99 protein-coding genes, 7 tRNA genes, 1 other RNA gene and 2 pseudogenes (2 of these 109 cut by a window edge) are annotated in these 115,343 nt (G+C 71.7%); 72 read left to right on the top strand and 37 right to left on the bottom strand.

Going from position 1 to position 115,343, the window contains the following annotated elements; all coding sequences use genetic code 11:
* Positions 1-1,060, top strand: the 3' portion of a protein-coding gene (locus LCG91_RS11050) for an FAD-dependent oxidoreductase (RefSeq protein WP_224441393.1). 311 nt of this gene lie to the left of the window's left edge; 1,060 of the gene's 1,371 nt are visible here — the last part of the coding sequence; its start codon lies beyond the left edge, outside the window; the stop codon is at positions 1,058-1,060.
* A gap of 10 nt (positions 1,061-1,070) precedes the next feature.
* Positions 1,071-2,192 carry a heparan-alpha-glucosaminide N-acetyltransferase domain-containing protein gene (locus LCG91_RS11045; RefSeq protein WP_224441392.1) on the top strand — a complete coding sequence of 374 codons (1,122 nt, stop codon included), beginning with the start codon at positions 1,071-1,073 and terminating at the stop codon, positions 2,190-2,192.
* Between the two features lie 30 nt (positions 2,193-2,222).
* Here the strand turns inward: LCG91_RS11045 and cls are convergent, their stop codons facing one another.
* Together cls and LCG91_RS11035 are read right to left on the bottom strand one after the other, a co-directional pair.
* The gene (gene cls, locus LCG91_RS11040) at positions 2,223-3,683 is read right to left on the bottom strand and encodes a cardiolipin synthase (protein WP_224441391.1); all 1,461 of its coding nucleotides are present in this window, start codon (positions 3,681-3,683) and stop codon (positions 2,223-2,225) included.
* An 11-nt stretch (positions 3,684-3,694) separates the two neighbouring features.
* The gene (locus LCG91_RS11035; protein ID WP_058730193.1) at positions 3,695-4,183 is read right to left on the bottom strand and encodes a YajQ family cyclic di-GMP-binding protein; all 489 of its coding nucleotides are present in this window, start codon (positions 4,181-4,183) and stop codon (positions 3,695-3,697) included.
* Positions 4,184-4,301: 118 nt separating this feature from the next.
* On the opposite strand from LCG91_RS11035, the gene LCG91_RS11030 reads away from it, so the two are divergent.
* From LCG91_RS11030 to LCG91_RS11010, 5 genes are all read left to right on the top strand, one after another.
* Positions 4,302-4,383 (top strand) — tRNA-Tyr (locus LCG91_RS11030).
* A 131-nt stretch (positions 4,384-4,514) separates the two neighbouring features.
* The gene (locus tag LCG91_RS11025) at positions 4,515-5,336 is read left to right on the top strand and encodes an inositol monophosphatase family protein (RefSeq protein WP_058749025.1); all 822 of its coding nucleotides are present in this window, start codon (positions 4,515-4,517) and stop codon (positions 5,334-5,336) included.
* A gap of 147 nt (positions 5,337-5,483) precedes the next feature.
* Complete coding sequence (locus LCG91_RS11020) at positions 5,484-6,716, top strand: M23 family metallopeptidase (protein WP_224441390.1); 1,233 nt, start codon at positions 5,484-5,486, stop codon at positions 6,714-6,716.
* Between the two features lie 92 nt (positions 6,717-6,808).
* Positions 6,809-6,880, top strand: a tRNA-Thr gene (locus tag LCG91_RS11015).
* 32 nt (positions 6,881-6,912) lie between these two features.
* Positions 6,913-6,989: transfer RNA gene (locus tag LCG91_RS11010), tRNA-Met, on the top strand.
* A gap of 247 nt (positions 6,990-7,236) precedes the next feature.
* Here the strand turns inward: LCG91_RS11010 and LCG91_RS11005 are convergent.
* Entirely contained in the window at positions 7,237-7,614 is a 378-nt protein-coding gene (locus tag LCG91_RS11005; protein ID WP_058727443.1) for a hypothetical protein, read from the bottom strand.
* 121 nt (positions 7,615-7,735) lie between these two features.
* Here LCG91_RS11005 and LCG91_RS11000 point away from each other — a divergent pair, with 121 nt between their 5' ends.
* Genes LCG91_RS11000 through LCG91_RS10990 form a run of 3 tightly spaced genes read left to right on the top strand, consistent with a single transcriptional unit; the run spans position 7,736 to position 9,641 of the window.
* On the top strand, positions 7,736-8,185 hold the full coding sequence (locus tag LCG91_RS11000; RefSeq protein ID WP_082687594.1) for a MaoC family dehydratase N-terminal domain-containing protein: 450 nt from the start codon (positions 7,736-7,738) through the stop codon (positions 8,183-8,185).
* The gene (locus LCG91_RS10995) at positions 8,182-8,607 is read left to right on the top strand and encodes a MaoC/PaaZ C-terminal domain-containing protein (RefSeq protein ID WP_224441389.1); all 426 of its coding nucleotides are present in this window, start codon (positions 8,182-8,184) and stop codon (positions 8,605-8,607) included. Before LCG91_RS11000 ends, LCG91_RS10995 begins: the two co-directional genes overlap by 4 nt.
* Positions 8,604-9,641, top strand: coding sequence for a UDP-N-acetylmuramate dehydrogenase (locus LCG91_RS10990; protein WP_058749891.1), 1,038 nt, complete (start codon positions 8,604-8,606; stop codon positions 9,639-9,641). Before LCG91_RS10995 ends, LCG91_RS10990 begins: the two co-directional genes overlap by 4 nt.
* Positions 9,642-9,716: 75 nt before the next feature.
* Here the strand turns inward: LCG91_RS10990 and LCG91_RS10985 are convergent, their stop codons facing one another.
* Positions 9,717-10,928 carry a pyridoxal phosphate-dependent aminotransferase gene (locus LCG91_RS10985; protein WP_224443135.1) on the bottom strand — a complete coding sequence of 404 codons (1,212 nt, stop codon included), beginning with the start codon at positions 10,926-10,928 and terminating at the stop codon, positions 9,717-9,719.
* A gap of 187 nt (positions 10,929-11,115) precedes the next feature.
* On the opposite strand from LCG91_RS10985, the gene LCG91_RS10980 reads away from it, so the two are divergent.
* The 6 genes from LCG91_RS10980 to LCG91_RS10955 all read left to right on the top strand — a co-directional run bounded on the left by LCG91_RS10980 (position 11,116) and on the right by LCG91_RS10955 (position 14,740).
* Positions 11,116-11,188 (top strand) — tRNA-Trp (locus tag LCG91_RS10980).
* 20 nt (positions 11,189-11,208) lie between these two features.
* Positions 11,209-11,487, top strand: a complete 279-nt coding sequence (gene secE, locus LCG91_RS10975) for a preprotein translocase subunit SecE (RefSeq protein ID WP_058727463.1) — start codon at positions 11,209-11,211, stop codon at positions 11,485-11,487.
* Positions 11,488-11,637: 150 nt separating this feature from the next.
* Positions 11,638-12,681 carry a transcription termination/antitermination protein NusG gene (nusG, locus tag LCG91_RS10970; RefSeq protein WP_058727447.1) on the top strand — a complete coding sequence of 348 codons (1,044 nt, stop codon included), beginning with the start codon at positions 11,638-11,640 and terminating at the stop codon, positions 12,679-12,681.
* A 159-nt stretch (positions 12,682-12,840) separates the two neighbouring features.
* A complete protein-coding gene (rplK, locus tag LCG91_RS10965; RefSeq protein ID WP_224441388.1) occupies positions 12,841-13,272 on the top strand; it encodes a 50S ribosomal protein L11 in 432 nt (143 codons plus the stop codon).
* Between the two features lie 85 nt (positions 13,273-13,357).
* On the top strand, positions 13,358-14,047 hold the full coding sequence (gene rplA, locus LCG91_RS10960) for a 50S ribosomal protein L1 (protein ID WP_058727448.1): 690 nt from the start codon (positions 13,358-13,360) through the stop codon (positions 14,045-14,047).
* An 84-nt stretch (positions 14,048-14,131) separates the two neighbouring features.
* The gene (locus LCG91_RS10955; protein WP_224441387.1) at positions 14,132-14,740 is read left to right on the top strand and encodes a Pr6Pr family membrane protein; all 609 of its coding nucleotides are present in this window, start codon (positions 14,132-14,134) and stop codon (positions 14,738-14,740) included.
* On the opposite strand, the gene LCG91_RS10950 is transcribed toward LCG91_RS10955, so the two are convergent.
* The gene (locus LCG91_RS10950; RefSeq protein ID WP_058749872.1) at positions 14,737-15,492 is read right to left on the bottom strand and encodes a YqaJ viral recombinase family protein; all 756 of its coding nucleotides are present in this window, start codon (positions 15,490-15,492) and stop codon (positions 14,737-14,739) included. The genes LCG91_RS10955 and LCG91_RS10950 overlap by 4 nt on opposite strands.
* Positions 15,493-15,551: 59 nt before the next feature.
* On the bottom strand, positions 15,552-16,763 hold the full coding sequence (locus LCG91_RS10945) for an ROK family transcriptional regulator (protein WP_058727451.1): 1,212 nt from the start codon (positions 16,761-16,763) through the stop codon (positions 15,552-15,554).
* Between the two features lie 143 nt (positions 16,764-16,906).
* On the opposite strand from LCG91_RS10945, the gene LCG91_RS10940 reads away from it, so the two are divergent.
* The 6 genes from LCG91_RS10940 (at position 16,907) to LCG91_RS10915 (ending at position 23,333) form a co-directional block, all read left to right on the top strand.
* Positions 16,907-17,653 carry a sugar phosphate isomerase/epimerase family protein gene (locus LCG91_RS10940; protein ID WP_058749873.1) on the top strand — a complete coding sequence of 249 codons (747 nt, stop codon included), beginning with the start codon at positions 16,907-16,909 and terminating at the stop codon, positions 17,651-17,653.
* On the top strand, positions 17,650-18,804 hold the full coding sequence (locus LCG91_RS10935) for a Gfo/Idh/MocA family protein (RefSeq protein WP_058749874.1): 1,155 nt from the start codon (positions 17,650-17,652) through the stop codon (positions 18,802-18,804). Before LCG91_RS10940 ends, LCG91_RS10935 begins: the two co-directional genes overlap by 4 nt.
* Before the next feature lie 126 nt (positions 18,805-18,930).
* Entirely contained in the window at positions 18,931-20,232 is a 1,302-nt protein-coding gene (locus LCG91_RS10930; protein ID WP_058727454.1) for an extracellular solute-binding protein, read from the top strand.
* Between the two features lie 173 nt (positions 20,233-20,405).
* Positions 20,406-21,401 carry a carbohydrate ABC transporter permease gene (locus tag LCG91_RS10925; RefSeq protein WP_175415997.1) on the top strand — a complete coding sequence of 332 codons (996 nt, stop codon included), beginning with the start codon at positions 20,406-20,408 and terminating at the stop codon, positions 21,399-21,401.
* Positions 21,394-22,233: a carbohydrate ABC transporter permease gene (locus LCG91_RS10920; protein ID WP_058727455.1), complete on the top strand. Its 840-nt coding sequence runs from the start codon at positions 21,394-21,396 to the stop codon at positions 22,231-22,233. The genes LCG91_RS10925 and LCG91_RS10920 overlap by 8 nt, the downstream gene beginning before the upstream one ends.
* A gap of 146 nt (positions 22,234-22,379) precedes the next feature.
* On the top strand, positions 22,380-23,333 hold the full coding sequence (locus tag LCG91_RS10915) for a TolB family protein (RefSeq protein WP_224441386.1): 954 nt from the start codon (positions 22,380-22,382) through the stop codon (positions 23,331-23,333).
* A 46-nt stretch (positions 23,334-23,379) separates the two neighbouring features.
* Here LCG91_RS10915 and LCG91_RS10910 read toward each other — a convergent pair whose 3' ends face one another.
* Positions 23,380-24,111, bottom strand: coding sequence for a glycosyltransferase (locus LCG91_RS10910; protein ID WP_224441385.1), 732 nt, complete (start codon positions 24,109-24,111; stop codon positions 23,380-23,382).
* Between the two features lie 28 nt (positions 24,112-24,139).
* A complete protein-coding gene (locus LCG91_RS10905) occupies positions 24,140-26,581 on the bottom strand; it encodes a PIG-L family deacetylase (protein WP_224441384.1) in 2,442 nt (813 codons plus the stop codon).
* Between the two features lie 161 nt (positions 26,582-26,742).
* On the opposite strand from LCG91_RS10905, the gene LCG91_RS10900 reads away from it, so the two are divergent.
* From LCG91_RS10900 to rplL, 4 genes are all read left to right on the top strand, one after another.
* The gene (locus tag LCG91_RS10900) at positions 26,743-27,483 is read left to right on the top strand and encodes a response regulator transcription factor (protein ID WP_224441383.1); all 741 of its coding nucleotides are present in this window, start codon (positions 26,743-26,745) and stop codon (positions 27,481-27,483) included.
* Positions 27,480-28,940, top strand: a complete 1,461-nt coding sequence (locus LCG91_RS10895) for a sensor histidine kinase (RefSeq protein WP_224441382.1) — start codon at positions 27,480-27,482, stop codon at positions 28,938-28,940. Before LCG91_RS10900 ends, LCG91_RS10895 begins: the two co-directional genes overlap by 4 nt.
* A 266-nt stretch (positions 28,941-29,206) precedes the next feature.
* Entirely contained in the window at positions 29,207-29,722 is a 516-nt protein-coding gene (gene rplJ / locus LCG91_RS10890) for a 50S ribosomal protein L10 (protein ID WP_058727460.1), read from the top strand.
* 51 nt (positions 29,723-29,773) lie between these two features.
* Positions 29,774-30,157 carry a 50S ribosomal protein L7/L12 gene (gene rplL / locus LCG91_RS10885; protein WP_058727461.1) on the top strand — a complete coding sequence of 128 codons (384 nt, stop codon included), beginning with the start codon at positions 29,774-29,776 and terminating at the stop codon, positions 30,155-30,157.
* Between the two features lie 156 nt (positions 30,158-30,313).
* Here the strand turns inward: rplL and LCG91_RS10880 are convergent, their stop codons facing one another.
* Positions 30,314-31,240: a hypothetical protein gene (locus LCG91_RS10880; RefSeq protein WP_224441381.1), complete on the bottom strand. Its 927-nt coding sequence runs from the start codon at positions 31,238-31,240 to the stop codon at positions 30,314-30,316.
* Positions 31,241-31,373: 133 nt separating this feature from the next.
* The gene (locus LCG91_RS10875) at positions 31,374-32,798 is read right to left on the bottom strand and encodes an APC family permease (RefSeq protein WP_224441380.1); all 1,425 of its coding nucleotides are present in this window, start codon (positions 32,796-32,798) and stop codon (positions 31,374-31,376) included.
* A 129-nt stretch (positions 32,799-32,927) separates the two neighbouring features.
* Here LCG91_RS10875 and LCG91_RS10870 point away from each other — a divergent pair, with 129 nt between their 5' ends.
* From LCG91_RS10870 to LCG91_RS10850, 5 genes are all read left to right on the top strand, one after another.
* Complete coding sequence (locus tag LCG91_RS10870) at positions 32,928-34,829, top strand: ABC transporter ATP-binding protein (protein ID WP_224443134.1); 1,902 nt, start codon at positions 32,928-32,930, stop codon at positions 34,827-34,829.
* A gap of 10 nt (positions 34,830-34,839) precedes the next feature.
* On the top strand, positions 34,840-36,204 hold the full coding sequence (locus tag LCG91_RS10865) for a cystathionine beta-synthase (RefSeq protein WP_224441379.1): 1,365 nt from the start codon (positions 34,840-34,842) through the stop codon (positions 36,202-36,204).
* 74 nt (positions 36,205-36,278) lie between these two features.
* Positions 36,279-37,424, top strand: coding sequence for a cystathionine gamma-synthase (locus LCG91_RS10860; protein ID WP_058749883.1), 1,146 nt, complete (start codon positions 36,279-36,281; stop codon positions 37,422-37,424).
* 141 nt (positions 37,425-37,565) lie between these two features.
* Entirely contained in the window at positions 37,566-38,978 is a 1,413-nt protein-coding gene (locus LCG91_RS10855; protein WP_224441378.1) for an MFS transporter, read from the top strand.
* 31 nt (positions 38,979-39,009) lie between these two features.
* Positions 39,010-39,552: a substrate-binding domain-containing protein gene (locus LCG91_RS10850; RefSeq protein ID WP_224441377.1), complete on the top strand. Its 543-nt coding sequence runs from the start codon at positions 39,010-39,012 to the stop codon at positions 39,550-39,552.
* 62 nt (positions 39,553-39,614) lie between these two features.
* Here the strand turns inward: LCG91_RS10850 and LCG91_RS10845 are convergent, their stop codons facing one another.
* Positions 39,615-40,196, bottom strand: coding sequence for a TetR/AcrR family transcriptional regulator (locus LCG91_RS10845; protein ID WP_058749886.1), 582 nt, complete (start codon positions 40,194-40,196; stop codon positions 39,615-39,617).
* Between the two features lie 296 nt (positions 40,197-40,492).
* Here LCG91_RS10845 and LCG91_RS10840 point away from each other — a divergent pair, with 296 nt between their 5' ends.
* Both LCG91_RS10840 and LCG91_RS10835 read left to right on the top strand, forming a co-directional pair.
* Entirely contained in the window at positions 40,493-41,749 is a 1,257-nt protein-coding gene (locus LCG91_RS10840; RefSeq protein ID WP_082687593.1) for a multidrug effflux MFS transporter, read from the top strand.
* A gap of 217 nt (positions 41,750-41,966) precedes the next feature.
* On the top strand, positions 41,967-44,072 hold the full coding sequence (locus tag LCG91_RS10835) for a helicase HerA-like domain-containing protein (RefSeq protein WP_224441376.1): 2,106 nt from the start codon (positions 41,967-41,969) through the stop codon (positions 44,070-44,072).
* Between the two features lie 71 nt (positions 44,073-44,143).
* Here LCG91_RS10835 and LCG91_RS10830 read toward each other — a convergent pair whose 3' ends face one another.
* Both LCG91_RS10830 and LCG91_RS10825 read right to left on the bottom strand, forming a co-directional pair.
* Positions 44,144-44,788 (bottom strand): hypothetical protein, encoded by a 645-nt coding sequence (locus tag LCG91_RS10830; protein ID WP_224441375.1) that lies wholly within the window; start codon positions 44,786-44,788, stop codon positions 44,144-44,146.
* A 338-nt stretch (positions 44,789-45,126) separates the two neighbouring features.
* Positions 45,127-45,214, bottom strand: a tRNA-Ser gene (locus LCG91_RS10825).
* 122 nt (positions 45,215-45,336) lie between these two features.
* Between LCG91_RS10825 and pta the strand changes: the two genes are divergently transcribed.
* Together pta and LCG91_RS10815 are read left to right on the top strand one after the other, a co-directional pair.
* On the top strand, positions 45,337-47,445 hold the full coding sequence (gene pta, locus LCG91_RS10820; RefSeq protein ID WP_224441374.1) for a phosphate acetyltransferase: 2,109 nt from the start codon (positions 45,337-45,339) through the stop codon (positions 47,443-47,445).
* Positions 47,446-47,541: 96 nt separating this feature from the next.
* Positions 47,542-48,738 carry an acetate/propionate family kinase gene (locus tag LCG91_RS10815; RefSeq protein ID WP_224441373.1) on the top strand — a complete coding sequence of 399 codons (1,197 nt, stop codon included), beginning with the start codon at positions 47,542-47,544 and terminating at the stop codon, positions 48,736-48,738.
* A 211-nt stretch (positions 48,739-48,949) separates the two neighbouring features.
* Here the strand turns inward: LCG91_RS10815 and LCG91_RS10810 are convergent, their stop codons facing one another.
* Positions 48,950-49,624, bottom strand: coding sequence for an SDR family oxidoreductase (locus tag LCG91_RS10810; RefSeq protein WP_224441372.1), 675 nt, complete (start codon positions 49,622-49,624; stop codon positions 48,950-48,952).
* Positions 49,625-49,660: 36 nt separating this feature from the next.
* On the opposite strand from LCG91_RS10810, the gene ffs reads away from it, so the two are divergent.
* The 12 genes from ffs to LCG91_RS10750 all read left to right on the top strand — a co-directional run bounded on the left by ffs (position 49,661) and on the right by LCG91_RS10750 (position 64,033).
* An RNA gene (ffs, locus tag LCG91_RS10805) (signal recognition particle sRNA small type) lies at positions 49,661-49,757 on the top strand.
* A 175-nt stretch (positions 49,758-49,932) separates the two neighbouring features.
* Entirely contained in the window at positions 49,933-52,977 is a 3,045-nt protein-coding gene (locus tag LCG91_RS10800; protein ID WP_224441371.1) for a DNA polymerase III subunit gamma and tau, read from the top strand.
* The gene (gene recR, locus LCG91_RS10795) at positions 52,977-53,576 is read left to right on the top strand and encodes a recombination mediator RecR (RefSeq protein WP_058729138.1); all 600 of its coding nucleotides are present in this window, start codon (positions 52,977-52,979) and stop codon (positions 53,574-53,576) included. The genes LCG91_RS10800 and recR overlap by 1 nt, the downstream gene beginning before the upstream one ends.
* 121 nt (positions 53,577-53,697) lie before the next feature.
* Positions 53,698-54,963, top strand: coding sequence for an aspartate kinase (locus tag LCG91_RS10790; protein WP_058729137.1), 1,266 nt, complete (start codon positions 53,698-53,700; stop codon positions 54,961-54,963).
* A 37-nt stretch (positions 54,964-55,000) separates the two neighbouring features.
* Positions 55,001-56,050, top strand: a complete 1,050-nt coding sequence (locus tag LCG91_RS10785) for an aspartate-semialdehyde dehydrogenase (protein WP_058729136.1) — start codon at positions 55,001-55,003, stop codon at positions 56,048-56,050.
* A 114-nt stretch (positions 56,051-56,164) separates the two neighbouring features.
* Positions 56,165-57,652, top strand: coding sequence for a malate:quinone oxidoreductase (locus LCG91_RS10780; protein ID WP_082687560.1), 1,488 nt, complete (start codon positions 56,165-56,167; stop codon positions 57,650-57,652).
* Between the two features lie 71 nt (positions 57,653-57,723).
* Positions 57,724-58,905 carry an Rv2578c family radical SAM protein gene (locus LCG91_RS10775; RefSeq protein ID WP_224443133.1) on the top strand — a complete coding sequence of 394 codons (1,182 nt, stop codon included), beginning with the start codon at positions 57,724-57,726 and terminating at the stop codon, positions 58,903-58,905.
* A gap of 157 nt (positions 58,906-59,062) precedes the next feature.
* A complete protein-coding gene (locus LCG91_RS10770; RefSeq protein WP_224441370.1) occupies positions 59,063-60,358 on the top strand; it encodes a sensor histidine kinase in 1,296 nt (431 codons plus the stop codon).
* The gene (locus tag LCG91_RS10765) at positions 60,355-61,551 is read left to right on the top strand and encodes a hypothetical protein (protein WP_224441369.1); all 1,197 of its coding nucleotides are present in this window, start codon (positions 60,355-60,357) and stop codon (positions 61,549-61,551) included. Before LCG91_RS10770 ends, LCG91_RS10765 begins: the two co-directional genes overlap by 4 nt.
* Complete coding sequence (locus LCG91_RS10760; protein ID WP_224441368.1) at positions 61,538-62,239, top strand: response regulator transcription factor; 702 nt, start codon at positions 61,538-61,540, stop codon at positions 62,237-62,239. Before LCG91_RS10765 ends, LCG91_RS10760 begins: the two co-directional genes overlap by 14 nt.
* Positions 62,239-62,874 (top strand): thymidine kinase, encoded by a 636-nt coding sequence (locus LCG91_RS10755; protein WP_058749715.1) that lies wholly within the window; start codon positions 62,239-62,241, stop codon positions 62,872-62,874. Before LCG91_RS10760 ends, LCG91_RS10755 begins: the two co-directional genes overlap by 1 nt.
* Before the next feature lie 121 nt (positions 62,875-62,995).
* Positions 62,996-64,033, top strand: coding sequence for an LLM class flavin-dependent oxidoreductase (locus LCG91_RS10750; protein ID WP_058750743.1), 1,038 nt, complete (start codon positions 62,996-62,998; stop codon positions 64,031-64,033).
* 9 nt (positions 64,034-64,042) lie between these two features.
* On the opposite strand, the gene LCG91_RS10745 is transcribed toward LCG91_RS10750, so the two are convergent.
* The 5 genes from LCG91_RS10745 to LCG91_RS10725 form a co-directional block, all read right to left on the bottom strand.
* On the bottom strand, positions 64,043-64,663 hold the full coding sequence (locus tag LCG91_RS10745) for a response regulator transcription factor (protein WP_224441367.1): 621 nt from the start codon (positions 64,661-64,663) through the stop codon (positions 64,043-64,045).
* On the bottom strand, positions 64,660-65,688 hold the full coding sequence (locus LCG91_RS10740; RefSeq protein ID WP_224441366.1) for a sensor histidine kinase: 1,029 nt from the start codon (positions 65,686-65,688) through the stop codon (positions 64,660-64,662). Before LCG91_RS10740 ends, LCG91_RS10745 begins: the two co-directional genes overlap by 4 nt.
* Positions 65,689-65,884: 196 nt before the next feature.
* Positions 65,885-65,958, bottom strand: a tRNA-Pro gene (locus LCG91_RS10735).
* Positions 65,959-66,063: 105 nt separating this feature from the next.
* Complete coding sequence (locus tag LCG91_RS10730; RefSeq protein WP_224441365.1) at positions 66,064-67,020, bottom strand: metallophosphoesterase; 957 nt, start codon at positions 67,018-67,020, stop codon at positions 66,064-66,066.
* The gene (locus LCG91_RS10725) at positions 67,017-69,578 is read right to left on the bottom strand and encodes a transglycosylase domain-containing protein (RefSeq protein ID WP_224441364.1); all 2,562 of its coding nucleotides are present in this window, start codon (positions 69,576-69,578) and stop codon (positions 67,017-67,019) included. Before LCG91_RS10725 ends, LCG91_RS10730 begins: the two co-directional genes overlap by 4 nt.
* A 50-nt stretch (positions 69,579-69,628) precedes the next feature.
* On the opposite strand from LCG91_RS10725, the gene LCG91_RS10720 reads away from it, so the two are divergent.
* Both LCG91_RS10720 and LCG91_RS10715 read left to right on the top strand, forming a co-directional pair.
* Positions 69,629-69,787 carry a DUF4177 domain-containing protein gene (locus LCG91_RS10720; protein WP_111227112.1) on the top strand — a complete coding sequence of 53 codons (159 nt, stop codon included), beginning with the start codon at positions 69,629-69,631 and terminating at the stop codon, positions 69,785-69,787.
* On the top strand, positions 69,784-70,245 hold the full coding sequence (locus LCG91_RS10715; protein WP_058729126.1) for a RidA family protein: 462 nt from the start codon (positions 69,784-69,786) through the stop codon (positions 70,243-70,245). Before LCG91_RS10720 ends, LCG91_RS10715 begins: the two co-directional genes overlap by 4 nt.
* A 78-nt stretch (positions 70,246-70,323) precedes the next feature.
* Here the strand turns inward: LCG91_RS10715 and acs are convergent, their stop codons facing one another.
* Positions 70,324-72,276 carry an acetate--CoA ligase gene (acs, locus tag LCG91_RS10710; RefSeq protein WP_224441363.1) on the bottom strand — a complete coding sequence of 651 codons (1,953 nt, stop codon included), beginning with the start codon at positions 72,274-72,276 and terminating at the stop codon, positions 70,324-70,326.
* Between the two features lie 551 nt (positions 72,277-72,827).
* Here acs and LCG91_RS10705 point away from each other — a divergent pair.
* From LCG91_RS10705 to LCG91_RS10660, 9 genes are all read left to right on the top strand, one after another.
* Positions 72,828-73,886, top strand: coding sequence for a CpaF family protein (locus LCG91_RS10705; protein ID WP_224441362.1), 1,059 nt, complete (start codon positions 72,828-72,830; stop codon positions 73,884-73,886).
* A 32-nt stretch (positions 73,887-73,918) separates the two neighbouring features.
* A complete protein-coding gene (locus LCG91_RS16435) occupies positions 73,919-74,749 on the top strand; it encodes a type II secretion system F family protein (RefSeq protein WP_058750750.1) in 831 nt (276 codons plus the stop codon).
* Positions 74,750-74,903: 154 nt separating this feature from the next.
* Positions 74,904-75,119, top strand: coding sequence for a DUF4244 domain-containing protein (locus LCG91_RS10690; RefSeq protein WP_058729149.1), 216 nt, complete (start codon positions 74,904-74,906; stop codon positions 75,117-75,119).
* The gene (locus LCG91_RS10685) at positions 75,116-75,457 is read left to right on the top strand and encodes a hypothetical protein (RefSeq protein ID WP_224441361.1); all 342 of its coding nucleotides are present in this window, start codon (positions 75,116-75,118) and stop codon (positions 75,455-75,457) included. Before LCG91_RS10690 ends, LCG91_RS10685 begins: the two co-directional genes overlap by 4 nt.
* A 503-nt stretch (positions 75,458-75,960) precedes the next feature.
* Positions 75,961-78,759, top strand: a complete 2,799-nt coding sequence (gene topA, locus LCG91_RS10680; RefSeq protein WP_224443132.1) for a type I DNA topoisomerase — start codon at positions 75,961-75,963, stop codon at positions 78,757-78,759.
* Complete coding sequence (tmk, locus tag LCG91_RS10675) at positions 78,756-79,403, top strand: dTMP kinase (RefSeq protein WP_058750679.1); 648 nt, start codon at positions 78,756-78,758, stop codon at positions 79,401-79,403. Before topA ends, tmk begins: the two co-directional genes overlap by 4 nt.
* A 25-nt stretch (positions 79,404-79,428) precedes the next feature.
* Complete coding sequence (locus LCG91_RS10670; protein WP_224441360.1) at positions 79,429-80,571, top strand: DNA polymerase III subunit delta'; 1,143 nt, start codon at positions 79,429-79,431, stop codon at positions 80,569-80,571.
* A gap of 257 nt (positions 80,572-80,828) precedes the next feature.
* On the top strand, positions 80,829-81,464 hold the full coding sequence (locus LCG91_RS10665) for a TetR/AcrR family transcriptional regulator (protein WP_058729896.1): 636 nt from the start codon (positions 80,829-80,831) through the stop codon (positions 81,462-81,464).
* A gap of 44 nt (positions 81,465-81,508) precedes the next feature.
* Positions 81,509-81,581, top strand: a tRNA-Thr gene (locus LCG91_RS10660).
* 129 nt (positions 81,582-81,710) lie between these two features.
* Here the strand turns inward: LCG91_RS10660 and LCG91_RS16525 are convergent.
* The gene (locus LCG91_RS16525; RefSeq protein WP_411955840.1) at positions 81,711-81,770 is read right to left on the bottom strand and encodes a hypothetical protein; all 60 of its coding nucleotides are present in this window, start codon (positions 81,768-81,770) and stop codon (positions 81,711-81,713) included.
* 265 nt (positions 81,771-82,035) lie between these two features.
* Positions 82,036-83,076, bottom strand: a pseudogene (locus tag LCG91_RS16520) (HAD family acid phosphatase); the annotation flags it as partial.
* Between the two features lie 464 nt (positions 83,077-83,540).
* Here LCG91_RS16520 and LCG91_RS10650 point away from each other — a divergent pair.
* The 4 genes from LCG91_RS10650 (at position 83,541) to LCG91_RS10635 (ending at position 88,363) form a co-directional block, all read left to right on the top strand.
* Positions 83,541-84,644 (top strand): Gfo/Idh/MocA family protein, encoded by a 1,104-nt coding sequence (locus LCG91_RS10650; RefSeq protein WP_224441358.1) that lies wholly within the window; start codon positions 83,541-83,543, stop codon positions 84,642-84,644.
* Between the two features lie 11 nt (positions 84,645-84,655).
* Entirely contained in the window at positions 84,656-86,149 is a 1,494-nt protein-coding gene (gene dacB / locus LCG91_RS10645; protein ID WP_058729898.1) for a D-alanyl-D-alanine carboxypeptidase/D-alanyl-D-alanine-endopeptidase, read from the top strand.
* Between the two features lie 58 nt (positions 86,150-86,207).
* On the top strand, positions 86,208-86,828 hold the full coding sequence (locus LCG91_RS10640; protein ID WP_224441357.1) for an isochorismatase family protein: 621 nt from the start codon (positions 86,208-86,210) through the stop codon (positions 86,826-86,828).
* A 113-nt stretch (positions 86,829-86,941) separates the two neighbouring features.
* A complete protein-coding gene (locus tag LCG91_RS10635; RefSeq protein ID WP_224443131.1) occupies positions 86,942-88,363 on the top strand; it encodes an NAD-dependent succinate-semialdehyde dehydrogenase in 1,422 nt (473 codons plus the stop codon).
* A 135-nt stretch (positions 88,364-88,498) separates the two neighbouring features.
* On the opposite strand, the gene LCG91_RS10630 is transcribed toward LCG91_RS10635, so the two are convergent.
* The 9 genes and pseudogenes from LCG91_RS10630 to LCG91_RS10590 form a co-directional block, all read right to left on the bottom strand.
* Complete coding sequence (locus LCG91_RS10630; RefSeq protein ID WP_224441356.1) at positions 88,499-90,373, bottom strand: ABC transporter ATP-binding protein; 1,875 nt, start codon at positions 90,371-90,373, stop codon at positions 88,499-88,501.
* A gap of 379 nt (positions 90,374-90,752) precedes the next feature.
* Positions 90,753-92,174, bottom strand: a complete 1,422-nt coding sequence (locus tag LCG91_RS10625; RefSeq protein ID WP_058749723.1) for an MFS transporter — start codon at positions 92,172-92,174, stop codon at positions 90,753-90,755.
* 328 nt (positions 92,175-92,502) lie between these two features.
* Positions 92,503-93,126: pseudogene (ribA, locus tag LCG91_RS10620) on the bottom strand (GTP cyclohydrolase II); the annotation flags it as partial.
* Between the two features lie 29 nt (positions 93,127-93,155).
* Positions 93,156-94,256: a bifunctional diaminohydroxyphosphoribosylaminopyrimidine deaminase/5-amino-6-(5-phosphoribosylamino)uracil reductase RibD gene (ribD, locus tag LCG91_RS10615; RefSeq protein ID WP_058749728.1), complete on the bottom strand. Its 1,101-nt coding sequence runs from the start codon at positions 94,254-94,256 to the stop codon at positions 93,156-93,158.
* Positions 94,257-94,313: 57 nt separating this feature from the next.
* Positions 94,314-94,910 (bottom strand): GNAT family N-acetyltransferase, encoded by a 597-nt coding sequence (locus LCG91_RS10610; RefSeq protein WP_224441355.1) that lies wholly within the window; start codon positions 94,908-94,910, stop codon positions 94,314-94,316.
* A gap of 11 nt (positions 94,911-94,921) precedes the next feature.
* Complete coding sequence (trpS, locus tag LCG91_RS10605; RefSeq protein WP_137767718.1) at positions 94,922-95,932, bottom strand: tryptophan--tRNA ligase; 1,011 nt, start codon at positions 95,930-95,932, stop codon at positions 94,922-94,924.
* Positions 95,933-95,967: 35 nt separating this feature from the next.
* Entirely contained in the window at positions 95,968-96,810 is an 843-nt protein-coding gene (locus LCG91_RS10600) for an exodeoxyribonuclease III (RefSeq protein WP_058749729.1), read from the bottom strand.
* A gap of 146 nt (positions 96,811-96,956) precedes the next feature.
* On the bottom strand, positions 96,957-97,229 hold the full coding sequence (locus LCG91_RS10595; protein ID WP_058728883.1) for an HPr family phosphocarrier protein: 273 nt from the start codon (positions 97,227-97,229) through the stop codon (positions 96,957-96,959).
* 75 nt (positions 97,230-97,304) lie between these two features.
* Positions 97,305-98,075, bottom strand: coding sequence for a DeoR/GlpR family DNA-binding transcription regulator (locus LCG91_RS10590; protein WP_058728882.1), 771 nt, complete (start codon positions 98,073-98,075; stop codon positions 97,305-97,307).
* Between the two features lie 261 nt (positions 98,076-98,336).
* On the opposite strand from LCG91_RS10590, the gene ptsP reads away from it, so the two are divergent.
* From ptsP to LCG91_RS10550, 8 genes are all read left to right on the top strand, one after another.
* Positions 98,337-99,992 carry a phosphoenolpyruvate--protein phosphotransferase gene (ptsP, locus tag LCG91_RS10585; protein ID WP_082687561.1) on the top strand — a complete coding sequence of 552 codons (1,656 nt, stop codon included), beginning with the start codon at positions 98,337-98,339 and terminating at the stop codon, positions 99,990-99,992.
* 91 nt (positions 99,993-100,083) lie between these two features.
* The gene (locus LCG91_RS10580) at positions 100,084-101,637 is read left to right on the top strand and encodes a PTS mannitol transporter subunit IICB (protein ID WP_058728881.1); all 1,554 of its coding nucleotides are present in this window, start codon (positions 100,084-100,086) and stop codon (positions 101,635-101,637) included.
* 76 nt (positions 101,638-101,713) lie between these two features.
* Positions 101,714-102,151: a PTS sugar transporter subunit IIA gene (locus LCG91_RS10575; RefSeq protein WP_224441354.1), complete on the top strand. Its 438-nt coding sequence runs from the start codon at positions 101,714-101,716 to the stop codon at positions 102,149-102,151.
* Positions 102,148-103,302: a mannitol-1-phosphate 5-dehydrogenase gene (locus LCG91_RS10570; protein WP_224441353.1), complete on the top strand. Its 1,155-nt coding sequence runs from the start codon at positions 102,148-102,150 to the stop codon at positions 103,300-103,302. The genes LCG91_RS10575 and LCG91_RS10570 overlap by 4 nt, the downstream gene beginning before the upstream one ends.
* 263 nt (positions 103,303-103,565) lie before the next feature.
* Positions 103,566-104,498 carry an NADP-dependent oxidoreductase gene (locus LCG91_RS10565; protein ID WP_224441352.1) on the top strand — a complete coding sequence of 311 codons (933 nt, stop codon included), beginning with the start codon at positions 103,566-103,568 and terminating at the stop codon, positions 104,496-104,498.
* Positions 104,499-104,562: 64 nt separating this feature from the next.
* Positions 104,563-105,099, top strand: coding sequence for a DUF805 domain-containing protein (locus LCG91_RS10560; RefSeq protein ID WP_224441351.1), 537 nt, complete (start codon positions 104,563-104,565; stop codon positions 105,097-105,099).
* Complete coding sequence (locus LCG91_RS10555) at positions 105,096-105,737, top strand: DUF805 domain-containing protein (protein WP_224441350.1); 642 nt, start codon at positions 105,096-105,098, stop codon at positions 105,735-105,737. Before LCG91_RS10560 ends, LCG91_RS10555 begins: the two co-directional genes overlap by 4 nt.
* Positions 105,734-106,330 carry a DUF805 domain-containing protein gene (locus tag LCG91_RS10550; RefSeq protein ID WP_224441349.1) on the top strand — a complete coding sequence of 199 codons (597 nt, stop codon included), beginning with the start codon at positions 105,734-105,736 and terminating at the stop codon, positions 106,328-106,330. The genes LCG91_RS10555 and LCG91_RS10550 overlap by 4 nt, the downstream gene beginning before the upstream one ends.
* A gap of 76 nt (positions 106,331-106,406) precedes the next feature.
* Here LCG91_RS10550 and LCG91_RS10545 read toward each other — a convergent pair whose 3' ends face one another.
* The 6 genes from LCG91_RS10545 to LCG91_RS10520 form a co-directional block, all read right to left on the bottom strand.
* Entirely contained in the window at positions 106,407-107,051 is a 645-nt protein-coding gene (locus tag LCG91_RS10545) for a TNT domain-containing protein (protein ID WP_224441348.1), read from the bottom strand.
* A gap of 82 nt (positions 107,052-107,133) precedes the next feature.
* Entirely contained in the window at positions 107,134-107,907 is a 774-nt protein-coding gene (locus LCG91_RS10540) for a succinate dehydrogenase iron-sulfur subunit (protein WP_058728874.1), read from the bottom strand.
* On the bottom strand, positions 107,907-109,700 hold the full coding sequence (sdhA, locus tag LCG91_RS10535) for a succinate dehydrogenase flavoprotein subunit (RefSeq protein ID WP_224441347.1): 1,794 nt from the start codon (positions 109,698-109,700) through the stop codon (positions 107,907-107,909). The genes LCG91_RS10540 and sdhA overlap by 1 nt, the downstream gene beginning before the upstream one ends.
* A 96-nt stretch (positions 109,701-109,796) precedes the next feature.
* Entirely contained in the window at positions 109,797-110,243 is a 447-nt protein-coding gene (gene sdhD, locus LCG91_RS10530; protein WP_058728872.1) for a succinate dehydrogenase, hydrophobic membrane anchor protein, read from the bottom strand.
* An 18-nt stretch (positions 110,244-110,261) separates the two neighbouring features.
* Positions 110,262-110,711 (bottom strand): succinate dehydrogenase, cytochrome b556 subunit, encoded by a 450-nt coding sequence (sdhC, locus tag LCG91_RS10525; RefSeq protein WP_082688407.1) that lies wholly within the window; start codon positions 110,709-110,711, stop codon positions 110,262-110,264.
* A gap of 78 nt (positions 110,712-110,789) precedes the next feature.
* Entirely contained in the window at positions 110,790-112,028 is a 1,239-nt protein-coding gene (locus LCG91_RS10520) for a glycosyltransferase family 4 protein (RefSeq protein WP_058749334.1), read from the bottom strand.
* Between the two features lie 214 nt (positions 112,029-112,242).
* Between LCG91_RS10520 and LCG91_RS10515 the strand changes: the two genes are divergently transcribed.
* Positions 112,243-113,358, top strand: a complete 1,116-nt coding sequence (locus tag LCG91_RS10515; RefSeq protein WP_224441346.1) for a mannose-1-phosphate guanylyltransferase — start codon at positions 112,243-112,245, stop codon at positions 113,356-113,358.
* A 111-nt stretch (positions 113,359-113,469) separates the two neighbouring features.
* Positions 113,470-115,343 carry the 5' portion of an alpha/beta hydrolase gene (locus tag LCG91_RS10510; protein ID WP_224441345.1) on the top strand. Its footprint extends 73 nt past the window's final position, so the window shows 1,874 of its 1,947 coding nt (coding positions 1-1,874); its start codon is at positions 113,470-113,472; its stop codon lies beyond the right edge, outside the window.

Genomic DNA, 115,343 nt, shown 5'->3' with positions numbered 1-115,343 from the left:
CAAGGACGCCGAGCTCGACGTCCCCGGCATCGACCTCGACGGCTCCTACGGTGCGGCCGACTTCGTCAGCTGGTTCGACGGGCACCCGGACGTGCCGCGCACCTGGCCGCTGACGGCGTCGAGCGTCGCGGTGATCGGCAACGGCAACGTCGCGCTCGACGTGTCGCGCATCCTCGCGAAGCACGCGGACGACCTGCTGCCGACCGAGATCCCGGCGAACGTGTACGAGGGCCTCAAGGACTCCCCGGTGACCGACGTGCACGTCTTCGGCCGACGCGGTCCGGCGCAGGTGAAGTTCACGCCGCTGGAGCTCCGTGAGCTCGGCGAACTCCGCGACGTCGACATGGTCGTGTACGACGAGGACTTCGACCACGACGAGGCGTCGCTCACCGCGATCCAGACCAACAAGCAGGTCATGGTGATGAACCGTGTCCTGGAGCAGTGGCGCACGCGCGAGGTCGGGCAGGCCAGCCGGCGGCTCCACCTGCACTTCTGGGCCAAGCCCGTCGAGATCGTCGGCGAGGACGGCCACGTCACGGCGCTGCGCTACGAGCGTACCCGGCCGAACGGCGAGGGCGGCGTCGAGGGCACGGGGGAGATCCGCGAGCTCGCCGTGCAGGCCGTCTACCGCGCGGTCGGCTACTTCGGCTCCCCGCTGCCCGGCGTGCCCTTCGACGAGACGACCGGCGTGATCCCGAACCGCGAGGGCCAGGTGCTCGACGAGGACGGCTCGCCCGTCCCCGGCGTCTACGCCACGGGCTGGATCAAGCGCGGCCCGGTCGGCCTGATCGGGCACACGAAGTCCGACGCGATGGAGACCGTCCAGCACATCGTCAACGACCAGGCGTCGTGGTGGACCCCGGCCGACCCGGCGCCCGAGGCGGTCCCGGCACTGCTCCGCGAGCGCGGGGTGGAGTACACGGACCTCGACGGCTGGCACGCGCTGGACGAGCACGAGCAGGCCCTGGGCGCCGCGGAGGGCCGTGAGCGCATCAAGGTCGTGCCCCGCGACGAGATGGTCGACGTCTCGCTCCGACGCGTCTCGTCGCCGACGATCTGATCGTCGCACGATGACCGCCGCACGCCCCGCACCGCCCGCCGCGATGCGGGGCGTGCTCGTCGCGCCCGGTCGCCTGCAGGGCGTCGACGTCGCGCGGGCGCTCGCGCTCCTCGGGATGATGGCCGCCCACGTCGGCGGCATCGCGGACGAGGTCGACTGGAGCGATCCCGCCACGTGGTCCGCCGTGGCGCACGGGCGGCCGTCGACCCTGTTCGCCGTGCTGGCAGGCGTCTCGATCGGCCTGACGAGCGGTCGGACGGACCCGCCCGGACCCCCGGCGATCGGACGGATCCGGGCACGGCTCGCGATCCGGGCGGTGGCGGTGGTCGCCGTCGGGCTCCTGCTGATGGCCCTCGGCACGCCGGTCTACGTGATCCTGCCCACGTACGGTGTGCTGTTCCTGCTCGTGCTCCCGGTGCTCCGGTGGCGGCCGGTCGGGCTGCTCGTGGCCGCCGCGGTGTGCGCGCTGCTGTCGCCGGTCGTCGCGCTCGCGGTCGTCCCGCTGTACGCGGGCGCCGGGATGTGGGAGGTCCAGCTCGGACTCGTCTACCCCGTGGTCACGTTCCTGGCGTACGTCCTGGTCGGGCTCGCGGTCGCCAGGGTCGGTCTGGAGGCGCGGCGTGCGCAGGTCGCGCTCCTCGCGTCCGGCGTGCTGGTCGGCGTCGTCGCCTACGTGCTCGGGAACGTCCTGGCGCCGGTCCCGCCCGGCGCCGTCTTCGAGGCGTTCCCTGGGGTGCCGTGGGCGCCGGACGGCAGCGGGGGAGCGTCGGCCCTCGCGCAGCTGCTGCTGTCCCCGCGCGACCACTCGTCGTCGGTCGTCGACGTCGTCGGGACCGCCGGGGTCGCGGTGGCGGTGGTCGCCCTGTGCACGCTGGTGTTCGACGGTCGTGGTCGGGCCGCCGCGCGGATCGCGTTCCCGCTCGCGGCGGTCGGGTCGATGCCGCTGACGGTCTACGCGGGGCACCTGGTGGTGATCGCGCTGCTGCCGGAGTACCCGCAGTCCGGGACGGTGTGGGCGTGGTTCGCGATCGGGTCGGTGCTCGTCGCGATGCTGTGGCGTGCGTTCCTCGGGAGCGGTCCGCTCGAGCGCCTGGTCGCGCGCCTCACCCGTCTGGTACCGGCCGCACGCTGACGACGGGCGCCGCGCCTCCCTGCCGGGGACCTACTGCAGGGCGGCGGTGAGCCGCGCGACGTTGTCGAGGACCTGCGACCGACGCGGGCGCTCGAGCCACGCGTCCAGCGTGAGCTCGAACGACGCGTCCTTGTACGCGTCCTGCACCCCGCGGAGCGCGTCGACGAAGCGGCGGCCGCGCACCATCACGGAGACCTCGAGGTTCAGGCTGAAGGACCGCATGTCCATGTTGCTGGACCCGATGACCGACACGTCGTCGTCGATGGTGAAGTGCTTCGCGTGCAGGATCGTCGGGGCGCGGTAGAGCCAGATCCGCACGCCGGCGCGGAGGAGTTCCTCGTAGTACGAGCGCTGCGCGTGCCACGTCATCGCGTGGTCGCCCATCTCGCCGACGAAGAGCTCGACCGCGACCCCGCGCTGGGCGGTGGTCGTGATCGCGTAGAGCATCGAGTCGTCGGGGACGAAGTAGGGCGAGGTGATCGAGACCTTCTCCTGCGCGGAGTACAGCAGCGCGTTGAAGAGGCGCAGGTTGTTCTCGCCGTCGAACCCGGGCCCGGACGGCACGACCTGGCAGTCGAGCGCGTCGCCGCGGTCGGCCCGCTGGACCGGGTCGCTCTCGCGGAGCAGGAGCTCGTCGGTCTCGCTGTACCAGTCCGTCACGAACAGCGCGTTGAGCCCCGCGACGACCGGCCCCTCGAAGCGGGCGAACAGGTCCTTGTAGACCATGCCCTTCTCGATGTGCGACTTCAGGTCGTACGACGGGTCGATCAGGTTCTGCGACCCGGTGAACGCGACCGAGCCGTCGACCACCATGATCTTCCGGTGGTTGCGCAGGTCGGGGCGCTGGAACTTCCCCTGCAGCGGCTGCAGCGGGAGCATGAGGTGCCACTCGATGTTCGCCCGGTCGAGGAACGCGAGCGTGTCCTTGTAGCCCGGGTACCCGCGGCTCGCCCAGTGGTCGAGCAGGAACCGGACCGTGACGCCGCGGGCCTGCGCCCGGGCGAGGGCCTCGAAGTACGGCCGCGTCGTGTCGTCGAGCGTCGCGATGTAGAACTCGACGTGCACGAAGCGCCGCGACTGGTCGATCGCGCGGGTCATCTCCTGCACCGACTCGTACGAGTCGGGGTAGAGCTCCGCGGAGTTGCCGCCGACGAGCGGCATCGCGCCGAGCTCGCGGTTCAGCGTCGTCACGCTCTCGAGCCACGGCGGCCAGGGGTGGTCGCGGCGCACCCGTTCGATGCCCTCGGTCTGCTCGAGGATGTACGCGTTGATCTCGGTCTGCTTCTCGCGACGTGCCTTCGGCAGCTTCGTCGACCCGATGACGAGGAAGACGATGAACCCGATGTACGGGATCAGGAAGATCGCGAGCAGCCAGGCCGTCGCGGTCTGCGGCTTCCGGTTGTAGGGGACGTAGATGATCGAGAAGACGCGGATCGCCAGGTCCAGCAGGACCAGGAGGACGGTGACCGCGACGCCGAGCCAGTGCTCCACGGGGTGCGGCGCTAGCGGAAGTTGATGAACTGCAGCGGCACGTCGAACTCTTCACCCTTGAGGAGCTGGATCGTGTTCTGGAGGTCGTCGCGGCTCTTCGAGGAGACGCGGAGCTCGTCACCCTGGATCTGGCTCTTCACGCTCTTCGGGGCGTTCGCACGGAGGAACGCACCGATCTTCTTCGCGACGTCCTGCTCGATGCCGTTCTTGAACTTCACCTCGATGCGGTACTCCTTGCCCGAGGGGTAGGGGTCGCCGGCGTCCAGGCTCTTCAGCGAGATGTTCCGCTTGATCGCCTTGCTCTGCAGCACGTCGAGGACGGCCTTCGCGCGCTCCTCGGAGTTCGCCTTGATGAGGACGTCCTCGCCGCTGAACGCGATCGACGCGTCGGCGCCCTTGAAGTCGTACCGCTGCTCGATCTCCTTGGCGGCCTGGTTGAGGGCGTTCTCCGCCTCCATCTTGTCGACCTTGCTGACCACGTCGAAGGAACTGTCTGCCATGCCGGACAGCCTAACGGCGCGGCGCGGTCCCGGTTCGGTGGTCACGAGCACCCTCCGGAGTCCGGTATGCTCTTCAGCGCGCCTTCGGTTGGTGACCACACCGGCCGGGTGCGCACACGGCAAGTTACCCAAGCGGCCAAAGGGATCTGACTGTAAATCAGCCGGCGTAGCCTTCGGGGGTTCGAATCCCTCACTTGCCACAGCAGACAGCACAAGACAAACAGCCCCGTCCGGATCGGACGGGGCTGTTGCCGTTCCCGGGCCGGTGCCGTTGCTCGCGCCGGTCTCGGGCTTGCGGCCTTCCTGGTCGCGATCCGGCAGGCTTGGGGGCATGCCCGACACGCTCAGCCCAGCTCAGTTCGCCGACCTCGCCGAGTCGATCGCCCGAGAGGCAGCCGCCCTCGCCGCGCGCCGACGTGCGGAGGGTGTCGAGGTCGCCGACCGGAAGTCGAGCATCGTCGACGTCGTGACGGCGGCCGACCGCGAGGTCGAGTCACTCGTCCGTGCCCGGATCGCCGAGGCCCGACCCGACGACGGCTTCCTCGGTGAGGAGTCCGGCGCGGGCACCGGCTCGTCGGGCATCACGTGGGTGGTCGACCCCATCGACGGCACGGTCAACTACCTGTACGGCAGCGAGCAGTACGGGGTGAGCATCGGCGTCGTCCGGGGGAGTGCGGACCCGACGCAGTGGGAGGCGCTCGCGGGCATCGTCGTGGCGCCGGCGACGGGCACGGTGTACCGCGCGGTGGCCGGCGAGGGCGCGACGCGCGACGGGGTCCCGCTCCGGGTGTCCGCGCCCGCATCGCTCGCCGAGGCGCTCGTCGCGACGGGCTTCGGCTACACCGCGGACCGCCGTCGTGAGCAGGTTGCGGTGCTCGCCGGTCTGATCGGCGAGGTCCGGGACGTCCGGCGTGCCGGAGCCGCGTCGCTCGACTGCTGTGCGGTCGGCGCCGGCACCGTCGACGCCTACTACGAGCGCGGGATCAACCCGTGGGACATGGCGGCCGGGTCGCTCGTCGCGGCCGAGGCCGGGGCCGACGTCCGGATCTGGGAGGCCGGCGGCACGCGGTCCTTCCTGTTCGCCGCGCCTGCGGTCGCGGACGAGCTCGAGGCCCTCGTGCGCGGGCTCGAGTCCGCGGTGCTCGGGGGCTGACCGCCGGGCGGAGCCTGTGCTGCGTGCCCTGCACGGTCGTGCACGCGACTGGCGGCGCGGGACGGCCCCTGCTAGCGTGCTGCAGTCCCGTTACCTGCTCGTTACCAACGAGCGCCTCGTGCCCCGATCAGGATCAGCCCCGAACACATGCCCCACGCCTCACAGCCGACCGCGACGACGCCCACCCGCCCCGAGACCGCGACCGAACCGGTCGTGCACCTGACGCGACGCGCACGCATCGAGGCCGAGCGTCGTGCCGCTGCGACGGAGGTCCGTCCTGCGGTGCAGGCGACGGCGGCGGTCCCCGGGTCCGTCGCCGGGCCGTCGTTCGACGAGCTCGTCGCACCCACGACGCCGGCGGCCCCGGTGTCGCCCATCGACCTCGCGCCGAGCTCACCCGTCCTGCCCGCGCCGTCAGCGGGTGCGGTGACCCCGCCCGCCCCCGCGTCACCGGACGTGGCGCCCGCGGTGGACGCCTCGCGCGCGCCCACCCCGGTCGTCGAGCCGGTCCGCCCGTCGGTCGCGCAGCGCTCCGTGACCGCCCCGTCGTCCCGCGGCGGTCGTGCGTCGCAGACCGGCCGCGTCCGCGACCGGCGGACGGCCTCCTCCGCGCGTGTCGACCGCGCGACCCGGCACATCGGCAGTGCGCCGACGCCGGCGGTCGTGGCGGGCGTCGCGCGCGGTGACGCCCTCCGGCGGAACGCCTCGCGCGTCACGGCGGTCGGGGCGCTGCTCTTCGCCGCCGGCCTGGTCGTCTCGACGTCGCTGCCGGCTCAGGCGCTCTGGGTCCCGCAGGCGGACAGCACCACGGCCCGGGCCACTGCCGCAGGCGACGGTCAGTCGCTCAGCGTGGGTGACGGTGCCGCCGATGCGGAGACCACCCGCGACCAGTACTCGGTCACGTCCGCCACGCAGTACAAGAACGTGGACGCGTCGACCTTCACGAACGACCCGAACGGGTCCATCCAGTGGCCGTTCCTGACGGGCGTGCCGATCACGTCGGGCTTCGGCGGCCGCCAGGTCGAGGGCTGCTCGTTCTGCTCGACGAACCACATGGGCGTCGACTTCGCCCCGGGCGAGGGCACCCCGATCCGCTCCGTCGCGGCGGGCACCGTGATCAAGGTGCAGGCGCACGACGGCGGGTTCGGCAACGACGTCTGGGTGCAGCACGACGTCGACGGCAAGCAGTTCGTCAGCGTCTACGGGCACATGAAGGACGGCACGTTCAAGGTCGTCACCGGCCAGGAGGTCGCCGTGGGGGACGAGCTCGGCGAGGTCGGCTCGACCGGCAACTCGACCGGACCCCACCTGCACCTGGAGATCCACGTCGGCGGCGTCCCGGTGGACCCGCTCGCCTGGCTCCGCGCGAACGCGAACTAGCGGTGGAGCGGCGGCACGCCCGGGCGTCGCGTCCGGTTCCCGACCACCGCCGCACGTCTGCTACGCTCGTCTGGTGCCGCCGAGCGGCACTCGCCCCGATAGCTCAGTGGTAGAGCACTTCCATGGTAAGGAAGGGGTCGTCAGTTCAATCCTGACTCGGGGCTCCGACCCGGAGCGGTAGTCGCTCCGGATCTCTGGCGGGGTAGCTCAGTTGGTTAGAGCACACGACTCATAATCGTGGGGTCACGGGTTCAAGTCCCGTCCTCGCTACCACAGGCCCGGCGGCCAGATCGCCGGGCTTTCGTCGTTCCTGGGCCACCGGGACACCGGGACATCGGGCCACCGGAATCGGCGTGCCGCGCGGTCTGCGCGCCCGCTCCTCCCCGCCATGGGTGGTGTACCCGGTGCGATCGGGCATCCCTGGTCGATCGGCCGTACCAGGTACGCACCTTCCGACCAGGTACGCGCCTCCCGACCAGGTACGCACCTCCCGACCAGGTGCACCTGGGCCGCCCGCGGTTCAGCGCGGGGGAGCGGTCAGCACGCCGGCGGCCCGGAGCGCCCGCTCGAGCGTCGCCTCCACCTGCTGCCAGGCGCTCCGCCGACGTCCTGCCCCGATGCTCCCGCCGGACACCGCCGTGACGTGGTGCGCGTGCCGGAGCGTGAGCGTGGTCGACGTCCCCGTGACGGTCGTCGAGAGCTCGTAGCGTCGGAACTCCCGGGACGGGTGCACGAGTGCGCCGAGCAGGATCGTCAGCAGGCGGTTGCCGGTCGTCGCGGTGATCGTGCCACCCGTCGACTCCACCCGGTGTCCCGCCTGGCGGAGCGCCGCGCCGGCGACCTCCATCGCGGTGCACCGGTCCCCCGTGTGGACCGCGTACTCGGTCGTGTGCTCCATCGATCCCTCCCCGTCCCCGGAGTCGTGCCGTCGGCGTCCCCCCGGACACCGTGCGCCGAGCATAGCCGAATCATCCTCATCGAAGGACCGTGTGTCGAGGGTGCTCGGTAGACTCGCGACCGTGTCAGTGAACCCCGAGCTCGTCGGCAGGACGTTCCCGCCGGCCCAGCCCTACCTGGTCGGTCGCGAGAAGGTGCGCGAGTTCGCGCGCGCCGTGTTCGCGACGAACCCGATCCACCACGAGCCGGACGCCGCCCGCGCCGCCGGGTACGCCGACGTGGTCGCACCGCCGACCTTCGCCGTCGTCGTGCAGGAGGCCACGCTCGCGCAGCTCCTGGCCGAGCCGGACGCCGGCATCGACTTCTCCCGTGTCGTGCACGGCGAGCAGTCCTTCACGTACGACCGGCCGATCGTGGCCGGCGACGAGTTGACCGCCACGCTCACCGTCACGAGCGTGAAGACCCTGGGCGGGAACGCCATGGTGACCGCCGAGAGCACGATGCAGGACGCCTCGGGGGAGCACGTCGTCACCGCGACCTCCACCCTCGTGGTCCGAGGAGACGACGCATGACCACCGCACCCGCCACCGCGCTCGAGGTCGGCGCCGTCGTCGCCGAGCGCGAGGTCCACCTGACCCGCGACGCGCTCGTCCGCTACGCCGGTGCGTCGGGGGACTTCAACCCGATCCACTACCGCGACGACGTCGCCGCGTCCGTCGGCCTCCCCGGCGTGCTCGCGCACGGCATGCTCACCATGGGCCTCGCCGTCCAGCCCGTCGCCGAGTGGCTCGGCGACCGCGGGTGGGTCCAGCGCTACGGCGTCCGCTTCACCCGCCCGGTCATCGTCGACCCGGAACAGGGTGCGACCGTCGGCGTGGTCGCCAAGGTCGGCACGGTCGACGACCAGGGCCGTCCGCAGCGCATCGACCTCACCGTGACCGCCGCCGGGCAGACCGTGCTCGGCAAGGCGCAGGTCACGGTGGTGTTCCGCTGACCGTGGAGACGCGACTGGCCGACCTCACGACGTTCCGGGTCGGTGGCCCCGCGGCCACCCTCCTGGTCGCGGACACGACCGACGAGCTCGTGACGCACGCGCAGACCGCGTGGCAGGACGACGAGTGGCTCGTTGTCGGCGGCGGCAGCAACCTGCTCGTGGCCGACGACGGCTTTGCCGGCACCGTCGTCCTCGTCCGCACGCACGGCGTCGACGCCGAACCGGACGTGGACGGCGTCACCGTCCGCGTCGCGGCCGGCGAGCCGTGGGACCGGTTCGTGGCGACGACCGTCGAGAACGGCTGGACCGGCCTGGAGGCCCTGAGCGGCATCCCGGGCACGGTCGGTGCCGCCCCCGTGCAGAACATCGGCGCCTACGGGGTCGAGCTCTCCGACGTGCTCGCCCGCATCGAGTTCCTCGACGCGTCGACGGGGGAGCGCGCGTGGGTGGACGCCGCCGAGCTGGCGCTCGGCTACCGCACCTCGACGCTCAAGCACGGGCGCCGGGGCGTGGTGCTGACGGTCGAGTTCCGCCTCGGCACGACCGTCGACCAGGGTGTCCCGGTCCGTTACGCCCAGCTCGCCGGCTCGCTCGGTGTCGACCTCGGCACCCCGGTCGCGCCGATGACGATCCGCGAGACCGTGCTGCGGCTCCGGGCCTCGAAGGGCATGGTGCTCGACGACGCCGACCCGGACACCTGGAGCGCCGGGTCCTTCTTCACGAACCCCATCGTGTCCGCGGCGTTCGCCGAGACGCTCCCCGCCGACGCGCCGCGGTGGCCGGCCGGCGACGACGTGAAGCTCAGCGCCGCGTGGCTCATCGAGCACGCCGGGGTGCACCGCGGGTACGCGGTCCCCGGGTCGCAGGCCGCGATCTCGTCGAAGCACACCCTCGCGTTGACGAACCGCGGCGGGGCGTCCGCCGCCCAGGTGGCCGAGCTCGCGCGGTACGTGCAGGTGACCGTCCTGAACCGCTTCGGGGTCTCGCTGGTCCCGGAGCCGGTCGTCGTGGGGGACCTGCTCGCCGCGAGCTGATCACCGGACGCACGCCGGCCCTCCAGGACGACGAACGGCCCACCTCGTCGAGGTGGGCCGTTCGTCGTTCCCCGTCTACGCCGAGAAGAACTCGGTCAGGCGCCGGACACCCTCGGCGATGTCGTCGTCGCCCAGCGCGTACGACATGCGGATGTAGCCGGAGGGACCGAAGGCCTCGCCCGGCACGACCGCGACCTCGGCGTGCTCGAGGATCAGGTCCGCGAGCTCGAGCGTCGTCGTCGGGGTCGAGCCCGCCCACTCGCGGCCGAGCAGTGCCGTGACGTCGGGGTAGACGTAGAAGGCACCCTTCGGCGTCGGCGTGACGAAGCCGGGGATCGCGTTGAGCCCGTCGACGATCGCGCGGCGGCGGCGGTCGAACGCCTCGCGCATCGCCTGCACGGGCTCCTGTGGGCCGGTGAGCGCCGCGATCGCCGCACGCTGCGACACGTTCGCGACGTTGGACGACAGGTGTGACTGCAGGTTCGACGCGGCCTTCACCGCGTCGGCCGGGCCGATGAACCACCCGACCCGCCATCCGGTCATGGCGTAGGTCTTGGCGACGCCGTTGACCAGGATCGTCGTGTCCGCCAGGGCCGGCACGGCGTCGAGGATGCCCGTGAAGGTGACGTCGTCGTAGACCAGGTCCTGGTAGATCTCGTCGCTGAGGACCCAGATGCCGTGCTCGAGCGCCCACTCGCCGATGGCCCTCGTCTGCTCGGCCGAGTACACCGAGCCGGTGGGGTTCGAGGGCGAGCAGAACAGCAGCGCCTTGGTCTGCGGCGTGCGGGCCGCCTCGAGCTGCTCCACCGTGACGAGGTAGTCCTGCTCGCTGCCGGCGAAGACCTCGACCGGGGTGCCGCCGGCCAGGCGGATCGCCTCGGGGTAGGTGGTCCAGTACGGGGCCGGGAGGAGGACCTCGTCGCCCTGGTCCACGATCGTCTGGAAGGCCTGGTAGACGGCCTGCTTGCCGCCGTTGGTGACGATGACCTGCGACGGGTCGACCGTGGTGCCGGACTCGCGAGCGGTCTTCTCGGCGATTGCCCGCTTCAGCTCGGGCAGACCCGTCGCGGGCGTGTAGCGGTGGTTCGCGGGGTCCTGCACGGCCAGGACGGCCGCGTCGACGACGTGCTGGGGCGTCGCGAAGTCCGGCTCACCCGCGGCGAACGAGATCACCGGGCGGCCGGCGGCCTTCAGCGCCTTCGCCTTGGCATCGACCTTCAGGGTCGCGGACTCCGCGATCGCGGCGATGCGCGACGCGATGCGCGGACGGTCGGCGGACGCGTCGATCGTGGTCTGCGCGTGCTCGGGGGTGGTGGACTCGGGGCCGGGGGCTGCGGTGCTCACGGCCACGAGCCTACCGGCGCGGCACGCCGGGGGAGCGGCCGAGTGGACAGCGTGTGACGGACTCCCGTACACTCGACCACCGGCGCACGGAACGGTGACGGAACGTGTGCCAGGGGGTCTCGACCCTCACAGGGCGGTGGCTCAATTGGTAGAGCAGCGGTCTCCAAAACCGCAGGTTGCAGGTTCGAGTCCTGTCCGCCCTGCAAGTCTGGAAGGTGTGAAGGTGGCGAGCAAGGACATCGAGACGACGGCGGACGACGTCGTCGCGAAGGCCAAGGCCGACCGTGCTCAGCGTGGTGGCCCGATCGCCGCCGTCGTCCTCTTCATCCGCCAGGTCATCGGTGAGCTCCGCAAGGTCGTCACGCCGACGCGCAAGGAGCTCTTCACCTTCACCGGCGTCGTGCTCGTCTTCGTCGTCGTGATGATGATCCTGGTGTCGATCCTCGACTTCGTCTTCGGTCTCGGGGTCGGCTACGTGTTCGGCAACGGTCCGACGGTCTGATCCGTCGTCGACCGGCCGGTCCGACAGCGGCCGGCCGCGTCCGTCCACCTGGCCGGACACGGACAGGAGTACGGTCTCCCCGAGACGGCGACGGACGCGAACCGCTCCGGCCACTCACCCGATCCGCACCACCGAACGGAAAGAACCGCAGTGTCTGACTACTCCCGCGACGACATCGACCTCGCCACGGCTGCTGAGCAGTCCTCCGAGGTCGAGGAGAACCAGGAAGGCGACGTCGAGACCGCCGAGGGCCGTTCGGTCGAGTCCGCCGAGGAGCGCGCGATCTCCGTCGAGGACGAGGACGACGACTCCCTCGGTCTGAGCGACGAGCCGGACGACGGCACGGTCGACGCCTCCGTCGACGAGACGCTCACCGCACTGGCCGAGTCCCGCGACCCCGAGGCGGACGCCGTCGTGGACGACGCGCTCGAGATCGACTCCGCCGACGAGGCCGAGGCTGCGGTCGAGGCCGTCGAGGACGAGGAGGAATCCGAGCTCGAGGACGCCACGGCAGCCGAGGCGAACGAGACGCTCGCCGCGGACGAGGCCCTCGACGCCGACGACGAGCCCGCCGAGGTCGACCCGTACGACGCCTTCAAGGCCGAGCTGCGGATGAAGCCGGGCAAGTGGTACGTCATCCACTCCTACGCGGGCTTCGAGCGCCGCGTGAAGTCGAACATCGAGAACCGCATGATCTCGATGTCGATGGAGGACTCGATCTACCAGGTCGAGGTCCCGATGGAGGACGTCGTCGAGATCAAGAACGGGCAGCGCAAGCTGGTCACCCGGGTCCGGATCCCCTCGTACGTGCTCGTCCGCATGGACCTCAACGAGGACTCGTGGTCGGTCGTCCGCCACACTCCCGGCGTCACCGGCTTCGTGGGCAACGCCCACAACCCGACGCCGCTGCGCTTCGACGAGGCGTTCGGCATGCTGAAGTCGCTCGTCCAGGTCGCCGAGGCCGCGCCCACCAAGGGCGGCGCGAAGTCCGGCGGTGCCGCGCAGGCGCAGCCCCAGGCCGAGGTCGACTTCGAGATCGGCGAGACGATCACGATCAAGGAGGGCTCGTTCGCTGGTCTGCCGGGATCGATCTCGGAGATCAAGCCGGAGAGCGGCAAGCTCACGGTCCTCGTCTCGCTGTTCGAGCGTGAGACCCCGGTCGAGCTGAGCTTCGACCAGGTCACCAAGCTCTAGTTCGTCCCAGGGCGTCGACCCGGTCCGACCGATCGGGTAGACTACTGAGGTTTGGCCCCGCGTGCTGTGGCATGCGGGGCTTCACCGCGGTCCGGATCCGCCGGGCCAGCGGGAGAGTGCACGGGTCCCCGTGCGTTCGATTCCAGGAGGAAGCACAACATGGCACCGAAGAAGAAGGTCACGGGCCTCATCAAGCTGCAGATCAACGCGGGCTCCGCCAACCCGGCCCCGCCGATCGGTCCTGCGCTCGGTCAGCACGGCGTGAACATCATGGAGTTCTGCAAGGCGTACAACGCCGCGACCGAGTCGCAGCGCGGGAACGTCGTGCCGGTCGAGATCACCGTCTACGAGGACCGTTCGTTCACGTTCGTCCTCAAGACCCCGCCGGCCGCAGAGCTGATCAAGAAGGCCGCGGGTGTGCAGAAGGGGTCCTCGACCCCGCACACGGTCAAGGTCGCGAAGATCTCGATGGACCAGGTCCGTCAGATCGCCGAGACCAAGCAGGCCGACCTGAACGCCAACGACATCGAGCAGGCCGCGAAGATCATCGCCGGCACCGCTCGTTCGATGGGCATCACGGTCGAGGCGTAAGCCTCAGCGCCCCACACACCCCGACCCCTTTCCGTGGGAGAGCCTCGCCGGCTCGTCAACCACGTAGCTCTGCGAGGAGAACACCATGGCGAAGAAGTCCAAGGCCTACCAGGCCGCGGCCGCGAAGATCGAGGCCGACAAGTTCTACACCCCGACCGAGGCCGTCGCCCTCGCGAAGGAGACCGGCTCGGCGAAGACCGACTCCACCGTCGAGGTCGCGCTGAAGCTCGGCGTCGACCCCCGCAAGGCCGACCAGATGGTCCGCGGCACGGTCATCCTGCCGCACGGCACGGGCAAGACCGCCCGCGTCATCGTCTTCGCCGTGGGCGCTGCGGCCGAGGCCGCGATCGCTGCCGGTGCCGACGAGGTCGGTGGCGACGAGCTCATCGCGAAGGTGGCCGAGGGCTACACCGCCTTCGACTCCGCCGTCGCGACGCCGGAGCTCATGGGCAAGGTCGGTCGTCTCGGCAAGGTGCTCGGCCCGCGTGGCCTCATGCCGAACCCGAAGACCGGCACCGTGACCCCGAACGTGGCGCAGGCCGTCAACGACATCAAGGGCGGCAAGATCGAGTTCCGCGTCGACAAGCACGCCAACGTGCACTTCGTCGTCGGCAAGGCCTCGTTCACGCCGGAGCAGCTCGACGAGAACATCTCGGCCGCGCTCGAGGAGATCGTCCGCCTCAAGCCGTCCGCGTCGAAGGGTCGCTACATCACGAAGGGCGCCGTCTCGACGACCTTCGGACCGGGCATCCCGCTCGACGTCAACGCCATCTGATCGACTGATCGGATCGGAGGACCCGCACCGGATCGGTGCGGGTCCTTCTGCGTTCACGAGCGGTCAGCCGGATAGCGTGGCACCGTGCGGACACTCGTCAACTCCCTCCGGCTCGTCACCGTGATCGCTGTCGTGGCCGCGGTGCTCGGCCAGTGGCTCGTCAGCTCCACGCTCCCGGCGTACAACCCGTTCAACTTCTTCGGATACTTCACGATCCAGTCGAACATCCTCATCGGCATCGCGTTCGCGGTCACCCTCGTGGCGGCGGCCCGACGCAAGCGTGCCGACCTCGGAGTGAGTGTCCTCCGTGGCGCAGCGACGGTCTACATCGCCACCACCGGCATCGTCTACAACACGCTGCTCGTCGGCGCTGCCGTCGAGAACACGGTCCCGTGGTCGAACGACCTGCTGCACAAGTGGATCCCGCTCTACGCCGTGCTCGACTGGCTGCTGTTCTCCGACCGCGCGCGACTGCTCTTCCGCCACATCTGGTGGTTCCTGCTCTACCCCGCGGTCTGGACGCTCGTCGTCCTGGTGCGCGGTGCGACGGACGGCTGGGTGCCGTACCCGTTCCTGGACCCGTCGCAGGGCTACGGCGTCGTCACGCTGTACTGCATCGGTGTCGGCGTCACGATCGCGTTGCTCGGCGTCCTCGTGGTCGGGATGAGTCGGCTGCGACTCGTGAAGGTCTAGACCCGGAACGCGCGCAGCTTGTCGAGCACCAGGTCGGCGAGCTGCACGAGACCGCGGATCTGGTCGTCGTCGCGGTCGACCCAGCGGCACTCCGGCTCGTCGGCGACGGGCACGAAGTCGTCGTGCCGCTCCCACACGAACAGGGTGCGGTCAGCACCGAGGACGTACTGCTGCCACCAGACCTGTCGCAGGTAGTGCCGGGGGATGCTCCGCCACGCCTTGCCGGTGGTCTTGATCTCGGCGAGCACGAGGCGCTCGGACGCGTCGTACCCGACACCGTCCGGGGTGGCGAGGTGTGCCCGGTTCGTGCTCGCGTGGAACAGGTGCGCGGACGGCTCGATGCCGTGCGTGGCAGCGACCCAGGCGGCGATGACGGGTTCACGGTCCTTGCCGTGCTCGGTCCAGGCGTTCCCGGAGAACCGGGAGCCGTACCGCTTCTCGGCCACGACCGCCTCGACCGCCCGCAGCGACGCGAGCCGTGCGACGTCGGTGGCGGTGATCCCCATCGCGCGGGCGCGGAGCCAGGCCACCCGGTCGGACGAGTGTGCCACGATCCGTTCGGTGTGCCCGCGGAGCGCGGTGAACGCGTCGTGGACGCCCGCTGTGGAGCGCGGACCCACGGCGGACCGCCCGACGGGAGCGGTCGCACGTGCAGCCGACCGAGCGCCGGACGCGGCCGGCGTGGCGGAGGCGGGGAGAGCCTCCAGGCCGGGGTCCAGGTCGCCCCACAGGGTGGGCTGCACGATCGTCACCCGACGATTCTCACCCCGCGGGCCGACACGGCGCGAACCGACGCGCGCGGCGTCCGCCCTCAGGAGACGAGCGCTCGTCCCTCCGCGGGGGCGACGAGTTCGTCGACACCGGCGGGGGAGAGCGCGTAGCCGATGGCCAGCGCGGCCGCGCCCTGCAGTGCGGCGACCGAGCCGGCGCGGGACTGCGCGATCACGAGGTGCTCGGTGGCGAGCGGCATCGAGCGGGCGTAGACGACCTCGCGGACGCCGGCGAGCAGGTGCTCCCCGGCGCGTGTGATCGAGCCGCCGAGCGCGATCACCGACGGGTTGACGAGGGAGACGCACGTGGCGAGCACTTCGCCGATGTCCCGGCCGGCCTGGCGGACGGCGCCGATCGCGTCGAGTTCGGAGCGCTCGACCAGTGCGATGACGTCACCGCTGGTGTGCACGTCGTGGCCCTTCGCCCGCAGCGCGCGCGCGATGGCGGGACCGGAGGCGACCGCCTCGAGGCAGCCGGTGTTGCCGCAGTGGCACGGGACGTCGCCGGCGCGCGACACCCGCACGTGACCGATGTCGCCCGCGGTTCCCTGCGCGCCGCGGCGGAGCTGGCCGTCGGAGACGATGCCCGACCCGATGCCGGTCGCCACCTTCACGAAGAGCAGGTGGTCGACGTCCGGCCAGCCGTGCGCCCGTTCGCCGAGCGCGGCGATGTTGACGTCGTTGTCGAGCAGGACGTGCGCGGACAGGTGACCCCGCAGCCACCCGGGGACGTCGAAGCCGTCCCACCCCGGCATGATCGGCGGGTTCGCCGGCCGCCCGGTGGAGAACTCGACGGGACCGGGCACGCCGATGCCCATCGCGACGACGTCGTCGCGGGCGCGGCCGACCTCGTCGAGCAGTGCGTCGACGGTCTCGACCAGCCAGGTGAGCGTGGGGACCGGGCCGGCGGCGATGTCGATCGCGGCCTCCCGTGTCGCGAGCGGTGCACCGACGAGGTCGGTGACGGCGACACGTCCGTGCGAGGCGCCGAGGTCCGCGGCGACGACGAGTCGGGCGCGGGGGACGAGGGCGACCTGGGCCGGAGGGCGGCCGCCGGTCGACGCCGCGGTCTCGACGGGACCCACGAGCCCCACGTCGACGAGGGCGTCCAGGCGCACGGCGATCGTCGAGCGTGCCAGTCCCGTCAGGGCGGCGAGCTCCGCCCGGGTCCGCGGCACACCGTCGCGGAGGATCTGGAAGAGCTCGCTCGCTCCGACCGGAGGCGACGCTGCCGTCCGGGTGAAGTCGACCATGTCGGGAGTGAAGCACACATCGAACGCGCCACGCAACGAAGACTGTCGACGGAGACACAACTTTTGCTTGACCGCCGACAGAAGCGGTCATAGTGTGACGCTCGATCACTGACGATCCACCATCTCGACGAGGAGAACCCCTGGTGACACAACCCCTGTCGGTCCAGCTCTACACGGTGCGGGACGCCCTCTCGGCGGACCTGCCGGGCACGCTGCGGCGCATCGCGTCCATCGGCTACACGAACGTCGAGGCCTTCGGGTTCGTCGACCGTGCCGAGGAACTGCGCGACGCCCTCGCCGCCGCCGGCCTGCAGGTCCCGAGCGGTCACGCCCGCCTGCTGGACGCCGGGGAGCAGGACCTCGAGCGCATCTTCCATGCCAGCGTGACGGTCGGTCTCGGCACCCTGATCGACCCGCACATCGACGAGGCGCGGTGGACGACCCGCGAGGACGTCGAGGCGATCGCCCGCGAGCTCAGCGCACTGGCTCCCCGCGCCGCAGACCACGGGCTCGTGCTCGGGTACCACAACCACGCGTTCGAGTTCTCGAACCGCATCGACGGCGTGAGCGCCTACGAGGTCTTCGCGGACGCGCTGTCCGACGACGTCGTGCTCGAGCTCGACACCTACTGGGCGAAGGTCGGCGGTGACGACCCGGTGGCCGTGCTGCAGCGCCTCGGCGACAAGGTGCAGTTCCTGCACGTCAAGGACGGCGACGGGTCGCACGACGACAAGCAGCAGGTCGCCGTGGGGAACGGCGTCATGCCGATCCGCGACATCGTCGCCGCGGCGCCCGACGCCCTGCACGTCGTCGAGCTCGACGACCACGAGGGCGACGTGTTCCAGGCCGTGGCCGACTCCTACACGTTCCTCGAGGGGGCCCGGGCATGACCGACACGACCGCAGCCACCGCGTCTCCCGCCGTCGACGGCGCCCGCCGCACCGGACCGGTCGGTGTCGGCGTCATCGGTGCGGGCGTCATCTCGGACCAGTACCTGTCGAACCTCACGGTGTTCCCCGACGTCGAGGTCCGCTTCATCGCCGACATCGACGAGCCCCGTGCCGCCGCCCAGGCCGAGAAGTGGGGCGTCGCCGGGTCCGGCTCGGTCGAGCAGCTCCTCGCCGACGACGACATCGAGATCGTCGTCAACCTGACGATCCCCGCCGCGCACGTCGAGGTCGCCCTGCAGGTCCTCGCCGCCGGCAAGCACGTCTGGGGGGAGAAGCCCTACGCCCTCGACCGCGCCAGTGCCGCCGAGCTCCGCGACGCGGCACGTGCCGCGGGCAAGACCGTCAGCGTGGCGCCGGACACGTTCCTCGGCGCAGGGCTCCAGACCGCGCTCCGCGTCGTCCGCGAGGGCCGGATCGGCACCCCGCTCAACGGCCTGACGCTCTTCCAGAGCCCCGGCCCGGAGTCGTGGCACCCGAGCCCGGAGTTCCTCTTCGCACACGGAGCCGGACCGCTGTTCGACATCGGCCCGTACTACATCACCACCCTGGTGCAGGCGTTCGGTCCCGTCGCGAAGGTCACCGCCACCGCGTCGAAGGCCCGTGCCACGCGGACGATCGGCTCCGGCCCGAAGGCGGGCACCGAGTTCCCCGTCGAGGTCCCGACGAACCACTCCGCGCTCATCCAGTTCGAGCACGGCGGGAGCGCGCAGAGCGTGTTCTCGTTCGAGTCGGACCGCGGTCGCACCGGCTTCGTCGAGATCGCGGGGGAGACCGGCACGGTCGTGTTCCCGGACCCGAACGAGTTCGACGGCGACACCGAGCTGTACGCGCACGGTGCCGAAGAGGCCGAGACGATCCCCGCGGTCGGTTCGACGTACTCGCGCGGCACCGGCGTGGTCGACCTGGCCCGTTCGCTCCGCGCCGGCGAGGAGAACCGGGTCCCCGGCGCCCTCGCCTTCCACGTCCTCGACGTGATGGTCTCCATCGCCGAGGCAGCCGAACGTGGTGAGACCGTGCTCGTGGAGAGCACCGTCGAACCCTCCCCGACCCTCCCCGAGGGCTGGGACCCCGCGGCGTCCACCCTGTCCTGACGGACGGCGTCCCCGGTCGACGTCGACCGGGGCCGGGACACCGCACCACACAGCAGCACCCGACAGCACGACCAGCACCACCGCACCACCTCCTGCACCACCTCAACGACGAGAAAGTAGAGAGTCATGCGCACTGCCATCCGCGCACTGGCCATCACCGCGGCCGCGGCACTCACCGTGACCGGCCTCGCAGCCTGCTCCTCGGGATCGTCCGGTTCGTCCGGCGACTCGAAGACGCTCACCTACTGGGCGTCCAACCAGGGCACGTCCCTGCAGAACGACAAGGAGGTGCTCACCCCCGTCCTCGAGAAGTTCACCAAGGAGACCGGGATCAAGGTGAACCTCCAGGTCATCGGTTGGAACGACCTGCAGACGAAGATCACCACTGCCGTCACCTCGGGTCAGGGCCCGGACGTGGTGAACATCGGCAACACCTGGGCGACCTCGCTCCAGGCCACCGGCGCCTTCCAGGAGTTCGGCGACTCGGAGATGAAGGCGATCGGCGGTGCCGACAAGTTCGGCAAGGTCGCGCTCTCCACCGGCGGTGCCCCCGGCAAGACCGTCACGAGCGTCCCGCTCTACGGTCTCGCCTACGGCCTGTACTACAACAAGCAGATGTTCCAGGACGCCGGCCTGCAGGCACCCACCACGTGGGAGGAGCTGACGGCGGACGCCAAGAAGCTCACCACGGGCGACCAGTACGGCTTCACCATCGCCGGTGGGTCCTACACCGAGAACGCCCACTTCGCGTTCATCAACTCGGCGCAGAACGGTGGCGAGTGGTTCGACAAGGACGGCAAGCCGACCTTCACCGAGAAGGCGAACGTCGACGGCATCAAGCGCTACCTCGACCTGATGCAGTCGGACAAGGTCGTCAACACCTCGAACGCTCAGTACGACAACGGCACGCAGGCGGTGTCGGACTTCGCGAACAAGAAGGCCGCGATGATGCTGACGCAGAACAACGCGAACGCCACCATCACGTCCAACGGCATGTCCGCTGACCAGTTCGGCGTGGTGCCCTTCCCGGCACCCGAGGGCGCGGAGGACATCGCGTCCTTCCCGGCCGGCATCAACCTGTCGATCTTCAAGAACACGAAGAACAAGGACGGCGCGCTCGAGTTCGTGAAGTTCATGACGAGCGAGTCGACGCAGAGCACGCTCGACAAGCCGTACTCGGCCCTGCCGGTGCTCGCCTCCGCTGCCGACTCGGTCACCGACGAGCAGACGAAGACGTTCCTCGACATCTACAACAACAAGGCGAAGCCGCTCCCGCTGGTGCCCGCCGAGGACCAGTTCGAGTCGACGGTCGGCAAGGCGATGAACGACATGTTCGCCAAGATCGCCACCGGCGGCACGGTGTCGGACAGCGACATCAAGACGGCCCTGCAGACCGCGCAGGACCAGGTCTCGCAGTCGGTCGGTTAATCGGCCGGGAGGCCCGGGGTGCGTCCGCAGGACGCGCCCCGGGCCTCGCCCCTCCACACCCGGCCCCGCGCCGGGGGTGAGCCGATCGGCTCACGCTGGTCGATCCTCCAGGCCGCTGCCACGGCCCGGCGGACGACGCACCCGATCCCGTCATCGCCGGAAGGCCACCACCCATGACCACCTCGGTCCTGCCCGACTCCGAGCGCATCGACCTGACCCGTACGAAGGCCCCGACCCTGTCGGGGCCGCAGCCGGGTCGGAAGCCGAAGCGCCACTGGCTGCCGTACGCGCTCGTCGCACCCGCCGTCCTGTTCGAGCTGCTGATCCACATCGTGCCGATGCTCACCGGCATCTGGATCTCGTTCGTCCAGCTCACCAAGTACTTCATCGCGAACTGGGGTGCCGCGCCCTTCGCCGGGCTGCGCAACTACTCGGTCGCCATCGACTTCGACCAGGCCATCGGCAAGGGCGTCCTCAACTCCTTCCTCATCACCTGCGGCTACACGATCATCGTCGTCGCCCTGGCGTGGACCTTCGGCATGGCCGCGGCGGTCGCACTGCAGAAGCCGTTCAAGGGACGCGGGCTCTTCCGCACGCTGTTCCTCGTGCCCTACGCGCTGCCGATGTACGCCGGCATCATCACCTGGAAGTTCATGTTCCAGCGGGACTCGGGTGCCGTGAACCACGTCCTCGTCGACCAGCTCGGGCTGTTCGGCGGGCAGGGGCCGTTCTGGCTGATCGGCTCGAACGCGTTCGTGTCCGTCGTGGTCGTCGCGATCTGGAAGACCTGGCCCTTCGCGTTCCTCATGCTCATGGCCGGGCTGCAGTCCGTCCCGAACGACGTGTACGAAGCCGCGTCGGTGGACGGCGCGAAGCCCTTCCGCCAGTGGCGCTCGATCACGCTGCCGATGGTCCGACCGGTGAACGTGACGCTCGTGCTCGTGATGTTCCTCTGGACGTTCAACGACTTCAACACGCCCTACGTGCTGTTCGGCTCGACCGCGCAGCCGCCGGCCGCCGACCTGCTCAGCTTCCACATCTACAACGCGTCGTTCATCACCTGGAACTTCGGCTCCGGCGCCGCGATGAGCGTCCTGCTCCTGCTCTTCCTGCTCATCGTCACGGGCATCTACCTGGCCGTGACCAACCGGAGGTCCGTCCGTGCGTGAAACAATGGGCGCCAAGTCCTTCAAGGTCGTCACGATCGTCCTGCTGACGCTGTTCACGGTCGTGCCGCTCTACGTGATGATCACCACCGCGATGAAGCCGCTCGGTGACGTGCAGAACAACTTCACGTGGATCCCGACCACCATCACCTTCCAGCCGTTCATCGACATGTGGTCCACGGTGCCGCTCGCGAAGTACTTCGTGAACTCGCTCGTGGTCTGCACGATCGCGACGCTGTTCTCGCTGATCATCGCGACGTTCGCGGCCTACGGTGTCTCGCGGTGGAACTTCCGGGGCAAGAGCACCTTCACCACCGCGGTGCTCTCCACCCAGATGTTCCCGGGTGTGCTGTTCCTGCTGCCGCTGTTCCTCATCTTCACGAACCTCGGCAACGCGCTCGGCATCCAGCTCGTCGGGTCGTGGCTCGGCCTCATCATCACCTACCTGACGTTCACGCTGCCGTTCTCGATCTGGATGCTCTCGGGCTACTTCGAGACGATCCCGCGGGAGCTCGACGAGGCCGCGATGGTCGACGGCTCCGGTCCGATGGGTGCGCTGTTCCGGGTGATCCTGCCGTCGGCCCGTCCCGGTCTGGTCGCGGTCGGCATCTACTCGTTCATGACCGCGTGGGGCGAGGTCCTCTTCGCCTCGGTGATGACGAACGGCGACGGGCAGCTGCTCGCGAACGGTCTGCAGCAGTACTCCACGCAGACGAACGTGTACTGGAACCAGATCATGGCGGCGTCGCTCGTCGTGTCGATCCCGGTCGTGGTGGCGTTCCTCATCGTGCAGCGCCAGTTCGTGGCCGGCCTGACCGCGGGCGCGGTGAAGTAGGCGGAGCGCTCTCGCTCGCTCGGACGGTTCCCGCTCGGCACTTCCCGCTCGAGCAGTTCCCGCTCGAGCAGTTCCGCGAAAGCGACAGATCTGCGGCAACGGTTGCCGGAGATCTGTCGCTTTCGCGCATGAGACAGGATGGACGGATGACCGGGACACGCGGTCGGCAGCTGCTGCCGGGACAGACCAGTCGGGTGCACGTGTACGACGTGGCCTCGCGGACGAGGCGGCTCGTGTTCGAGTCGGACACGGTGCTCGTCGAGGCGCCGAACGTCCTCGACGACCGCACGCTCGTGCTGAACGGCGACGGTGACCTCTGGCTGCTGCCGCTCCCGGAGCCCGGCGACGACCGCGTGCTCGACGAGACCGCGCTCGTGCCGGTGCCGATGCCCGGGGTCGACGAGATCAACAACGACCACGTGCTCGACCCGTCGGGAGAGTCCGTCGTGGTGAGCGCCCGGGACGGCGAGCTGTACCGCGTGCCGCTGCCCGAGGGCGGCTCCTCATCGCGCATCACCGACACGCCGGCGGCGCTGCCGGTCGTGCGGAAGTACTACCTGCACGGCATCGCGCCGGACGGGTCGGCGCTCGCGGCGATCGTGGGGGAGCGGACGCCGGAGGGCGTCTGGACGACCGACGTCGCCCTCGTCGACCCGGTGTCCGGAGCCACGACGTTCCTGACCCGGGACGAGCACCCGGACGACGGCTGCGCGATCACCCCGGACGGCTCGACACTCCTGTTCAACACCGAGCGCTTCACCCCGGGCACCGCGCAGCTCGCAGCGCTCCGGCTCGACGGCGACGGTGGTACGGGGGACCCGGTCCGGATCGCCGTCGAAGACCGGGTCGACTGGTTCCCGCACCTGTCCCCGGACGGCGCGCACCTGCTCTACCTGTCGTACGAGCCCGGCGTGCAGGGCCACCCCGCCGACCACCGGGTCGAGCTCCGGCTGCTGCCAGGGGCCCTGGCACGGGGTGCACGGATCGCCGTCCTGCCCGAGACCCTGGTTGTGCTCGACGGCGGCCAGGGGACGGTCAACGTGCCGCCGTGGTCGCCGGACTCGCGCTGGTTCGCGTACTGCGACTACCCCATGGCCTGAGCCGGTCCGGTCGGGGGGCACACGTCGAGGTCCGGGACGACGCGGGTCAGCCGGCGTCGCCGTACGTGCGGCGCAGGTGCTCGGCGTAGCCGCCGGGGGTCCGTCCGGCGAAGCGGCCGCTCGTGACCACCGGCAGCTCGGTCGTCGCCCGGACGTCGAGCCCGAGCGCCCGCGCCCGTTCCACCAGTCGGACGTCCTCGTGCTCCGGGACGGGGTCGAACCCGCCGAGTGCGATGTCGGCGTCCGCGCGCACGCCGAGGTTCGCGCCGTGCACGTGCCCGAGCGTGGCTCCCGGCGGGTGCGCCGCCCGCCAGCGGTCGAGCACGGCGGGGTCGAGGTCGTCCGGGTCGGGGACCACCGCACCGACGAGCAGGTGCGCCCCGGCGAGCAGCGCGTCCACCTGCTGGACGAGCCAGTCCGGGTGGACCCGGGAGTCGGCGTCCGTGTGGGCGAACCAGTGCCGGTCCGGCGCGGCCGTGCGGGGCAGCGCCCGGGCGTGCGCGGTGCCGATCGCCCGGGCACGGCCCACGCCGACGCGCGACGAGGTCTGGACGCGGAGGCGTCCCGTCCGCCAGACCGGGTCCGTCTGCCGGGTTGCCTCGACGATGCCGGCCGTGCCGTCGGTGCAGCCGTCGAGGACGAGCGTGACGCCGGACCGGACCGACGGGTGCGCGGTGCGCAGGGTCGTGACCGCCGCGGCCAGCGCGTCGAGGGCGGCGCGCATCGTGCCCTCCTCGTCGTGCACGGGGACGACCACGTCGACGCGGGCGGCGCTCACCGGACGAGCCCCTCGGCACGGGCGGCGCTCACCGGACGAGCCCCTCGGCACGGGCGACCGAGGTGACGGCCGAGCCGGGCAGCACGCTGAGCACGAAGTCCTCCTCGACGTGCCGCGCGAGCGCGGGCCGCGGCCACCGGGCGGCGAGCCGGGTGTCCACCGTGTCACCGTCGGTCACCGCGTCGTCGTCGGGGTGCCGCCAGTGGCAGGCGACGAGCACGCCGTCGTCGTCGAGCGACCCGAGCACCCGGTCCACGGTGCGGTCGAGGTCGTCGGGCGACAGGTAGTAGCCGACCTCGGACAGGACGACGAGGTCCCACCGCCCGTCCGGCCACTCCGCAGGGAACGCGGCCGTCTCGAAGCGCGCGGCCGGAGCCCGGCGGCGCGCACGCTCGACCGCAGCGACCGCGATGTCCGTGCCGAGCACCGCGTCCGCCAACTCGGTCAGCGCGGCGGTGAGCACCCCGGTGGCGCAGCCGAGCTCGAGCGCCGACCGGAAGCGCGGGCGGGGCAGTGCGGCCAGGGTGACGGCACGCTTCCGCTGCTCGTACCACGAGCCCTCGAAGTCCCACCCCTCGGGCTTCCGGGCGTAGTGCGCGTCGAAGGACTCCCGGGAGCGCGAGCGCAGCGGCGCGAACAGCCACTCCTCGGCGCGCAGGTGGTGTTCGGCGTGGCGGGCGTCGACGATGGCCTCGTCACCCGACGCGTCCGACAGCGGCAGCGTCTGCGACGGGTACGCGGCCAGCGCCCGAGCCTTCCGGTCACGGACATCGGGGTCGAGGACGAGTGCGCGGGCGCGGTCCCACGGCATGGTGCGGGCAGCGGGTTCGTCCCAGTGCCAGGCCCACACCGGGTAGGCGAGCAGTTCGGTGCCCGGCATCGCGGCGACCACCTGCTCCGCGACCTCGCCGGCGACCCGGTGGTCACGGTGCCCGTCCCCGCGCCACGGCGCGACGACGAGGGTCGGACGCGGTGCCCCGGCGAGCCGGTGCTCGAGTGCGGCGCGCAGCACGTCGGCGTGCTCGCGCACCGCGCCGTCGGGGACGTCGAGCTCGGTGGCGCCGGCGGTCGGGTGCAGCACCCGCAGCGCGGCCCGGAACTCGGCCGACCGGCGCGGGGCCAGCTCGGCCGGCGTCGTGGTGGGGGAGTCGGGGTGGGAGCGCTCGCCCCGGGTGACGAGGAGCACGTGCACGGGGATGCCCGCGTCGCCGGCGGTCGCGATGAGCCCGCCGGCGCCGAGGGTCTCGTCGTCCGGGTGCGGCGCGACGACGACCACGGCGCCCACGCCCCGGAGGCCGACCGGGGCCGCCGGCACCGAGCGGAGGAACGCCGTCCACGCTGCCGGGTCGGTGCCGGGCTCACGGTGGTCGAAGCTCACCACGCGACACCGCCGCGCTCGGTGACGATCCGCCCGACCCTGGCGAGGTCCCGCTCCCCGTGGTCCTGCAGCACGTACAGCCCGAGGTCGGCGACGCGGGCCGCGACCGCGGCGTCGCTCGTCAGCGGGGCCGGGCCGAGCGTCGCGACGACGCGCTGCGACACCGCGTCGACCGCGCGGCGCACCCGCGACCGCGTGACCTGCGCCACGAACGACCAGTCGGTGTCGTCGTCCGGTCCGGCTGCGTCGATCCGGGCCGCGGCGGTGGCGAGCGCGTCCTCGGCGTCGGCGAGGTCGGTGACGGTGGCGCCGAGTGCGGCCTGCAGCAGCTCCGAGCCGGGACGCGCCGCCCCACCAGCACGCGGCGACGCCGATGCCGCCCCACGCGAACCCCGGACGGGTCAGGTACCAACCGGGAGCGCCGACCGCGGTGCCGACGACGCCGTCGAGGTCGACGGGGCCGCTCGGGACGTCGGGCATCCCGCGGGCGACCCAGGCCTCGTCGTGCACGGTCACCCCGGGCTGGCGGAGGTCGACCGCGACGAGCTGGCGCTGCTCGCCGAGGTGTGCCGTCACCAGGGCGTGGGTGAGCGAGGACGCGAGCGAGCACCAGGGCTTCGTCCCGTCGAGCCTGACGGCGCCAACGACCGCGACGGCGCCGCCGGCCGCGACGGCGCGGCCGACCGCGACGGTGCCGGCGGGCGTGACGGCACCGTCGGGCGTGACGGTACCGGGATCCGCGCCGCTGCCGTCCGACGGCGTCGCGGTGACCCGGAGCCCCGGGGCCTCGGCCGCGAAGACGCCCCAGGCCGACCCGGACGGGACGGACTCGCCCGCCTGCGCGAGGATGCCGAGGGCGTCGAGGTGCGGCTCGACGGTGCGGGCGAGCGCGACGTCGGCGGCGGCGACCGCGGCCAGGGTGGCGAACACCGGGCCGGCCGTCCCCGCGGCCAGCAGCGGGGTGGTGTCGGCGAGCACCTGCGCGACGGCGAGACGATCCGCCGGGGAGGAGCCGGTCCTCCCGGCCGACGCCTCGACGAGCGCGGTGTCGACCTGCCGGGCGGACTCGGGCCAGGCCGGGGATCGCAGCATGCGGCCGAGCGTACGGCGGCGGTGCCGTGCGGCCGTCCGGGGACCGCGTCGAGCGGCTCGTGCGAGCAGCCGAGCGGCGCAGCGGTCCGTCGGGCGATCCACAGAGCGGGGAGGGGGGGCTCCACAGACGGCTCATAGGAACCGCACCGATCCTCGATGACGTGACCATCTCCCAGACCGCCGCAGCCCCCCGCCTCACTCGCGCCGACGGTTCGCCGTTGCGCATCCTCGTCGTGGACGACGAGGCCAGCCTCACCGACCTGCTCTCGATGGCGCTCCGCTACGAGGGCTGGGACGTGAAGAGCGCGAACGGCGGGCAGGAGGCCCTGTCGACGGCACGCGAGTGGAAGCCCGACGCGATGGTGCTCGACGTGATGATGCCCGACCTCGACGGCCTGCAGGTCCTCGGTCGCCTGCGGCAGAACAACGACGACACCCCGGTGCTCTTCCTCACCGCGAAGGACTCCGTCGAGGACCGCGTCACGGGCCTGACCGCGGGCGGCGACGACTACGTCACGAAGCCGTTCTCGCTGGAGGAGGTGGTGGCCAGGCTCCGCGGGCTGATCCGCCGGTCGCAGATCTCGGTGTCCGAGGCCGGCGACTCCCGCATCGTCGTCGGGGACCTGGTGCTGGACGAGGAGTCGTACGAGGTGGCCCGCGCCGGTCGGCCGATCGAGCTCACCGCGACCGAGTTCGAGCTGCTCCGCTTCCTCATGCGCAACCCCCGCCGGGTGCTCTCGAAGGCGCAGATCCTCGACCGGGTCTGGTCGTACGACTTCGGCGGCAAGTCCAGCGTCGTCGAGATCTACATCTCCTACCTGCGGAAGAAGATCGACGCCGGTGAGACCCCGATGATCCACACGGTGCGCGGCGTCGGGTACGTCATCAAGCCGACGTCGTGACCCTCCGTCGGCGCCTCGTCCTGAGCATCGTCGCCATCGTCGTCGCGCTCAGCACGGTGATCGGGGCGGGCAGCATCGTCGCGCTGTTCTCGATCCAGCGGTCGGCCATCGACGAGCAGCTGTCGGGTGCCACGAACCGCGCGCAGCGGTCGGTCGAGCGACAGGGGACGAACGGGCCGGGACCCGAGATCGGGCGTCCGAGCGGTCAGGCGGCAGGCACGCTCACCGTGTACTTCCTGGACGGCAACGTGGCCGTCGGCAGCGTGCTGGACGAGAACGGTGACATCGACCAGGTCGCGCCGTCGGCCGCCCGCGCGCTCTACGGCGTCACCGTCGACGGTGCAGCGCACACGGTCGACCTCGGCACCGACCTCGGCCGGTACCGGGTCACCGCCGTGTCGCTCGGCTCTGCCGTCCTGGTGGTCGGCCTGCCGATGGCACCGGTCTACGAGAGCGTCTGGAAGCTGTTCGGCGTGGTGCTCGTGGTCACCGCGCTCGCCCTGCTCGCCGCCACCGGGGTCGCCGCCGTAGTGGTCCGTCGGTCGCTCCGCCCCCTCGAGCGGGTCGCCGAGACCGCGTCGTCCGTCGCGCGGATGCCCCTGGAGCGCAGCGACGCCCTCGACGGCGTCCGTGTGCCCGACACCGACCCACGGACCGAGGTCGGTCGGGTCGGCACCGCCTTCAACCGCATGCTCGGGCACATCGGGAACGCCATGCAGGCCCGGGAGCGCTCGGAGCAGAAGGTCCGACAGTTCGTCGCCGACGCCTCGCACGAGCTCCGCACACCCCTCGCGTCGGTCCGCGGGTACGCCGAGCTCACCCGGCGGATGGGTGCGGACCTGCCGCAGGACGTCGTCTACGCGATGAGCCGCATCGAGTCGGAGTCGCTCCGGATGACGAGCATGGTCGAGGACCTGCTGCTGCTCGCCCGGCTCGACGAGGGGCGCGAGGTGCAGTTCGCCGACGTGGACCTGACCGGCCTCGTGCTCGACGCGGTGAACGACGCCCACGCTGCGTCGCCCGACCACGTCATCGCGGTGGACGTGCCCGAGGAACCGGTCGTCGTCCCCGGCGACGCCGCCCGCCTGCACCAGGTGGTGGTCAACCTGGTCACGAACGCGCGGACGCACACCCCGGAGGGCACCCGCATCACGGTGGGCCTCGCCCCCGTCCCGGACGGCGTCGACCTGACCGTCCGGGACGACGGGCAGGGGATCGACCCGGAGTTCCTCCCGAAGCTGTTCGAACGCTTCGCGCGGGCGGACAGCTCGCGGTCCAGGAGCGCCGGATCGACGGGGCTCGGGCTGGCGATCGTCGATGCGGTCGTGCAGGCGCACGGCGGCCGGGTCGCGGTCGCGAGCGTGCCCGGTGACACGGTGTTCACGGTGCACCTGCCGGCCACCCGACCGGCTGACGCGGGTGCGCGGGCCGCCTCGGGTGACGAGGTGACCGTCTGAAGGTCTGGAGGCGCGGGGCGGGCCCGCACCGCGCCTCCAGACCGGCGTTTGGTCACCGTCGGATCCTGTGGTACCTTCTTCGAAGCCAAAGACCGCCGGTCGTCTGTGCGCTCGCGCACAGACCGAAGGTCCTCACTCGTGGGGTAGCCAGCGCAGGTGTTCAGAACAACTCCTCCCGTTCGCGGGGGAGCAGCTCCGAGCCTCTGCGCCGGAGCTTTTTTCGTGTGGCGACCAGGGGCTAGCCGGCAAGAACCCCAAGGAGAACCATGGCGAACAAGGAAGCTGCGGTCGCCGAGCTCACGGAAGCATTCCAGAGCTCGAACGCCGTTCTGCTCACCGAGTACCGCGGTCTCACGGTCGCGCAGCTCAAGGAGCTCCGCAACTCGATCCGTGAGCACGCCACGTACGCCGTGGTGAAGAACACGCTGACCAAGATCGCGGCGAACAACTCCGGCATCACGTCGTTCGACGACGAGCTCGCCGGTCCGTCCGCTCTCGCCTTCGTCCACGGTGACACCGTCGCCGTCGCGAAGTCGCTGCGTGCATTCGCCAAGGCGAACCCTCAGCTCGTGGTGAAGGGCGGTTACTTCGACGGTAACCCGCTCACCGCGACCGAGGTGGACAAGCTCGCTGACCTCGAGTCCCGCGAAGTGCTGCTCGGCAAGCTCGCCGGCGCCTTCAAGGCCTCGCTGTTCGGTGCTGCGTACCTGTTCCAGGCACCCCTCTCGCAGGCCGTCCGCACCGTGGACGCCCTCCGCGAGAAGCAGGAGTCCGCGGCCTGATCAGGCACGCGTTCATCAACCACACGTACTAGCTAGTAGTAGGAGAAAATCATGGCGAAGCTTTCGCAGGACGAGCTCATCGAGGCCTTCAAGGAGCTCACGCTCATCGAGCTCTCGGACTTCGTGAAGAAGTTCGAGGAGGTCTTCGAGGTCACCGCTGCTGCCCCCGTCGCGGTCGCCGCGGCCGGTGGCGCTGCTGCCCCCGCCGAGGAGGTCGAGGAGAAGTCGGAGTTCGACGTCGTCCTCAAGTCCGCCGGTGACAAGAAGATCCAGGTCATCAAGGAGGTCCGTGGCCTCACGTCGCTCGGCCTGGGCGAGGCCAAGGCGCTCGTCGAGACCGCCGACGCCAAGATCCTCGAGGGTGTCAACAAGGAGACGGCCGACAAGGCGAAGGAGGCCCTCGAGGCCGCCGGCGCCACGATCGAGCTCGCGTAGTCTCGACCGTTCGGTCACGAAGGCCGCTGCCCCTCGGGGCGGCGGCCTTCGTCGTGCGCGGTGCGTGCGCGGTGCGTTGGGACTTCACGCGCCCAGCGACACCTCACGGCCACCGGCGCCCGTGAGGTGTCGCTCAGGGCGCGAAGTCGTCGGGCGTCACACCAGCACGCCGTGAGCGCGGAAGAGTGCTCGCAGCCGATCCGGCTCGACGAGGTGCCACCAGGTCACCCGGATGACCGATCGCACCGCGGGAAGCGCTCGGATCCGGTCCTCGCGTCGCTTCTCGGCCCAGAGGACGTCGGCCGGATCACGCCCCTGCAGCATCGACGGGTCGACGTACTTCTGCCTGCCGTCGAACTCGATCACGACGCCGAGTGACGGGAACCAGAAGTCGACCCGGTCGACGGAGCCGTCACGATGCCGGAACTGCGCCTGGCTGGTCCACGCAGGGAGCCCGAGCTCCACGAACCGGGCCGACGCGAACGACTCGCCGACCGACTCGTGGAGCGGGTCCAGTGCCTGGAGCACGGCGGCTGCTCGGGCCGAGCCACGCGCGGGTCGCAGGGGGACGGCGGCCCGGTGTCGCTCGGTCCGGAGGTCATCCGAGCGGACGGCGGCGTCCACTGCCGCGACCGCGACGTGGTGCTCCGCCGTCGTCATGAGCGTGACAGCCGTCTCGAGCAGCGACGTCACGGGGACTCCGTCGAACGCGGCATCGGACGGATCGTGCCGTGGTGTGCCGGGGTGTCGGATCACACCGACGCGGTGCTGGATCACCGGGGCCGCGGGGTCCAGGACGTGGACGCGTTCGTCGACGCGGCCGATCCACGGCCAGCCGTGGATCAACGCCGCGGTGACGTCGGAGAACACGGAGCCGGGTCGCAGGGTCGGTGCTGCGGCCCGGGCTCGTGCGAGGTGCCGTCCGGCGGGAGAGAGGTGTTCCCAGTCCTCGATCGCCACGAACACGCTGGGCAGCAGTCGTACCAGGCGCCCGGCGGCGTGATGTCGCTGCAGCGCCCGGGTTCGAGCGGGGTCGCCGTGTGCCGCGCGGAGGATCGTGGGTAGTCGCCTGTGCTCGTGCATGAGCACGATGCTCGCCGCGAGCGCATCGCGGCGCGGTGACGGGCGCCGACCTGTGGACACGTCGACGTACTGGAGGAGCTGGGGAGGAGTCGTCTGGCACGGCCGCGGGCGCAGCCTGCGGGCCGCGAGCGCGTCAGCGCAGGGTGCTGTGGCGGCGGCCGTAGGCCAGGTAGAGCACGGCGCCGGCGACCATCCACAGGCCGAACGCGATCCAGGTGCCGGCGCCGAGGAACACCGCGAGCAGCACGCAGCACAGCGTGCCGAGGACGGGGACGACCGGGAACAGCGGCACCCGGTACGAACGCTCGAGCTCCGGGCGGGTGCGGCGGAGCAGGATCACCGAGACGTTCACCAGGGCGAAGGCCACCAGCGTGCCGATGCTCGTCGCGTCGGCGAGTTCGCCGAGGGGCACCAGTGCTGCGCCGACGGCGACGACGACGCCCACGATGAGGGTGTTCGGCACCGGGGTGCCCGTGCGTGGTGACACCCGGCCGAACACCGACGGCACCATCCCGTCGCGGGCCATCGTCAGCAGGATGCGGGTCTGGCCGTAGAGCACCGTGAGCACGACGCTGGCGATGGCGATCACGGCGCCGATCGAGAAGACGAGCGCGACGACCGGCTGCCCGGTGACCTCGACCACGATGCGGACGAGCGAGGCCTCGTCCGACGAGAACGACGTCCACGGGCGGGCGCCGATCGCGGCGATCGCGACGAGGATGTAGAGCGTCGTGACGATCACGATCGAGCCGATGATCGCCCGGGGGAGGTCGCGGCGGGGGTCCTTCGCCTCTTCCCCCGCGGTCGACGCGGCGTCGAACCCGATGTACGAGAAGAACAGGCGCGACGCCGCAGCGGTCACCCCGGCTGCGCCCATCGGCGCGAGGGGCGCGAAGTTCTGCGACGAGAACGCCGTGAAGGCGACGACGACGAAGAACACCAGCAGGGCGATCTTCACGACGACCATGAGGGTGTTCACCCAGGCGCTCTCGCGTGCCCCGGGGAGCAGGACCGCCATCGCGAGGAGCACGAGCACCGCGGCCGGCAGGTTGACCACGCCGCCGTCAGCGGGCGGGGCCGCGATCGCCGCGGGCAGGTGCAGCCCGAAGACGCGCAAGGTCTCGTCGACGTACTCGCTGGCCCCGACCGCTACGGCGGCGACGGAGACCGCGTACTCGAGCACGAGGCACCACCCGCAGACCCAGGCGATGCCCTCGCCCATCGTGGCGTACGTGTACGAGTAGCTCGACCCCGAGGTCGGCACCGCGCCGGCCATCTCGGCGTACGACAGCGCGGACAGCAGCGCGGCCACGCCGGCGAGCACGAAGGAGATCCAGACCGCCGGACCCGCCAGCGGCACGGCGGTCCCGAGCACGACCAGGATGCCGGTGCCGAGCGTCGCCCCGACGCTGATCATCGTCAGGTGCCATACCCCGAGCGAGCGACGGAGCGGCTCGCCGTCGACGCCCGCCGCGGCCTCGGCCTGCAGCTGCTCGATCGGCTTGCGGCGTGCGAGCTGGTGACGGAGGGACGTGGGGCGGGTGGGCGCGGACGTCAATGGGACCTCGTGATCGGCGCGGGGAAGGGGACGGACGATGGTCGCACGGCCCCTGAACGGGGTCAAATACGCCGAGGGCTGACGGCAGCCGCCCGGAGTCGGTGCCGGGGATACGTTGGTGCCATGAGCATGGGGCACGGGATGCGTCCGGGCGGTCCCCGCGGCGGCGGGCGGATCTCCAGCGGTGACGTCCAGGCGCAGAAGGCCGCGAACGCCGAGGCGCCCCGGATCCCGCACCTGCTCCGACGCATCGCCGGCCTGTTCGTCCCGCACCGACGCGCCATCGTGCTGACGGTCGTGCTCGTGCTCGTCGGGGCGGCGCTCTCGGTGATCCCGCCGTTGCTCACCCAGCAGGCCTTCGACCGCGGGCTCTTCCCGCCCTCGGGTCGACCCGACCTGCCGGTCCTGTTCGAGCTGGTCGGCGGGATGGTCGCGCTCTGGATCGCGAGCGCCGGCGTCGGCATCTGGCAGACCTGGCTGACGGCGACGGTGGGCAACAAGGTCATGGGCGCGATGCGCATGCGGCTCTTCGCGCACCTGCAGCGCATGGAGCTCGCGTTCTTCACCCGCACGAAGACCGGCGTGATCCAGTCCCGCCTGCAGAACGACGTCGGCGGCGTCGCGAGCGTGCTGAACAACACGATCTCCTCGGTGCTGGGCAACACGGTCACCGTCATCGCGGCCGTCGTCGCCATGCTGCTGCTCAGCTGGCAGATGACCCTGGTCGCGGTCGTGCTCCTGCCGCTGCTCGTCATCGCCCAGCGCCGGGTCGGCCAGGTCCGCGCCCGGATCGCCGCGCAGACGCAGGAGTCGCTGTCCGACATGACCGCGATCACCCAGGAGGCCCTGAGCGTCTCCGGCATCCTGCTCGCCAAGAGCTTCACCCAGCAGCGCAGTGAGACCCAGCGCTACGGGGACGAGAACCGCAACCAGATCCAACTGCAGGTCCGGCAGCAGATGTCCGGGCAGTGGTTCTTCGCGATCGTCCAGGTCTTCCTGTCGATCATCCCGGCGGTCATCTACGTCGTCGCCGCGTACCTGATCATCGGCGACGTCCCGATCACCGCCGGCACCATCGTCGCGTTCACGACCGTGCAGTCGCGGTTGCTCTTCCCGACCGTCGGCCTGCTGCGCGTGGTGCTCGACCTCCAGACGTCGGGTGCGCTCTTCGCCCGGATCTTCGAGTACCTCGACCTCCGCCCGGCGATCACCGACGCCCCCGACGCCCGTCCCGTGGACGAGTCGCGTCTGGGGCACGTGGCCTTCGACGACGTCACCTTCACGTACCCGGACGGCCAACCGGACGAGCCGACCCTGCGGGGGGTCTCGTTCGAGCTGCAGCCCGGCCAGTTCGCGGCCTTCGTCGGACCGTCCGGTGCGGGCAAGACGACGATCTCGTACCTGGTTCCCCGGCTGTACGAGGCGTCGTCGGGCAGCGTGCGGTTCGCCGGAGCCGACGTGCGTGACCTGGAGCACGAGGACCTGATGCGCCACGTCGGGATCGTCAGCCAGGAGACCTACCTGTTCCACGCCTCCATCGGCGACAACCTGCGCTACGCGAAGCCGGACGCGACCGACGAGGAACTCGAGCGTGCCGCCCGTGCGGCGAACATCCACGAGACGATCGCCTCGTTCCCCGACGCCTACGACACGGTCGTGGGGGAGCGCGGCTACCGGCTGTCCGGCGGCGAGAAGCAGCGGATCGCGATCGCGCGCGTGCTGCTGAAGGACCCGCCGGTGCTGGTGCTCGACGAGGCCACGAGCGCGCTCGACTCGATCTCCGAGCACGTGGTGCAGACCGCGCTCGACACGGCAGCGGCGGGGCGCACCACGATCGCGATCGCGCACCGGCTGTCGACGATCCGCGACGCCGACGTCGTCTTCGTGCTCGACCACGGCCGGATCGTCGAGCGGGGCGACCACGACGAGCTGCTCGCGCACGACGGCGTCTACGCCTCGCTCTTCCACCAACAGAACGATGCGTCGACATCCTTCGTCGCAACCCAGACGACGACCGGGCCGGCCACCTAGACTCTGCCGCGTGCGTTACGCGAACTCCGTCGTCGACCTGGTCGGTGACACCCCGCTCGTCCGACTGAACCGTGTCACCGAGGGCATCCGGGCGACCGTCCTGGTGAAGGTGGAGTACCTCAACCCGGGCGGCTCGTCGAAGGACCGCATCGCCACGCGGATCATCGACGCGGCCGAGGCCTCCGGCGACCTGCGGCCGGGCGGCACGATCGTCGAACCGACCTCGGGCAACACCGGTGTGGGCCTCGCACTCGTCGCCCAGCAGCGCGGGTACCGCTGCGTCTTCGTGCTGCCGGACAAGGTCGGCGAGGACAAGCGCAACGTGCTGACCGCGTACGGCGCCGAGATCGTGGTGACGCCGACCGCGGTCCCGCCGGAGCACCCCGAGTCGTACTACTCGGTGTCCGACCGGCTCGTGCGGGAGATCCCCGGTGCCTACAAGCCGAACCAGTACGCGAACCCGAACGGCCCGCGCAGCCACTACGAGACGACCGGCCCGGAGATCTGGCGCGACACCGAGGGACGGCTGACGCACTTCGTCGCCGGCGTCGGCACCGGCGGCACCATCTCGGGCACCGGTCGCTTCCTGAAGGAGGCGTCCGACGGCCGCGTCCGGATCGTGGGAGCCGACCCCGAGGGCTCCGTCTACTCGGGCGGGACCGGTCGGCCCTACCTGGTCGAGGGTGTCGGCGAGGACTTCTGGCCCGGTGCCTACGACGCGGGGATCCCCGACGAGATCATCGCCGTGACCGACGCCGAGTCCTTCGCGATGACGCGGCGGCTCGCGCGCGAGGAGGGCCTGCTCGTCGGCGGGTCGAGCGGCATGGCCGTCGTGGCCGCCCTGCGTGCCGCACGCGACCTGACCGAGGACGACGTCGTGGTGGTGCTGCTGCCGGACGGTGGCCGCGGGTACCTCGGCAAGATCTTCAACGACCGGTGGATGCGCTCCTACGGCTTCGCCGACGGCGACGACGCCCGCACGGTCGGCTCGGTCGTCGCGGACAAGGGCGGTCGCCTGCCCGACCTCGTGCACGCCCACCCGTCGGACACCGTCCGCGACGTGGTGGAGATCATGACGACCTACGGCGTCTCGCAGATGCCCGTCCTGAGCGCCGAGCCGCCGGTCGTGATCGGCGAGGTCGTCGGCGCCGTCGCCGAGAAGGACCTGCTCGAGCAGGTCTTCACCGGTGCCGCCGCGATGACCGACGCGGTGAGCGGCTTCGTCGGCGACCCGCTGCCCCTGATCGGTACCGGCGAGTCGCTGACCGCCGCCCGTCGGGCGCTCGAGACGGTCGACGCGCTGCTCGTCGTCGACGACGGCAAGCCCGTCACCGTGCTCACCCGGCACGACCTGCTCACGTCGCTCTCCGATTGACGTCCGCTCAGCAGACTCCCACGCCCGACCCGCAGCACCGACCCGCAGCCCCGATCCACGAGGAACCCCAGCGCATGACCGAGTTCGCCACCCGCGCCGTCCACGCCGGCCAGGAGCCCGACGCCACGACCGGCGCCGTCATCCCGCCCATCCACGTCACGAGCACCTACGTGCAGGACGGCGTGGGCGCCATGCGGAACGGGTACGAGTACTCCCGCGGCGGCAACCCGACGCGGGACGCCCTGCAGACCCTGCTCGCCGACCTCGACGGCGGTGTCGCGGCGTACTCGTTCGCGTCCGGCCTGGCCGCCGAGGACGCCCTGCTCCGGGCGTACCTCGAGCCGGGCGCCCGCGTCGTGATGGGCAACGACGTGTACGGCGGCACGCACCGCCTCGTGAACCGCCTGCACGTGCCGTGGGGCGTCGAGCTCGTCGTCGTCGACATGAGCGACGTCGACCGGGTCCGCGCAGCGCTCGAGGGTGCCCCCGCGAAGACGGTGCTCTGGGTCGAGACGCCGACGAACCCGCTCATGAAGATCGCGGACATCGCGCTGCTCTCCGAGGTCGGGCACGCCGCCGGCGCACTGGTCGTCGTCGACAACACCTTCGCGTCGCCGTACCTGCAGCAGCCGCTGTCGCTCGGAGCGGACGCCGTCTCGTACTCCACGACCAAGTACCTCGGCGGCCACTCGGACGTGGTCGGCGGCGCCGTCGTCCTGCGCGACCAGGAGTTCGCGGAGCAGGTCGGCTTCCTGCAGTTCGGTGCCGGCGCGATCGCGTCGCCGTTCGACGCCTTCCTGACGACCCGTGGGATCAAGACGCTGCCGGTCCGGATGGAACGGCACTCCTCGAACGCGCAGGCCGTCGCCGAGGCGCTCGTCTCCGCGCCGGGCGTCGAGCGCGTCTACTACCCGGGGCTGCCCGACCACCCCGGGCACGAGGTCGCGGCGAAGCAGATGCGCGGTTTCGGTGGCATGCTGTCCGTCGCCCTGACCGGCGGCCCCGAGGCGGCGAAGCGCTTCGTCGAGTCCACCGAGGTCTTCACGCTCGCCGAGTCCCTGGGCGGCGTCGAGTCGCTCATCGGCTACCCGAGCGAGATGACGCACGCGTCGGTCAAGGGCACCGAGCTCGCCGTCCCCGAGAACGTCGTCCGCCTGTCGGTGGGCATCGAGGACCAGGGCGACCTCGTCGCGGACGTGCTGCAGGCGCTGTCGCGCTGACGACGTCGCGCCGACGGTCCCGGTGACCCCGGCGGCTGCCGCGGTCGTGACGGACGGGAGGCTCCCCACCGGACCGGTGGGGAGCCTCCCGTCCGTCACGGGGAGGCGAGGGATCTTCGGTGCCGCCCCTAGGCTGGTCCGGTGAGCAGCGTGGCGACGAGGTCGGGGATCCTCAGCGGGCGGTACGCGCTCGCCACGCTCGGCATGGTCGCCATCGTCGGGGTGGCCGCGTTCCAGAACCTCGCCATGACGACGGTGATGCCGGAGATCAGTCGCGACCTCGACGGCCAGACCCTCTACGCGCTCGCCTTCGCAGCCCCGCTCGCCGCCGGCGTGCCCGGGATGGTGCTCGCGGGGACGTGGACGGACCGTTCGGGCGGGCGGATCGTCGCCTGGGTGTCGGCGGCGTTCTTCGCGATCGGCACGGCCGTGGTGATGACCGCGCCGACGATGGAGGTGTTCCTGGCCGGTCGGCTCGTCGAGGGCTTCGGAGCCGGCGCGATCGACGTCGTGCTGTACGTGCTCGTCGCCCGGATCTTCCCCGCGGAGCTGCACGGCCCGGTGTTCGCCGGGTTCGCCGCCGCGTGGGTCGTACCCGCGCTCGTCGGGCCGGCGCTCGCGGGGCTCGTGACCGAGGTGTGGGGCTGGCACTGGGTCTTCGCGGGAGCCCTCGTGATCGCGGTCGTCGCCTTCGCGCTGCTCGTCCCGACGCTGGCACGCCTGCACGCGCCGCCGGTCGAGCGCCGACCGCCGTGGCGGGCGAGGCGCATCGGCTGGTCGGTCGCAGCGGCGCTCGCGATCCTGCTGCTCAACGTCGCGCCGGACCTCGGACCGTGGGCGCGCGTCGTGGCGGTCGTCATCGGGGTGGTCGGCGCGTGGGCGGCCCTGCGACCCCTCCTGCCGACGGGCACCTTCCAGGCCGCCGCGGGACTCCCGTCCGTGGTGCTCCTGCGCGGCCTGGTCGCCGCCGCGTTCTTCGGCAGCGAGGCCTACGTGCCCTTCCTGCTGCAGGAACGGCACGGCCTGAGCGCTTCGGCCGCGGGACTCGCGTTGACCGTGGCCGCGCTGAGCTGGGCCGGGGCGAGCTGGCTGCACGGCCGGCTCGGGGAGCAGCGGCTCACCGCGTCCCGGACCTTCGGTGCCGGACTCTCGCTCGTCCTGGTCAGCCTGCTCAGCGCGCTCGCCGTCGCGGTGTGGGACCTGCCGTGGTGGCTGCTCGTGGCGGGGTGGTTCGTGGGCGGTGCGGGCATGGGCGCGATGTACCCGCGGCTGTCGATGCTGACGCTGCGGTTCTCCGGCGAGGGCGACGACGGGTTCGCGAGTTCGGCGCTCACGATCGCCGACGCCTCGGGCAGCGTCGTCGGCCTCGCGGTCACGGGCCTGCTCTTCGTCGGCAGCGGGGGAGCCGAGGGAGCGTGGTCGTTCCCGCTCGTGTTCGTCGCGATGACGGCGATCGCGCTCCTCGGATCGGTGGCGGTGCGGCGGCTCGGCCCCGTGCCCGCACCCGTGACCTCGCCGCTGGTGCCCGGCGCCGGCGGACCCGACCAGCGGTAGCGTGGGGGTCCGATCGAGCCGAGGAGGTCCCGTGCGCACCAGCGTCGTCGCGGTCCTCGTGGCGGTGACCCTCGCCCTGACCGGGTGCCAGGGGCCGACGACCGCCGCGCCGACGCCCGTCCGCAGCACCGACCTGACGAGCTCGGACGGCGGGTTCGCCGAGGACGCCCTGGTCGGGGTGGTGCTCGCCCCCGGGGACGATGCGCTCGCGGCGGACCTCGAGCGCGGACTCACGGGCGCGGGGTTCGAGCCGGACGTCCGGGTGGCACCGCACTCGGCGACCGCCGTCGAGCAGGCCCGCTCCGTCGACGCGCTCGTCCGTGCCGGAGCGAAGGCGCTGCTCGTCCACACCGCGGATGCCGATGCGCTCGCCGAGGCGGTGCAGACGGCGCACGACGCCGGTGTGGTCGTGGTGTCCGTGGGCGATCCGGTGCCGGCGAGCGGGACCGGCGGTGACGGCATCTCCGCCGACCACCGCGTGCCCGCGGCAGCTGGTGCCGGGGACACCGCCCGGGCTGCGGTCGCGGTCGTCCGGTCGCTGCAGCGCGGCGAGCAGCCGGACACAGCCGACTGAGGTCGGGATCGCGGTCGACGCCGGCGTGGGTCAGTGCGACCTGATGCGGCCGCCGGCTCCGCTCAGTGCCACCAGGCCGGGAACGACAGGGTGATCGTCTCGACCAGGGACTTGCGGGAACGTCGCGGTCCGGCGAGCCAGGCCTCGATCGCACCGACGAAGCCCTGGGCCACGAACCCGGCGGCGACGTCGTCGAGCAGGGGTGGGCGTGACACGGGGTCGAGCTCGCGGATGTGCTGCGCGCTCGACACGGTGAAGTGCTGCACGAGCATCCGGTGGAGGGAGGCGTCCTCGGTGTCGGGCAGCCCGCGGGCGTAGATGTCACGGTGTGCCACGACGTGCTCGACGACGGCGTCGATGCCGCGGCGGGTGATCGCGGCGAGCTCGTCCTCGTCCGCACCGCGGGCGGAGGCCGTCCGACGGGCCTCGACGTCGTCCTCGCGGATGCGGTCGAGCTCGGGTGTCAGTGCGTCGGCGAGGAGCGAGCCGGGGGACACCGCGTGCGAGTAGAACGTCGCCCGGTTGATGCCCGCAGCACGGGTGACGTCGGCGACGGTGATCGAGGAGACCGGGCGGTCCGCTGCGAGCCGGAGGATCGCCTCGCGCAGCGCTGCCGTGGTGTGCACGATCCGGGCGTCGACCACGACACCACCCCCTCTTCGTTCCGTCCGCACCAGGCGGCGCTCGAGCAGTCCGACGTTACCGCACAGCGACCGCGCGGACGGGACAGAGCGCGCAGTGTGACGTGGACGACGGCGGACGGACGTCGCGAGAGCGCTCACACAGGCCCTAGGATGGTTCCGACGCCGAATCGATTCGATTCGACCCGATCTGATCCGACCGTGCGTCCGTCTGCCTCGGCCGCTGTCGAACGTCCCCGACGTCGGCGAGCGGACCCGATCCCGCCTCTCCTGCACCCGACTCCCGTGAAGGACCGCTCGTGACCGCGCCCGCCACCACCGGCTCGCTCCGCGTCGTGCTGCACCCCGGTGACTCGCTCACCCGGCGGCAGCGCCTCGTCTACGTCTTCGTGCTCGGCGCGCTCACCGCGCTCGGGCCGTTCACCATCGACCTGTACCTGCCGGCGTTCCCGTCGCTCGAGCGCGAGTTCGGCATCTCCGAGGGCGCGGTGCAGCTCACGCTGACCGCGACCACCCTCGGCTTCGCCGTCGGACAGCTGCTCGTCGGGCCGTGGAGCGACAAGGTCGGGCGGCGCCTCCCGCTGATCATCGCCACGTCGGTGCACGTCGCGGCGTCGGTGGGTGCTGCGCTCGCGCCGAACGTCGAGGTGCTCGCGCTGTTCCGCGTCCTGCAGGGCATGGGCGCCGCGGCCGGCGGTGTCGTCGCGATGGCCACCGTCCGCGACCTCTTCGGCGGCAAGCCGCTCGTCCGGATGCTCTCCCGCCTGGCGATGGTGAACGGTCTCGCACCGATCCTCGCCCCGCTCATCGGCTCGCAGATGCTGCAGTTCGTCAGTTGGCGCGGTGTGTTCGTGTTCCTCGCGTGCTACGGCGCGGCCGTCGTCATCGCGTCGTCGCTCCTCATCGTGGAGACCCTGCCGCCGGCCCGGCGGAAGGAGGCCGGTCACTCCACGATCGGGCAGCGCTACAAGGCCCTGCTCTCCGACCGCATCTTCGTCGGCGTCGCGCTCATCGGCGCGATGGTGTTCAGCGGGCTGTTCTCGTACCTCTCCGCCTCGCCCTTCCTGTTCCAGACGGTCTACGGCCTCGACGCCCAGCAGTACGGTCTGCTCTTCGCCGTGAACTCGATCGGTGTGGTCGTCGGCGTGCAGGTGTCCTCGCGGTTGGCGCAGCGCGTCGGCCCGCAGTGGATCCTCGCCTGCTCGACCGCCACCCTGCTCGTGTCCGCCGTCGCGATCGTGGTGCTCGACCAGCTCGGAGCCGGCCTCGTCGGCGTGCTCGTACCGCTGTGGTTCTTCATCGCCGCGTGCGGGTTCACCTTCCCGCTCGTGCAGGTGATCGGCCTCGCCGCGCACGGCAAGGAGGCCGGCACCGCCGCGTCGCTCCTCGGTGCGCTGAACTTCGGGGTCGCCGGGCTCGTGTCGCCGATCGTGGGCTGGCTCGGGATCACCGCGGCGACGCCGATGGCGGCCGTGATGGCGTGCACGGCGGCCGTGGCGGTCATCGTGCTCTGGGTGGTCGTCCGACCGCGGACGGTACCGGCGCTCTCGCACTGACCCGGGGCCGGCGTCTGGCGGCGCCGGACCGTGCGGCGGGGCGCGGTCGCCGGGCCGTACGGCGGTGGCGCTGTGGCCGGGTGGTGCGGCGGTGGCGCTGTCGTACGACACGACCGCTGTCGGACGACGTCGACACCGTCGTCCGGACCCGCATCGATCCGAACCCGGCGCACGATGTGGTCGGACCGCTGATCGTGTCCGTCCGTATGCTGCGGACATGACCGACGCGGTGGAGCAGGCACGGGCAGCGGCAGCAGCGGCGCAGGCAGCGGCCGAGGAGGCGCGACGGCTGGCGGACGAGGCAGCTCGACGGGCCGAGGAGCTCGCCGCGGCGCTGGGTCGGGCGGCCGAGGCGACCTCGGCCCCGGACCAGGGCGAGGCGATCACGTCCCCGGGCGTGAGCCGGGCGGCCGAGGCGACCGCGGTCCCGGACGCGACCGCGTCGACGGGCGAGCCGACGTCGGGGACGGGCGCCGCGCCTCCCGACCGGACGGCGCCCGACGCGACGACCGATCCGTCGTCGAACCCCGATCCGTCGTCGGCCACCGATGCGATGTCGAGCTCCGGTCCGACGTCGACCGCCGCGCCCATGTCGACCGCCGCGCCTGCACCGGGGACGGCACCCGCCGCCGGACCGCTCGGCGCCGACGCGGTCGAGGCGATCCGCGCCGGCTACGCCGTCGAGGGCACCGCACTCGAGCTCGGCGCCCTCGTCAACGGCGACCCGCTGCCCGACGTCCAGGTCCGGATCCCGCTCGGCATGCTCAACCGGCACGGCCTCGTCGCCGGCGCGACCGGCACGGGCAAGACCCGAACGCTCCAGCTGCTCGCCGAGCAGATCGCCGCGAACGGCGTGCCCGTGTTCGCGGCCGACGTCAAGGGCGACCTCTCCGGTATCGCCGAGGCCGGTGCGCCGAACGCGAAGCTCCTCGCCAGGACCGAGGCGATCGGCCAGCGGTGGCAGGGCACGGCGAGCCAGACGGAGTTCTACTCGCTCGGCGGGCAGGGCACCGGGGTCCCGATCCGCGCGACGGTCTCCGGCTTCGGTCCGCTGCTGCTGGCGAAGGTGCTCGGCCTGAACGCGACGCAGGAGTCGTCGCTCGGGCTGGTCTTCCACCACGCCGAGCGCGCTGGGCTGCCACTGGTCGACCTGTCGGACCTGCGTGCCGTGCTCACCTACCTGGTGAGCGACCAGGGCAAGGCCGAGCTGGCCGAGCTGGGCGGCCTGTCGAAGCAGACCGCCGGGGTGATCCTCCGCGAGCTCGTGACCTTCGCCGACAAGGGCGCCGACCGCTTCTTCGGGGAGCCCGAGATCGACACCCGCGAGTTCCTGCGCACCGCGCCGGACGGCCGCGGGATCGTGAGCCTGCTCGAGGTGCCGGGCGTGCAGGACCAGCCGGAGGTCTTCTCGACGTTCCTGATGTGGCTGCTGGCCGACCTGTTCAACGAACTGCCCGAGGTCGGCGACACCGACAAGCCGGAGCTCGTGTTCTTCTTCGACGAGGCGCACCTGCTGTTCTCGGGGTCGTCGAAGGACTTCCGGGAGCAGATCGTCCGCACCGTCCGGCTCATCCGCTCGAAGGGCGTCGGCATCGTGTTCGTCACGCAGACCCCGAGGGACCTGCCCGACGACGTGCTCGCACAGCTCGGCTCACGGGTGCAGCACCAGCTCCGGGCGCACACCCCGGACGACGCGAAGGCGCTGCGGGCGACGGTGTCGACGTACCCGACGAGCGACTACGACCTGGGGGAGGTCCTGACCTCGCTCGCGACCGGCGAGGCGATCGTCACGGTGATGAACGAGGACGGCGCGCCCACGCCGGTGGCGTGGACCCGTCTGCGGGCGCCGCAGGGGTCGATGGACGCACTGCCGTCGGACGTCCTGGAGGCGCGGGTCGCCTCGTCCCCGCTCCTCGCCCGGTACGGCACCCCCGTCGACCCCGAGTCGGCTCGCGAGGTCCTGGCCGCCCGGATGGAGTCGGCGGCCGCCGAGGCGGCTGCGGCGCAGGCGCAGGCCGACGCCGAGCAGGAGGCTGCACGAGCCGCGGCCGCGGCGGCGAAGGAGGCCGCCGCGCAGGCTGCCCGGGACGAGCGCGAGCGGAAGGCGGCGCAGGCCGAGTACGAGCGGACGCAGCGCGAGTTCGAGCGGGCAGAACGAGCTGCTGCGGGGCGCCGGTCACGGTCGAGCTCGACTCGCGCGTCGCGGACCGGTGGGCGGGCCGGCGACGACCCGCTCGGCGGGCTGCTCGGGAACGGCCTCGGGCAGGCCATCGCGAAGGAGGTCGTCCGCGGCATCTTCTCGACCCTGCGCCGACGGCGATGAGGTCGACCGGCCGGCTGCTGCTGGCCGGTCACCGCGGGTGCGTCGTCGTCGCGGCGGGGCGGATCCGGGCGTCAGCGCGTCAGGAGTCCGACGGTCTCGACCGCGAGCAGCCCGGCGACGATGCACACGGCTGCCACGCCGACCAGCAGCACGCCCCCGCGGCGCTCGTACCAGGTACGGCTCGCGGGCCAGCGGCGAGCGACCTCGCGGACGTGGACCGGGCGGCGTTCGTGCTCCACGGGTACGTCCAGCGCCTCGACGACGCGGTCGATTGCCCGGTCGCCCCAGACGTCGCCGCGCAGGCGGAACAGGTGGGCGCCATCGGCGTCGAAGGCCAGCAGCTCGCGCGCGGTCCGCTCGGTCGAGGCGCCGTACGTCGGGGCGACGACCAGCCGGTCGACCCGCTCGCGGCTGATCCGGCGGTTCGGTGTGAGGACGGCGTGCAGGACGACGACGTCGTCGTCGATCCCGAGGAAGGCCTGACCGAGCCGGACGAACAGCACCGCGACGAGCACGGCTAGGGCGACGACGAGCCCGGCGACGAGGGCCCACCAGCGCTCCGGCAGCGACACCCACACGAGGGCGACGGCGAGGGGGACCGCCGAGCACACGATGCTCAGCACGGTGGACCGGACGAGCGAGCGCCGGGGGCGCAGGACCACGTCGTAGACCGGCGTCCGCAGTCGTCCTGCGGCTGGCACCGTCGCTTCCCCCACCGTGGTCTCCTCTTCCCCTCGGGTGCGCGGACACACCCGGACGATCTGGCGGACGACGCCCCTGCCGACCGCTGCACCGTCCGACCCGCCCCGGGGTCGTCCGTCTGCACAGACTAGGGGCAAGCGGGGGCGGAGGACAGCCCGTTCCACCCCCGTTGGGCGTTTCCCGGCCATGTCGGTGCGCACGGGGTGCGTGCGTGTCCCACCGGTGGGGGACGCGGCGCCGGTGGGGAGCGGCGCCGGTGGGAAGCGGCGCCCGTGGGACGCGGTGCCAGTGGGATGCGGTGCCGTCGGGACGACGAAGGGCGCGCCCTGGTGAACGCGCCCTTCGGTGCTGCTGGCGGAGAATGGGGGATTCGAACCCCCGAGGGCTTGCACCCAACACGCTTTCCAAGCGTGCGCCATAGGCCACTAGGCGAATTCTCCTGGCGCCGTCTCGCGACGACGACACCCCATGGTACAGGTTCGCGGGGGTGGTCACGACCACGTCCGTCCACAGCCCCGCCGACTCCCAGAGCGCACGGCGTGGCCGCGACTAGCCTGGACGGGTGTCGACCCGCATCTACATCACGTCAGCAGAAGGACACACGGGCAAGAGCACCGTCGCCCTCGGTGTCCTCGAGACCCTCGCACGCTCCGTCGGACGGGTCGGCGTGTTCCGGCCGGTCGCGCGCTCGGTGGCGGAGCCGGACTACGTGCTCGAGCTCCTGCTGCAGCACTCGGCGGTCGGGCTGTCGTACGACGAGGCCGTCGGCGTGACCTACGACGACGTGCACGCCGATCCCGACGCGGCGCTCGGCACGATCCTCAGCCGGTTCGCCCAGGTCGAGCGACAGTGCGACGCGGTCGTGGTCCTCGGGTCCGACTACACCGACGTCGGCAGCCCCACCGAGCTGTCGTTCAACGCGAAGGTGGCGGCGAACCTCGGCGCACCGGTGCTGCTCGTGCTCGGCGGACGCGACTCTGCCGAGCGCGGCGCCCGGACCCCAGACGCGATGGCGCAGGTCGCCGACGTCACCACCAGCGAGCTCCGGGCGGCCCACGCGCAGCTGCTCGGGGTCGTGGTGAACCGCGCCGACCCGGACGCCCTCGACACGATCGTCGCGAGCGTCGATCGCGCCGTGCGCGACGACCACCCCGACACCCCGGTCTGGGCGATCCCCGAGGACCGGGTGCTCGTCGCGCCGACCGTCCGGGCGCTGCTCGAGGCGACCGGAGCGACGCTCGTGCGCGGCGACGAGGCGCTGCTCGACCGCGAGGCCCTCGGAACCGTGGTCGCCGGCATGAGCATGGAGAACGTGCTGCCGCGGCTCATCGAGGGCGGCATCGTCGTGGTGCCGGGCGACCGCAGCGACGTGCTCCTCGCCACCGTGCTCGCGAACCAGTCCGAGACGTTCCCGAGCCTGGCCGGCGTGATCCTGAACGGCGGGTTCGAGACCTCGCCGCAGATCACCCGGTTGCTCGAGGGCCTGTCGAGCTCGCTGCCGATCGCCCGCAACGACCTCGGGACCTACGACACCGCGCTCCGGATCACCCACACCCGCGGGCGGCTCGCGGCGGACTCGCCCCGCAAGGCCGACCTGGCGCTCGCGCTCTTCGAGCAGCACGTCGACGCGGACGCGCTGCGCGACCGCCTGCAACTCACCCCGTCCGGGGTCGTGACGCCGCTCATGTTCGAGCACGGGCTGCTCGACCGCGCCCGCGGGTACGGCAAGCGGATCGTGCTGCCCGAGGGTGACGACGACCGGATCCTGCACGCCGCGTCGACGCTCCTGCAGCGCCAGGTGTGCGAGCTGACCATCCTGGGTGAGCCCGCGACGATCCGCTCCCGAGCGACCGAGCTCGGCCTGGACCTCGAGGGCGCGCAGCTCGTCAGCCCGTTCGATCCCGAGCTGCGCGAGCGCTTCGCCGCGGAGTACACGCGGCTGCGGGCGCACAAGGGCATGTCGATCGAGCTCGCCCGCGACACCGTGACCGACGTGTCCTACTTCGGCACGCTCATGGTGCAGCTCGGCCTGGCGGACGGCATGGTCTCCGGGGCGAAGCACACCACCGCGCACACCATCCGGCCGTCCTTCGAGATCATCAAGACCCGGCCCGACACCTCGATCGTGTCGAGCGTGTTCCTGATGGCGCTCGCCGACCGGGTGCTCGTCTACGGCGACTGCGCGGTCATCCCCGACCCGACGAGCGAGCAGCTCGCCGACATCGCGATCTCGTCGGCGGAGACGGCGGCGCAGTTCGGCATCGACCCCCGCGTGGCGATGCTCAGCTACTCCACCGGTGACAGCGGCAGCGGCGCGGACGTCGACAAGGTCCGCGCGGGGACCGCCTTCGTGCGCGAGCGTCGCCCGGACCTGCTCGTCGAGGGGCCGATCCAGTACGACGCCGCCGCGGACCCGACGGTCGCCCGCACCAAGATGCCGGACTCGCCCGTGGCGGGTCGGGCCACGGTGTTCGTCTTCCCGGACCTCAACACCGGCAACAACACGTACAAGGCGGTGCAGCGGTCGGCCGGTGCGGTCGCGATCGGGCCGGTCCTGCAGGGCCTCCGGAAGCCGATCAACGACCTGTCCCGCGGTGCGCTCGTGAGCGACATCGTGAACACGGTCGCGATCACCGCGATCCAGGCCGGCACCGCGACCGACGCGGCCTGACCGAACCGTCCCGACCCGCTGGGCCGCGACCGACCGCAGCCCGACCCACCCGCCCGCACCGCGCCTCCAGACCGTCCCGAGAAAGGCACCACCGAAGTGACCGCAGCCCTCGTCGTGAACTCTGGTTCGAGTTCGTTCAAGTACCAGCTCATCGAGCTCGAGGGCGAGCGCACGCTCGCCTCCGGGCTCGTCGAGCGCATCGGTGAGTCGTCGGGGGCGTGGAAGCACACCAACGCGCTGACGGGGGAGTCCTCGTCGAACGACGCGGCGTCCGTGCCCGACCACGCCGCCGGCTTCCAGGCGATGATCGACGCCTTCGCGAAGGTCGGACCGTCCTTCGACGAGCACCCTCCCGCGGTCGTGGGGCACCGCGTCGTGCACGGTGGGACCACCTTCGACGCGGCGACCGTCGTCACCGACGAGGTCGAGCAGCAGATCGAGGACCTCAACAGCCTCGCGCCGCTGCACAACCCGGCGAACCTCGAGGGCATCCGCGCGGCGAAGCAGGTGTTCTCCGACGTGCCGCACGTCGCCGTCTTCGACACCGCGTTCCACCAGACGATGCCACCGCACGCCTACACGTACGCGATCCCGGCCGACCTGGCCGAGCGGTACCGGATCCGCCGCTACGGGATGCACGGCACGAGTCACAAGTACGTCTCCGAGCAGACGGCGGCGTTCCTCGGTCGACCGCTGGCCGAGCTGAAGACGATCGTGCTGCACCTGGGCAACGGGGCGTCCGCCGCCGCGATCGACGGCGGACGGTCGATCGAGACGTCGATGGGGCTCACGCCGCTCGAGGGCCTCGTGATGGGCACCCGCTCCGGCGACCTCGACCCGGCCGTGCTCATCCACCTGCACCGCGAGGCCGGCATGTCCTTCGACGACCTCGACACGATGCTCAACAAGCGGTCCGGGCTGCTCGGGCTGACCGGCAACGGCGACATGCGCGACGTGCAGGACGCAGCGCTCGGCGGCGACGACGAGGCGGAGGCGGCGCTCGCCGTGTACCGGCACCGCATCCGTCGCTACGTCGGCGCGTACACGGCGCAGCTCGGCGGGCTCGACGCCGTCGTGTTCACCGCCGGGGTGGGGGAGAACAACGCGCTGCTGCGGCGGCGCGTGCTCGCCGGACTGGAGCACCTGGGCATCGAGGTCGACGCCGACCGCAACGAACTGTACTCGAAGGAGGCCCGGCTCATCTCGACCGACTCGTCGCGCGTCGCGGTGCTCGTCGTCCCGACGAACGAGGAGCTCGAGATCGCCCGGCAGTCGGCCGCCGTCGCGCTGTAGGGGACGGCGTCGGTTCGCCGAGGCGGTGCCGGTTCGCCGAGGCGGTGCCGGTTCGCCGAGACGGTGCCGGTTCGCTGAGACGGTGCGGGTTCGCTGAGACGCCGCCGTGGCGTCGAGACGGTGCCGGTTCCGGCGGTGTCTCGACGGCAGGGCGGCGTCTCGGGCCGACGCCGGTGTTCCGCGGCAGCAGCGCTGCCGGTCCCGGCGCGGGTCAGCTCAGGGCGTGCAGCGCCGCGGGGATCGGCGTGTTGCCGCTCGTGACCTCGAACTGCACCCCGACCGCGGTGTCGTCGAGCAGGGCGTGCAGGACGAGGGCTGCGACGTCCGCGCGGGGGATCGAGCCCCGGGGGACGGTCCGGCCGACGTGGACGGTGCCCTGCGGCGGGGTGTCGAGCAGCGCTCCCGGACGGATGATCGTCCAGCGCAGGTTCCGCATCCGGATGTTCGCGTCGGCCTCCGACTTCGCCCGGAGGTACACCTGGAAGACGTCGTCCTCCGACCGAGCGGGCACCACCGCACGCTCGCGGTCGTAGGAGTCCGCGCCCATCGCCGACACCATCACGTAGCGGCGGACGCCGATCCGCTCCGCCGCGTCGGCCAGGGTGATCGCCGCGTCGCGGTCGACGGTCTCCTTGCGCTCCGCACCGCTGTTCGGCCCGGCTCCCGCCGCGAAGACGACGGCGTCGACGCCGCGGAGGCGCAGTGCCAGCTCGTCGTCGTCCACCTGTTCCAGGTCCACGACCAGGGCGGTCGCGCCCTGCTGCTCGACGTCGGTCACGTGAGCCGGGTTGCGGATGATCGCGACGGCGTCGTGTCCCGCGTCGGTGATCAGGCGGGCGAGCAGCAGTGCGATCTGGCCGTGTCCTCCGGCGATGGCGATCTTCATGTGTCCGATACTGCCCGGAGCATCCGGTAGACTTCCGGAGGCTCCTCACGTGACGCCATCCAGGCCAACTCCCCCAGGGCGGAAACGCAGCAAGGGTAACCGGGCTCTGGCGGGTGCGTGAGGAGTCTTCTTCGTTCCCGGGGGTGCGCACCAGGAGCGACCGGGGCAGTGCCGACTCCTGCGTGAGGAGTCTTCTTCGTTCCCGCGGGGACGGCCGGGAGGCGCGGTGCCGTCCCGCCCCTCGGCCCGCCTCCACAGGCGGTCACCGGGGGCGCCTGGCTGTCGGCCGTCCCGGCTACCCTTGACCCGTGGTCACCGCCCTGTATCGCCGTTACCGGCCCGAGAACTTCGCCGAGCTGATCGGTCAGTCGCAGGTCACGGACCCGCTGCGGACCGCCCTGCGGACGAACCGCGTCAACCACGCGTACCTCTTCAGCGGACCGCGCGGGTGCGGCAAGACCACGTCGGCACGCATCCTCGCCCGCTGCCTCAACTGCGAGCAGGGGCCGACGGACACGCCCTGCGGCGTCTGCCCGAGCTGCGTCGAGCTCGCGCGCGGCGGTGGGGGATCGCTCGACGTCATCGAGATCGACGCGGCGAGCCACAACGGCGTCGACGATGCCCGTGACCTCCGTGACCGGGCAGTCTTCGCACCGGCCCGCGACCGCTACAAGATCTTCATCCTCGACGAGGCCCACATGGTGACGCCGCAGGGCTTCAACGCCCTGCTCAAGCTGGTCGAGGAACCGCCCGAGCACGTCAAGTTCATCTTCGCGACCACCGAGCCCGAGAAGGTCATCGGGACGATCCGCTCCCGGACCCACCACTACCCGTTCCGACTCGTCCCGCCGGCGACCATGCTCGAGTACGTCGAGCAGCTGTGCGAGCAGGAGTCGGTCTCCGTGGCGCCGGGTGTGCTGCCGCTCGTCGTCCGCGCCGGCGGGGGTTCGGTCCGCGACACGCTGTCGCTGCTCGACCAGCTCATGGCCGGTAGCGAGGACGGCGCGATCGCCTACGAGCGAGCCGTCGCCCTGCTCGGCTACACCGACGCCGCACTGCTCGACGACGTCGTGGACGCCCTGGCCGTCGCCGATCCCGCGTCGGCCTTCGCCGCGGTGGACCGCGTGGTGCAGACGGGGCAGGACCCGCGTCGCTTCGTCGAGGACCTGCTCGAGCGCCTCCGCGACCTGATCGTGGTCGCGGCGACGAACGAGAGCGCCGCAGCCGTCCTCCGCGGGGTCTCCCCGGAGGAGCTCGACACCATGACGCGGCAGGCCGGGGTCTTCGGTGCGACGGCGCTGTCCCGCTCCGCCGACATCGCGAACCGGGCGCTCACCGAGATGACCGGTGCGACGTCACCCCGACTGCACCTCGAGCTCATGACGGCTCGCATGCTCGTGCCCGAGGCCGACGACACGCAGCGAGGGGCCCTCGCGCGCGTCGAGCGGCTCGAGCGGCGCGTCGGCGTCGGCGACGCTGGCGGGCACGACGCCGCGACCACCGCTGCACCATCGGTGTCGGGCACTGACCGATCCGCGTCGACGTCGCGTTCGCAGTCCTCGACGACGACGGCTGCCCGCGCGCCGCAGGCGGGACCGGTAGCGGCGCCCGTCGGTTCGTCCGCCCGGTCCGGCTCGGCCGGGTCCGTTCCGAGCGCTCCGCCGTCGAGCTCCTCCGCTGCGGTCACGAGCCAGGCGGCTCCGGTCGGTGCTGCGCGAGACCAGACGGCACCGGCAGAGTCAGAGGACCCGCGCGCCGCGGCTCGAGCGGCCGCAGCATCCTGGGCCGCGGCCGTGCCGGGCACAGCCGGGTCCGTGCAGTCGACCAGCGCTGACGGGACGACCGAGCAGCGAACGGCAGCGCCGACGCCGCACGAGGCCTCCGGGACGGCGAACGCCTCGTCCACCGGGCAGGGCACCGCGGTCGGGGATGAGCCCGTGGTGCGACCGGTGAGCGCCGTGGGGTTCCAGCAGCTCCGGGACGCCTGGCCGCAGGTCGTCGAACACGTCCAGCGCGCCCGCCGGTCCGCGTGGTCCGTGGTGGTCACGGCGCAGGTCACCGCCCTGCGCGACGACGTGCTCACCCTGACGTTCCCGAGCCAGCAGGACGTCGCCTCGTTCAAGGAGGTGTCGGACCCGGCGACGAGCGTCAGCGAGCTGCTCCGGTCGGCGATCATCGACGTGCTCGGCCTGCGGGTGAAGTTCGTCGCCCGCGGCCCGGGGCAGCAGCGTCCTGGCGGCGGACCCGGTGGTGACGGGGCTCCGGAGCAACCGAGCGGTCGGCCGCAGCAGAGCGCGCAACAGCAGACTCCGGCGAGGACGCCCGAGCAGCAGACCGCACCGACGGGCACCGACCAGGGGCGGCAGCCGGAACCCGCCCGGCAGCCGGAACCCGCCGATCAGCCGGGGGCCGCCACGCGGCAGTCGCCGACGACGCAGCGGCAGCCGACCACGCCCGGTGCCGCCCGTCAACCGCAGCCGGAGCAGCAGGAGTCGCCTGCGCCGCAGCAGCCGGAGCGGCAGCGGTCAGGGTCGCAGCAGCCCGCGCCCCAGCAGGCCCAGAAGCAGCAGCCGCAGCAGTCGGCCCGCGAGCAGTCGCCCGCACCGCAGTCGCCCGCGCCGCAGCCGACTCGGCAGCAGCCGTCCCAGCAGCAGATCGCCCCGGCGTCCACCGGTCCGGTGACCGACTGGGTCGTCGCGGCGATCCCGGCGACGGACCCGACGTCCCGTGCAGCGCCAGGGCGGACGGAGCCGGGCTGGTCCGCGCCGTTCGGCACGACGGACACCGGGGAACCGGTCGTCCCGGTCGCCCCGGTGTCCGACCCCGCCGCCGACGCGGCCCTCGCCGCGCAGCTCCGCCCGGCCTCGGCGCTGGGCGGCGCACCGGCGCGTCCGACCACGAGCGAGCAGCCGGCCGGCGACGCAGCGGACGGCGCACCGACCGTGCCCGCAGGAGCGGCGGCACCTGCACCGGCGCCGACGCCGCGGTCGACACCGCCGGCCGTCGGCGACGTCCCGGTCGACGACTACCCGCTCGACGACGACCCCTACGACGACGGAGCGCCGTTCCCCGACCCGGGCCCCTCGGCCGGCGGCACAGCGGCAGCATCTGCGCCCGGTCGTGCGGTGAACCCGTCCCGGACCGCTGCACCGGAGCAGACGCAGCACGCCACGGCACAGCAGGGCGCCGCACAGCAGGCCGCCGCGCAGCAGGCACCGCAGGCCCAGCAGCGGACGGCGCCGCCCCAGGTCCGCCGGACACCGGTGGCCGGCCGCTACGGCGAGGCAGTCGTCCGTGAGATCCTCGGTGCGCAGTTCATCGAGGAGACCGCCCTGCACGAGGAAGGCGCCTGATGTACGACGGCATCGTCCAGGACCTGATCGACGAGTTCGGTCGACTGCCGGGCATCGGCCCGAAGTCGGCCCAGCGCATCGCGTTCCACATCCTGCAGACCGAGTCGTTCGACCCGGCACGGCTGTCCGAGCTCCTGGCCGAGGTCAAGGAGAAGGTCCGCTTCTGCGAGGTCTGCGGCAACGTCACCGAGAACGTCCGCTGCAGCATCTGCCGCGACCCGCGCCGATCGCCGAGCGTCATCTGCGTGGTCGAGGAGGCGAAGGACGTCGCGGCGATCGAGCGAACCCGCGAGTTCCGCGGGCTCTACCACGTGCTCGGCGGTGCGATCAGCCCGATCGACGGTGTCGGTCCGGACGACCTGCGCATCCAGCAGCTCATGACGCGGCTGGCCGACGGCACGGTGGACGAGGTGATCATCGCGACGGACCCGAACCTCGAGGGCGAGGCGACGGCGACCTACCTGAGCCGACTGCTGGTGCCGATGGGGATCCGCACCACGCGCCTGGCGTCCGGCCTGCCGGTGGGCGGCGACCTCGAGTACGCGGACGAGGTCACGCTCGGCCGGGCCTTCGAGGGCCGTCGCCTGGTCGGCGGCTGACCGCCCCGCGCGCAGGATCGTTGCGTCTAGCCCGCCTCGCACGCAACATCCGCGGAACACCCTCTACGATTGTCAGACCGCGCGACCGTCGCGGAACCGTCGTCCCCGGGAGTACCAGCCAGTGGCCCTGATCGTGCAGAAGTTCGGTGGATCGTCCGTCGCGGACGCCGAGAGCATCAAGCGCGTGGCGAAGCGGATCGTCCAGACCAAGAAGGCGGGCAACGACGTCGTCGTGGCCGTCTCCGCGATGGGCGACACCACCGACGAGCTCGTCGACCTCGCGCACTCCGTGACGCCGATCCCCGCCGGTCGTGAGCTCGACATGCTGCTGACGGCGGGGGAGCGCATCTCGATGGCGCTGCTCGCGATGGCGATCAAGAGCCTCGGGGTCGAGGCCTCGTCCTACACGGGCAGCCAGGCCGGCATGCTCACGGACGCGCAGCACGGCAAGGCGCGGATCGTCGACGTGACGCCGAAGCGGGTGCGCGAGGCGCTCGACGCCGGGCACGTCGCGATCGTCGCCGGCTTCCAGGGCTTCAACCGCACGACGGGCGAGATCACGACGCTCGGTCGCGGCGGGTCGGACACCACCGCCGTCGCCCTCGCCGCCGCGCTCGACGCGGACATCTGCGAGATCTACACCGACGTCGACGGCATCTTCACCGCGGACCCGCGCGTGGTGCCGAAGGCCAAGAAGGTCGACCGGATCACGAGCGAGGAGATGCTCGAGCTCGCCGCGTCCGGCGCCAAGGTCCTGTACATCCGTGCCGTCGAGTACGCCCGACGACACGGCGTCACCCTGCACGTCCGGTCCTCGTTCAGCAACGCCGAGGGCACCATCGTCTACAACCCTGCAGAGGGGGAAACCGTGGAAGAACCGATCATCACCGGCATCGCCGGAGACCTCTCCGAGGGGAAGATCACCGTCGTCGGCGTGCCCGACACCCCGGGCAAGGCCGCCGAGATCTTCACGATCGTGGCCCGCGCCGGCGCCAACATCGACATGATCGTGCAGAACGTGTCCGAGGCGGTCACCGGACGCACGGACATCTCGTTCACGCTGCCGAAGGACCAGGGGCAGGGCGTCCTGACCGCGCTCGAGGTCGCGAAGGCCGACATCGGCTACGAGGGCATCCAGTACGACGACCAGATCGGCAAGCTCGCGCTCGTCGGCGCCGGCATGCGCACCAACGCCGGCGTCTCCGCGGCGCTCTTCCGTGCCCTGCACGAGGCGTCCATCAACATCGAGATGATCTCCACCTCGGAGATCCGCATCTCGGTCGTGACCCGCGCCGACACCCTGAACGAGGCCATGCGGGTCGTGCACCAGGCATTCGGGCTCGACGCCGACCAGGACGCCGTCGTCTACGCCGGTACCGGCCGCTGAGCACGGCATCCGGACGATCCACGAGCAGGAGCACCACATGAGCACCACCGTCGCCGTCGTCGGCGCCACCGGCCAGGTCGGCGCCGTGATGCGTCGTCTCCTCGAGGAACGCGCGTTCCCGGCGGACCACGTCCGGTTCTTCGCCAGCGCCCGGTCCGCCGGTACGACGCTGCCGTTCCGCGGCGAGCAGATCGTGGTCGAGGACTCGGAGACCGCCGACCCCTCCGGCATCGACATCGCCCTGTTCTCGGCCGGGGCCACGGCGTCCCGTGCCCTCGCGCCGAAGTTCGCGGCGGCCGGTGCGCTCGTCGTCGACAACTCGAGCGCGTGGCGGATGGACCCCGAGGTGCCGCTGGTCGTGAGCGAGGTGAACCCGCACGCCATCGACGAGGCGCCGAAGGGCATCATCGCGAACCCGAACTGCACGACGATGGCGATCATGCCGGTGCTCAAGGTGCTGGACACGGAAGCAGGACTCCGCCGCCTCGTCGCGACCACCTACCAGGCCGTCTCCGGGTCCGGGCTCGCCGGCGTCGAGGAACTGCTGGGCCAGGCGCGCGCGGCACTCGAGCAGGACGCCGCGGCGCTCACCCACGACGGTGCCGCGGTCACCTTCCCGGAGCCGGTGAAGTACGTCCGCCCGATCGCCTTCGACGTCGTCCCGCTCGCGGGCAGCATCGTCGAGGACGGCCTGGGTGAGACCGACGAGGAGAAGAAGCTCCGCAACGAGAGCCGCAAGATCCTCGAGCTGCCGGACCTGCTCGTGGCGGGCACCTGTGTGCGTGTGCCGGTCTTCACCGGCCACTCGATCTCGGTGCACGCCGAGTTCGCGCAGCCGCTGTCGCCCGAGCGGGCGACCGAGATCCTCGCCACCGCCCCGGGCGTCGAGCTGGCCGACGTGCCCACGCCGCTGCAGGCCGCTGGCCAGGACCCGTCCTTCGTCGGCCGCATCCGCGCCGACCAGTCCGCGCCCGAGGGGCACGGCCTGGCGCTGTTCGTCAGCAACGACAACCTGCGGAAGGGTGCCGCGCTGAACGCGGTGCAGATCGCCGAGACGATCCTGGAACGGCGCGCGGTCGCGGCGTAGCGACCACCGTCGCGAAGGCGACGACTGACGGACGGGAGGCCCGTGGCGACACCGTCACGGGCCTCCCGTCCGTCAGGTCCCCACCCTGTCAGCACGCGCTTGTAGGATCGACGGGTGGCAGTGAAGCAGGTGGACCCCATCGACGTCGTCCTGGTCGGGGGAGGGATCATGAGCGCCACGCTCGGCGCGATCATCCACCGCCTCGAGCCCACGTGGAAGATCCGCGTGTACGAGCGCCTCGGTTCCGTCGCCCAGGAGTCCTCGAACCCGTGGAACAACGCCGGGACGGGTCACTCGGCGCTGTGCGAGCTGAACTACACGCCGGAGATGCCCGACGGGCACGTCGACATCGCCAAGGCCGTCACCGTGAACGAGCAGTTCCAGGTCTCGAGGCAGTTCTGGGCGCACCTGGTCGAGACGGGTGCGCTGCCGCAGCCGTCGAACTTCATCAACCCGACGCCGCACATCTCGTTCGTCTGGGGAGCGGACAACGTCGAGTACATGCGCAAGCGGTACGAGGCACTGCAGGGCCACCCGCTCTTCGCCGGGATCGAGTACTCCGACGACCCGGTGCAGATCCGGAAGTGGGCGCCGGCGCTCATCCCTGGTCGCAAGAAGGACCAGCCGATCGCTGCGACGTACTCGGCTGCCGGGTCGGACGTCGACTTCGGGTCGCTGACGCGACAGCTCTTCGACGAGCTCGAGATCGAGGGCGTGGAGTTCGAGCCGTCCCACCAGGTGAAGAAGATCACCCGCTCGAAGATCTCCGAGGGGTGGGTGCTCGACGTCCGCAACGAGATCGGACGGTCGACCCAGCGCATCGCCGCGAAGTTCGTCTTCGTCGGTGCCGGCGGCGGCGCCCTGCACCTGCTCCAGAAGTCGGGCATCCCGGAGATCCGCGGGTACGGCGGGTTCCCGGTGTCGGGAGAGTTCCTGCGGACCGACGAGCCCGAGGTCGTGCAGAAGCACTCCGCGAAGGTGTACGGCAAGGCGAGCGTCGGCGCGCCGCCGATGTCCGTCCCGCACCTGGACACCAGGATCGTCGACGGCAAGGCGTCGCTCATGTTCGGTCCGTACGCGGGCTTCAGCCCCAAGTTCCTGAAGCAGGGCTCGCTGTTCGACCTGTTCCGCTCGATCCGGCCGCACAACCTCCGGCCGATGCTCAGCGTCGCGTTCTCGAACTTCGACCTCGTCCGCTACCTGGTGGGGCAGCTCCTGGCATCGAAGCAGACGAAGTTCGACGCACTGCGCGACTTCATGCCGACGGCCGAGCCCGACAACTGGCACCGGATCACCGCGGGGCAGCGCGTGCAGGTGATCAAGCCGGACCGCGAGAAGGGCGGCGTGCTGCAGTTCGGCACCGAGGTCATCACGTCGGCTGACGGCTCGATCGCCGGTTTGCTCGGGGCGAGCCCGGGGGCGTCGACGGCGGTGCCGATCATGCTGTCGATGCTGCAGCGGTGCTTCCCGGACCGCTGGGACGCCTGGGTCCCGATGGTCCGGACGATGGTCCCGACGTACGGCAAGGACCTCGGCGCGGACCCGCAGCTCGCCGACGAGACGCTCGAGCACACCGCGAAGGTCCTCGGCCTGCACCACTGAGGTCGCGCGCGCCCGAGCCGCACCGTCGCCACCGGCTTGCGGTCCGTTCGAACGTGTGTTCGAATGAGGTCGTGCGGTGGAGCGGGCAGGCGATCGAGGCGGAGCGCGACGACGCGCTGCCCGGGCTCGAGACGAACAGCGGGCTGGTCCGGAGTGTCACCACGCCGGAGTTCGCCGGGGTGACCTTCCACGAGGTCCTGGCGAAGAGCGCCCTGAACCGGGTGCCTGCGGCCGACGGCAGTGGCACGTACGGGTGGACGATCAACCCCTACCGCGGGTGCAGCCACGCGTGCGTGTACTGCTTCGCCCGACCGACCCACACCTACCTCGAGTTCGACGGCGGCGCCGACTTCGACCAGCAGATCGTCGTCAAGACCAACGTGGCCGACGTCCTGCGCCGCGAGCTCCGGAGACCGACGTGGGACCGGCACCCCGTGGCGCTCGGCACGAACACCGATCCGTACCAGCGGGCCGAGGGCCGGTACCGGCTGATGCCCGGGGTGATCCGTGCCCTCGCCGAGTCGGGGACACCGTTCAGCATCCTGACGAAGGGCACCCTGCTGAGGCGGGACCTCCCGCTGCTGGTGGAGGCTGCACGGAGCGTCCCGGTCGACCTGGCGATGTCGATCGCGGTGTACGACGACGAGCTCCAGCAGCAGGTCGAACCGGGCACGCCGACGACCGCTGCGCGGCTGGCGACCGTTCGCGCGATCCGCGACGCCGGGCTCGAGTGCTCGGTGTTCCTCATGCCGGTGCTCCCGTTCATCACGGACACGCGGGCGCACCTCGACGAGGCGATCGGTCGTGCCGCGGCGGCAGGTGCGTCGAGCGTCATGTACTCCGCACTGCACCTGCGGCCGGGCGTCAAGCCGTGGTGGTCGGCGTGGCTGCAGCGCACGCGCCCGGACCTCGTCGCCCGCTACCGCTCGATGTACCTCGACAACACGTACGCGCCCGCCGACTACCGGCGCTGGCTCGCGGAGCGGGTGCGCCCGATCCTCACGGCGCACGGTCTCGGCCTCGGCCGGGTCGACCCCACGACCGGGTCGATGGGTTTCAGCGACCGCCAGGCGCACCTCGTGCCCGACCGCGCGACGGCTGCGGGCATCACGAACGGGTACCGCGTCCCGGTGTCCCTCGACGAGCAGTCCCGCCCGACCTCGTCGCCGCTCAAGCGTGCGGACCCCGGCTTCGACCGACGTGGCGCCGCGGCGGCTACGGTCGGCAACGGGACCGGGCCGACCCTGTTCTGAGGAGCGTCCACCTTCCGCGTTCGGGGGACACCCTGTGTCGGTGATCGGCGGTAGCATCGAGCGGGTCGCCGGATCGTGCTCGTTTCGGGGTACACGGTCGGCCTGCACCGGCCGCGTGACACGGCGACCGGACGAATCCCGGAAGGACCCTCGACCCGTGCTCGGCATCCCCACGCACCTCGCTCCGCGAGTGAACGCGTGGTCGACCGTGCGCGCGTTCCACGCGGCCGCGATCGGGTCCGTCGTCGCCGCGGCCGTGGCACTGCTGCTGTACCGAGTGGCCGAACCCGACGTCCGGGTCGCCGGGGCCGTGCTGGCACTCCTGCCGATGCTGGCGATGATCGGCGTGCACGTGCAGTTCGGCACGTGGCGCTCCGCCGTGGCGTTCCTGCTGACCGGCGGTGTGTGCACGTGGTGGTTCACGACGATCGTGCAGCGTGAGGTCCCCGCCGGGTGGGTGACGAGCTACCTGCTGTCCCTCGCGGTGATCCCGCTCGTGCTCGTGGGCGGCGCGGGCGCGGTCGCGAGCCGTGTCGTCGTCTGGTCGATCGGTGGGTTCCTGGTCGGCCGACTCGCGACCGGGATCGCCGTGCTGCAGGGCGGCGGGCCGCCCCGGCCGCTCGTGCTCGCGTGGGTCACCCTGGCGTTCGTCGTCGCCCTCGTGCTCTTCACCAGCAGGAACACCGCCCGCTCCGAGCGGGTGCAGCCCGAGTTGCTCCGTTCCGCGCGCGAGGAGCACGTGTCGGCCTACCGCGCCGGCATCGAGGCCGAGGCCGCGGCGATCCTGCACGACACCGTCCTGAACCACCTCGGGGCCATCGCCCTGGCGCCCGACGGACCCATGGACCCGCAACTGGCGCGGACGGTCGAGGCCGACGTGGCGATGCTCACCGGCAAGCAGTGGCTCGCGCCGGCCGACCGGTCGGCCGAGCCGGACCCGGCGGCCGCCGGAGCGGAGTTCACCGCGATGGTGGACGAGCACCGTGCCGAGGGGCTCGCGGTCGCCGTCACCGGGGACCCCGCTGCCCTGGCGCGGCTCGACCCGCCCGCGGCGACCGCCCTGCTCCGCGCCGTCGGTCAGTGCCTGGCGAACGTCCGGAAGCACGCCGGCACCGACGCCGCAGAGGTCAGCGTCTTCGACGACGGCGCGTCGTGCACCGTCATGGTGGTCGACGACGGACGTGGGTTCGACGAGCAGGAGACCGGGAGCGACCGGATGGGGCTGCGCGGCTCGGTCCGTGAGCGCATCGGTCGCGTCGGTGGCGACGTCCAGGTGTGGTCGTCGCCCGGATCGGGCACCAGCGTCATGATGTCGGTGCCGTACACGCGCCGGGACACCGCGCCCGGCGCCGACGGAGCACACACCGGCGGCGCACGGTCCGGCGGGGTGCGCACCAGCGGTGCCACCTCGTTCGCCGTGACCGGGGAGTCCGACCGGGGGAGCACCCGGTGAGCCGCGTCGACGCGGTGCGCGCCGCCGTCCGGAGCGCCAGGACGGCGCAGCAGTGGGATCCCCTCGGCGCGATGGGCTCCCGCCCGCTCGCGGTCCTGCTCGGTGCCGCCGGGGTCCTCTGGGCACTCCTCGTGTCGGTGTTCGACCGTGACGTGGTGGGGAGCCCGACGCTCAGTGCGCTCACCGTGCTGCTGCTGGCGGCGTCGGCGGCGGTCGTCGTCACGGCGTCGTCCCCGTTCCGCGCCCCCTTCCCGCGGTGGGCCTACGTGCTCCACGTCGTGCTGCTCGGAGCGGCGACGATCGCCGGTGTCGCCGCACAGTGGGGGCCGGACCGCAACGCGCTCAACGACTTCATGTCCCTGCTCACCGCCACCGGCATCGTCATGGTTGCGCCCTACCGGCCGTGGCGCGACCTGGCGGTCGGTGGCATCGTCCTCGCAGCGGTCGACGCCACGGCGTGGGGGCTCGCCGCGGCCGAGTTCCCCCACCAGGTGCCCACGTCCGTCGCGGCCTTCCTCGCAGCGGCCCCGACCCTGGTCCTCACGGGGGCGTCGGTCGTCTTCGCGTGGACCTTCGGCGGCCTGGCGAGTCGCGTGCAGATCCGAGCGGGGTCGTACTCGGTGGCGCGCGCTGAGCGGGACGGCATCGCGGCGAGCGTGCAGCAGGACCGCTCGGTCATCCTCGCTCGCGACGTCGCTCCGTTCCTCACCGAGCTCCGGATGCGCGAGGAGATCACCGACGCCGACCGCGCTCGGGCCCGCGCGATCGCCGACGGCATCCGTCGCGCCATGGTCGCCGACGCCGACCGGACGTGGTTCGAGTACGCGGTGACGGTGGACGGCGGCTCCGCGGAGTCCGTCGACGACCCGGACGGCCTGATCGCGACGCTCGACACCGACCAGCGCACGGTGGTCCGGACCTTCCTCCGCGCCGCACTCGGGTCGGCGACGGTCGACCCGGCACGCCTCCGCGCGGTCGTCCGTCGAGCCTCGGAGATCCGCCCGGCCGAGGAGGCCGGTGTCCCTCGCGACCGGGTGGAGGTCCGTCTGGAGCTCGCGGTCGACGACTCCGACGTCGGCATCCACCGCACCTTCGACCCGTACTTCGCGGTCCTCCGCGTGACCTTCCCCGACCTCGACGTCGCCGTCCGCCCATCGTCCCTCGCACTAAGGTTCTCCTATGACCAGCACTGACCCGAACCGGACCACGGAGGGCGTGCCCCCGCTCCCGCAGCCCGGAACCCGACGCGTGCGGCTGGCGATCCTCGACGACCACGAGGTGCTGCTCGACAGCCTGTCGAGCTGGATCGCCGTGAACGCCTTCGACTTCGACCTCGCCCTGACCGCGCACACGTGGCTCGAGATGGTGCACAGCGAGAACTTCCCGACGGACCTCGTGTTCCTCGACTTCCAGCTCAAGGAGCCGGTGTCGATCGAGGCGCGGGTCCGCACCTGCCGGGCCGCGGGCGCGAAGGTCATCGTGCTGTCGAGCGTCGACAGCCGCGAGTCGCGGGACCGAGCGCTCGCCGCCGGCGCCGCGGCCTTCCTGTCGAAGTCGCTGCCGATGCGCGAGGTCATGGACGTCGCGCGCGAGGTCATGGGCGTCTCGCGTGAGACCCCGCCGCAGCGCGACTGGCGACCGCTGCCGACCGGGGCGAACGCCCACCAGCGACCGAAGCTCAGCGCGGGTGAGGAAGAGGCGCTCCGCCTGTACGTGTCCGGCTACTCGACGAACGAGGTCGCCGCGCAGATGAACGTGCAGTACGAGACCGCCAAGACCTACCTGCGTCGCGTGCGTGAGAAGTACAGCAAGGTCGGGCGTCCCGCATCGAAGAAGTCGGACCTCATCCGCCGGGCCGCCGAGGACGGGTTCCTCGCGTAGTGGCGAAGCTCTACTTCCGGTACGGCGCGATGAACAGCGGCAAGAGCACCGGACTCCTGCAGGCGGCGTACAACTACGAGGAGCGCGGGCAGCGCGTCCTGCTGGCCAAGCCGTCGGTCGACACCAAGGGTGACCGCGAGATCGTCTCCCGTCTCGGCGTCACCCGCGCGGTCGACGTCGTGTTCGCCCCGCACGACGACGTCCGGGCGGCGGTCGCGGAGGCCGGCGCGAGCGACCCGGAGTCGGACCGGCTCGACGGCATGGTGCGTCCGGTGAGCTGCGTGCTCGTCGACGAGGCGCAGTTCCTCACCCCGCGGCAGGTCGACGACCTGCTCCGCGTCGCCGTGCTCGACGAGGTCCCCGTGCTCGCCTACGGCATCCGCACGGACTTCCGGACCGAGGCGTTCCCCGGCAGCGCGCGGCTGCTCGAGGTCGCGCACTCGCTCGAGGAGCTCAAGACCATCTGCCGGTGCGGTCGCAAGGCGGTGTTCAACGCCCGGAAGGTCGACGGCCGCTTCGTCTTCGACGGATCGCAGGTCGCGATCGACGGCGTCGACGTCACGTACGAGTCGCTGTGCGCGAACTGCTACCTCAGCGAGTCCGGTGGGCGGCTCGACGGCGAGCTCGCGCACTGACCCGGCCCACGTCCGTCAGGTGACCCGCTGACGGACGGGAGGCTCGTGGCGACGTCGCCCCGAGCCTCCCGTCCGTCCCGTGGCGCGGAATGCGCGCAGGCCGGCGACGGTTGTCGTCCGCATGAGCGACGCCACCGTGCACCTGTCCGTCCTCGACCTGGCCACCCGCGAGTACGGTCAGTCGAACACCGAGGCCCTGCAGGGGTCGATCGACATGGCCGTGCACGCCGAGCACCTCGGGTACGAGCGCGTCTGGGTGGCGGAGCACCACGGCATGCCGGGCATCACGTCGTCCGCGCCGGCGGTCCTGCTCAGCGCGGTCGGCGCCGCGACGTCACGGATCCGCATCGGCTCCGGAGGCGTCATGCTGCCGAACCACGCGCCGCTCGTGATCGCCGAGCAGTTCGGGACCCTGCGCGCCCTCTACGGCGACCGCGTGGACCTCGGCATCGGCCGGGCTCCCGGGACCGACGGTGCGACCGCGATGGCGCTGCGCCGGACCGACCGGCTCGACGTCGACGACTTCCCGCAGCAGCTCGCGGACCTGATCGGGTTCTTCACCGGGATGGACGCGTCGAACCCGCTGTCGCGCATCCGGGCGGTGCCGGGCTACGGCGACGTGCCGGAGTTCTGGCTCCTCGGTTCGTCGGGCTACAGTGCGCAGGTCGCCGGTGCGCTCGGGGTGTCGTTCGCCTTCGCGCACCACTTCGCATCGGACAACACCGAGGCAGCGCTCGCGCTCTACCGTGACTCGTTCCGGCCGTCGCGCTTCCGGCAGACGCCGAACGCGCTGATCGGCGTGCAGGTCGTCACCGACGAGGACCCTGCCGTGGTCGAGGAGCAGAGCGCTCCGGGGATGATCTCGTTCATCCGGATGCGGCAGGGGGCCAAGCCCGAACCGGTGTCGATGGACGAGGCCCGCGCGTACGAGTTCTCGGACCTCGAGCGTCGGTTCATCGCCGCGCGCACCGAGCGGCAGGCCTACGGGTCGCGGGACCAGGTCGCGGCGAAGCTCAACGAGCTGGTCGCGTCGACCGGGGCCGACGGGGTCATCGTCGCTCCGGGCGCTGCGCAGGCCCGCTACCGGCACCAGGCGCTCGACGTGGTGGCGTCGCTGCAGGCCGAGGGGCGGTTGGTGCCGGCGGGCGCGACGGTCTGACGGACTCGGTCAGGCCAGCAGGCCGAGGCGCGTCGCCGCGGTGATCGCCGCGACGCGCGTCCCGACGTCGAGCTTCCGGTACACGTTGTAGACGTGCCGCTTCACCGTGCCCACGGCGAGCCCGAGCTCGGCGGCGATCTCGGCGTTCGACCGTGCGGCGGCCACGAGCCGGAGCACCTCGAGCTCTCGGTCGCTGAGCGGCGACCCGGTACGCGCGTCCGTGACGAGGTCGACGGGGAAGGTCACCGGCGACGCACTCGCGCGGGTCGCGCGGACGATCCGGTCGACGAGTTCGCGGCTGGGGACGTCCTTCGTCACGAAGTCCACCGCACCGGCGTCGAGCAGGGCACGGCGGAGGACCGCGTCCCGGTGCATCGTCAGCACCACGACGCTGATGCGCGGGTGCCTGCGGCGGACGGTCGCGATGGTGGTCCGCGCCGGGGGCCCGTCGAGCTCGACGTCGAGCAGGAGCACGTCGATCGCCGCCGCTTCGGGGGAGTCGAGCACGTCGGACGGACGCTCTCCGTGCGCGACCACGCGGATCGTCGGCACAGCGGACAGGATCGTCGCGAGCCCCTCGCGGAAGAGCCGGTGGTCGTCGACCAGCGCGACGTGGGTGACGGCGGTCACAGGGCGCCCCTCGGCACGGACAGGCGGACGGTGGTCCCCGCACCGGGTGCACTCTCGACGTCGAGGCGGGCGCCGAGCACACCCGCGCGCTCCCGCATGGTCCGCTGACCGAGTCGGCCCTCCGGGACGGCACCCGGCGTGAACCCGGGTCCGTCGTCCCGCACCGTCACGACGACCGTCGCCGGCGACCAGGCGAACTCCACCGTCGCCGCGGACCGGGGCGCGTGCTTCCGTCGGTTGGTGAGCGCTTCGAGCAGGATCGTCAACGCCTCCTCGGCCTTCCAGTTGGGCAGCGTGCCGGCGACCCCCGTCGTCGTGATCGCGAGTCGGTCGTCCCCGGGGAACAGGTCGTCGACGTGGCGGCGGAGGGCGTCGTCGAGCCGGTCGTCCCCGACCCGGGCGTGCAGGGACAGGGCGAGGTCCTGCACATCGGTCAGCGCTCCGCGCAGGAGCCGCGCGGCGGACTCGAGCTGTGCGACCCGCTCGCCGTCGTCGGGGTCGGTCAGCAGGACCAGGTCGAGCCGCTGCAGCCCGGCGAGGACCCCGTGCGCGACGCGGTCGTGCAGGTCCCGGGCGATCTGCTCGCGCGAGTCGAGGTTGGTCGTGGTCACGCGCTGCCGCAGCGCCTCGGTGTACGCGATCGCCCCGGCGGGGAAACGACTCCAGACGCCGGCGTGCAGCGCGCGTGTGGCGCGCAGGACCTCGGCGGTGGTGCGGGCGTCGACCTCGTCCACGAAGACCGGCAGGTACGCGTCGAACAGCATCTCGGCGGCGAGCATGGCACCGGCCGGGTGCTGGGCGTGCTCGGCGTGCAGTGCGCCGGTCGCGAGGTGTGCCGGGTCCAGGTAGCGGTCGCTCACGACGCTCGCCGTGCCCCCGCCGGCCGCGTAGCGCTCGTGGGCCTCGCTGATCATGGACGTCACGTTGTCGAGGAGGCTCTCCGCGAGGACCGGGTCGTCGGCGAGTTCCGGGAAGCGGGCGCCGATCTCCGCGAGGACGGCGGCGAGCGGAGCGGGGATCGTCATGACGGTTGCGAGCGTAGCGGGATCGTGCCCGTCGGATCGTTCCCCCGGCAGCAGGTGTGTCCACAGGCACAGGCACAGGCACAGGCACAGGCACAGCCACGGTGACCAGACCAGGGATGAACTCTGCCTGCACGAAGCAGCAGGGCCCCGATCCGAGTGGATCAGGGCCCTGCTGTTCTACTGTCTCAACACAGTGTCGGGGTGACAGGATTTGAACCTGCGACCTCCTCGTCCCGAACGAGGCGCGCTACCAAGCTGCGCCACACCCCGCGGTGTGGTTGCTCCGAACCGGAGCGACCAGGAAAGTCTACCGGACGTTCGAGGGTGCTCACGACCATCTGCGGAACGCCCGGGCGCGTCGTGGCGGTGCCCCGCTCAGGATGTCTTCGCGGTGAGGGTCACGACGACGGCCTCGGGTCGGCAGGAGAACCGCACCGGGGCGTAGATCGACGTGCCGATGCCCGCCGACACCTCGAGCCACGACCAGTGCCCGCGGTGCTGCCACCGGTGCAGCCCGCTGACGTACTGCCGGGGGAGGTCCGAGTTGGTCACGAGCGCACCGACCCCGGGCACCTGCACCTGGCCGCCGTGGGTGTGCCCGGCGAACACGACGTCGGCGCCCTGGTCGACGAAGGCGTCGAGCACGCGACGGTACGGCGCGTGGGTGATGCCGAGCGCGACGGGGGAGGGGCCGTCCTCGTCCTCGGTCCACGGCACGGCGCTGCGCATCTCGTCGACGTTCGTGGGGAGCAGGTCGAGGCGGTCCCAGTCGCGGTGCGCGTCCGAGGTGCCGAAGAGTTCGAACCGCGACCCGCGGAGCTCGATCGCGTGGGCCTGGTCGTTGACGTCGAGCCAGCCGAGGGACTCGAAGAACGCGGTCTGTCGATCGATGTCGAGCTCGACCTGACGGTTCCCGGTGTGGTGCGCGCTCGGACCCGTGAAGTACTTGAACGGGTTCCGCGGCGAGGGGCCGTAGAAGTCGTTCGAGCCGTGCGCGAAGGCCCCGGGGATGCCCCGGAACGGCTCCAGCGCGTACTCGACCGCAGCGTTCGCCGTGGGGTGTCCGAGGTTGTCGCCCGTGTTCACCACGAAGTCGGGCTCGACCAGGCTGAGGTCGCGCAGCCACTGCTGCTTGTCGGCCTGCCACGGCGCCATGTGGATGTCGGAGAGGTGCAGGACGGTCACGTCCCGCGAGCCCGCCGGCAGCACCGGGATCGTCTCCCAGCGGATGCCGAAGCGGCGACGCTCGACGAGGGAACCCCACGCCGCCGTCGCCGCTCCGACGGCCGCACCCGCTGCGATGACTCCCAGCGCGGCGCGACCGCGGCTCACTTGCAGTCCTTCGGTGCCTTGCCGTCCTTGTCCCCGAACAGCTGCACCGTGACGGTCGCGTCCTTGCCGATCGCGGTGCCCTCGCCGGGGTCGACCGCGGCGACCGTGCACTGGTTGCCGCCGTCACCCTTGGCGAAGTCACCGGCCAGGGCGACGTTCGTGATGCCGGCCCCCTGCAGTGCGCTGCGAGCGTCGCTGACGTTCTTGCCGGTGATCTGCGGGACCGTCGTCTGGCTGCCGTCGGTCGTGAACACCGTCACGCTCGACCCGGTCGACAGGAGCGAACCCGCCGCCGGCGAGGTCGACGAGACCGTCCCGGGGGTGCCACCGCCGGGCTGCGCGCCGCCGTCGACGTAGGTGAAGCCGGCACCGGCGAGGGTGGCGCGCGCGTCGTCGGCGGTCTTGCCGGTGACGTCGGGCACGGCGACGCTGTTCCCGCGCAGGGCGGTCTGCGACGGCGTCGGGAACGGGTCGGCCGGGTGCAGCTGGTTGATCGGGATCATCGCCTGCTGCCAGACGTGTGCGCGCTGCGTCGCGTAGGTGCCGTAGCCCGCTCCGCTGCTGTACTTCCGCAGGCTGGTCTTCGCGCCGTCGGTGTTGCCCTGCCAGTAGGCGGTGGCGACCTTCGAGCTCGCGCCGACGAGCCAGATCTGCTCGGCGTTGTCCGTCGTGCCCGTCTTCGCGAACAGCTGCGTGCCGTCCGGGGTCTGCGCGCCCACGGCGGTGCCGGACTGGATCGTGCCACGCATCGCGAAGGCGGCGGTCGCAGCGACGCTCGGGTCGAGCACCTGCTTGCACTGCTGGGGCTGGCCGCCGAGCTGCTTGCCGGTCGCGTCGGTGACCTGGTCGATCGCGATCGGGGCGCAGTAGGTCCCGTTGTTCGCGATGGTCGCGTACGCCGACGCCATGGTGAGCGGCGCGATGTTGTTCGTGCCGAGGATCGACGACGGGTAGGCGTTCAGCTCGGTCTTCTCGTCCGCGGAGTGCACGCCGAGGTCCATGGCCGTCTGGCGGATGTCGCAGAGGTCGAGCTTCGCGGCCATCGAGGCGAACGCGGCGTTCACGGACAGGGCCGTCGCGCGGGCCACCGTGAACTGACCACGCTCACCGGCGGAGTCGTTCTTCGGCGCCCACGGCGAGGTGATCGTCGAACCGCACTGGGTCCAGCGCGACGTGTTGTGCGGCGTCCCGTTGACGGTCTCGTTCAGCCCGTGACCGGCCTTCAGCCAGTCGAGCAGGGTGAACACCTTGTAAGTCGAACCGACCTGGAAGCCGATGGAGCCGCCGTACTCCTTGTCGACGCTGTAGTTGATCGACGTCGCGGTCGGCGGGGACTGCAGGGACTGGTCGTAGTCCTTGTTCTGCGCCATCGTCAGGATGCGGCCGGTCGTCGCCTCGACCGAGTTGAGCGCACTGCCGAGCTGCAGCCGCGACTCGGAGTTCGGGTCGTACTTGTTCAGCAGGTCCTTCTGCTGGCCGTTCAGGTTGATGTCGAGCGTCGTCTGGATCGTGTACCCGCCGTTGCGCCAGGCCTGGTCACGCTCCTTCTGGGTGCCGCCGAGCTGGGACATCTGCTTGACGACCTTCACCGCGTAGTCGCAGAAGAACTGCGCACCGTTGCCCGCCGCGGACTGGCAGCCCTGGCTCGGCTCGGTCAGGTGCACGTAGTCCTTCGGGTCCGACGCGATCGCCTGGTCGAACTCCTCCTTCGACAGGTGCTTCTGCGCGTACATCGACTTGAGGATCACGTCGCGGCGGGCCTTGTTGGCCGCGTAGTTCTCCTCCTTCGCCAGGTTGCGCGTGTTCGGCGACTGCACGATCGCCAGGATCGAGGCTGCCTCGGCCGGGGTGAGGTCGGTGGCCGACTTGTTGAAGTAGTGCTGCGCGGCGGCCTGCACGCCGTACGTCTGGTCGCCGAAGTAGGCGATGTTGAGGTACCCGGTCAGGATCTCCTTGTGCGAGTACTTCTTCGCCAGGCCGATGGCGAGCTTCATCTCCTCGAGCTTGCGGGGGATGGTCTGCTCGACGGCGTCGTTGTAGGCCTTCTCGCGGGCTTCCTCGGTCGGCTGCTCGAGGGCCTGCTGCATCTTGATGTTGCGCACGAGCTGCATCGTCAGGGTCGAGCCACCGCCGGACTCACCGAGCCCGCCCGCGATGCTGCCGACGCCCGCGCGGACGAGCGAGGTCATGTCGACGCCACCGTGGTCCCAGAAGCGCTTGTCCTCGCCGTCGATCGCGGCGTTCTTCAGCTGGTCGCTGATCTGGTCGTACTGGAGTTCCTCGCGGTTCTGGTCGTAGACCGTCGCGAGCTTGACCGGCTGCCCGTTGCTGTACGCGTAGATCTCGTTTCGCTGCGGGAGGTCACCGATCTCGATGTACTCCGGCAGGGACTCGAACACGCCGATGGTCGAGGTGGTGGTGACGCCGGCGACGGCGATCGCCGGGGTGACCCCGATCGTCACCAGCAGGCCGGCGAGCGCGCTGAAGCCGACGAAACCGACGAAGGCGCCGATCGCGGAGACGGGCTTGGTCCGCGAGGCAGACTTCTGGGCAGACATAGGATGCAGCCTAAACGACGCCCACGACTGAAAGGCTGGCAAGGAACCGCATGACTCGCTGGGAGTACTTCACCACGCCGCTGATGATCCACAACACCGCCGCCATCCTCAACGCGCACGGCGACGAGGGGTGGGAGCTGGTCCAGGTCGTCACCGGTCCCGAGGGCGGGCTCGTCGCCTACCTGAAGCGCCCGAAGGCCGACGCGTGACCGTCGCGGACCGGCTCGCCGAGCTCGGGCTGACCGTCCCCGCGGTCGCCGCCCCCGTCGCCGCCTACGTGCCCGCGGTCGTCACCGGACGGTACGTGTACACGGCCGGGCAGCTGCCCTTCGTCGACGGCGCGCTGCCGGTCACGGGCAAGGTCGGGGCCGGGGTCGACGCCGAGACCGCCACCGCCCAGGCGCGCGTCGCCGCGCTGAACGCCCTCGCGGCCGTGCAGTCCGTGGCCGGTTCCCTGGACCGCGTCGCCCGGGTCGTCAAGGTGACGGTGTTCGTCGCATCGGACCCGTCCTTCACCGGACAGCCGGGCGTCGCCAACGGCGCGTCGACCCTGGTCGGCGAGGTCTTCGGGGACGCCGGCGTCCACGCGCGCAGCGCGGTGGGCGTGGCCGTGCTCCCGCTGGACGCGCCGGTCGAGGTCGAGCTGGTGGTGGAGCTGACCGACTGACGGACCGGCAGCGACACACGAGACACGAGCCGCGCCTCCAGACCGACCGGTCAGGAGGCGCGGCTCGCGTCGTTCCTGCTACATGAGGTCCGCGATGGTCGCCATGATCGTCGGGTCGGCCAGCGTGGTCGTGTCACCGATGCGGCGGCCCTCGGCCGCGTCGCGCAGCAGCCGGCGCATGATCTTGCCCGAGCGTGTCTTCGGCAGCTCCGGCACCACGACGACCTGCCGGGGCTTCGCGATCGCACCGATGCGCGTGCCGACCCAGTTGCGCAGTTCCGTCGCGACCGCGTCGCGGTCGACGTCCTCGGCCGCCTCGGCGGTCAGGATGACGAACGCGACGACCGCCTGACCGGTCGTCTCGTCGGCGGCACCGACGACGGCTGCCTCGGCGACGCCCTCGTGCCCGACCAGGGCGGACTCGATCTCCGCGGTGGAGAGCCGGTGGCCCGAGACGTTCATGACGTCGTCGACACGGCCCTGCACCCAGATGTCGCCCTGCCCGTCGAGCCGCGCGCCGTCACCGGCGAAGTAGCGGCCGGGGAAGCGGCTCCAGTACGTCTCGACGAAGCGGTCGGGGTCGTTCCAGATGCCGCGGGCCATCGACGGCCACGGCTCCGTGATCGTCAGGTAGCCGCTCTCGCCCGGGTCGGCGCGGTGGCCCTCCTCGTCGACGATCTCGGCGACGATGCCCGGCAGCGGGGTCTGCGCGGCGCCGGGCTTGAGCTTGGTGACGCCGGGCAGCGCCGAGATCATGATCGCGCCGGTCTCGGTCTGCCACCAGGTGTCGACGATCGGCGTGCGATCGTGACCGATGACCTGCCGGTACCACTGCCACGCCTCGGGGTTGATCGGCTCGCCGACGCTGCCGAGCAGCCGGAGGCTCTCGAGGCTCCGCGCCTCCGGGATCTGCCGACCGGCCTTCATCGCTGCGCGGACCGCGGTCGGCGCGGTGTAGAGCACGGTGACGCCGTAGCTGTCGACGATGTCCCACCAGCGGCCGGGCTTCGGCTCGTCGGGGGTTCCCTCGTAGAGCACCTGGGTCACCCCGTTCGCGAGCGGGCCGTAGACGACGTACGAGTGCCCGGTGATCCAACCGATGTCGGCGGTGCACCAGTAGACGTCCTTCTCCGGGTGCATGTCGAAGACGTTCCGGTGCGTGTAGGCGGCCTGCGTCAGGTACCCGCCGGACGTGTGCACGATGCCCTTCGGCTTCCCGGTCGTGCCCGAGGTGTAGAGGATGAACAGGGGGGTCTCGGCGGGGAACGCCTTCGCCTCGTGCTCGGGCGCGGCCTTCGCCAGTTCGTCGTGCCACCACAGGTCGCGGTCGTTCCAGGCGATGTCGTTGCCGCCGCGCTTGACGACGAGCACGCGCTCGACGGTGTCGGTGCCCTCGCCGGTCAGGGCCTCGTCGACCGCGGGCTTGAGCGGCGAGACCGCTCCGCGTCGCCATCCTCCGTCCGCGGTGACGACGAGCTTCGCGCCGGCGTCCTCGATCCGGGCGCGGAGGCTCTCGGCGCTGAAGCCGCCGAACACGACCGAGTGCACGGCGCCGATGCGGGCGACGGCGAGCATCGTGACGACGGCCTCGGGAACGAGGGGCATGTAGACGACCACACGGTCGCCCTGCCCCACCCCGAGGTCGGTGAGCATGTTGGCGGCGCGCTGCACCTCGGCGGTGAGTTCCGCGTAGGTGATCCGGCGGGTGTCACCCGGAGCGCCCTCGAAGTGGATCGCGACCCGGTCGCCGTTGCCCGCACGGACGTGCCGGTCGAGGCAGTTCTCGGCGACGTTGAGCTCGCCGTCGTCGAACCACTTCGCGAACGGCGCACCGGACCAGTCGAGTGTCCTGGTGAAGGGCGTGCGCCAGTCGAGCAGCGTCCTCGCCTGGTCCGCCCAGAACGCCTCGCGGTCGGCGGTGGCGGCCTCGTGCAGGTCCTCGTGCGCGACGGCGTCCGCGACGAAGTCCGCCGGGGGAGCGAAGGTCGGGCCGTCCTCGTGGCGTTCGTCGGCCTGGGTCGGTGTGGACATCGGTGTCCTCTCGCATCGTTGCGGCTGGGGTGCAGTCGGAGACTACCCCCGGAGTGGAGCGGACCGGAGTGGTGCTGTCGGGGTTCGCCGCAGTTTCCGGCCAGGGGTTGCCGAGCAGGGGCCGTCATGGGGTACAGTGGTTCCTGCCGGACTCGTTTCCGGTGGCACCGGGCCGGATTCCCCCCAATCCACCGATGTCAAGGCGGCACCAGTTCCCCCCAACAGGTGCCGCCTCTTCTTTTGTCCGACGCCTGTCGCGTAGTGCCCTCGCGACCGGAGGGTCGATCCGCATCCTGGTGCCGAAGAGTGGACAGAGCTGTCCATGCCCTCGTTGCAGGCCCGCGCCGGGCGGCACCCGACGAGTGAGCACGGTCGCGGTCGATCGTCCGCGTTGTCCCCGCTGCTTCCCCGAGGCCGTGACCGGAGACCGAACGGGGTACGGCTTTGCGTGACGGGGTACAACACAGCGCGTCCGCGGGTAGTCGAGGACCGTGTCCACAGGACATACCGATCCCTGCGCCGCGCGCTGTCGTCGGACCTAGCGTCGACGCATGCACCGCCACCGCGCCGACACCACCCGGGACGACCACGACGCCGCTGGGACGGTGGGCTCCGGTGGACACGTCGGGTCGCCGTTCCTGCCCGGGGTCGAGCGCGCCCGGTGGCGCAGGGCGTTCGATCCGGTGGTGTTCGAGGAGCTCGCGGCACTCGTGTCCGACGCTGCGACGACGGACGTGCTCGTCGTCGGCGGTCACGGCACGTGGATCGACCGTGGCCGTGGTCTCGAGCGCGCGCGGCCCGAACTCCCGGAGCGGCGCGCCCGCGCACTCGCCGCCGAGCTCGTCGCGCTCGGCGGGCGGCACGTGGACGAGACGACCCCGTGCGCGGACGTGCGGCTCGGCGACGGAGTGCGCGTGCACGTCGTCCTCGCGCCGGTGTCGGTCGGCGGCACCGCGCTGTCCGTCCGGCTGCCACGACCGGAGCGCCCGACGCTCGCCGGGCTCGAACGGCTCGGCACCTTCCGGTCGGTGCGACGGTCCGTGCTCGAGGACGCGGTCGCCCGGCGCCGCAACGTGCTGGTGACGGGGGCGACCGGCAGCGGGAAGACGACCGTGCTCGCGGCGATGCTCGGCGCGGTGCCCCACGACGAGCGGATCGTCACGGTCGAGGACACCGCGGAACTCCGGATCGAACACCCGCACGTCGTCGGACTCGAAGCGCGACAGGCCTCCGCCGAGGGGGTCGGGGCGATCGGACTCGACCGCCGCGTGCGCGAGGCCCTGCGGATGCGGCCGGACCGCCTCGTGGTGGGGGAGTGTCGCGGGGCCGAGGTCCGCGAGCTCCTCGGTGCGCTGAACACGGGGCACGACGGCGGGGCCGGCACGCTGCACGCCAACGGACTCGCCGACGTCGAAGCCCGGCTCGAGGCACTCGGCGCGCTGGCGGGGCTCGGTCCGCAGGCGCTCGCCAGACAGGTCGTCAGCGCCGTCGACCTCGTCGTGCACCTCGAGCGGCGGTCGTCCTGGCGCGGGGTCGCAGCGGTCGGGACCTGCGTGCTCGGCGGCGACGGGCGGCTCGAGGTCCGTCCCACCGGTACCGGGGAATCGTGAGTCGTCGACGCCGAGCGCCGACGCGCAGGACCGTGCCGGACGCGGCCGGAGCGGCACGGGTCCTCGACCGCGTGGCGGTGCTCGTCGCCGCCGGCGTGCCGCCGCCGCGGGCATGGGGACTGGTGGGCGGCGTGCCCCGGGGCGACGATCCCGCCTGGCACGACGTCCTCGTGGTCCTGCGCGTGGCGGGACGGACCGGAGCTCCCTCGGCCGGTGCCCTCCGAGCGCTCGCCGCGGCCATGCGGCGGAGCGCAGCAGCCGACCGCGCGGTCCGGGTCGCCCTCGCCGGGCCCCGCACGAGCGCGCGGGTGGTCCTGGCGCTGCCCCTCCTCGGGCTCGGACTGGGATCGGTGTGGGGTGCCGGCGCGCTCGAGGTGCTCCTCGCCCGGCCGGCCGGGTGGGCGTGCTGTGCGACGGCCGCCCTGCTGGTGGTCGTCGGCCGGTACTGGAGCCGGAGGATGATCGCCGTGGCGACACCCGACGGACACGTCCCGGGGATCCTGCTCGACGCCTGGGCGGTGGCCCTGGGCGCCGGTGGGTCGTGGCGCTCGGCAGAGCGGGCCGTGCAGGAGACCCTCCAGGAGCTCGACCACCGGGCGACCGCGGACGCGGCGGCCCGGCATCGGCTGGACGAGGTCCTCGCCCTGAGCCGACGTGCGGGCGTGCCCGCCGCTGCGTTGCTGCGCGCCGCCGCAGAGGACCTCCGGGACGACGCGGCGGCGGCCGGGCTCGCGGCGGCGGAACGCCTGGCGGTCCGGCTCGTGCTGCCGCTGGGCGTCTGCGTCCTGCCGGCGTTCGTGCTGGTCGGGGTCGTGCCGGTCGTGGTCGGGGTCCTCTCCTCCACCGTGGGTGGTCTCCACTGAACCGTCCACAGTCCGTCCGCTCCGGCGCCGCCGAGCGCTCACGGTGCCCGACTGTGGATGCACCACAGAGGAAGGGGAACCCATGACCGACACGACCCCGCAGACGCCGACGGCGACGCCGGCTGACACGACACCCCGGAACGCACGAGGCAGCCTGCACCGCCCCGGTGCGGAACCGTTCACTGCGCACCGACCGCGCGACCGGCGTCTCCGGGAACGGTTCCGTGACGACCGCGGTTCGGCGACCGCCGAGTACGCCGTCGTCATCCTGGCCGCGGTCGCCTTCGCCGGCGTGCTCGTCGCCGTCATGCGATCGGGCGAGGTGCAGCAGATCCTGACCGACCTCGTCCGCGGCGCGCTGGTCCCGTGACCGCAGGGCGAGCACCGGTCGACGACCGCGGCAGCGTCACCGTCGAGTTCGCCGTCGCACTGCCGCTCGTCGCCCTCGTCCTGGTGTCTCTGGTCGCGGGGGTGGTGCTGGTCGACCGCGTCGGACGGCTCCAGGCGGTCGCCGGTGCGGCGTCGCGTGCCCTCAGACGCGGCGACGAGTCGGCCGCAGACGCAGCGCTCGCCGCCGTGGCCGGCGCGACCTCGCGCGTGCGGCACGTGGACGGCCTGGTGTGCGTGGAGGTGCACGGGGCGTCGGCCGGTCCGTTCGCACTCGTGCCGCTCCACGTGACCGGCTGCGCGGCGGAAGGGGGCCGCTGATGCGGTCGGACGGCCCCTTGGGTGCCGACCTCCCGGGTGGGCGGGTCGGGGAACGGTCCAGGGCGGACCGGGGTTCCGCGACCGTCGCCCTGGTCGCCGTGCTGGCGCTGGCCCTGCTCGTCGGGACCGCGGCGCTCGCCGGCGCCCGGTCTCGGGTGCTCCTCGAACGGACGCGCACCGCCGCCGACGCCGCCGCGCTCGCCGCCGCCGCCGCACTCGTGCACCGCGTCCCCGGCGCGCCCTGCGCCGTCGCCGCTCGCGTCGCCACGGCGAACGGGGCGGCACTGGACGCCTGTGCCACGGCCGCCGCCACCGCCCGGGTCCGGACGGTGGCCGGCTCCGGCGGGTCCGCCGTGGACGCCGTCGCCGTCGCGGGTCCCGCGTGCGGCCTGCCCGAACTGTGTGTGTATGGTGTGCACGTCGGCCCCCGGTCACCGTTGTCCCGGTCGACCCGGACACCGTTGCGGTCCTGGGCCGGCGCGCACCATCGATCAAGGAGTCACGTGCCAGGCACGAAGAAGCTCGTGATCGTCGAGAGCCCCGCGAAGGCGAAGACGATCGCGCAATACCTCGGCGACGGATACGAGGTCCAGGCGTCAGTCGGACACATCCGCGACCTCGTCGAGCCCAAGAACCTGCCGGCGGAGCTCAAGAAGGGCTCGCTCGGGAAGTTCTCGGTCGACGTCGACAACGGCTTCGAGCCCTACTACGTCGTCTCCGACGCGAAGAAGAAGACCGTGACCGAGCTCAAGCGCGCCCTGAAGGACGCCGACGAGCTCTACCTCGCAACTGATGAGGACCGCGAGGGTGAGGCCATCGCGTGGCACCTGCTGCAGGTCCTCAAGCCGAAGGTGCCGGTCAAGCGCATGGTGTTCCACGAGATCACGAAGGAGGCCATCCAGCGCGCGCAGGAGGCCACCCGTGAGCTCGACACCGCCCTGGTCGACGCACAGGAGACCCGCCGCATCCTCGACCGTCTGTACGGGTACGAGGTCTCCCCGGTGCTCTGGCGCAAGGTCGGGCCCGGGCTGTCCGCGGGTCGCGTGCAGTCGGCCGCGACGCGTCTCGTCGTCGACCGGGAGCGCGAGCGCCTGGCGTTCGTGTCCGCCAACTACTGGGACCTGACGGCCCGGTTCGAGAAGGTCGGCGACACCGCGTTCACGGCCCGACTTGCCCGCCTTCAGGGGACGCGGGTCGCCTCCGGCCGCGACTTCGACGACCGTGGTGCGCTGAAGGGTGAGGCCGTCCGCCTCGACGAGGCCTCGGCCGCCGCGCTCACCACCGTGCTCGAGGGCGCCGGCGACGCGGTCGTCCGCAGCGTCGAGTCGAAGCCGTACACACGTCGGCCGGCTGCCCCGTTCACGACGTCGACGCTGCAGCAGGAGGCCGCGCGCAAGCTCCGCTTCTCCGCCCGGCAGACGATGAGCGTCGCGCAGGGGCTGTACGAGAACGGCCACATCACCTACATGCGTACGGACTCCTCGTCGCTGTCGCAGCAGGCGGTCACCGCCGCACGCAAGCAGGCGGCCGCGCTGTACGGACCGGAGACGATCCCCGACAAGCCGCGCAGCTACGCGGGCAAGAGCAAGAACGCCCAGGAGGCGCACGAGGCCATCCGGCCCGCCGGCGACACGTTCCGCACCCCGTCCGAGATGGACGGCGTGCTCCGCGGCAACGACTGGAAGCTCTACGACCTCATCTGGAAGCGCACGGTCGCGTCGCAGATGGCCGACGCGAAGGGGTCGACCGCCTCGGTCGTCCTCGGTGTCACCTCGAGTGACAGCGTCGCCGGAGTCGCCTCGACCGCGAACGGCACGGACGCCGAGTTCACCGCGTCCGGCACGGTCATCACCTTCCGCGGGTTCCTCAACGCCTACGAGGAAGGCCGCGACGAGGACCGGCACAGCGGCGGCGAGAACGGCGACTCGAAGTTGCCGCAGATGACCGAGGGCGATCACCTCGGCGTCAGCGAGGTCGAGGCCAAGGGGCACGACACCTCGGCTCCGCCGCGCTACACCGAGGCGAGCCTGGTGAAGACGCTCGAGGAGCTCGGCATCGGTCGTCCGTCGACCTACGCCGCGATCATCTCGACGATCATGGACCGCGGCTACGTCACGCAGCGCGGGAGCGCCCTCGTCCCGAACTGGATCGCGTTCAGCGTGGTCCGGCTCCTCGAGGACCACTTCGGCGACCTGGTGCAGTACGACTTCACCGCCGGCATGGAAGAGGACCTCGACCGCATCGCGAGCGGCGACGCCGACCGCATCGACTGGCTCAAGGGCTTCTACTTCGGCGGCGGTGACCACCGCGGACTCCGTACCGTCATCGACAACCTCGGCGAGATCGACGCGCGCGACATCAACTCGGTCGAGCTCGCGCCGGGCCTGACGCTCCGCATCGGACGCTACGGTCCCTACATCGAGGTGCCGAGTGACGACCCGGAGAAGCCGCGCCGGGTGAACGTGCCCGAGGAGCTCGCCCCCGACGAGCTGACCGCCGAGAAGGCGCGCGAACTCGTCGAGGCCCCGGTCGTCGGCGACCGTGTCGTCGGCATCAACCCCGAGACGGGGAAGGAGGTCCTGGCGAAGGACGGTCGGTTCGGCCCGTACGTCACCGAGCGCACCCCCGAGCCGGAGCCCACCGTCGACCCGTCCACCGGCGAGGTCACGGAGACGGCCGCCGGGACGGACGCATCCAGCGCCCCGGCTGCGACCGCGGCAGCGGAACCGGCGACGACCACCGCGAAGGGCGCGAAGGCCCCGGCGAAGAAGACGACGAAGAAGGCCGCGGCGCCGAAGGAGCGCACCGCGTCGCTGTTCAAATCGATGGACCCGCAGACGGTGGACCTCGAGACCGCGCTCAAGCTCCTCGACCTGCCCCGTGTCGTCGGCAAGGACCCGGAGTCCGGCGACGACATCACGGCGCAGAACGGGCGCTACGGCCCCTACATCAAGAAGGGGACGGACACCCGTACCCTGCCGAGCGAGGACGCGATCTTCGAGGTCGACCTGCCCGGTGCGCTCGAGCTGTTCGCTCAGCCGAAGTACGGCGGCCGGCGTGCGGCCACCGCCGCGCTCAAGGAGTTCGAGGCGGATCCCGTGTCCGGCAAGCCGATCAAGGTGAAGGACGGGCGCTTCGGCCCCTACGTCACCGACGGCGAGACCAACGCGACCATCCCGCGCGGCGAGGACGTCGAGGCCGTCGACCACGCCCGTGCCGTGCAGCTGCTCGCGGACAAGCGTGCCAAGGGACCGGTGAAGAAGAAGGCGCCGGCGCGGAAGACCGCCGCCAAGAAGAAGTGACCGGGCGGTTCATCACCCTCGAGGGTGGCGACGGCGCGGGCAAGACCACCCAGGCCGAACTCCTCGCGGCATGGCTCGAGGAGCACGGTCGCACGGTGGTGCGCACGCGGGAGCCGGGCGGAACGGAGCTCGGGCAGCGCATCCGCGAGATGGTGCTGCACGAGCGGGGTCACATCGCGCCGCGCGCCGAGGCACTGCTCTACGCAGCCGACCGCGCGCACCACGTCGAGACGGTCGTCCGACCCGCGCTCGCCCGGGGCGCAGTCGTCCTGCAGGACCGCTACATCGACTCGTCGGTGGCCTACCAGGGCGTCGCACGGGGGCTCGGTGCCGACCGGATCCGGTCCGTCTCGGACTGGGCCGCCGACGGCCTGGTGCCGGACCTGACGGTGCTGCTCGACCTCGACGTGGCGGTGGGACGCGGTCGCGTCGCGGCTGCCCGCGGGGACGTCTTCGACCGCCTCGAGTCCGAGGCGTCGACGTTCCACGAGACGGTCCGACGCGCGTTCCTCGACGCCGCTGACGCTGAACCGGAGCGCTTCCTCGTCGTGGACGCCGAGCAGCCAGCAGCGGCCGTGCAGCGCGCGGTCCGCTCAGCGGTCGGGGCCCTCGTCGGGATCACGGGCGAGGGCGGTCCCGCGTGACGGTGGCTGCTGGCAGGATGACCGCGTGAGCGTGTGGGACGGCCTGACCGGACAGGACGACGCGGTCGCGGCCCTGCGCAGTGCGGCCGAGGCACCCGACGGCACCGGCGGGATGACGCACTCGTGGCTCATCACCGGCCCGCCCGGGTCCGGCCGTTCGAACGTCGCCGCTGCCTTCGCCGCTGCCCTGGTCGGCGCGGGCACGGACGACGACCACGCCCTGCAGCAGATCACCGCCCGCACCCACCCGGACGTGTCGGTGCTCACCACCCAGCGCGTCATCATCACGATCGACGAGATCCGTCAGCTGGTGACGTCGTCGTACTACTCGCCGTCGGTCGGGCGGTACCGCGTCGTCATCATCGAGGACGCGGACCGCATGACGGAGCGCACCTCGAACCTGCTGCTCAAGGCGCTCGAGGAGCCGCCGGAGCGGACGGTGTGGATCCTGTGCGCTCCGAGCGAGGCGGACCTGCTGCCGACGATCCGGTCCCGCGTCCGTTCGGTGCGGCTGCGGGTGCCCGACGTCGCCGCCGTCGCCGAGCTCATCGTCGCCCGCACCGGGGTCGACCGAGCCCTCGCCACCGATGCTGCACGGCAGGCACAGAGCCACATCGGCATGGCACAGCGGCTGGCGACGAGCGAGGACGCCCGTGCTCGTCGACGTCGCACCCTCGAGACCGTGCTCGGCGTGCGCTCGGTCGGTGACGCCGTCATGGCCGCGGCCGGACTGCTGGCGGTCGCGGACGAGGACGCCAAGGCGATCACCCAGCAGCGTGACGGCGAGGAACGCGACGCCGCGCTGCGGTCCCTCGGGGTGGAGCCGGGCGGGACGGTCCCGCCGGCGCTGCGGTCGCAGCTGCGTGCCCTCGAGGAGGACCAAAAGCGCCGGGCGACCCGGAGCCTCCGCGACGGCCTCGACCGGATCCTCGTCGACGTCTCGTCGCTGTACCGTGACCTCCTGCTGCTCGGCCTCGGCGCTCCCGCCGAGCCGGTGAACCTGGCGATGCGCGACCAGCTGGACCGTGCGCTCGAGGTCGTGCCGCCGGCGTCGGCGCTCGAGGTCCTCGACGCGATCGCCCTGGCACGCGAGCGGATCGCGGCGAACGTCGCGGCGCTGCTCGCGCTCGAGGCACTGCTCGTGACGATCGCCCGCGCGACCCGCTAGCGCGAGTCGGCAGGCGGGAGCCGACCCGCGGGCGCCAGCCCGGAGCCCACCCACGGGGGCCAGCCCGGAGTCACCGAGCCGGTGCGGGGACCAGCCCGGTACCGGCAGGGGCGAGCCAGTGCGCGGAGACCAGCCCGGCGGTCGCCGAGCCGGCGGGTCGGACGTGCTCCGCGCCTCCAGGCCGGGTCAGCGGCCGTCCACCGGACCCTGCGCAACCCTGCAGCCGGATGCCCCGGCGACCGTGAGAAGATCGCGACATGCCCGAAGCAGCACCCGGACTGCGTGAGCGCAAGCGCCGCGCCACCCGACTCGCGATCCAGCAGGCCGCCCTGCGGATCGCACTCGACTCCGGCTGGTCAGCCGTCACGGTCGACGAGGTCGCCCGCCGTGCCGACGTGTCCCCGCGCACGTTCTTCAACTACTTCCCGAGCAAGGAGCAGGCCCTCCTCGGCGACGACCCGACCCTGCCGACGGGCCCGGCGCTCGACACCTTCCGTGCCGGGGGCCCGACCGGCGAACTGCTCGCCGACCTCGGCACCCTGCTCGTGCACACGACGAGCGAGCTGGTCGAGGAACGCGGACTGCTCGCGGAGCGGCAGCGGGTGCTCCGCGCCGCGCCCGAGTTGTTCACGCGGCGGATGGCGTCGATGAAGGAGTTCCAGGCCGAGATCGAGGAGGCCGTGACGGTCCGGCTCACGGCCACCGAGCCGGACCTCGCGGCCGACCCTGACGCGCTGCGGCGGCGGGCCCGACTCGCCTCGGTGACGGCACTCGCTGCGCTCCGACACGCCTGGTGGGAGTGGTCCGACAGCGCCTCCGAGACGGAGTTGTCCGAGGAGCTGCAGCGATCGTTCGACGAGCTCGGTGCGCTCGTTTCGCGTTCGCTCGTCTGAACCTGTATAGTCATTGCTCGTGCCGCTCCGGGAACGGAGCGTCCGCCGCCTTAGCTCAGTCGGCAGAGCGATTCACTCGTAATGAATAGGTCGTCGGTTCGATTCCGACAGGCGGCTCGACACCGGAACCCCCGGTCGGACATTGTCCGACCGGGGGTTCCGTCGTTCCGGACCGCCCCGTCACGAGCGCGCACCCGTCAGGAGCGCGCCCCCGTCACGAGTGCGGCCCGGGACGACGTCGTCGCCTCAGGGCAGGTAGTACGTCGGGTTGGGGAGCTTGACGCTCCGGTCCGCCGAACCGCCGATCAGGTCGCTGTACTGGTCGCCGAGGTTCGCGACGACGTCGTACCCACCCCCCGGCAGCGGACTCGATGTGCGCCCGGGTCTGCGCCTTGTACTCGATCGTCGTGCACTTCGCGGCGGCGCACGTGACGTAGGACGGCTGCTGCGAGGTGCCGGTCCCGGTCCACTTCGTGTAGTAGGTCCGGTTCCCGCCGGTCGTCGCGGCGAACTGCGGGTAGCCGACCGCGTGCAGGTTCGCGATGGTGGCGTCCTGCTGCGCCTCGTTCCGACCGGTCACGCCGATGACGGTGCAGCCCGCCTGCTGTGCGGCGGCGACCAGCGTTGGCATGCCCGGCGTCGCGGGGAAGCGCTGGTCCCGGACCCATTCGTCCTGCAGGGCCGGGTCGAACACGAAGTGCATGGCGGCGACCTCCATGTCGTAGGTCCAGAGCGTCGTGTCGTCGGCGTCCAGGACGATCGCCGGGTTGCGGTGCTGGCTCCGGGCGACGGCGCACTGTCGGGCGATCGCCGGCGCCTGACGCGCGACGAGCTGCGCGGTCTCCCGGACGTAGGGGGAGTCGGTGCGGTCGGCGAGGCCGGTCCCGGGGTCGCCGTAGTAGGTCGCGATGGTCTTCTTGACCGAGTCGACGTTCGGGATGCCCTCGCCGCCCTGGGTGGCGCCGGAGGAGCCGTCGGCAGCCATCGTGAAGTGCGTCCGCGGGGTGAGGCGCGGTTCGTGGACCCCGGGCAGGTCCGCGGAGGGAAGGGAGTAGGTGGGGTTCGGCAGCTTCAGCGTCCGGTCGGCGTACCCGCCCTGCAGGTCGCTCCACTGGTCGCCGACGTTCAGCGCGATGTCGTAACCGAGGTCCTGCTCGATGTGCTTCCGGGTGAGCGCCTTGTACTCGACGGTCGTGCACTTCGCGGCCGCGCAGGTGATGTACGACGGCTGCTGCGATGCGCCGGTGCCGGTCCACTTCGTGAAGAAGCGGTCCTCGGAGAAGGCGGTGTACCCGACCTTCGCCAGGTTCTGCACGGTCGCGGTCTTCTGGTCGTCGGTGCGGCCGGTCAGCCCGAAGACGGTGAAGCCCAGCGCCTGCGCGCGGTCCACGAAGCCGACCATGGACGGGGTCGCCGGGAACCGCTGGTCCTGCACCCACTCGTCCTGGCGTGCGGGGTCGAAGACGAAGTGCATGTCCGCGACCTCCATGTCGTAGGTCCAGAGCGTCGTGTCGTCGGCGTCGAGGACGATCGCCGGCCGCTGCCCGTGCCGGACCGCCCGGTCGCGGACGCCCTGCAGCTGGCGCGTCTCGCGGTCGACGATCGACCGCATCTCCCGGATGTAGGGGGAGTCGGTGCGGTTCGCGAGGCCGGTGCCCGGGTCGCCGTAGTAGGTCGCGACGGTCTTCTTGACCGAGTCGATGTTCGGGATGCCCTCGCCGCCCTCCATGGCGCCGGAGGAGCCGTCCGCCGCCATGGTGAAGTGCGTCCTCGGCGTGAGTGACGAGTCGGGGCCGTGGGCGGGTGGTGCCCAGCCGTGTGCATCGGCCGGCGCGGCGGTGAGGACGGCGGAGACGACGAGGAGTGCCGCGCTCGTGGCGACGGCGGTGCGGAGGGATCGGCGCATGGAGACCTGGTGACCTTCGGCTCGGAGATGCCCCCGATCGGGGGACAGCAGCACGCTAGCTGTCGGTCAGCCGAGCGGTCCATGTGGGTCCGTACAGGTGGTCGCCGCTCCGTCGAACGGCGGCGCGCTGGTGGACGGGCCGCACGGCGGCCCGCTGGTAGACAGGGCTCATGACGGTTCGCTGGGGAGTCATCGGTACGGGCGGCATCGCCCACTCGTTCGTGGCGGACTGCACCGCCGCCGGCATCGACTTCGTCGCGGTCGGCAGCCGGACCCGCGAGTCCGCCGAGGAGTTCGCCACCGAGCACGGCATCGCCCGCGCGTACGGTTCCTACGCGGAACTCGTCGCCGATCCCGACGTCGACGCGGTGTACGTCGCGACGCCCCACTCCCGGCACGCGGAGGACGCGCTGCTCGCGATCGCCGCGGGCAAGCACGTCCTGGTCGAGAAGGCCTTCACGATCACCGCCGCCGAGGCCCGCCGCGTGGTCGACGCAGCCCGACGCGCCGACGTGGCGGTGTCCGAAGCGATGTGGACCCGGTTCCTGCCGCAGATGCGGATGATCCGTGAACTCGTCGCCGAGGGACGCATCGGCAGGCCGCGCCTGGTCGAGGCCACCCACCACCAGGCCCTGCCGACCGACCCGCACCACCGGCTGAACGACCCGGCGCTCGGCGGCGGCGCGATCCTCGACCTCGGCGTCTACCCGATCTCGTTCGCCGTGGACGTGCTCGGCGTCCCGACCGCGGTCACGGCAGCTGGGACGCTGAGCGACCAGGGCGTCGACACGCAGATGGGTGTGGTGCTCACGCACGACGGCGGCGCGCAGTCGGTGCTCCACTTCGGCCTCGACCTGCGGAGCCCGAACACGGCCTCGGTCATCGGCGAGGACGGTCGCATCGACCTCGACGACACCTGGTACACGCCGACGACCTGGCGGCTCCGCGACCGCGACGGCACCGTGGTCGAGGAGTACGACTCGCGCGAGGAACTCACCGGGTACGCGCACGAGGCCCGTGCGTTCGAGGCGATGGTCACGTCCGGCACCCACGAGGGCGGGGTGATGGACCCCGAGGAGACGGTCGCGATCATGGCGGTGATGGACGAGGCCCGTCGCCAGATCGGCGTCCGCTACGCGGCCGACACGGCGGAGTCGGACACCCCCGCGGCAGACCGACCCCGGCGGCAGACCGACCCAGGCCGCAGACCGACCCCGGCGAGCGGTCACACTGATCGCGGATCCGGCCTGGAGGCTCCTCCCGCGGTTCCGTAGGATCGGTCGCGATGTCCGACCAGCAGCCCTCGTCGAAGTCCGTCCCGACACGCCTCCGCGGTGCGGTCGCCGCCCTGCGCCGCTCGGTCGCACGGCGACCGGTCCCGTGGATCGCCGGCGGCCTCGTCGGTGTGCTCCTGCTCGGTTCCGGCGCCTCGGTCGCGGTCGCCGCGGCGACCATGCCCGACCGCCGGTCCGCAGTGACCCCGTCGTCGGCGTCCACCGCGTCGTCGGGGACGCCGCGAGCCTCCGCGACGCCGAGCGCGACGCCGACCGCCGATGCGCGGGCCGTGCCCGACGCACCCGCGGGGCCGTCGGCCCTGCGCACCTGCACCATCGACGCGGCGGCCTCGGCCGCCGGGCTCGGCTCGTTCGAGGGCTTCGTGATGAACGCCGCGACGGGTGAGACGCTGTTCTCGCGGAACGGGGACACGGCGGCGCAGACCGGCAGTGTGATGAAGACGCTGACGAGCGCCACGGCGCTCGCGGTCCTCGGCGGTGACCACCGCATCCCCACCACGGTGACACGGGAAGGCGACGGCACCATCGCGCTCGTCGGGCACGGTGATGCGACGCTCTCGGCCGGCAACGGCACGGTGTACCCGGGCGCACCGACCCTCGCGCAGCTCGCACAGCAGGTGAAGGCGGCCCTCGGCGACGCCCCGGTGACGACAATCGTCGCGGACGACAGCTACTGGTCCGACGCCGACGCGTGGGACCCGACCTGGCCGGAGAGCGAGCGCACGATCGGGTACCAGCCACGGGTCACCGCGCTCATGGTCGACGGTGACCGGGCGAACCCGGCGGCGGCGACCTCGCCCCGCTCGACCGATCCGGTCGGTCGGGCCGGCGCGGCGTTCCGCACGGCACTCGCGAACGCGGGCGTCGTGGGCGCCGGGAGCGCGCAGGTGGTGGAGCGTGCGACCACGAGCACGGACCAGATCGCCTCGGTCTCCTCGCAGCCGGTGTCCACGCTGATCGGGCAGATGATCCCGAACTCCGACAACACCCTGGCCGAGATGCTCGCCCGTGTCTCGTCGGAGGAGTCCGGCGCGGGCGGGTCGGCGGCGTCGCTGACGGGTGTCTACCAGAAGGCCCTCGCCGGGTACGGCCTCGACCCTGCGGGCATCACGATCAAGGACGGCTCGGGGGAGAGCGCCTCGAACGCCGTGTCGCCGTCGTTCGTCGCCCACCTGATGGTCGCGGTCGCCGCGGGGGAGAAGGGCCTCGGTGTCCTGTCCCAGTCCCTGCCGGTCGCCGGCGTCTCCGGAACCCTGTCCAGCCGGTTCACCGGGGACAACGCGGTCGCCCGTGGCAAGGTGCACGCGAAGACCGGTTGGATCGACAGCGCGAACACGCTCGGCGGGTACATCGACGCGGCGGACGGTACACGACTGACCTTCGCGTTCTACGCGATCGGGTCGTCGCGTGCGGCGGCACTGCCGGCGCTCGACGCCGTGACCGCAGCGACCTACCGGTGCGGCGGGAACCTCACCTCGTCCTGACCGCCTGCGGCCCGCCGTCCCTCACTCCGTGCGGAGCCGCCGGGTGCAGGATGGACCCATGGCCAGGGCACTGCTCGTCGTCGACGTCCAGAACGACTTCACGGAGGGCGGTGCGCTCGGTGTGACGGGGGGCGCGGCCCTCGCCGAGCGGATCAGCGCCTTCACCGGGCGGCACGGGGACGAGTACGACCTGATCGTCGGCTCCCGCGACTGGCACCACGGCGACGACGACAACGGCGGCCACTTCGCCGGACCCGAGGGGCCCGACTTCGTGGACACGTGGCCGGTGCACTGCGTCGGCGGTACCCCGGGCGCGGAGTACCACCCGGACCTCGACACGAGCGTGATCGACGTGCACGTGTTCAAGGGTCGGGGGCGCCCTGACTACTCGGCGTTCCAGGCGAGCACCGACGACGGCACCGCGCTGCCCGACCTGCTCGCGGAGCGCCGGGTGACGACGGTCGACGTCGTCGGGATCGCCACCGACCACTGCGTGCGCGCCACGGCGCTCGACGCACGGGCCGCCGGGTACGACGTCGCCGTGTACGAGGACCTCGTCGCGGGCGTCGACCCGGACCGCAGCGCACGTGCCCTGGACGAGATCAGAGCGGTCGGCGGGCACGTCGACCGCAGCGACATGGACGAGGGGCTCGCGAACCCCGGAGGAGCAGTACTGTGACCACCACCCCCACGACCACCGGCTCGACCACGACCGGCACGTCCTCGACCGGCCCGACCTCGACCGTCGCCGACGAGCACGTCTCCGTCGCCGACGTCCCCACCGGCCTCTTCATCGCCGGTGCCTGGCGTCCCGCGAGCGGCGGTGCGACCTTCCCGGTCCGCGACCCGAGCACCGGCGAGGTCCTCGCCGAGGTCGCCGACGCCACGCCCGAGGACGGCATCGCGGCACTCGACGTCGCCGTGGCCGCGCAGGAGGGCTGGGCGTCGACGGCCCCACGGACCCGCTCGGACATCCTGCGCCGCGCGTTCGACCTGGCGCACGAGCACGAGGACGACCTCGCGGCCCTGATGACGCTCGAGATGGGCAAGCCCCTCGCCGAGTCCCGCGGCGAGGTCGCGTACGGCAGCGAGTTCCTGCGGTGGTTCTCGGAGGAGGCCGTCCGCATCTCCGGCGACTACCGCACCAACCCGGAGGGCACCGGCCGGGGCATCGTGCTCCGCCGCCCCGTCGGTCCGGTCTACGCGATCACGCCGTGGAACTTCCCGCTCGCGATGGCGACCCGCAAGATCGGCCCAGCGCTCGCGGCGGGCTGCACCGTGGTGCTCAAGCCGGCTGACCTGACCCCGCTCACGACGCTCTTCCTGGTCGAGCTGTTCCGCCGCGCCGGGCTGCCGGACGGCGTGCTCAACGTGGTGCCCTCGCGCGACGCGAAGGCGCTCTCCGAGCCGATCATCGCTGACCGCCGACTCCGGAAGCTCACCTTCACGGGGTCGACGCCCGTCGGCTCGGCGCTGCTCAAGCAGGCGGCCGACAACGTCCTCAAGACGAGCATGGAGCTCGGCGGGAACGCACCGCTGCTCGTGTTCGACGACGCCGACCTCGACGAGGCCGTCGCCGCCGCGATGCAGGCCAAGTTCCGCAACGTCGGCGAGGCCTGCACCGCGGCGAACCGCTTCTTCGTGCAGGAGGGCATCGCGGACGACTTCACCGCAGCGCTCAGCGCGAAGGTCGAGGAACTGCGCATCGGCCGCGGCACCGAGGACGGGACGACCATCGGCCCGCTCATCGACGACCGTGCCGTCGACAAGGCCGCCGGGCTCGTCGACGACGCCGTGCAGCGCGGTGCGCGTCTGGTGACGGGTGGGGAGCGGGTCGACCGACCGGGAACCTTCTACGCGCCGACGGTGCTCGACCAGGTCCAGCCGGGGTCGGACATCCTCACCACGGAGATCTTCGGCCCGGTCGTGTCGATCACGCGCTTCACCACCGAGGAGGAGGGCATCCGCCTGGCGAACGACACCGAGTACGGGCTCGTCGCCTACGCCTTCACGACCGACTTCCGCCGGGGCCAGCGGCTCGCCGAGCGCCTGGAGACCGGCATGCTCGGCCTGAACACCGGCGTCGTGTCGAACGCGGCGTTCCCGTTCGGCGGCGTGAAGTCGTCGGGGCTCGGCCGCGAGGGCTCCCACGAGGGCCTCGAGGAGTACCTGGAGTCGGTCTACGTCCTGACCCCGGACCCATTCGCCGCCTGACCCGCGGCCCCTTCCGCCCTCTGCCATGCGCACGACGCATCGTCGGCGGCTCCTCGCAGTGCTCCAGCCCTGCGAGGAGTCGCCGACGATGCGTTCCGCGGTCCGAGCGAGCGAGCCGGGACGGCCGGGCCCGGTTCAGACCAGCAGCTGGTGCTTCGCCAGGTCGCGGTAGAGCGGGGTGGACTGCACGAGCTCGGAGTGCGTCCCCGTGCCGACGACACGGCCGTGCTCGAGCACGACGATGACGTCCGAGTCGACGACGGTCGACAGTCGGTGGGCGATGACGAGCAGGGTCCGGTCGGCCGCGACGGCGTCGATCGCCAGGCGCATCTTCTGCTCGTTCACCCCGTCGAGCGACGAGGTCGACTCGTCGAGCAGCAGGATCGGGGGAGCGGCGAGCAGCGCGCGGGCGATCGCGAGCCGCTGCCGCTCGCCCCCGGAGAGCATGACGCCGTCCTCGCCCACCTGGGCGTCGAGGCCCCGGGGGTCGCGGTGCAGCACGTCGCCCAGGTTGACGGCTTCGAGCACCCGGACGCACTCCGCCTCGGAGGCGTCGGGGGAGCCGAGCAGCAGGTTCGCCCGGATGGTGCCGGCCAGCACGGGGGCGTCCTGCTCGACGTACCCGATCTGCGCGCGGAGCTCGGCACGGTCGAGCCCGCGCACGTCGACGCCGCCGAGTCGGATCACGCCCGACGTCGGGTCGTAGAAGCGCTCGATGAGCGCCAGCGTGGTGGACTTGCCGGCACCGGAGGGGCCGACCAGCGCGACCCGCGAGCCGCGCGGCACCCGGAACGACACGTCGTGCAGCACCACGTCATCGGCCGGAGCCGCGTCGTCGGCGTCCACCGCGCCTCCAGACCGGGCAGGCGGTGCCGACGGATCGGCCGGAGCCGACGCACCTTCCGCACCGTCCGCGCCGGACGCGTCCGCGGCTCGCTCGTACCGGAACGTCACGTGCTCGAACGCGATCGCGTCGTCCGTCTCGGTCGCCGCTGCGACCCGGACGGCGCCGTCGTCCTGGTCCTCGGTCGGCAGGTGCAGGATCTCCTCGATGCGGCCGAGGGCGCCGAGCGCCTGCGCGACGGCGACGGCGGCGCCGAGTGCCTGACCGAGCGGCATGACCATCATGAACAGCAGCAGGATGAAGGTGATGAGCGTGGCGATGGTGATCTGCCCGGCGGCGACCTGCGCCCCGCCGACGCCGAGCACGGCGATGAACGCGACCTGCATGACGATGCTCGCGACGGGGACGACGAACGCCGACATCTTCGCGATGTCGAGGCCGCGGCGGTAGGCCTCGGTGGCGTGGCCGTCGACCTCGGCGACCTCGCGGTCGGTGGCCCCGGCGGCGCGGATCGTCCGCACGGCACCGATGCCTCGCTCGACCGCGGCGGTGAGGTCGCCGACCTTCTCCTGTGCGCGCTTCGACGCGATGCGGATGCGGCGGCTGAGCCCGCCGACGACGACGATCGCGACGAGCACGATGACGACGGTGATGCCGAGCAGCAGCGGGTCGATGACGGCCATGGCGATGATCGCGCCGACGAAGGTGAGCGCGCCGCCGATCGACTCGATCAGTCCCTGGGTGAGCACGGCGCGCAGGAGCGTGGTGTCGCTGCCGACGCGGGACACCAGGTCGCCGGTGCGGCGGGTGTCGAACTCGGAGATCGGCAGGTTGAGGATCCGGGCGATGAGCTTGCGACGGGTGGAGAGCACCACGCCCTCGCCGGCGCGCTGGAGCAGGAAGTGCTGGATGCCGTTCAGCAGTCCGGACACGATGACGAGCGCCACGAGTGCCCACACCAGCAGCGACAGGGTCTGGCCCCGCTGCACCGCGGTGACGACCTGGTTCACGAGCAGCGGCTGCGCGAGCGAGGCGCCGGCTCCGAGGACGCTCAGCACGATGATCACGGCCATCGCGGGCTTGTTCTCGAACAGGTAGGTCAGCAGGCGACCGAAGCTCGCGCGGGGACCCTCGGACGGCTTGCGGCGTGCGGAGAAGAGGCTCATCGTTCCTGGTTCCTGCCGCCCGTGCTGGGTGTGCTGGCGGCCGTCGTCCATCTTCGCACCGTCGCGTGGGAGCGGCGTGCGCGTGGGGCGGGGGCGCGCGTGCGGGGCGGGCGGCGGCTGGCGTGGGCGGCGGCCGTGCGGAGCGGCCCGCGTGCGCCGAGTCCGACATCGCACGTGTCGATCGACGGGTGCGATGTCGGACGATGCGCCTGCAGACGATGTGTGCGCACCGTGCGACACGGCACGCGTCGATCGACGGGTGCAACGTCGCCGACGCGTCGACAGCACGCGCGGCCGCATGAACGACGGACGGGAGGCGCGGTGCCGGTCCGGCACCGCGCCTCCCGTTCCGTGGGGTGGCCGCGTCAGCGCGCGCGGGTCACGCCCGCACGTCCGCCGGCGCCGCGTCGGGCGAGCCGGCCGCATCGGCCTCGTCGAGCCCGGCACCCTTCGTCTCGCGCACGAAGAACAGCGCGACGACGGTCACGACGGCGGCGAGCGTCAGGTAGAGCCCGACCCAGACGATCGTGCCGTCCGGCTGCCACAGCGCCAGGGCGATCGTCGGCGCGAGCGACGCCCCGAGGATCGACGCCACGTTGTACGCGATCGCAGAGCCGGTGTAGCGGACGTTCGTCGGGAAGAGCTCCGGCAGCAGCGCCCCCATCGGGCCGAACGTCAGGCCCATGAGCGACAGCCCCACGATGAGGAAGGTGACGACGGTGATCGGCCCGGTCGACGCCGCGAACCAGAACTGGAAGGTCAGCCCGAACAGGGCGATGCCGATCGTGGTGGGGATGAGCGTGCGACGACGGCCGTACTTGTCCGCCAGCCACCCGGCGACCGGCGTGAAGATGCCGAAGAACACCACGCCGATCATGAGCAACGTGAGGAACTCGCCACGGCTGTAACCGAGTCCGACCTTCGGCACGAGCGGGCCGGCCTCGGCGGCGGTGGTTCCGTAGGACAGCGTGAACGTCGTCATGAAGTAGAAGAGCACGTAGGTGGCGACCATGCCGAAGGTGCCGATGATCAGCGCCTTCCACGAGGTGCGGAACACCCGACCGAGCGGCACCTTGGCGACCGAGCCGGACTCCTGCACGCCGCGGAACACCGTGGACTCGACGAGCTTGAACCGCACGTAGAGCCCGACGATCACGAGCACGGCGGAGAGCAGGAACGGGATGCGCCAGCCCCACGCCTGGAAGTCGGCGTTCGGGGTGCCGTCGGCCCCGGCGGGCATCGCGGCGTTGATCGCGATGAACAGGCCGTTCGCGAGCAGGAAGCCGATCGGGGCGCCGAGCTGCGGCATCGACCCGAACACGCCGCGCTTGCCCTTCGGGGCGTTCTCCGTCGCGAGCAGCGCCGCGCCGGACCACTCGCCGCCGAGGCCGACGCCCTGGGCGAACCGCATCACGGCGAGCAGGACCGGCGCCCAGATGCCGATCGACGCGAACGTCGGCAGGCAGCCGATCAGGAAGGTCGCCGTCCCCATCACGAGCAGCGAGGCGACGAGGGTGGCTTTGCGACCGACGCGGTCACCGAAGTGACCGAAGACGATCGATCCGACCGGACGGGCGAAGAACGCGAGAGCGAACGTGACGAAGGACGACAGCTGCGAGGCGGTCGGGTCCTCGTTCGGGAAGAACAGCGTGGGGAAGACGAGGACGGCAGCGGTCGCGTAGACGTAGAAGTCGTAGAACTCGATCGAGGTGCCGACGAGGCTGGCGATGATCACGCGGGAGCGCGGGTTGCCGGTGGACTTCGTGTCGGTCGTGGCGGCGGGTGCCGGGGCGGCGGTCATGTACGGGGACTCCGAGGGGAGCGTTCACGGGGAACGCGGCGGTGTGCCGAAGCTGCGGACACCGATCGGTCGCGCTTGGTGGCGCGGGCTCGGACCGGGTGCGTTCGGTGGGTGGTGGACCGCTCGTGACGGAACCCTCACCTTACGACAACCGTCGCCCAGCTGGAAATCGGCCGGGAGGCCCGTGGCCGCGTCCGCGCGCCGCGGAGCGTTCGTCGGCTGGTCGCCGCCGTCAGTCGGCTGGTCGCCGCCGGCCGCCGGCCGCTGGTCGCCGCCGGCCGCTGGTCGCCGCCGCCCGCTGGTCGCCGCCGGCCGCTGGTCGCCGCCGTCAGCTGGCGGCGCCGGCCTCGAGGTGCGCGGGCAGCTGGTGCCCCATGCGGTCGCGCTTGGTGTCGAGGTAGCCGGCGTTCTGCGCGACGACCCCGACCACGAGCGGCACGAGCGACGACACCGTGATGCCGTGCTCCTCGAGCTGCCGACGCTTCTCGGGGTTGTTCGACAGCAGGCGCACGCGGGAGATGCCGAGGTCGGCGAGGATCCCCGCCGCCCCGCCGTACTCGCGCGAGTCCGCCGGCAGCCCGAGCGCCAGGTTGGCGTCGAGCGTGTCGAGCCCGTCCTCCTGCAGGCGGTAGGCCTTGAGCTTGTTGATCAGCCCGATGCCACGGCCCTCCTGCCCGCGCAGGTAGACGACGACCCCGCCCTCGGCGGCGATGGTGTCGAGCGCGGCGTCGAGCTGCGGCCCGCACTCGCACTTGAGCGAACCGAACGCCTCGCCGGTCAGGCACTCGGAGTGCACCCGCACCAGGGCGTCGTCGCCGGGCGCCGAGCCGTCGGGCAGCGTGGCGATGATCGCGACGTGCTCGGCGCTCGTGACCAGGTCGCGGTAGGCGCGCATCTCGAAGGTGCCGTGGGTGGTCGGGACGGTGGTCGCGACCTCGAACTGCACCGGGCTGCCCGGGGTGGGGGAGGTGAGTGCGTCGGTCATGGGGTGCTCCGGTCGTTCTGTGCCTGGTCGGCGGTGCCTGCTGCGGTCACGGTCGGCGTGGTCGCGGTCGTCGTCGCCGCGTCGTCGGGACGGACGCTGCCGGTCCGGACGCGATGGGGTCGAGCGCGGACCAGCAGGTCGGGGCCGAGGGTGGTGGTCGATGTGATGTCCAACTGTCGGCGGTCGCCGATGCTTCCCACGCCGACGTCGCCGATCGCGGTGCGCGGGCCGCCGAGCAGCACGGGCGCGAGGTACACGAGCACCTCGTCGACGAGGCCGGCGGCGACGAGCGCCGAGGCGACGGTGGGGCCGCCCTCGACGAGGACGGAGTGCACGCCGTGGTCGCGCAGGGTGTGCAGCGAGGCGGCGAGGTCGTGTCCCGGCAGGGTCAGCAGCCCGCGCGGGTGTCGTCGGACCGCGGCGTCGTCCGGGACGGGACGGTCACCGACGACGACGGGGAGCGGTTGGTCGGCGAGCAGTTCACCGGCGTCGCCTCGCGCGGTCAGGCTCGGGTCGTCGGCGAGCACCGTCCCGGTGCCGACCAGGATCGCGTCGTGGGCGGCTCGCTGCTCGTGCACGTGCTGGCGGGCTGCGGCGCCGGTGATCCACTTGCTCGTCCCGTCGGCCGCGGCTGCGCGCCCGTCGAGGCTGGAGGCCCACTTCACGGTCACCCACGGGCGGCCTGCGCGGACGGACAGGAGCCAGCGCTCGAGGAACGCCTCGGCCTCGTCGGCGAGGACACCGCTGACGACGTCGACACCGGCTGCGCGGAGGCGCTCCCCTCCGCCGCTCGCCTGCTCACCCGGGTCGTCGATCGCGTACACGACCCGGCCGACACCGGCCTCGATCAGCGCGAGCGCGCAGGGCCCGGTGCGACCGACGTGGTTGCACGGCTCGAGCGTCACGACGGCGGTGGCGCCCCGCAGCTGTTCCACGGGGACCTTCGCCATCGCGTCGACCTCGGCGTGCGGGGTGCCGGCACCCTTGTGCCAGCCCTCGGCGAGGACGTCACCGGCGGGGGAGAGCAGCACCGCGCCGACGCGGGCGTGGTCGCCGACGGCCGGCCCGAGCGCCGCGAGCTCGAGGGCGCGGCGCATGGCCCGGAGCTCCTCCGGGCGGGCGTGCTGGTCGGGTGTGGTGGTCACGCTCCGACACTACCGACGAGGAGTCGGTGACGCGTCACCTTCTTGTCCCCTGGCAGCGAACGAGGCCGCGGGCCAGGCCAGGTCCGACGCGGGGAGGCCGTCGGCGCGACGGAGTCCGGTCCAGGCGCGCGTGGGCCCGCCGTCCCGGTCGGGGATCCGGGCCGTTCCGGTGCCGGTGAAGGAGAACCGGCTGGCACGGGCGACGGACGCCGAGCCGGTGTTCCCCTCGTAGCACTCCCAGTACACGTCCGCGGCGCCCTGGGAGAACGCCCAGTCGACGACGAGCTCGACCGCGGCGTGCATCAGTCCCTGGCCGCGCGCCGTCGGCGCGAGCCAGAATCCGAGGTCGCGGTGCTCGGTGCGGAAGGACACCACGCCGTCGAGCCAGGTCGACCCCGGACGGCGGATGCCCCACGTGTACTCGCGGTCGGACGCCCAACCCGGACCGACCAGCGCGTCGACGAAGGTCTGCGCGTCCCGGTCGGTGTACGGCGTCGGGACGGTGGTCCACCGGACCACGGCAGGGTCCTGGCAGCCCTGCGTGATGGCCGCCGTGTCGGACCGGGTCGGCACCGTGAGGTGCACCCGGTCCGACGACAGCGTCACGGGGAGCATCGTCAGCCGCGCGAGCGGGGCACGAAGCCGATGCGGTCGTACACCCGGGCGAGGGTCGCCTGCGCGATGGACTCGGCCCGCTCGGCACCGACCGCGAGCAGTCGGTCGAGCTCGGCCGGGTCGTCGAGCAGTTCGAGCGTCCGGGCGCGCACGGGCTCCAGCTCGGCGACGACGGCGTCCGCCACGGCACCCTTGAGGTCGCCGTAGCCCTTGCCGACGAACTGCTCCTCGAGCGACGCCACCGGGGTCCGGGTGAACGCCGACAGGATCGCGAGCAGGTTCGTCACGCCGGGCTTCTCCTGGCGGTCCGCCCGGATCTCGCGCTCGGTGTCGGTGACGGCCGACCGGATCTTCTTCGCGGTGCGCTTCGGGTCGTCGAGCAGGCGGATGAGGCCGTTGTCCGACGCGGCGGACTTGCTCATCTTGCTCGTCGGGTCCTGCAGGTCGTAGATCCGTGCCGTCTCGGTACCGATCTGCGCCTTCGGCACCACGAAGGTGTCGCCGAAGCGGGAATTGAACCGGGTGGCCAGGTCACGCGTCAGCTCGACGTGCTGGCGCTGGTCGTCGCCGACCGGCACGACCGCGGTGTCGTAGAGCAGGATGTCCGCCGCCATCAGGATCGGGTAGGTGAAGAGCCCGACCGACGCGGCCTCGGTGCCCTGCCGCGCCGACTTGTCCTTGAACTGGGTCATCCGGCTCGCCTCTCCGAAGCCGGTCAGGGTGTTGAGCACCCAGGCGAGCTCGGCGTGCGCCGGTACGTGCGACTGCACGAAGAGGGTCGACTTCGTCGGGTCGATGCCCGAGGCGATGTACTGCGCCGCGGTCGCCCGGGTGCTCGCACGGAGCTCCGTCGGGTCCTGTGGGGACGTGATCGCGTGCATGTCGACGACGCAGTAGATCGCGTCGTGGTCGTCCTGCAGGTCGCGCCACTGCATGAGCGCCCCGACGTAGTTGCCCAGGTGGAGGGACCCGGCCGACGGCTGGATGCCCGAGAAGATGCGCGTCTTGGTCATGGAGGTGTTCCTGTACTGCGTGGAGGGGGAGGAGGTCAGAGTTCGTAGTCGACGACCACGGGGGCGTGGTCGGACCATCGCTGGTCGTACGCCGCAGCACGGTCGACCGTGTAGCTCGAGACCTTGGCCGCGAGGTCGGGGGTCGCCACCTGGTAGTCGATGCGCCAGCCCGAGTCGTTGTCGAAGGCCTGCCCGCGCCACGACCACCACGTGTACGGGCCGTCGACGTCGCCGGCCTGCTCGCGGCCCACGTCCACCCAGCCGAGGCCCGGCCCGGTCGACCCGTCGGCACCCTCGACCTGCTCGCCCTCGGCCCCGAAGAACCGTGAGAAGTAGGCACGTTCACGCGGCAGGAAGCCCGCGCGCTTCACGTTGCCCTTCCAGTTCTTGATGTCGCGCTGGTCGTGCCCGACGTTGAGGTCGCCGACCACGACCGCCAGCGGGTTGTGCGCGCGCAGGGCGGGGAGCCGCTCGCTCATCGCGTCGAGGAACTTCCACTTCTCGTCCTGCTTCGGGGTGTCGACCTCGCCCGAGTGGACGTAGCAGGACACCACCGTGACGGTCGTGCCGTCGAGCTCGTAGTCGGCCTCGATCCAGCGGCCGGCGGAGTCGAAGTCGGTCGGGCCGAGCTCGACGCGGTGGATGTGCGCGCGGTGCCGCGAGGCGATCGCGACGCCCGCGCGGCCCTTCGCCGTGGCGGGGTCGTGCACGATGTCCCACTCGTCGCCGAGCAGCCCGGCCAGGTCGTCGCTCGAGGCACGGACCTCCTGCAGGGCGAGCACGTCGACGTCGCGCGTGGCGAGCCAGTCGCCCATGCCCTTCCGGAACGCGGCGCGGACGCCGTTCACGTTGACGGATGCGAGGCGCAGGCGTGTCATGCCGACCACCCTACCGACGCGCGCCGACGGCTCCGGCGCACCCCGTGACCGTGACCGCGCACGCACGCACAGACGGACGGGAGGCACAATGCCAGCTGGCACCGTGCCTCCCGTCCGTCTGGTGGTCGCGTGCGCGACCGGCGCGATCAGGACGCGTCGTGGTCCGTCTGCAGGAACTCGACCAGGCTGTCCGCCGTCGTCTCGGCGTCGTCACCGGTCACCGTGAGGGTGACCTCGTCGCCGTTCTCGATGCCCAGGCCGAGGAGCGCGAGGATGCTGCCCGCGTTGCCGGACTTGTCGCCCTTGGCGATCGTCACCTGGTGGCCGGACGCGGTCACGGTCTGGACGAAGAGGGACGCGGGGCGGGCGTGCAGGCCGGACGCGCTGGCGACGGTGACGGTGCGGGTGGCTTCGGACATCGATGGACTCCTGTCGACGGGTGGTGCGCTCATGCTAGCGAGCGCCTGGTGGGCGGTCCCGGGGACCGGCGCCGGTCAGTCTCGACCGGGCCAGAGGACCTCGGTGCCGGCGGCCTCGACCTCGCGCACGAGGTCGGCGTTCACGCCGGGGTCGGTGATGATCGTGTCGATCGCGGCGAGGGGGGCGACGCGGCCGAACTCCTCGCGGCCGAACTTCGTGTGGTCGGCGAGCAGGATGCTCCGGCGGGCCGACTTGATCATGGCGCTCTTCACGGCGGCCTCGGCCATGTTGTGCGTCGTCAGCCCGCGCTCGGGCGTGATGCCGTTGATGCTGATGAAGGCGACGTCGACGCTCACCATGCCGATGAGCTGGTGCGTCCACGTGCCGACGCCGGCGAGGGAGTCGCTGCGGATGTTGCCGCCGAGCAGGTGCAGGTCGATGCCGGACCGGTTCGCGACCGCCATCGCCACGGGCAGCGAGTGCGTGACGACGGTGAGCCCGCGGTCGGTGGGGAGCATCTCGGCCAGACAGATCGTCGAGGTGCCGGCGTCGATCATCACCGAGCCGTTCTCCGGGAGCTCGGCGAGGGCAGCCTCGGCGATCACCATCTTCTCGGCCTGGTTGATCCCGCCGCGGTCGCCGACCCCCGGGTGCAGGGTGATCCGCTCGACGGGGATCGCACCGCCGTGTGCGCGTCGGACGAGCCCGCGTCGCTCGAGGCTCGTCAGGTCGCGGCGGATGGTCTCCGGGGTGACCTCGAGCAGCTCGGCGAGGTCCTTGACGTCCACGCGCCCCTGCGACCGGGCGCGTTCGACGATGCGCTGGTGGCGCTCTGGTGCGTACATGGACCTCGTCGTCTCGGTCGATCGGCCTGCTCGGAACAGAACGGGCATGCTCGGGCAGATCGGCGCCGTGTGTGTCCGGTTCGCTTCGTCCACCAGACGCAAACGGGCATCTGTTTCTGCATTTTTATCCCCGGATGTGTTTGTTTGTCAACGCGGATCGCGGTAGTGTGCTGCCAAGCCGCACGGGCGTGGTCCGTTCGTGCCGCTGCGCACCGAACGAACCACCCCCACCGTGAGCGCGTGGAGATGAAGGAGTCTCGAATGTCCGAACTGCTCGGCACCGGCGTCGGCCGCGGCGTCGCCCACGGTCCCGTGCTCCGCATGGCGGACCCGCTCGGGGAGCCGTCGAAGGACGCGCTGACCGGTACTCCGGACGACGCGAAGCACGCCGTCGCCGAGGCGCTCGCCGCGGTGGCCGAGGACCTCACCAAGCGCGGTCAGCTCGCCGGTGGCGACGCCCAGGCCGTGCTCGAGGCGCAGGCGCTGATGGCGCAGGACCCGACGCTCCTCGACGACGTGCACGCCCGCATCGACGGCGGCACCAACGCCGAGCGCGCGGTGTTCGAGGCGTTCGGCCAGTTCCGCGACCTCCTCGTCGGGATGGGCGGCTACATGGGGGAGCGCGCGGCGGACCTCGACGACGTCGCGCAGCGCATCATCGCGAAGCTCCGCGGTGTGCCCGCCCCGGGCGTCCCCGAGTCGGACACCCCCTTCGTCCTCGTCGCCCGTGACCTCGCACCGGCCGACACCGCACTGCTCGACCTCGACAAGGTGCTCGCCCTCGTCACCCGCGACGGCGGCCCGACCTCGCACACCGCGATCCTCGCCCGCGCCAAGGGCATCACCGCGATCGTCGGTGTCACCGGCGCAGACGGTCTCGCCGACGGCACGCACGTCGTCGTCGACGCCGCGGCCGGCACCGTCGTCACCGACCCCTCGGCCGAGCTCGTGGCCGAGGTGGACCAGCGCATCGCGGACCGCCTGGCCGCCGCTGCCGCACCGCTCACCGCCGGTGCGCTCGCCGACGGGCACACCGTCCCGCTGCTCGCGAACCTCGGCAGCCCCGCCGACGCCGCGGGCGCCGTTGCTCTCGGTGCGGAGGGCGTGGGGCTCTTCCGCACCGAGTTCCTCTTCCTCGACTCGCCGAAGGCGCCGACCGTCGAGCAGCAGACCGAGTCGTACCGCCAGCTGCTCGAGGCGTTCCCCGGCAAGAAGGTCGTCGTGCGTGCCCTCGACGCCGGCGCCGACAAGCCGCTGCCGTTCCTCACCGACAAGGACGAGGAGAACCCGGCGCTCGGTCGCCGCGGTCTGCGTGCGCTGCGGAACCACGAGGAGGTCCTCCGCGACCAGCTCACCGCCCTGGCCCAGGCCGACGCCGCGACCGAGGCCGACCTCTGGGTGATGGCCCCGATGGTCGCCGACGCCGAGGAGACCGAGTACTTCGTCGACCTCGCCCGCGAGCTCGGCATCCGCACCGCCGGCGTCATGGCCGAGGTCCCCTCGCTCGCGCTCATGGCCGAGCAGGTCTTCGCCAACGCGGACTTCGTGTCCATCGGCACCAACGACCTGACCCAGTACACGATGGCCGCCGACCGCATGCTCGGCACCGTCGCGTCCTACCAGGACCCATGGCACCCCGCCGTCCTGCGCCTCGTCGCACAGCTCGGTGCCGCCGGTGCCGACGCGGGCAAGGCCGTGGGCATCTGCGGCGAGGCCGCGGCCGACCCGCTGCTCGCCGTCGTGCTCGTCGGCCTCGGCGCCACCACCCTGTCCATGACCCCCGCGGCCCTGGCCGACGTGCGCGCCGAGCTCGGCAAGCACACGCTCGAGCAGGCCCGCGAGATGGCGAAGGCGGCCCTCGCCGCGAGCACCGCGGCGGCGGCCAAGTCCGCCGCGGCCGCCGCGCACGCCGTCTGACCCGACCGCTCCACCCCACGCAGCACCCGCACCACCGCAGTACCCAGCACCCCTTCACACCGCAGCAGCACCCTCACAGAAAGCCAGGCACATGACAACGTCGTCCGTTGCAGCGCCCGACGCCCCCGCGAAGTCGCGGGGCGGCGCACGCGTCGCCGTCCAGAAGTTCGGCACGTTCCTCTCCGGCATGGTGATGCCGAACATCGCGATCTTCATCGCGTGGGGCCTCATCACCGCGTTCTTCATCGAGACCGGTTGGACGCCCGTCGGCGTCCTCGGCGGCTTCGGTGAGACGAACGGCGTGGCCAACATCGGTCTCGTCAGCCCGATCCTGACCTACCTCATCCCGCTCGCGATCGCCTTCCAGGGCGGCCGGATGATCTACGAGACCCGCGGCGCCGTCGTCGGCTCGATCATGGCGATGGGCGTCATCATCGGCGCCAACGGCACGATCATGATCCTCGGCGCGATGATCTGCGGCCCGCTCGGCGCGTGGCTCATCAAGCAGATCGACAAGATCTGGGACGGCAAGATCAAGCCCGGCTTCGAGATGCTCGTCAACAACTACGCGGCCGGCATCCTCGGCTTCGTGCTCGCGCTCATCGGCTTCTTCTGGCTCGCGCCGCTGTTCAAGCTCATCGCCGAGGGCCTCGGCGCCGCGGTGAAGTTCCTCGTCGACAGCTCGCTCCTGCCGCTCGCCAGCGTCATCATCGAGCCCGCCAAGGTCTTCTTCCTCAACAACGCGATCAACCACGGCGTGCTCGACCAGCTCGGCGCGCAGCAGGTCCAGGAGTCCGGCAAGAGCATCCTGTTCCTGCTCGAGGCGAACCCCGGCCCCGGTCTCGGCATCCTGCTCGCCTTCACCTTCTTCGGTGTCGGCATCGCGCGCTCGACCGCTCCCGGCGCGATCCTCATCCAGTTCTTCGGCGGCATCCACGAGATCTACTTCCCGTACGTGCTGCAGAAGCCGGTCCTCTTCATCGCCGTCATCCTCGGTGGTGCGACCGGTGTCGCGACCAACGTCGCGTTCCAGTCCGGCCTCGTCGCCCCGGCCTCGCCCGGTTCGATCATCGCCGTCCTCACCGCCACGGCGAAGGACAGCTACGTCGGCGTCATCCTGTCGGTCGTCCTCTCCGCAGCGGTCTCGTTCGCGGTGGCGTCCTTCTTCCTGCTCGCCAGCCGCAAGCGCGACCTGGCGAACGGCGGCGGCGACATGAGCGCCGCGATGGCGAAGCTCCAGGCCAACAAGGGCCGCGACGTCAACGCCGCGACCTCGGGCCTGCTCGGCAACAACACGCCCCGCTCGGAGGAGGAGACCGAGGCCGCCTTCGGTGGCGTCGGGTCCGGCACCGCGACGGCGACCCGCGTCGAGAGCGTCGTGTTCGCCTGCGACGCCGGCATGGGCTCGAGCGCCATGGGTGCCAGCGTCCTGCGCAACAAGGTCAAGAAGGCGGGCATCGAGGGGGTCACGGTCGTCAACAAGGCGATCGCGAACCTCGACGGCACCGAGGACCTGATCATCACGCAGGAGGAGCTGACGGACCGCGCCAAGCAGAAGAACCCGAACGCGCAGCACGTGTCGGTCGGCAACTTCATGAACGCGCCGCAGTACGACCAGGTCGTCGACCAGCTCAAGAACCAGTAACGAAGTGCAGTATCGGAGGGGACGGGTGCGAACCCGTCCCCTCCACCACGTCCGTCGAGAACAAGGAGAACCCCCGATGCCCGTCCTGCAGGAGAGCCAGATCCGCATCCACACCGAGGACACCGCCCCGACCAAGTCGGAGGCGATGAAGGAGGCGGCCGAGATCCTCGAGGCTGCGGGCGCGGTCACGGCGGACTACTACCCGGCGATGCTCGAGCGCGAGAAGAGCGTCTCGACCTACATGGGGAACTTCCTCGCCATCCCGCACGGCACCAACGACGCCAAGGACGCCATCAGGTCGTCGGCGCTGTCGTTCATCCGCTACGCCACCCCGATCGACTGGGACGGCAACCCCGTGCGCTTCGTCGTCGGCATCGCCGGTGTCAACAACGAGCACCTCGACATCCTCTCGAAGATCGCGATCGTGTTCTCCGACGAGGACGAGGTCCAGAAGCTGACCGACGCCCCGGACACCGCGGCCATCCTGTCGATCCTCGGCGAGGTCAACGAGTGACCGGCACCGCAGTCCACTTCGGCGCCGGCAACATCGGGCGGGGCTTCGTCGGACTCCTGCTGCACCAGGCCGGGTACGAGGTCGTCTTCGCCGACGTCGCCGCGCCGCTCATCGACGCCCTCGCCGCCGCCGACTCGTACACCGTGCACGAGGTCGGGCAGGGTGCGCAGGACCACGAGGTCACCGGCTTCCGCGCCGTGAACAGCGCGCAGGACGAGGCCGGCGTCATCGACGAGGTCGCCGCTGCCGACGTCGTCACCTGCGCCGTCGGCCCGACGGTCCTGAAGTTCATCGCCCCGGTGATCGCGAAGGCGCTCCAGCAGCGTGACGCCTCCGCCGCACCGCTCGCCGTGATGGCATGCGAGAACGCGATCAACGCGACCGACCGCCTGCGGGAGTTCATCGTCGAGGCGCTCCCCGCCGACTCGCGCGACGAGGCCCTGGCCAAGGCGGTCTTCGCGAACACCGCCGTCGACCGGATCGTCCCGGCCCAGCCCGAGGGTGCCGGTCTCGACGTCACGGTCGAGACCTACTTCGAGTGGGCCATCGACCGCACCCCGTTCGGCGGGTCCGAGCCGGAGATCCCCGGCGCGCACTACGTCGACGGGCTCGCGGCATCCATCGAGCGCAAGCTCTTCACGGTGAACACCGGGCACGCCACCGTCGCGTACCACGGGTTCCTCGCCGGCGCGGACAAGATCTCGGACGCCATCGCGATCCCGGCCGTGCGCTCCGAGCTCGAGTCGGTGCTCGCCGAGACGAGCGACCTGCTGGTCCGCCGGCACGAGCTCGACCCCGAGGTGCACCGGTCCTACGTGCAGGCCATCATCGCGCGGTTCGAGAACCCGCACCTGCCCGACACGGTCACCCGCGTCGGTCGGCAGCCGCTCCGCAAGCTGTCGCGGGACGAGCGCTTCGTCTCGCCCGCCGCCGCCCTCGCCGAGGACGGCACCGAGCCGACCGCGCTGCTCGACGCGATGGGCGCTGCCCTGCGCTTCGACGTCGCCGACGACGAGCAGAGCGTCGAGCTGCAGCAGCTGCTGCGCTCGGACCGCTCGGACGCCAACGTGGCGACCGAGATCACTGGGCTCGAGGCCGAGCACCCGCTGCACGCAGCGTTCGCCGACCGGGTGCGGTCCGCGCGCGGCTGACGCGACCACACGACGGACGGGAGGCGCGGTGCCGGCTGGCACCGCGCCTCCCGTTCGTCCCGGCGAGACGCCGCGCTCCTCGCGAGGCGCCGCGCTCCCCGCGAGGCGCCGCGCTCCCCGCGAGGCGCCGCGCTCCCCGCGAGACGCCGTCGGATCCGGCGGTGTCTCGCAGATCCGGGGGCGTCACGGCGAGCCGCCGGCATCGCGGCGCGGTGTCACCCGGACCTGAGTGCGGGCCAGCCCCGCGGCGTACCGTCCAGCGCATGACGAAGCACTGGGTCGCCCCCGAGTTCGGCGGCAGCGAGGTCCTCGAGTACGTCGACACCGAGGTGCCCGCCCCCGGCACCGGCGAGGTCACCATCGACGTCCGCGCCGCGGGCATGAACCCCGCCGACACCAAGCACACCCGGCAGGGGGACGCGTCCGACCTGCCGATCCCTGTCGGCTACGAGGTCTCCGGCGTGATCAGCGCGATCGGCCCCGACACCGAGATCGCCTCCGGCGGGGGAGCGGTCGGCGACGAGGTCCTCGCCTTCCGCGTCGAGGGCGGCTGGGCCGAGCGCATCACCGTGCCCGCTGCCGACGTCTTCGCCAAGCCGGCGTCGCTCGACCACCCCCAGGCCGCGAACCTGCTGCTCGCCGGGACGACCGCGGCCGACATGATCCGCGTCACCCGCGCCGAGGGACGCGACACGGTCCTGGTGCACGGCGCGTCCGGCGCGGTCGGCGTCGCCGTCCTGCAGCTCCTCCGCCCGCTCGGCACCCGCGTGATCGGTACCGCCTCCGAGCGCAACGCCGACACCGTCCGTCGCTTCGGTGGCGAGTGGGTCGCGTACGGCGACGGCCTGGAGGCGCGCATCCGCGACCTCGCCCCTTCCGGCATCGACGTGGCACTGGACTGTGTCGGCACGGACGAGGCGGTCGACGTCTCGTTGGCACTCGTGGCCGACCGCTCCCGCATCGTGACGATCGCGGCCTTCGGCCGCGCGCAGCAGGACGGCTTCCCCGCGGTCGGCGGCAACCAGCCGGAGAGCCAGGCGTTCCGCGACTCGGTGCGGCAGCGGCTGGTCGACCTCGCGGCGGCAGGCGAGCTCGAGGTGCCGGTTGCCCGGACGTTCCCCCTGGTCGAGGCGAAGGAGGCGGCGGAGCTGCTCGAGTCGCAGCACCCGGGCGGGAAGCTCGCCCTCGTGCCGTGACCGGGGGCACTTCTGGTTGACTCGTGGGGTACGTCGCACGACCGACACCACGAGGGGGGAACACGTGAGCGACCAGATCCCGTCCGACCAGCCGTACCCGAGCGCACCGTCCGCGCAGCAGCCGTACCCGACAGCGGGCGGGGAGCCAGCGCGCTGGACACCGCGGTACGGCGCCTCCTTCGGGCAGGCACTCGCCCGCTTCTTCGGCAAGTACGCGACCTTCTCCGGGCGGGCCAGCCGCAGTGAGTTCTGGTGGGCCTACCTCGTCGTCACCGTCGTGGGACTGGTGCTCGTCGCCATCCCCTTCGTGTACCGCTTCTCGACGATCGAGTACACGACCGTCGACCTCAGCGGCGTCGAGTACCGGGTGGCGAACGCGCCGTCGCCGCTGTTCTGGGTGCTGCTGGTGCTGCCAGCGATCTGGTGGCTCGCGACCATCGTGCCGTCGCTGGCGCTCGGGTGGCGCCGCCTGCACGACGCGGCACTGCCGGGGGCGCTGTGGATCATCGCGGTGTTCGTCGGCATCGTCGGGATCGTCTTCGGGCTCCTGCCGTCGAACCCCGAGGGTGCGCGGTACGACCGACCGGTGGGCGCACGATGAGCGACGACCAGCAGCCGCAGCAGCCGTACGGACAGCAGCCGCAGCAGCCGTACGGAGAGCAGCCGCAGCAGCCGTACGGAGAGCAGCCGCAGCAGCCGTACGGACAGCAGCCGTACGGACAGCAGCCGTACGCGGTGCCGCTCGGACGCTCTGTGCCGACGGGTCCTGACGGCCGGCCTCCGCTCTGGGCACCCTGGTACGGCATCGGTCCCGTCCAGGCGTACGCGCGTTACTGGAAGAAGTACGTCCGCTTCGACGGGCGCGCAAGCCGCAGCGAGTTCTGGTGGGTGTACCTCTGGAACGTCGCGATCTCCGTCGTGCTGGGAGCGATCTGGGGCATCGGCTTCGCTCAGTCCGGTCGCGAGACGTACGTGACGCCGACCGGTGCGGAGACCGTCGTCTCCGAGCCCTCCGTGTTGTTCCTGGTCATGGGGTACGTCGGCTCGCTCTGGGGCCTGTCGATCCTGCTGCCCTCGATCGCGCTGGCATGGCGACGACTGCACGACGCTAACCTTGCGGGCCCGTTCTTCTTCTTCGGCCTGATCCCCTTCTTCGGCGGGATCGCACTGATCGTCTTCTACCTCCTCGGACCCAACCCCAGGGGTGCGCGGTTCGATCGGCCGGAGGGGGCACGATGAGTGACGACGAACAGCGTGGACAGCAGCAGCAGCAGCAGCCGCAGCCGCAGCCGCAGCCGCAGCCGTACGGCCAGCCCTACCCGCAGTACCGGCAGCAGCCGCCGATCCCGACGGACGCCGGTGGCGCCCCGCCGCTGTGGGCACCCTGGTACGGCGCCGGGTTCCTCGATGCCTTCGTCCGGTTCTGGACGAAGTACGCCCGCTTCGACGGACGCGCGAGCCGCAGCGAGTTCTGGTGGTGGTACCTGGCGAACGCGCTCGTGGTGACGATCCTGTTCGGCGGCTACATCATCTCCATCATCGTCTGGGCGGCCGGCTCCACCATGACCGACGAGTACGGCATCACGACCGCGACGAGCGGCTTCCCCGGGGTCGCGCTGCTGTTCGTCGGTCTCCTCGGGCTGTGGGGACTGGCGACGTTCGTCCCCTCCCTCGCGCTCGGGTGGCGCCGCGTGCACGACGCCGGTCTCGCCGGGCCCTTCTGGCTGATCTCCTTCGCGGCAGGGGTCGCGGGGATCGTCTTCGGGTGCCTCGAGCCGAACCCCAACGGCGCGCAGTACGACCAGCCGGACGTACCCCGCCCGCAGGCCTGATCGGCCCCGTCACGACGAAGCGGCCCACCCCGTCAGGGGTGGGCCGCTTCGTCGTTGCGGGGGAGCGAGCGGACGCTCAGACCACCCGGAGGCGGACCAGCGAACCGTCCACGACCAGGTCGCGCACCGTGACGGACGGGTCGGCCGTCGCGAACCGGAGCGCGCCTCCCGGCTGGTCGAACCAGGGCTGCACGAAGGTCACCGTCACCAGGAACGGGCGGTCGACGACGTAGCGGTGCACCTCGGGAGCCGCCGCCACGTGCGGCGGCAGCGAGCGCTGGGGGAGCGGCGTGTCGAGCGGGTGCAGCAGGTAGCCGTCGGGACCGCCCACGCGGTCCACCGGGACACCGGCCGGGACCTGGGTGGTGAGCCCCTGCGGGCCGGCCTGGTGGACCTGCTGCGCGAGCTGCGGGTAGCTCGACGCCGCGCGGTCACGGAGCCGGTCGAGTTCGTGTCGCGGGACCTCCCGCGGCGCGGGGAAGGCGCGGTTCAGGAAGCGGCGGAGCATCTCGACCGCGTCCTCCTCGCCACGGGCGGTGGCGAGGCGGCGTGCGGTGCCGTAGTCGACGACCTCGAGCGCGAAGTCGCCGTGCGTCTCGGTCGGGACCACACGGAGTGCGCCCTCCACCGGCGGCTCGGACAGCGTCTCGCCCGGCAGCTGCACGTACCGGATCGTGTAGCCGAGCTGGTCGAGGATGGGGCGGGTCTCCGCGAACGTCATGCGCGCGAGCCTACCGGCCGCATGCATGCCGTTCGCCGAGACAGCGCCGAGCTCCGACCGCGACGCTGACGGACCGGTCGGCTCACGCGCCGCCGCGCATGATCGCCTGCTTGACCTCGGAGATCGCCTTCGTGACCTGGATGCCACGGGGGCACGCGTCGGTGCAGTTGAAGGTCGTGCGGCAGCGCCAGACGCCCTCCTTGTCGTTGAGGATGTCGAGGCGCACGTTCGATGCGTCGTCGCGGGAGTCGAAGATGAAGCGGTGCGCGTTGACGATCGCCGCCGGGCCGAAGTACTGGCCGTCGGTCCAGAACACCGGGCACGACGAGGTGCAGGCGGCGCAGAGGATGCACTTGGTGGTGTCGTCGAAGCGGGCGCGGTCGGCGACCGACTGCACGCGCTCCTTGCCCTTCTCCGGCTTGCTCGACGCCTGCAGGAACGGCTGCACCTCGCGGTAGGACTGGAAGAACGGCTCCATGTCCACGACGAGGTCCTTCTCGAGCGGCAGGCCCTTGATCGCCTCGACGTAGATCGGCTTCGACACGTCGAGGTCCTTGATCAGGGTCTTGCAGGCGAGCCGGTTGCGGCCGTTGATGCGCATCGCGTCCGAGCCGCAGACGCCGTGCGCGCAGGACCGACGGAACGTCAGCGAACCGTCCTGCTCCCACTTGATCTGGTGCAGGGCGTCGAGGATGCGGTCGGTCGGGAGCATCATCACGTCGAAGTCCTGCCAGCGCGGCTCATCATCGACGTCCGGGTCGAACCGGCGGACGATGATCGTGACCGGGAACGATCCGGGAGGAGCGCTCTGCACGGTGTCGGTGCGCGGGCTGTCGGAGACCAGGGTGTCGGTCATCAGTACTTCCTCTCCATCGGCTCGTACCGCGTCACGACGACGGGCTTCCAGTCGAGCGTGATGTGGTCGTCGGCGAGTGACGAGTGCGGGTCGCCCGTCAGGTACGCCATGGTGTGCTGCATGTAGTTCTCGTCGTCGCGCTTCGGGTAGTCGTCGCGCATGTGCCCGCCCCGGCTCTCCTTGCGGTTCCGAGCGGAGAACACGACCACCTCGGCCAGGTCGAGCAGGAACCCGAGCTCGACCGCCTCGAGCAGGTCGGTGTTGAAGCGCTTGCCCTTGTCCTGCACGGCGATGTTCAGGTACCGCTCGCGGAGCTGGTGGATCGTCTCGGTCATCTTCGCGAGCGACTCGTCGGTGCGGAACACCTGCGCGTTCTTGTCCATCTCCTCCTGCAGTTCCTTGCGGAGGACGGCGATGCGCTCGGTACCGGTCGACGCGCGGAGCTGGTCGAGCATGCCGCGGACACCGGCGGCCGGGTCCTCGGGCAGGGGGAGGAACTCGGCGGTCTGCACCCACTCGGCGGCGTTGTTGCCGGAGCGCTTGCCGAAGACGTTGATGTCGAGCAGCGAGTTCGTGCCGAGGCGGTTCGAGCCGTGCACGGAGACGCAGGCGCACTCGCCAGCGGCGTACAGGCCGGGCACGACCGTCGTGTTGTCGTACAGGACCTCGGCCCTGGTGTTCGTCGGGATGCCGCCCATCGCGTAGTGCGCGGTCGGCATCACGGGCACCGGTTCGACGACCGGGTCGACGCCGAGGTAGGTGCGGGCGAACTCGGTGATGTCCGGGAGCTTCGTCTCGAGGACCTCGGCACCGAGGTGCGTGCAGTCGAGGAGCACGTAGTCCTTGTTCGGGCCGGCACCGCGACCCTCGGCGACCTCCTGCACCATGCAGCGGGCGACGATGTCGCGCGGCGCGAGGTCCTTGATGGTCGGGGCGTACCGCTCCATGAAGCGCTCACCCGAGGCGTTGCGGAGGATCGCGCCCTCGCCGCGCGCCCCCTCGGTGAGCAGGATGCCGAGTCCGGCGAGACCGGTCGGGTGGAACTGGAAGAACTCCATGTCCTCGAGCGGCAGGCGCTTCCGCCACACGATGCCGACGCCGTCACCGGTCAGCGTGTGGGCGTTCGACGTCGTCTTGAACATCTTGCCGAAGCCACCGGTCGCGAAGATCACGGCCTTGGCGTGGAAGACGTGCAGCTCACCGGTCGCGAGCTCGTAGGCCACGACACCGGCGGGCTGCTGGCGGGTGACACCGTCGTCGCCCGTGACGTCCACCATGACGAGGTCGAGCGCGTAGAACTCGTTGTGGAACTCGACACCGAGCTTCACGCAGTTCTGGAACAGCGTCTGCAGGATCATGTGACCCGTGCGGTCGGCGGCGTAGCAGGCCCGGCGGACGGGCGCCTTGCCGTGGTCGCGCGTGTGGCCGCCGAAGCGCCGCTGGTCGATCTTGCCCTCGGGTGTGCGGTTGAACGGCAGGCCCATGTTCTCGAGGTCGATGACGGCGTCGATCGCCTCCTTCGCCAGGATCTCGGCGGCGTCCTGGTCGACCAGGTAGTCACCGCCCTTGATCGTGTCGAAGGTGTGCCACTCCCAGGAGTCCTCCTCCACGTTCGCCAGGGCCGCTGCCATGCCGCCCTGGGCCGCACCGGTGTGCGACCGCGTCGGGTAGAGCTTCGAGATGACGGCCGTCTTCGCCTTCGGGCCGGCTTCGATGGCGGCACGCATGCCGGCTCCGCCCGCGCCGATGATGACGATGTCGTGCTGGTGGTGGTGGACGGTGGTCTCGCTCACTGGGGCCTTTCAGGGTGGGTCAGCGCGCCGGCGGGGTGGTCGCGGCGTGCGCGTGGGTCTCGTTGCGCGGTGCTCGTGGCCGGTGGGGCCGTGCGGCTACTGCGCCGGGCAGAACGACGGCAGGTCGGCTGCGGCGGCGCCGGCCGGGCACGGGTCGAAGGTCCAGCAGACGAGCAGACCGAGGACGATCAGCGCGACGCAGGCGATGAGCACCGCGAGCAGCAGCGTCTTCCGGATGCCGGGCTTCGCGACGTAGTCGTTGATGATCGTCCGCATGCCGTTCGAGCCGTGCACGAGGGCGAGGACGAGCATCAGGGAGTCCCACACCTGCCAGAAGGGGTTGGCCCACTTGCCGGCGACGAAGGCGAAGTCGATCTGCTTCACGCCCTCTCCCGCGACCATGTTGACGAAGAGGTGGCCGAAGATGAGCACGACGAGCAGGACGCCAGAGGCGCGCATGTAGATCCACCCCCACTTCTCCCAGTTGGTGGTGCGGCGGGCGGCTGCGGCCGAACGAGGCGGCTCGACGATCTGCGTGGTCATGTCCGTGGGTCCCTTCGCCTACTGGAAGTCCGCGACGAGGTTCATGAGCTGCCGGGGCAGGAAGCCCGCGATCAGGACGGCCCACACGACCAGGACGACCCAGAACATGGCGCGCTGGTACTTCGGCCCCTTCGACCAGAAGTCGACCAGGATGATGCGCAGCCCGTTGAGTGCGTGGAAGACGATCGCCATCACCAGGGCGATCTCACCGATGTTCATGATCGGTGTCTTGTAGGTGCCGATCACGGCGTTGTACGCCTCGGGCGACAACCGGACGAGCGCGGTGTCGAGGATGTGCACGAGCAGGAAGAAGTAGATCGCGACACCGGTGATGCGGTGCAGCACCCACGACCACATGCCGGTGGAGCCGCGGTAGAGCGTCCCCTCGAGCCTGCGCGATGTGCGCGGCGCATCGATCGTCGCGCGCGGTTCGACCACCGTCGTCCCGCCTGCGGTCTGCTCGGCCATGAGCGAGTCCTCCCATAGGACGGGCTCGCCCGATCGGCGAGCCCTTGCCGTTCGTGTTCGTGTGGAACACGACCCATCCTATGCGCGTGCGCTGACACTCTCGTCCCACCCGACACGGAGCGTGCGGGACGAGGCCGGCGGAGCGCCGATCGTCCGGGCCGTGTCGTGGTGCTCGAGGAGCTGGTCGCCGACGGCCTCCCACGTCGTGCCCTCGACGCGGAGCCGACCGGCCGAGCCCATCCGTGCGGCCGCCGCCGGGTCCGACACCAGGCCGAGGACCGCGTGACGGAGCGCCTGCGGGGCATCCGGGTCGTAGAGCTCGCCGTCCAGGCCGGGGGCGACGAGGTCGATCGGACCCCCGGACGCCGGGGCGACCACCGGCAGGCCGCTCGCGTGGGCCTCCTGCAGCGTCTGGCCGAAGGTCTCCGCGGGACCCGTGTGCACGAAGACGTCGAGCATCGCGTAGGCGTCGGCCAGGGCATCGCCGCGCAGCGGGCCGGTGAAGGTGACGTCGAGGTGCCGCAACCGGCGCTCGAGCATCGCCCGCGACGGACCGCCGCCGGCGACGACCACCCGGATCCCGGGCACCCCGCCGAGCTCGGCGAGCCGCTCGACCTCCTTCTCGGGAGCCAGGCGTCCGACGTAGCCGACGATCGTCTCGCCGCCCGGTGCGATCCGACGGCGGGCTGCGCGCACGTGGGCCGAACGCCGTCGGTCCGGGTGGAAGAGCGCGGTGTCGACGCCGCGACCCCACCGGACCACCCGGGGCACGCCCTCGTCCGCGAGCATCGCGGCGGTGGCGGACGACGGGGCGAGCGTCAGCGACGCACCGGCGTGGATGCGCCCGAGGATCCTCCGCACCAGCGGGACGGTCGCGGTCAGGCCGTTGCGGCGGGCGAACCCGGCCACGTCGGTCTGGAAGACGGCGACGGAGGGGATGCCGAGCCTCCCGGCCGCCGTGATGGCACGACCGCCCAGCAGGAACGGGCTGGCTGCGTGCAGGACGTCGGCGCCGGAGGCGGCGAGGATCGTGTCGAGCACCGGGTGGGGGAGCGCGACCGGGAAGCGGCGGTACGCCACGGCGGGCACCCGGTGCACGTCGAAGGACCGGTACCGCTCGACCTGCGTCCGCGACCGGAACCGGGCGAGCCCCGGGGTGTCCGGCGCGATGACGACCGCGCGGTGGCCACGGCGCTCCAGGTGGTCGAGGACCGCCAGGACGCTGGTGGTCACGCCGTTCAGGGTGGGCAGGAAGCTCTCGGTCACGACGGCGACGGTCCGCTGGGACGTGCCGCGCTCCACGCTGCGTGCGCTCATGGTGCCTCAATGCTCCGCGCGGGTCGTGACCGGCCGGGGCGCTCCGGGTGAACGGGCGGCGCGCAGGGGGTGAACAGGCGGCCGGGAGGCCCGGTGCGGCCACCGCGGTCGGGTCCGGTCCGTCGCGGCACGGGCCGGAGCGCCGGGTCGGCTCCGGCAGGCCGCGTGCGGGGACCGTCCAGGTCGCGTCCGGGCGCACCGGTACGGTGAGCGGGTGGCAGACGCACTCGAGGACTTCTACGCGATCATCCCGGCCGGCGGCATCGGCTCCCGGCTCTGGCCGCTCTCGCGCGCCGACGCGCCGAAGTTCCTGCACGACCTGACCGGCTCCGGCACCTCGCTCCTGCGGCAGACCTGGGACCGGCTCGCACCGCTCGCCGGGGACCAGCGCATCATGGTCGTCACCGGTCGGGCGCACCGGGCCGCCGTCGAGGCGCAGCTGCCCGGCGTCGCCGACCACAACGTCGTGCTCGAGAGCGAACCGAAGGACTCCACGGCCGCGATCGGCCTCGCCGCGGCGATCCTCCGTCGTCGCGAACCCGACGTCGTGATCGGGTCGTTCGCGGCCGACCACGTCATCGGTGACGCCCGCGGCTTCCGGCGGTCGGTGCGCGACGCCGTCGCCGCGGCACGGGCCGGGTACGTCACGACGATCGGGATCACCCCGACCGAGCCGGCGATCGGCTTCGGGTACATCCACGCCGACGCGGCACCGCTCGAGGTCGAGGGGGCCTCGACCGTGCACGCGGTGCGGTCCTTCGTCGAGAAGCCCGACCTGGACACGGCCCGGGCGTACCTCGAAGACGGTTCGTACCTCTGGAACGCCGGCATGTTCATCGCCCGGGCCGACGTGCTGCTCGCCGAGATCGGGCGCACGAAGCCGGAGCTGCTGGCCGGCATCGAGGAACTCGCCGCCGCGTGGGACACCTCGTCGCGCGGCGCGGTCGTCGACGCGATCTGGCCCGGACTCGAGAAGATCGCGATCGACTACACGGTCGCCGAACCGGCCGCGGCCGCTGGTCGCATGGCCGTCGTGCCGGGCGACTTCGACTGGGACGACGTGGGGGACTTCGCCTCGCTCGCGAAGCTGCAGTCCGGCGGGCGGGCGAACAACCTCGCCGTGCTCGGCGACGGCGCCCGCATCCTCGCCGACTCGTCGAGCGGCATCGTCGTGGCGCACAGCCAGCGGCTCATCTCGCTCATCGGGGTCGAGGACATCGTCGTCGTCGACACCCCGGACGCGCTGCTCGTGACCACGAGCGAGAACGCGCAGCGGGTGAAGGGCGTGGTGGATGCGCTGAAGGTGAGCGGGCGCGGGGACGTGCTCTGACCGACTGCGGCGTTCGGTGCCACCGCCGTCCACACCCCTGGTCGCCTGGGTGACGAGGGCCGCGGGCGGCCGGTAACGTGTCAGTCGAGGGCACGACTCGGGGGAGTGATCATGGGGGACATCGCGTTCGACGCGGACGAATCGAGGTCGGCGGCGCGGGTGGCGCGTTGGGCGGCCGAGACGCTCCGCGGGCAGGCTGGCGCTCGCTCCGGAGCGGTCGAAGCGGCGCTCGACGACTTCGAGGGCTCGTACGCCGAGCGGTTCCGGAGTGCCGCGGTGATCGAGGCCGAGGACCGGGCGCGTCTCGCGGGCGTGCTGGTCGACCTCACGGAACAGATCGACGCCGCAGTCGCCGCCGCTGAGCGTGAACGGGCGCGACAGCGTGCCCATGCCGAGTGGAAGGCTCGCGACGCCGACCGGCAGCGGGCAGCATCAGTTGCCGAAGTCATCGCCGGTGCTGCCGGGCGATCGGTGCTCGATGCCTGGGAGGGCTTCACCGATCCCGAGCCGTCGACCGAACCCGAGCCGAGGCCCGATGTCGACGCCGAGTTTCGAGGTCGCGAGCGCGCGCGCTACGGCGACGGGGCGAGCCGTGGAAGGAGCTCTGCCGACCCGAGCGCTCTCCGGGCCTTCGTCACGACGACCTCCGGGCTGGACTCCGCCGCGTCAGCGGAGTCCACGCGCGTCGGATCGGCGTGGTCCTCCTTCCGGGACTCCTGCGGCTGGGTCACGGTCGATCGCGCGAGCATGCCAGCGGGCTTCGAGCGCTACGTTCGGGAGAACGACGAGGACCGGAGCTGGATCGGCAGGATCGCCGAAGCCTTCGAAGCCGCCGGCGGCAGTGGATCGCTGTCGAACGTCGCCCTCGACATCGCCGCGACCGGACAGGCGGCGCCTGCCCTCCAGCGGCTGTTCGCGGACGATCTCACGCCGGCGGAGGTCGCGGAGCGTTGGACCGCGCTCGGGCTGACGGCGGCCGACACCGGCGTGTTCGACGGGCTGCCGACGGACGTGCTCGCGCGACTCGGCAACCTCGAGGGTGTCCCGTACTGGGCGCGGAGCACGGCGAACGGCCTCGTGCTGAACCAACGACTCGGCGATGTGGAGCGACAGATCGAGCAGCTGGAGGGGACAGTGGCATCGGCGGGTGACGGCTCTCGGGCGTTGGCGCGGGAACTGACGGCGCTGTACGCGGACCGCAAGGCCCTGCGGAACATCAACGCTGCGTTGACGAAGAAGGGCTCCGACGGGAAGCGCTTCCTCATCGCTCTCACGGATGATCGACCGCCGCTCGCTGCCGTCTCGATCGGCGATCTGGACCGTGCGAAGTCAGCGACCTGGGCTGTCCCTGGTAAGGACACCACGACAGCGGACATGACGACGTGGGCGAGGGCCGCTCAGAACATCGCCGATGAGCAAACGGACGTCGCGGACACCACAGACGTCGCAGACCCTTCGGATCGAGCAGTCGTCGCTTGGGTCGGCTACACCACCCCGGGACCACAGGATGTGCTCCTCATGGCCAAGGCGAAGGAGGGCGGCAAGCGTCTCGCAGATTCGATCCGCGGGTTCTCAGCCGTCCGCGGAACTGATGACGTGGAGACGAACGTCGTGGCGCACTCCTACGGCACGACCGCGGGCGCTGTGGCTCTGGCCGAGCGGGGTGTCCACGTTGATCGGTTCGTCGCACTGGGTTCTGCCGGGCTGCCCGATGGCCTCGACGATGCGCAGCAGCTGCACGCAGATCAGGTCTTCGCGGCTCAGGCGAAGGACGGCGCCACCGGTGAGTCCGGACAGGGTGACGAATGGGCGACGTTCGGCCGGGAGAAGAGCCTCGCCCATCGCGTCGACCCGACCGCGCAGGGTTTCGGAGCGACCGTGTTCGGCGCCGACGGCGGGACGGGGAGCGAGGGGCAGACCCTTGCGTCGGTCCTGCATCACGCCCCGGTCTTCAAGGACCACCGGGGTTACCTGGACCGTGGTAC

It is taken from the genome of Curtobacterium sp. TXMA1 (genome assembly GCF_020162095.1).
In the GTDB taxonomy this organism is placed as follows: domain Bacteria; phylum Actinomycetota; class Actinomycetes; order Actinomycetales; family Microbacteriaceae; genus Curtobacterium.
Note: the sequence above shows the minus strand (reverse complement) of the source record. Positions and strands in the feature narration are given on the sequence as shown.

Coding starts and splice junctions, on each gene's coding strand:
- sdhC (WP_082688407.1), bottom strand. CDS start 110,711: ATGGCCGAGCAGACCGCAGGCGGGACGACGGTGGTCGAACCGCGCGCG.
- LCG91_RS10935 (WP_058749874.1), top strand. CDS start 17,650: ATGACCGACACGACCGCAGCCACCGCGTCTCCCGCCGTCGACGGCGCC.
- recR (WP_058729138.1), top strand. CDS start 52,977: ATGTACGACGGCATCGTCCAGGACCTGATCGACGAGTTCGGTCGACTG.
- LCG91_RS11045 (WP_224441392.1), top strand. CDS start 1,071: ATGACCGCCGCACGCCCCGCACCGCCCGCCGCGATGCGGGGCGTGCTC.
- LCG91_RS10740 (WP_224441366.1), bottom strand. CDS start 65,688: ATGACGATCCCCGCTCCGCTCGCCGCCGTCCTCGCGGAGATCGGCGCC.
- LCG91_RS10630 (WP_224441356.1), bottom strand. CDS start 90,373: ATGAGCCTCTTCTCCGCACGCCGCAAGCCGTCCGAGGGTCCCCGCGCG.
- LCG91_RS10590 (WP_058728882.1), bottom strand. CDS start 98,075: ATGTACGCACCAGAGCGCCACCAGCGCATCGTCGAACGCGCCCGGTCG.
- LCG91_RS10580 (WP_058728881.1), top strand. CDS start 100,084: ATGACAACGTCGTCCGTTGCAGCGCCCGACGCCCCCGCGAAGTCGCGG.
- rplJ (WP_058727460.1), top strand. CDS start 29,207: ATGGCGAACAAGGAAGCTGCGGTCGCCGAGCTCACGGAAGCATTCCAG.
- LCG91_RS11005 (WP_058727443.1), bottom strand. CDS start 7,614: ATGGAGCACACGACCGAGTACGCGGTCCACACGGGGGACCGGTGCACC.
- LCG91_RS10595 (WP_058728883.1), bottom strand. CDS start 97,229: ATGTCCGAAGCCACCCGCACCGTCACCGTCGCCAGCGCGTCCGGCCTG.
- LCG91_RS10625 (WP_058749723.1), bottom strand. CDS start 92,174: ATGACCGCCGCCCCGGCACCCGCCGCCACGACCGACACGAAGTCCACC.
- LCG91_RS11035 (WP_058730193.1), bottom strand. CDS start 4,183: ATGGCAGACAGTTCCTTCGACGTGGTCAGCAAGGTCGACAAGATGGAG.
- LCG91_RS10665 (WP_058729896.1), top strand. CDS start 80,829: ATGCCCGAAGCAGCACCCGGACTGCGTGAGCGCAAGCGCCGCGCCACC.
- LCG91_RS10520 (WP_058749334.1), bottom strand. CDS start 112,028: ATGAGCGCACGCAGCGTGGAGCGCGGCACGTCCCAGCGGACCGTCGCC.
- LCG91_RS10545 (WP_224441348.1), bottom strand. CDS start 107,051: ATGACGTTCGCGGAGACCCGCCCCATCCTCGACCAGCTCGGCTACACG.
- LCG91_RS10925 (WP_175415997.1), top strand. CDS start 20,406: ATGACCACCTCGGTCCTGCCCGACTCCGAGCGCATCGACCTGACCCGT.
- LCG91_RS10705 (WP_224441362.1), top strand. CDS start 72,828: ATGCACCGCCACCGCGCCGACACCACCCGGGACGACCACGACGCCGCT.
- sdhD (WP_058728872.1), bottom strand. CDS start 110,243: ATGACCACGCAGATCGTCGAGCCGCCTCGTTCGGCCGCAGCCGCCCGC.
- acs (WP_224441363.1), bottom strand. CDS start 72,276: ATGTCCACACCGACCCAGGCCGACGAACGCCACGAGGACGGCCCGACC.
- LCG91_RS10835 (WP_224441376.1), top strand. CDS start 41,967: ATGACCGACGCGGTGGAGCAGGCACGGGCAGCGGCAGCAGCGGCGCAG.
- LCG91_RS10550 (WP_224441349.1), top strand. CDS start 105,734: ATGAGTGACGACGAACAGCGTGGACAGCAGCAGCAGCAGCAGCCGCAG.
- LCG91_RS10870 (WP_224443134.1), top strand. CDS start 32,928: ATGGGGCACGGGATGCGTCCGGGCGGTCCCCGCGGCGGCGGGCGGATC.
- LCG91_RS10640 (WP_224441357.1), top strand. CDS start 86,208: ATGGCCAGGGCACTGCTCGTCGTCGACGTCCAGAACGACTTCACGGAG.
- LCG91_RS10860 (WP_058749883.1), top strand. CDS start 36,279: ATGACCGAGTTCGCCACCCGCGCCGTCCACGCCGGCCAGGAGCCCGAC.
- LCG91_RS10995 (WP_224441389.1), top strand. CDS start 8,182: ATGACCACCGCACCCGCCACCGCGCTCGAGGTCGGCGCCGTCGTCGCC.
- LCG91_RS10720 (WP_111227112.1), top strand. CDS start 69,629: ATGACTCGCTGGGAGTACTTCACCACGCCGCTGATGATCCACAACACC.
- LCG91_RS10915 (WP_224441386.1), top strand. CDS start 22,380: ATGACCGGGACACGCGGTCGGCAGCTGCTGCCGGGACAGACCAGTCGG.
- rplL (WP_058727461.1), top strand. CDS start 29,774: ATGGCGAAGCTTTCGCAGGACGAGCTCATCGAGGCCTTCAAGGAGCTC.
- LCG91_RS10880 (WP_224441381.1), bottom strand. CDS start 31,240: ATGCACGAGCACAGGCGACTACCCACGATCCTCCGCGCGGCACACGGC.
- LCG91_RS10905 (WP_224441384.1), bottom strand. CDS start 26,581: ATGCTGCGATCCCCGGCCTGGCCCGAGTCCGCCCGGCAGGTCGACACC.
- LCG91_RS10810 (WP_224441372.1), bottom strand. CDS start 49,624: ATGAAGATCGCCATCGCCGGAGGACACGGCCAGATCGCACTGCTGCTC.
- LCG91_RS11025 (WP_058749025.1), top strand. CDS start 4,515: ATGCCCGACACGCTCAGCCCAGCTCAGTTCGCCGACCTCGCCGAGTCG.
- LCG91_RS10760 (WP_224441368.1), top strand. CDS start 61,538: ATGACCAGCACTGACCCGAACCGGACCACGGAGGGCGTGCCCCCGCTC.
- LCG91_RS10930 (WP_058727454.1), top strand. CDS start 18,931: ATGCGCACTGCCATCCGCGCACTGGCCATCACCGCGGCCGCGGCACTC.
- LCG91_RS11020 (WP_224441390.1), top strand. CDS start 5,484: ATGCCCCACGCCTCACAGCCGACCGCGACGACGCCCACCCGCCCCGAG.
- LCG91_RS10600 (WP_058749729.1), bottom strand. CDS start 96,810: ATGACACGCCTGCGCCTCGCATCCGTCAACGTGAACGGCGTCCGCGCC.
- rplA (WP_058727448.1), top strand. CDS start 13,358: ATGGCGAAGAAGTCCAAGGCCTACCAGGCCGCGGCCGCGAAGATCGAG.
- ribD (WP_058749728.1), bottom strand. CDS start 94,256: ATGCGCCGCGCCCTCGAGCTCGCGGCGCTCGGGCCGGCCGTCGGCGAC.
- LCG91_RS10945 (WP_058727451.1), bottom strand. CDS start 16,763: ATGGTCGACTTCACCCGGACGGCAGCGTCGCCTCCGGTCGGAGCGAGC.
- LCG91_RS10565 (WP_224441352.1), top strand. CDS start 103,566: ATGACGAAGCACTGGGTCGCCCCCGAGTTCGGCGGCAGCGAGGTCCTC.
- LCG91_RS10750 (WP_058750743.1), top strand. CDS start 62,996: ATGAGCGACGCCACCGTGCACCTGTCCGTCCTCGACCTGGCCACCCGC.
- LCG91_RS10555 (WP_224441350.1), top strand. CDS start 105,096: ATGAGCGACGACCAGCAGCCGCAGCAGCCGTACGGACAGCAGCCGCAG.
- LCG91_RS10540 (WP_058728874.1), bottom strand. CDS start 107,907: ATGACCGACACCCTGGTCTCCGACAGCCCGCGCACCGACACCGTGCAG.
- trpS (WP_137767718.1), bottom strand. CDS start 95,932: ATGACCAAGACGCGCATCTTCTCGGGCATCCAGCCGTCGGCCGGGTCC.
- LCG91_RS10575 (WP_224441354.1), top strand. CDS start 101,714: ATGCCCGTCCTGCAGGAGAGCCAGATCCGCATCCACACCGAGGACACC.
- LCG91_RS10650 (WP_224441358.1), top strand. CDS start 83,541: ATGACGGTTCGCTGGGGAGTCATCGGTACGGGCGGCATCGCCCACTCG.
- ptsP (WP_082687561.1), top strand. CDS start 98,337: ATGTCCGAACTGCTCGGCACCGGCGTCGGCCGCGGCGTCGCCCACGGT.
- LCG91_RS10725 (WP_224441364.1), bottom strand. CDS start 69,578: ATGTCTGCCCAGAAGTCTGCCTCGCGGACCAAGCCCGTCTCCGCGATC.
- rplK (WP_224441388.1), top strand. CDS start 12,841: ATGGCACCGAAGAAGAAGGTCACGGGCCTCATCAAGCTGCAGATCAAC.
- dacB (WP_058729898.1), top strand. CDS start 84,656: ATGTCCGACCAGCAGCCCTCGTCGAAGTCCGTCCCGACACGCCTCCGC.
- LCG91_RS10785 (WP_058729136.1), top strand. CDS start 55,001: ATGAGCACCACCGTCGCCGTCGTCGGCGCCACCGGCCAGGTCGGCGCC.